The sequence below is a fragment of the Nocardioides bigeumensis genome (assembly GCF_039531755.1).
GTDB lineage: Bacteria > Actinomycetota > Actinomycetes > Propionibacteriales > Nocardioidaceae > Nocardioides > Nocardioides bigeumensis.
Genome location: NZ_BAAAQQ010000002.1, coordinates 455068 through 568125 on the forward strand (window position 1 = coordinate 455068; position 113058 = coordinate 568125).

At 69.9% G+C, this 113058-nt stretch carries 113 protein-coding genes and 1 riboswitch (2 of these 114 cut by a window edge); of the genes, 61 read left to right on the forward strand and 52 right to left on the reverse strand.

Features of this window, described 5'->3' with window-relative positions; all coding sequences use genetic code 11:
* The 3 genes in view from ABD295_RS03435 to ABD295_RS03445 are tightly spaced (at most 5 nt apart) and all read right to left on the reverse strand, a layout consistent with a single transcriptional unit that may run on beyond the window.
* On the reverse strand, positions 1 to 5 hold the 5' portion of the coding sequence (locus ABD295_RS03435) for a PTS fructose transporter subunit IIABC (protein WP_344302213.1). Its footprint begins 2110 nt before the window's first position; 5 of the gene's 2115 nt are visible here — the first part of the coding sequence; its start codon is at positions 3 to 5; its stop codon lies beyond the left edge, outside the window.
* Between the two features lie 5 nt (positions 6 to 10).
* Entirely contained in the window at positions 11 to 982 is a 972-nt protein-coding gene (locus ABD295_RS03440) for a 1-phosphofructokinase family hexose kinase (RefSeq protein WP_344302214.1), read from the reverse strand.
* Positions 979 to 1746, reverse strand: coding sequence for a DeoR/GlpR family DNA-binding transcription regulator (locus ABD295_RS03445; protein ID WP_344302215.1), 768 nt, complete (start codon positions 1744 to 1746; stop codon positions 979 to 981). The genes ABD295_RS03440 and ABD295_RS03445 overlap by 4 nt, the downstream gene beginning before the upstream one ends.
* 139 nt (positions 1747 to 1885) lie before the next feature.
* Between ABD295_RS03445 and ptsP the strand changes: the two genes are divergently transcribed.
* On the forward strand, positions 1886 to 3568 hold the full coding sequence (gene ptsP / locus ABD295_RS03450) for a phosphoenolpyruvate--protein phosphotransferase (RefSeq protein WP_344302216.1): 1683 nt from the start codon (positions 1886 to 1888) through the stop codon (positions 3566 to 3568).
* A gap of 9 nt (positions 3569 to 3577) precedes the next feature.
* Here the strand turns inward: ptsP and ABD295_RS03455 are convergent, their stop codons facing one another.
* Positions 3578 to 5728, reverse strand: coding sequence for a molybdopterin-dependent oxidoreductase (locus ABD295_RS03455; RefSeq protein ID WP_344302217.1), 2151 nt, complete (start codon positions 5726 to 5728; stop codon positions 3578 to 3580).
* Between the two features lie 175 nt (positions 5729 to 5903).
* Between ABD295_RS03455 and ABD295_RS03460 the strand changes: the two genes are divergently transcribed.
* The 4 genes from ABD295_RS03460 to ABD295_RS03475 all read left to right on the forward strand — a co-directional run bounded on the left by ABD295_RS03460 (position 5904) and on the right by ABD295_RS03475 (position 10462).
* Positions 5904 to 6164 (forward strand): DUF6458 family protein, encoded by a 261-nt coding sequence (locus ABD295_RS03460; RefSeq protein ID WP_344302218.1) that lies wholly within the window; start codon positions 5904 to 5906, stop codon positions 6162 to 6164.
* Positions 6165 to 6324: 160 nt separating this feature from the next.
* Positions 6325 to 6600, forward strand: a complete 276-nt coding sequence (gene rpsO / locus ABD295_RS03465; RefSeq protein WP_344302219.1) for a 30S ribosomal protein S15 — start codon at positions 6325 to 6327, stop codon at positions 6598 to 6600.
* 248 nt (positions 6601 to 6848) lie between these two features.
* Positions 6849 to 9098, forward strand: a complete 2250-nt coding sequence (locus ABD295_RS03470; protein WP_344302220.1) for a polyribonucleotide nucleotidyltransferase — start codon at positions 6849 to 6851, stop codon at positions 9096 to 9098.
* Entirely contained in the window at positions 9095 to 10462 is a 1368-nt protein-coding gene (locus tag ABD295_RS03475; protein ID WP_344302221.1) for a M16 family metallopeptidase, read from the forward strand. The genes ABD295_RS03470 and ABD295_RS03475 overlap by 4 nt, the downstream gene beginning before the upstream one ends.
* 209 nt (positions 10463 to 10671) lie before the next feature.
* Here ABD295_RS03475 and ABD295_RS03480 read toward each other — a convergent pair whose 3' ends face one another.
* The 3 genes from ABD295_RS03480 to ABD295_RS03490 form a co-directional block, all read right to left on the reverse strand.
* Positions 10672 to 11235, reverse strand: a complete 564-nt coding sequence (locus ABD295_RS03480; RefSeq protein WP_344302222.1) for a hypothetical protein — start codon at positions 11233 to 11235, stop codon at positions 10672 to 10674.
* A 58-nt stretch (positions 11236 to 11293) separates the two neighbouring features.
* Complete coding sequence (locus tag ABD295_RS03485) at positions 11294 to 11878, reverse strand: transposase (RefSeq protein ID WP_344302223.1); 585 nt, start codon at positions 11876 to 11878, stop codon at positions 11294 to 11296.
* Positions 11879 to 11979: 101 nt separating this feature from the next.
* Entirely contained in the window at positions 11980 to 12495 is a 516-nt protein-coding gene (locus ABD295_RS03490) for a class I SAM-dependent methyltransferase (protein ID WP_344302224.1), read from the reverse strand.
* 88 nt (positions 12496 to 12583) lie between these two features.
* Here ABD295_RS03490 and dapB point away from each other — a divergent pair, with 88 nt between their 5' ends.
* Complete coding sequence (gene dapB, locus ABD295_RS03495; RefSeq protein ID WP_344302225.1) at positions 12584 to 13339, forward strand: 4-hydroxy-tetrahydrodipicolinate reductase; 756 nt, start codon at positions 12584 to 12586, stop codon at positions 13337 to 13339.
* 2 nt (positions 13340 to 13341) lie between these two features.
* Here the strand turns inward: dapB and ABD295_RS03500 are convergent, their stop codons facing one another.
* Entirely contained in the window at positions 13342 to 14400 is a 1059-nt protein-coding gene (locus ABD295_RS03500) for a zinc-dependent dehydrogenase (RefSeq protein WP_344302226.1), read from the reverse strand.
* 217 nt (positions 14401 to 14617) lie between these two features.
* On the opposite strand from ABD295_RS03500, the gene ABD295_RS03505 reads away from it, so the two are divergent.
* Complete coding sequence (locus ABD295_RS03505; RefSeq protein WP_344302227.1) at positions 14618 to 16618, forward strand: PTS mannitol transporter subunit IICBA; 2001 nt, start codon at positions 14618 to 14620, stop codon at positions 16616 to 16618.
* 90 nt (positions 16619 to 16708) lie between these two features.
* On the opposite strand, the gene ABD295_RS03510 is transcribed toward ABD295_RS03505, so the two are convergent.
* Both ABD295_RS03510 and ABD295_RS03515 read right to left on the reverse strand, forming a co-directional pair.
* Complete coding sequence (locus ABD295_RS03510; RefSeq protein WP_344302228.1) at positions 16709 to 16960, reverse strand: hypothetical protein; 252 nt, start codon at positions 16958 to 16960, stop codon at positions 16709 to 16711.
* Between the two features lie 62 nt (positions 16961 to 17022).
* On the reverse strand, positions 17023 to 17565 hold the full coding sequence (locus tag ABD295_RS03515; protein WP_344302229.1) for a GNAT family N-acetyltransferase: 543 nt from the start codon (positions 17563 to 17565) through the stop codon (positions 17023 to 17025).
* A gap of 57 nt (positions 17566 to 17622) precedes the next feature.
* Here ABD295_RS03515 and ABD295_RS03520 point away from each other — a divergent pair, with 57 nt between their 5' ends.
* Positions 17623 to 18621 carry an aldo/keto reductase family protein gene (locus ABD295_RS03520; RefSeq protein WP_344302230.1) on the forward strand — a complete coding sequence of 333 codons (999 nt, stop codon included), beginning with the start codon at positions 17623 to 17625 and terminating at the stop codon, positions 18619 to 18621.
* A 63-nt stretch (positions 18622 to 18684) separates the two neighbouring features.
* Here the strand turns inward: ABD295_RS03520 and ABD295_RS03525 are convergent, their stop codons facing one another.
* Positions 18685 to 19533 (reverse strand): hypothetical protein, encoded by an 849-nt coding sequence (locus ABD295_RS03525; RefSeq protein WP_344302231.1) that lies wholly within the window; start codon positions 19531 to 19533, stop codon positions 18685 to 18687.
* A complete protein-coding gene (locus ABD295_RS03530; protein ID WP_344302232.1) occupies positions 19530 to 20111 on the reverse strand; it encodes a DUF3043 domain-containing protein in 582 nt (193 codons plus the stop codon). Before ABD295_RS03530 ends, ABD295_RS03525 begins: the two co-directional genes overlap by 4 nt.
* Positions 20112 to 20335: 224 nt before the next feature.
* Here ABD295_RS03530 and ABD295_RS03535 point away from each other — a divergent pair, with 224 nt between their 5' ends.
* The 4 genes from ABD295_RS03535 to pspAB are packed head-to-tail and all read left to right on the forward strand — an operon-like array spanning position 20336 to position 22972.
* Positions 20336 to 21154 carry a PspA/IM30 family protein gene (locus ABD295_RS03535; protein WP_344302233.1) on the forward strand — a complete coding sequence of 273 codons (819 nt, stop codon included), beginning with the start codon at positions 20336 to 20338 and terminating at the stop codon, positions 21152 to 21154.
* The gene (gene pspAA, locus ABD295_RS03540; protein WP_344302234.1) at positions 21151 to 21429 is read left to right on the forward strand and encodes a PspA-associated protein PspAA; all 279 of its coding nucleotides are present in this window, start codon (positions 21151 to 21153) and stop codon (positions 21427 to 21429) included. The genes ABD295_RS03535 and pspAA overlap by 4 nt, the downstream gene beginning before the upstream one ends.
* Positions 21430 to 21480: 51 nt before the next feature.
* Positions 21481 to 22350 carry a zinc metalloprotease HtpX gene (htpX, locus tag ABD295_RS03545; protein ID WP_425573954.1) on the forward strand — a complete coding sequence of 290 codons (870 nt, stop codon included), beginning with the start codon at positions 21481 to 21483 and terminating at the stop codon, positions 22348 to 22350.
* 13 nt (positions 22351 to 22363) lie between these two features.
* Positions 22364 to 22972, forward strand: coding sequence for a PspA-associated protein PspAB (gene pspAB, locus ABD295_RS03550; RefSeq protein WP_344302236.1), 609 nt, complete (start codon positions 22364 to 22366; stop codon positions 22970 to 22972).
* Between the two features lie 10 nt (positions 22973 to 22982).
* On the opposite strand, the gene nadA is transcribed toward pspAB, so the two are convergent.
* Complete coding sequence (gene nadA, locus ABD295_RS03555; protein WP_425573955.1) at positions 22983 to 24167, reverse strand: quinolinate synthase NadA; 1185 nt, start codon at positions 24165 to 24167, stop codon at positions 22983 to 22985.
* Positions 24168 to 24225: 58 nt separating this feature from the next.
* Here nadA and ABD295_RS03560 point away from each other — a divergent pair, with 58 nt between their 5' ends.
* Positions 24226 to 25461 carry a glucose-1-phosphate adenylyltransferase family protein gene (locus ABD295_RS03560; RefSeq protein WP_344302238.1) on the forward strand — a complete coding sequence of 412 codons (1236 nt, stop codon included), beginning with the start codon at positions 24226 to 24228 and terminating at the stop codon, positions 25459 to 25461.
* Positions 25462 to 25492: 31 nt separating this feature from the next.
* On the opposite strand, the gene ABD295_RS03565 is transcribed toward ABD295_RS03560, so the two are convergent.
* Positions 25493 to 26404, reverse strand: a complete 912-nt coding sequence (locus ABD295_RS03565) for a GNAT family N-acetyltransferase (protein ID WP_344302239.1) — start codon at positions 26402 to 26404, stop codon at positions 25493 to 25495.
* Between the two features lie 44 nt (positions 26405 to 26448).
* Here ABD295_RS03565 and ABD295_RS03570 point away from each other — a divergent pair, with 44 nt between their 5' ends.
* The 3 genes from ABD295_RS03570 to ABD295_RS03580 all read left to right on the forward strand — a co-directional run bounded on the left by ABD295_RS03570 (position 26449) and on the right by ABD295_RS03580 (position 28224).
* Positions 26449 to 26679 carry a hypothetical protein gene (locus ABD295_RS03570; protein ID WP_344302240.1) on the forward strand — a complete coding sequence of 77 codons (231 nt, stop codon included), beginning with the start codon at positions 26449 to 26451 and terminating at the stop codon, positions 26677 to 26679.
* A complete protein-coding gene (locus tag ABD295_RS03575) occupies positions 26676 to 27770 on the forward strand; it encodes a glycerate kinase family protein (protein ID WP_344302241.1) in 1095 nt (364 codons plus the stop codon). The genes ABD295_RS03570 and ABD295_RS03575 overlap by 4 nt, the downstream gene beginning before the upstream one ends.
* Before the next feature lie 97 nt (positions 27771 to 27867).
* Positions 27868 to 28224, forward strand: coding sequence for a HesB/IscA family protein (locus ABD295_RS03580; protein ID WP_344302242.1), 357 nt, complete (start codon positions 27868 to 27870; stop codon positions 28222 to 28224).
* 64 nt (positions 28225 to 28288) lie between these two features.
* Here the strand turns inward: ABD295_RS03580 and ABD295_RS03585 are convergent, their stop codons facing one another.
* On the reverse strand, positions 28289 to 28474 hold the full coding sequence (locus ABD295_RS03585) for a hypothetical protein (RefSeq protein WP_344302243.1): 186 nt from the start codon (positions 28472 to 28474) through the stop codon (positions 28289 to 28291).
* A 63-nt stretch (positions 28475 to 28537) separates the two neighbouring features.
* Between ABD295_RS03585 and ABD295_RS03590 the strand changes: the two genes are divergently transcribed.
* Entirely contained in the window at positions 28538 to 29512 is a 975-nt protein-coding gene (locus ABD295_RS03590) for a carbohydrate kinase family protein (RefSeq protein WP_344302244.1), read from the forward strand.
* Between the two features lie 23 nt (positions 29513 to 29535).
* Here ABD295_RS03590 and ABD295_RS03595 read toward each other — a convergent pair whose 3' ends face one another.
* Together ABD295_RS03595 and ABD295_RS03600 are read right to left on the reverse strand one after the other, a co-directional pair.
* Positions 29536 to 29775, reverse strand: a complete 240-nt coding sequence (locus ABD295_RS03595; protein WP_344302245.1) for a sulfurtransferase TusA family protein — start codon at positions 29773 to 29775, stop codon at positions 29536 to 29538.
* Positions 29772 to 30923 carry a cysteine desulfurase family protein gene (locus ABD295_RS03600; protein WP_344302246.1) on the reverse strand — a complete coding sequence of 384 codons (1152 nt, stop codon included), beginning with the start codon at positions 30921 to 30923 and terminating at the stop codon, positions 29772 to 29774. Before ABD295_RS03600 ends, ABD295_RS03595 begins: the two co-directional genes overlap by 4 nt.
* Positions 30924 to 31038: 115 nt before the next feature.
* On the opposite strand from ABD295_RS03600, the gene ctaC reads away from it, so the two are divergent.
* From ctaC to ABD295_RS03615, 3 genes are read left to right on the forward strand one after another with little or no spacing between them, the layout of a single operon-like run.
* Complete coding sequence (gene ctaC / locus ABD295_RS03605; RefSeq protein WP_344302247.1) at positions 31039 to 31917, forward strand: aa3-type cytochrome oxidase subunit II; 879 nt, start codon at positions 31039 to 31041, stop codon at positions 31915 to 31917.
* The gene (ctaD, locus tag ABD295_RS03610) at positions 31914 to 33674 is read left to right on the forward strand and encodes an aa3-type cytochrome oxidase subunit I (protein WP_344302249.1); all 1761 of its coding nucleotides are present in this window, start codon (positions 31914 to 31916) and stop codon (positions 33672 to 33674) included. The genes ctaC and ctaD overlap by 4 nt, the downstream gene beginning before the upstream one ends.
* Positions 33671 to 34069, forward strand: a complete 399-nt coding sequence (locus ABD295_RS03615; protein WP_344302250.1) for a cytochrome c oxidase subunit 4 — start codon at positions 33671 to 33673, stop codon at positions 34067 to 34069. Before ctaD ends, ABD295_RS03615 begins: the two co-directional genes overlap by 4 nt.
* Before the next feature lie 18 nt (positions 34070 to 34087).
* On the opposite strand, the gene ABD295_RS03620 is transcribed toward ABD295_RS03615, so the two are convergent.
* Positions 34088 to 36100 carry an MMPL family transporter gene (locus tag ABD295_RS03620; protein ID WP_344302251.1) on the reverse strand — a complete coding sequence of 671 codons (2013 nt, stop codon included), beginning with the start codon at positions 36098 to 36100 and terminating at the stop codon, positions 34088 to 34090.
* A 113-nt stretch (positions 36101 to 36213) separates the two neighbouring features.
* Here ABD295_RS03620 and ABD295_RS03625 point away from each other — a divergent pair, with 113 nt between their 5' ends.
* Entirely contained in the window at positions 36214 to 36633 is a 420-nt protein-coding gene (locus ABD295_RS03625; RefSeq protein WP_344302252.1) for a MarR family winged helix-turn-helix transcriptional regulator, read from the forward strand.
* A gap of 36 nt (positions 36634 to 36669) precedes the next feature.
* Here ABD295_RS03625 and ABD295_RS03630 read toward each other — a convergent pair whose 3' ends face one another.
* From ABD295_RS03630 to ctaE, 5 genes are all read right to left on the reverse strand, one after another.
* On the reverse strand, positions 36670 to 37902 hold the full coding sequence (locus ABD295_RS03630; protein ID WP_344302253.1) for a L,D-transpeptidase: 1233 nt from the start codon (positions 37900 to 37902) through the stop codon (positions 36670 to 36672).
* Positions 37903 to 38038: 136 nt separating this feature from the next.
* On the reverse strand, positions 38039 to 39814 hold the full coding sequence (gene qcrB, locus ABD295_RS03635; protein ID WP_344302254.1) for a cytochrome bc1 complex cytochrome b subunit: 1776 nt from the start codon (positions 39812 to 39814) through the stop codon (positions 38039 to 38041).
* Between the two features lie 2 nt (positions 39815 to 39816).
* Positions 39817 to 40893, reverse strand: a complete 1077-nt coding sequence (gene qcrA / locus ABD295_RS03640; protein ID WP_344302255.1) for a cytochrome bc1 complex Rieske iron-sulfur subunit — start codon at positions 40891 to 40893, stop codon at positions 39817 to 39819.
* Complete coding sequence (qcrC, locus tag ABD295_RS03645; protein WP_486348080.1) at positions 40890 to 41777, reverse strand: cytochrome bc1 complex diheme cytochrome c subunit; 888 nt, start codon at positions 41775 to 41777, stop codon at positions 40890 to 40892. Before qcrC ends, qcrA begins: the two co-directional genes overlap by 4 nt.
* 34 nt (positions 41778 to 41811) lie before the next feature.
* Entirely contained in the window at positions 41812 to 42459 is a 648-nt protein-coding gene (gene ctaE, locus ABD295_RS03650) for an aa3-type cytochrome oxidase subunit III (protein ID WP_344302256.1), read from the reverse strand.
* A gap of 65 nt (positions 42460 to 42524) precedes the next feature.
* Here ctaE and ABD295_RS03655 point away from each other — a divergent pair, with 65 nt between their 5' ends.
* Genes ABD295_RS03655 through trpD form a run of 3 tightly spaced genes read left to right on the forward strand, consistent with a single transcriptional unit; the run spans position 42525 to position 44963 of the window.
* Entirely contained in the window at positions 42525 to 43469 is a 945-nt protein-coding gene (locus ABD295_RS03655; protein WP_344302257.1) for a cytochrome c oxidase assembly protein, read from the forward strand.
* 10 nt (positions 43470 to 43479) lie between these two features.
* Complete coding sequence (locus ABD295_RS03660; RefSeq protein WP_344302258.1) at positions 43480 to 43899, forward strand: Rv3143 family two-component system response regulator; 420 nt, start codon at positions 43480 to 43482, stop codon at positions 43897 to 43899.
* Between the two features lie 38 nt (positions 43900 to 43937).
* Positions 43938 to 44963 (forward strand): anthranilate phosphoribosyltransferase, encoded by a 1026-nt coding sequence (trpD, locus tag ABD295_RS03665; RefSeq protein WP_344302259.1) that lies wholly within the window; start codon positions 43938 to 43940, stop codon positions 44961 to 44963.
* Positions 44964 to 44978: 15 nt separating this feature from the next.
* Here trpD and ABD295_RS03670 read toward each other — a convergent pair whose 3' ends face one another.
* The gene (locus ABD295_RS03670) at positions 44979 to 45620 is read right to left on the reverse strand and encodes a hypothetical protein (protein WP_344302260.1); all 642 of its coding nucleotides are present in this window, start codon (positions 45618 to 45620) and stop codon (positions 44979 to 44981) included.
* A 233-nt stretch (positions 45621 to 45853) separates the two neighbouring features.
* Between ABD295_RS03670 and ABD295_RS03675 the strand changes: the two genes are divergently transcribed.
* The gene (locus tag ABD295_RS03675; RefSeq protein ID WP_344302261.1) at positions 45854 to 46033 is read left to right on the forward strand and encodes a Flp family type IVb pilin; all 180 of its coding nucleotides are present in this window, start codon (positions 45854 to 45856) and stop codon (positions 46031 to 46033) included.
* 219 nt (positions 46034 to 46252) lie between these two features.
* Here ABD295_RS03675 and ABD295_RS03680 read toward each other — a convergent pair whose 3' ends face one another.
* A complete protein-coding gene (locus ABD295_RS03680; protein ID WP_344302262.1) occupies positions 46253 to 46609 on the reverse strand; it encodes a methyltransferase domain-containing protein in 357 nt (118 codons plus the stop codon).
* Positions 46610 to 47026: 417 nt separating this feature from the next.
* Positions 47027 to 47740 carry a glycosyltransferase family 2 protein gene (locus ABD295_RS03685; RefSeq protein WP_344302263.1) on the reverse strand — a complete coding sequence of 238 codons (714 nt, stop codon included), beginning with the start codon at positions 47738 to 47740 and terminating at the stop codon, positions 47027 to 47029.
* A gap of 87 nt (positions 47741 to 47827) precedes the next feature.
* Between ABD295_RS03685 and ABD295_RS03690 the strand changes: the two genes are divergently transcribed.
* A complete protein-coding gene (locus ABD295_RS03690; RefSeq protein WP_344302264.1) occupies positions 47828 to 48208 on the forward strand; it encodes a DUF2304 domain-containing protein in 381 nt (126 codons plus the stop codon).
* On the forward strand, positions 48205 to 49107 hold the full coding sequence (locus tag ABD295_RS03695) for a glycosyltransferase (protein WP_344302265.1): 903 nt from the start codon (positions 48205 to 48207) through the stop codon (positions 49105 to 49107). Before ABD295_RS03690 ends, ABD295_RS03695 begins: the two co-directional genes overlap by 4 nt.
* Here ABD295_RS03695 and ABD295_RS03700 read toward each other — a convergent pair.
* Positions 49026 to 49763 (reverse strand): class I SAM-dependent methyltransferase, encoded by a 738-nt coding sequence (locus ABD295_RS03700; RefSeq protein ID WP_344302266.1) that lies wholly within the window; start codon positions 49761 to 49763, stop codon positions 49026 to 49028. The genes ABD295_RS03695 and ABD295_RS03700 overlap by 82 nt on opposite strands.
* A gap of 115 nt (positions 49764 to 49878) precedes the next feature.
* On the opposite strand from ABD295_RS03700, the gene ABD295_RS03705 reads away from it, so the two are divergent.
* Positions 49879 to 51363 carry a lipopolysaccharide biosynthesis protein gene (locus ABD295_RS03705; RefSeq protein ID WP_344302267.1) on the forward strand — a complete coding sequence of 495 codons (1485 nt, stop codon included), beginning with the start codon at positions 49879 to 49881 and terminating at the stop codon, positions 51361 to 51363.
* Positions 51364 to 51366: 3 nt separating this feature from the next.
* Here ABD295_RS03705 and ABD295_RS03710 read toward each other — a convergent pair whose 3' ends face one another.
* From ABD295_RS03710 to ABD295_RS03730, 5 genes are all read right to left on the reverse strand, one after another.
* Positions 51367 to 52155: a glycosyltransferase family 2 protein gene (locus tag ABD295_RS03710; protein WP_344302268.1), complete on the reverse strand. Its 789-nt coding sequence runs from the start codon at positions 52153 to 52155 to the stop codon at positions 51367 to 51369.
* Positions 52156 to 52189: 34 nt separating this feature from the next.
* Positions 52190 to 53686, reverse strand: a complete 1497-nt coding sequence (locus tag ABD295_RS03715; protein WP_344302269.1) for a hypothetical protein — start codon at positions 53684 to 53686, stop codon at positions 52190 to 52192.
* A complete protein-coding gene (locus ABD295_RS03720) occupies positions 53683 to 56565 on the reverse strand; it encodes an Ig-like domain-containing protein (RefSeq protein ID WP_344302270.1) in 2883 nt (960 codons plus the stop codon). The genes ABD295_RS03715 and ABD295_RS03720 overlap by 4 nt, the downstream gene beginning before the upstream one ends.
* A 92-nt stretch (positions 56566 to 56657) precedes the next feature.
* A complete protein-coding gene (locus tag ABD295_RS03725) occupies positions 56658 to 56936 on the reverse strand; it encodes an Lrp/AsnC family transcriptional regulator (RefSeq protein ID WP_344302271.1) in 279 nt (92 codons plus the stop codon).
* A gap of 42 nt (positions 56937 to 56978) precedes the next feature.
* Positions 56979 to 58754 carry a DEDD exonuclease domain-containing protein gene (locus ABD295_RS03730; protein WP_344302272.1) on the reverse strand — a complete coding sequence of 592 codons (1776 nt, stop codon included), beginning with the start codon at positions 58752 to 58754 and terminating at the stop codon, positions 56979 to 56981.
* A gap of 67 nt (positions 58755 to 58821) precedes the next feature.
* Here ABD295_RS03730 and ABD295_RS03735 point away from each other — a divergent pair, with 67 nt between their 5' ends.
* Together ABD295_RS03735 and ABD295_RS03740 are read left to right on the forward strand one after the other, a co-directional pair.
* Positions 58822 to 59061 carry a hypothetical protein gene (locus ABD295_RS03735; protein ID WP_344302273.1) on the forward strand — a complete coding sequence of 80 codons (240 nt, stop codon included), beginning with the start codon at positions 58822 to 58824 and terminating at the stop codon, positions 59059 to 59061.
* A 178-nt stretch (positions 59062 to 59239) separates the two neighbouring features.
* Positions 59240 to 59365, forward strand: coding sequence for a hypothetical protein (locus tag ABD295_RS03740; RefSeq protein WP_344302274.1), 126 nt, complete (start codon positions 59240 to 59242; stop codon positions 59363 to 59365).
* Between the two features lie 1046 nt (positions 59366 to 60411).
* On the opposite strand, the gene ABD295_RS03745 is transcribed toward ABD295_RS03740, so the two are convergent.
* Positions 60412 to 61410 carry a phosphatase PAP2 family protein gene (locus ABD295_RS03745; protein ID WP_344302275.1) on the reverse strand — a complete coding sequence of 333 codons (999 nt, stop codon included), beginning with the start codon at positions 61408 to 61410 and terminating at the stop codon, positions 60412 to 60414.
* Between the two features lie 124 nt (positions 61411 to 61534).
* Here ABD295_RS03745 and ABD295_RS03750 point away from each other — a divergent pair, with 124 nt between their 5' ends.
* The 5 genes from ABD295_RS03750 to ABD295_RS03770 all read left to right on the forward strand — a co-directional run bounded on the left by ABD295_RS03750 (position 61535) and on the right by ABD295_RS03770 (position 67852).
* Entirely contained in the window at positions 61535 to 63454 is a 1920-nt protein-coding gene (locus ABD295_RS03750) for a DUF6541 family protein (protein ID WP_344302276.1), read from the forward strand.
* Positions 63455 to 63508: 54 nt separating this feature from the next.
* The gene (locus tag ABD295_RS03755; protein WP_344302277.1) at positions 63509 to 63715 is read left to right on the forward strand and encodes a hypothetical protein; all 207 of its coding nucleotides are present in this window, start codon (positions 63509 to 63511) and stop codon (positions 63713 to 63715) included.
* A gap of 387 nt (positions 63716 to 64102) precedes the next feature.
* Positions 64103 to 64305: riboswitch (cyclic di-AMP (ydaO/yuaA leader) on the forward strand.
* A 16-nt stretch (positions 64306 to 64321) separates the two neighbouring features.
* Positions 64322 to 65317 (forward strand): C40 family peptidase, encoded by a 996-nt coding sequence (locus ABD295_RS03760; protein WP_344302278.1) that lies wholly within the window; start codon positions 64322 to 64324, stop codon positions 65315 to 65317.
* Positions 65318 to 65354: 37 nt separating this feature from the next.
* Positions 65355 to 66545 (forward strand): hypothetical protein, encoded by a 1191-nt coding sequence (locus ABD295_RS03765; RefSeq protein WP_344302279.1) that lies wholly within the window; start codon positions 65355 to 65357, stop codon positions 66543 to 66545.
* Entirely contained in the window at positions 66542 to 67852 is a 1311-nt protein-coding gene (locus ABD295_RS03770) for a M48 family metallopeptidase (RefSeq protein ID WP_344302280.1), read from the forward strand. Before ABD295_RS03765 ends, ABD295_RS03770 begins: the two co-directional genes overlap by 4 nt.
* A 12-nt stretch (positions 67853 to 67864) precedes the next feature.
* Here the strand turns inward: ABD295_RS03770 and ABD295_RS03775 are convergent, their stop codons facing one another.
* The 10 genes from ABD295_RS03775 to ABD295_RS03820 form a co-directional block, all read right to left on the reverse strand.
* Entirely contained in the window at positions 67865 to 68074 is a 210-nt protein-coding gene (locus tag ABD295_RS03775) for a Flp family type IVb pilin (protein WP_344302281.1), read from the reverse strand.
* 86 nt (positions 68075 to 68160) lie between these two features.
* On the reverse strand, positions 68161 to 68364 hold the full coding sequence (locus ABD295_RS03780; protein ID WP_344302282.1) for a Flp family type IVb pilin: 204 nt from the start codon (positions 68362 to 68364) through the stop codon (positions 68161 to 68163).
* 194 nt (positions 68365 to 68558) lie between these two features.
* Positions 68559 to 69236 carry a response regulator gene (locus ABD295_RS03785; protein ID WP_344302284.1) on the reverse strand — a complete coding sequence of 226 codons (678 nt, stop codon included), beginning with the start codon at positions 69234 to 69236 and terminating at the stop codon, positions 68559 to 68561.
* Complete coding sequence (locus ABD295_RS03790; RefSeq protein WP_344302285.1) at positions 69233 to 70807, reverse strand: sensor histidine kinase; 1575 nt, start codon at positions 70805 to 70807, stop codon at positions 69233 to 69235. The genes ABD295_RS03785 and ABD295_RS03790 overlap by 4 nt, the downstream gene beginning before the upstream one ends.
* 3 nt (positions 70808 to 70810) lie before the next feature.
* A complete protein-coding gene (locus tag ABD295_RS03795) occupies positions 70811 to 71740 on the reverse strand; it encodes a type II secretion system F family protein (RefSeq protein ID WP_344302287.1) in 930 nt (309 codons plus the stop codon).
* Positions 71740 to 73668 (reverse strand): type II secretion system F family protein, encoded by a 1929-nt coding sequence (locus ABD295_RS03800; RefSeq protein ID WP_344302289.1) that lies wholly within the window; start codon positions 73666 to 73668, stop codon positions 71740 to 71742. Before ABD295_RS03800 ends, ABD295_RS03795 begins: the two co-directional genes overlap by 1 nt.
* Positions 73668 to 75176: a TadA family conjugal transfer-associated ATPase gene (locus ABD295_RS03805; RefSeq protein ID WP_344302290.1), complete on the reverse strand. Its 1509-nt coding sequence runs from the start codon at positions 75174 to 75176 to the stop codon at positions 73668 to 73670. The genes ABD295_RS03800 and ABD295_RS03805 overlap by 1 nt, the downstream gene beginning before the upstream one ends.
* Before the next feature lie 11 nt (positions 75177 to 75187).
* On the reverse strand, positions 75188 to 76375 hold the full coding sequence (locus ABD295_RS03810) for a CpaE/TadZ family protein (protein ID WP_344302291.1): 1188 nt from the start codon (positions 76373 to 76375) through the stop codon (positions 75188 to 75190).
* A 6-nt stretch (positions 76376 to 76381) separates the two neighbouring features.
* The gene (gene cpaB / locus ABD295_RS03815) at positions 76382 to 77122 is read right to left on the reverse strand and encodes a Flp pilus assembly protein CpaB (RefSeq protein ID WP_344302292.1); all 741 of its coding nucleotides are present in this window, start codon (positions 77120 to 77122) and stop codon (positions 76382 to 76384) included.
* Positions 77123 to 77381: 259 nt separating this feature from the next.
* Positions 77382 to 79298 (reverse strand): AMP-dependent synthetase/ligase, encoded by a 1917-nt coding sequence (locus ABD295_RS03820; RefSeq protein ID WP_344302293.1) that lies wholly within the window; start codon positions 79296 to 79298, stop codon positions 77382 to 77384.
* 122 nt (positions 79299 to 79420) lie between these two features.
* Between ABD295_RS03820 and ABD295_RS03825 the strand changes: the two genes are divergently transcribed.
* Genes ABD295_RS03825 through ABD295_RS03845 form a run of 5 tightly spaced genes read left to right on the forward strand, consistent with a single transcriptional unit; the run spans position 79421 to position 83522 of the window.
* Positions 79421 to 79864 (forward strand): SRPBCC family protein, encoded by a 444-nt coding sequence (locus ABD295_RS03825; RefSeq protein WP_344302294.1) that lies wholly within the window; start codon positions 79421 to 79423, stop codon positions 79862 to 79864.
* A gap of 7 nt (positions 79865 to 79871) precedes the next feature.
* Positions 79872 to 81041, forward strand: a complete 1170-nt coding sequence (locus tag ABD295_RS03830) for an ArsA family ATPase (RefSeq protein WP_344302296.1) — start codon at positions 79872 to 79874, stop codon at positions 81039 to 81041.
* Entirely contained in the window at positions 81038 to 81607 is a 570-nt protein-coding gene (locus ABD295_RS03835) for a hypothetical protein (protein WP_344302297.1), read from the forward strand. The genes ABD295_RS03830 and ABD295_RS03835 overlap by 4 nt, the downstream gene beginning before the upstream one ends.
* A complete protein-coding gene (locus ABD295_RS03840) occupies positions 81604 to 82551 on the forward strand; it encodes an ROK family glucokinase (protein ID WP_344302298.1) in 948 nt (315 codons plus the stop codon). The genes ABD295_RS03835 and ABD295_RS03840 overlap by 4 nt, the downstream gene beginning before the upstream one ends.
* The gene (locus ABD295_RS03845; RefSeq protein ID WP_344302299.1) at positions 82548 to 83522 is read left to right on the forward strand and encodes an ROK family protein; all 975 of its coding nucleotides are present in this window, start codon (positions 82548 to 82550) and stop codon (positions 83520 to 83522) included. The genes ABD295_RS03840 and ABD295_RS03845 overlap by 4 nt, the downstream gene beginning before the upstream one ends.
* Positions 83523 to 83524: 2 nt before the next feature.
* Here ABD295_RS03845 and ABD295_RS03850 read toward each other — a convergent pair whose 3' ends face one another.
* Positions 83525 to 83917 (reverse strand): hypothetical protein, encoded by a 393-nt coding sequence (locus ABD295_RS03850; RefSeq protein WP_344302301.1) that lies wholly within the window; start codon positions 83915 to 83917, stop codon positions 83525 to 83527.
* 67 nt (positions 83918 to 83984) lie between these two features.
* Entirely contained in the window at positions 83985 to 84776 is a 792-nt protein-coding gene (locus ABD295_RS03855) for an alpha/beta hydrolase (protein WP_344302302.1), read from the reverse strand.
* A gap of 151 nt (positions 84777 to 84927) precedes the next feature.
* On the opposite strand from ABD295_RS03855, the gene ABD295_RS03860 reads away from it, so the two are divergent.
* Entirely contained in the window at positions 84928 to 85809 is an 882-nt protein-coding gene (locus tag ABD295_RS03860) for a lysophospholipid acyltransferase family protein (protein ID WP_344302304.1), read from the forward strand.
* Positions 85806 to 86951 carry a MacS family sensor histidine kinase gene (gene macS, locus ABD295_RS03865; protein ID WP_344302706.1) on the forward strand — a complete coding sequence of 382 codons (1146 nt, stop codon included), beginning with the start codon at positions 85806 to 85808 and terminating at the stop codon, positions 86949 to 86951. The genes ABD295_RS03860 and macS overlap by 4 nt, the downstream gene beginning before the upstream one ends.
* On the opposite strand, the gene ABD295_RS03870 is transcribed toward macS, so the two are convergent.
* On the reverse strand, positions 86900 to 88159 hold the full coding sequence (locus ABD295_RS03870) for a hypothetical protein (RefSeq protein WP_344302305.1): 1260 nt from the start codon (positions 88157 to 88159) through the stop codon (positions 86900 to 86902). The genes macS and ABD295_RS03870 overlap by 52 nt on opposite strands.
* On the opposite strand from ABD295_RS03870, the gene ABD295_RS03875 reads away from it, so the two are divergent.
* Both ABD295_RS03875 and ABD295_RS03880 read left to right on the forward strand, forming a co-directional pair.
* Positions 88146 to 89414: a glycosyltransferase family 2 protein gene (locus ABD295_RS03875; RefSeq protein ID WP_344302306.1), complete on the forward strand. Its 1269-nt coding sequence runs from the start codon at positions 88146 to 88148 to the stop codon at positions 89412 to 89414. The two genes, ABD295_RS03870 and ABD295_RS03875, sit on opposite strands and share 14 nt — an antisense overlap.
* Before the next feature lie 80 nt (positions 89415 to 89494).
* Positions 89495 to 90388, forward strand: coding sequence for a lysylphosphatidylglycerol synthase domain-containing protein (locus ABD295_RS03880; RefSeq protein ID WP_344302307.1), 894 nt, complete (start codon positions 89495 to 89497; stop codon positions 90386 to 90388).
* On the opposite strand, the gene ABD295_RS03885 is transcribed toward ABD295_RS03880, so the two are convergent.
* The gene (locus ABD295_RS03885) at positions 90365 to 91087 is read right to left on the reverse strand and encodes a class I SAM-dependent methyltransferase (protein ID WP_344302308.1); all 723 of its coding nucleotides are present in this window, start codon (positions 91085 to 91087) and stop codon (positions 90365 to 90367) included. The genes ABD295_RS03880 and ABD295_RS03885 overlap by 24 nt on opposite strands.
* 61 nt (positions 91088 to 91148) lie before the next feature.
* Between ABD295_RS03885 and ABD295_RS03890 the strand changes: the two genes are divergently transcribed.
* From ABD295_RS03890 to ABD295_RS03920, 7 genes are all read left to right on the forward strand, one after another.
* A complete protein-coding gene (locus ABD295_RS03890) occupies positions 91149 to 91658 on the forward strand; it encodes a flavin reductase family protein (RefSeq protein WP_344302309.1) in 510 nt (169 codons plus the stop codon).
* Positions 91659 to 92095: 437 nt separating this feature from the next.
* The gene (locus tag ABD295_RS03895) at positions 92096 to 92734 is read left to right on the forward strand and encodes a response regulator (protein WP_344302707.1); all 639 of its coding nucleotides are present in this window, start codon (positions 92096 to 92098) and stop codon (positions 92732 to 92734) included.
* Positions 92731 to 93465 (forward strand): arylamine N-acetyltransferase family protein, encoded by a 735-nt coding sequence (locus tag ABD295_RS03900; RefSeq protein WP_344302310.1) that lies wholly within the window; start codon positions 92731 to 92733, stop codon positions 93463 to 93465. The genes ABD295_RS03895 and ABD295_RS03900 overlap by 4 nt, the downstream gene beginning before the upstream one ends.
* A complete protein-coding gene (locus ABD295_RS03905) occupies positions 93462 to 93956 on the forward strand; it encodes a GNAT family N-acetyltransferase (RefSeq protein WP_344302312.1) in 495 nt (164 codons plus the stop codon). Before ABD295_RS03900 ends, ABD295_RS03905 begins: the two co-directional genes overlap by 4 nt.
* A 262-nt stretch (positions 93957 to 94218) precedes the next feature.
* Positions 94219 to 94716 (forward strand): sigma-70 family RNA polymerase sigma factor, encoded by a 498-nt coding sequence (locus ABD295_RS03910; RefSeq protein ID WP_344302313.1) that lies wholly within the window; start codon positions 94219 to 94221, stop codon positions 94714 to 94716.
* The gene (locus ABD295_RS03915) at positions 94713 to 95819 is read left to right on the forward strand and encodes a hypothetical protein (RefSeq protein ID WP_344302314.1); all 1107 of its coding nucleotides are present in this window, start codon (positions 94713 to 94715) and stop codon (positions 95817 to 95819) included. Before ABD295_RS03910 ends, ABD295_RS03915 begins: the two co-directional genes overlap by 4 nt.
* Positions 95820 to 95889: 70 nt before the next feature.
* Entirely contained in the window at positions 95890 to 96789 is a 900-nt protein-coding gene (locus ABD295_RS03920) for a hypothetical protein (RefSeq protein WP_344302315.1), read from the forward strand.
* Between the two features lie 78 nt (positions 96790 to 96867).
* On the opposite strand, the gene glpK is transcribed toward ABD295_RS03920, so the two are convergent.
* Both glpK and ABD295_RS03930 read right to left on the reverse strand, forming a co-directional pair.
* Entirely contained in the window at positions 96868 to 98364 is a 1497-nt protein-coding gene (gene glpK, locus ABD295_RS03925; protein WP_344302317.1) for a glycerol kinase GlpK, read from the reverse strand.
* Positions 98364 to 99182: a DUF1028 domain-containing protein gene (locus tag ABD295_RS03930; protein WP_344302319.1), complete on the reverse strand. Its 819-nt coding sequence runs from the start codon at positions 99180 to 99182 to the stop codon at positions 98364 to 98366. The genes glpK and ABD295_RS03930 overlap by 1 nt, the downstream gene beginning before the upstream one ends.
* Positions 99183 to 99279: 97 nt before the next feature.
* Between ABD295_RS03930 and ABD295_RS03935 the strand changes: the two genes are divergently transcribed.
* The 7 genes from ABD295_RS03935 (at position 99280) to ABD295_RS03965 (ending at position 105014) form a co-directional block, all read left to right on the forward strand.
* Positions 99280 to 100539 (forward strand): MFS transporter, encoded by a 1260-nt coding sequence (locus tag ABD295_RS03935; RefSeq protein ID WP_344302321.1) that lies wholly within the window; start codon positions 99280 to 99282, stop codon positions 100537 to 100539.
* A gap of 103 nt (positions 100540 to 100642) precedes the next feature.
* Positions 100643 to 101671, forward strand: coding sequence for a 6-phosphofructokinase (locus ABD295_RS03940; protein WP_344302322.1), 1029 nt, complete (start codon positions 100643 to 100645; stop codon positions 101669 to 101671).
* Positions 101672 to 101723: 52 nt separating this feature from the next.
* On the forward strand, positions 101724 to 102179 hold the full coding sequence (locus ABD295_RS03945; RefSeq protein ID WP_344302323.1) for a group II truncated hemoglobin: 456 nt from the start codon (positions 101724 to 101726) through the stop codon (positions 102177 to 102179).
* A gap of 132 nt (positions 102180 to 102311) precedes the next feature.
* Positions 102312 to 102584 (forward strand): hypothetical protein, encoded by a 273-nt coding sequence (locus ABD295_RS03950; protein ID WP_344302324.1) that lies wholly within the window; start codon positions 102312 to 102314, stop codon positions 102582 to 102584.
* Positions 102585 to 102679: 95 nt separating this feature from the next.
* Positions 102680 to 103060, forward strand: a complete 381-nt coding sequence (locus tag ABD295_RS03955) for a RidA family protein (RefSeq protein WP_344302325.1) — start codon at positions 102680 to 102682, stop codon at positions 103058 to 103060.
* Between the two features lie 38 nt (positions 103061 to 103098).
* Positions 103099 to 103998 carry a carbon-nitrogen hydrolase family protein gene (locus ABD295_RS03960; RefSeq protein WP_344302327.1) on the forward strand — a complete coding sequence of 300 codons (900 nt, stop codon included), beginning with the start codon at positions 103099 to 103101 and terminating at the stop codon, positions 103996 to 103998.
* Positions 103999 to 104543: 545 nt separating this feature from the next.
* Positions 104544 to 105014, forward strand: coding sequence for an SRPBCC family protein (locus ABD295_RS03965; RefSeq protein WP_344302328.1), 471 nt, complete (start codon positions 104544 to 104546; stop codon positions 105012 to 105014).
* Here the strand turns inward: ABD295_RS03965 and ABD295_RS03970 are convergent.
* From ABD295_RS03970 to ABD295_RS03980, 3 genes are all read right to left on the reverse strand, one after another.
* Positions 105011 to 106447, reverse strand: a complete 1437-nt coding sequence (locus ABD295_RS03970; protein ID WP_344302329.1) for an FAD-binding oxidoreductase — start codon at positions 106445 to 106447, stop codon at positions 105011 to 105013. The two genes, ABD295_RS03965 and ABD295_RS03970, sit on opposite strands and share 4 nt — an antisense overlap.
* A 97-nt stretch (positions 106448 to 106544) precedes the next feature.
* Positions 106545 to 107339 (reverse strand): aldo/keto reductase, encoded by a 795-nt coding sequence (locus ABD295_RS03975; protein WP_344302330.1) that lies wholly within the window; start codon positions 107337 to 107339, stop codon positions 106545 to 106547.
* Positions 107340 to 107409: 70 nt separating this feature from the next.
* A complete protein-coding gene (locus ABD295_RS03980; RefSeq protein ID WP_344302331.1) occupies positions 107410 to 108651 on the reverse strand; it encodes an alpha-hydroxy acid oxidase in 1242 nt (413 codons plus the stop codon).
* Positions 108652 to 108882: 231 nt separating this feature from the next.
* Here ABD295_RS03980 and ABD295_RS03985 point away from each other — a divergent pair, with 231 nt between their 5' ends.
* From ABD295_RS03985 to ABD295_RS03995, 3 genes are all read left to right on the forward strand, one after another.
* Positions 108883 to 110355: an APC family permease gene (locus tag ABD295_RS03985; protein WP_344302332.1), complete on the forward strand. Its 1473-nt coding sequence runs from the start codon at positions 108883 to 108885 to the stop codon at positions 110353 to 110355.
* A 20-nt stretch (positions 110356 to 110375) separates the two neighbouring features.
* Positions 110376 to 111806, forward strand: coding sequence for a glycosyltransferase family 39 protein (locus ABD295_RS03990; protein WP_344302333.1), 1431 nt, complete (start codon positions 110376 to 110378; stop codon positions 111804 to 111806).
* Between the two features lie 78 nt (positions 111807 to 111884).
* On the forward strand, positions 111885 to 113058 hold the 5' portion of the coding sequence (locus tag ABD295_RS03995) for a class II 3-deoxy-7-phosphoheptulonate synthase (protein ID WP_344302334.1). It continues 164 nt past the right edge of the window; 1174 of the gene's 1338 nt are visible here — the first part of the coding sequence; the start codon lies at positions 111885 to 111887; the stop codon falls past the right edge of the window.

Consider the following 113058-nt stretch of genomic DNA (forward strand, 5'->3'; position numbering starts at 1 on the left):
GGCATGCTCGTCAACCTTCCGGGGAGTCGAGTGGGTCGACGACGACGAGGTCGGGGCGGACCTGGCCCGGCTCGGGAATCGTCGTGCCGGGCAGGCCAGCCGCGGCGCTGCCGTACGCCACCGCCAGAGCGAGCCGCTCCGCTGGGGCCAGCCGCCGTAGGTCTCCGAGGACGTACCCGAACAGTGAGGAGTCGCCCGCACCGACAGTGCTCACCACTGTGGTGGGTGGAGGGGTGGCGTGCCAAGCCCCCTCGCGGGTGACCAGGACGGCGCCCTTGCCGCCGAGCGTGGCCAGGACCGCGCCCACGCCCCGGTCGACGAGGGTGCGGGCCGCTGCGGCGGCGGCCCGGGGGTCGTTCTCCAGCTCGTCGGGATCTCCGCCCGTGAAGGACGCCAGCTCCTCGCCGTTGGGCTTCATGAGGTCCGGAGCGGAGCCGGGGAGGGCGTCGACCAGGGCCCTGAGCGGGCCCTCGCTGGTGTCGACGGCGACCTTGCCGCCGCTCCCGGCCTCGAGCACCCCGTGGAGGTCGCGGACGAGGCGCGCGTAGTAGTCGTCGGGGGCCCCGGGCGGCAGCGAGCCCGCCAGGACGACCCAGTCGACGGACGCGGCGCGGTGCAGCAGCGTGCGGGACATGTCGTCGAGGTGCTCGGCGTCCATCATGGCGCCGGGACTGTTGAGCTTGGTCGTGGTGCCGTCGGGCTCGGTGATGGCGAGGTTGACCCGGATCTCTCCGGCGGGCCGGGACGTCCGTGCGTCGATCCCGGCGCTGAGCAGCTCGTGGACGAAGGGGTCGTCCTTGTCGGCCGGCAGCACCGCCACCGAGGGGATCCCGGCGCTGACCGACGCCCGTGAGATGTTGATGCCCTTGCCGCCACCCTGGGAGACCACGGAGGTCACCCGCTGCACCTCACCGCGCTCGAGTGGACCCGCCAGGGCGACCGTGCGGTCGATGCTCGGGTTGGGGGTGAGCGTCAGGATCATGTCACCACGACCTCTACTCCGGCCGCCTCGAAGGCGGTCCGGTCGTCGTTGCTGATGCCGTCGTCGGTGATGAGGGTGTCCACGTCCGAGAGCTGGGCGAAGCGCACCGTGCGCTCGACCCCGATCTTGCTGGAGTCTGACAGCACGACGACGCGGTGCGCGCTGGCGATCAGCGCCGCCTTCGTCGCCGCCTCGGTGTGGTCGGGCGTCGACAGGCCGTGCCGCACGGTGATGCCGTTGGTGCCGAGGAAGGCGACGTCGGCGCGGATCTGGTCGAGCGCGGCCACGGTCTCGGTGCCGACGGCGGCCAGCGTGGTGCTGCGGACGCGGCCCGGCAGCATGTGCACGTCGAGGTTGGGCTGGGCGGCCAGCCGCAGCGCGACGGCGACCGAGTGGGTGATCACGGTGAGCCGGCGGTCGGCCGGGAAGAGCTCGGAGAGGCGGACCGTGGTGCTGCCGGCGTCGATCAGGACGGTCGCGTCGCCCGGCGGCAGCTCGGCGACCGCCGCCGCGGCGATGCGGTCCTTCTCCTCGGGGTGGGACAGGTCGCGGTCGCTCAGCCCGGTCTCCAGCACGGTGATGGCGTCGGCGGCGATGGCGCCGCCATGGACCCGTCGGACCAGGCGCAGCCCTTCCAGGGCCGACAGGTCGCGGCGTACGGTCTCCGTGGTCACCGCGAACTGCTGCGAGAGGTCGCTGACCGACATCCGGCCGCGGCGGGTGATCAGGTCGACGATCGCCTGCTGACGCTCAGCGGCGTACATCGGGGCCTCCCTGGATGGTCGCGGGGCGAACGGGCCGGCCGTCGAGGCCGATGAGCTGTGCGGGCGTTGATCTGTGTTTGTGTTGTTTTAGTCCCGAATCTGTTGACTGTCAAGGGCGGCTCGCGATTGAATGGCCTGCATGGCTGATGCCCCCACTCGCGAACTGACCGGCACCCCCGTCGTCCCCGGCGTGGCCTACGGGCCAGCCCTGCTCGTGCGCGGCGAGGTCTCGCCGGCCGCCATTGAGAGGTTCGGCGACGGGGGGTACGCCGACGGGGAGGCCGCACTGGCGGCCTACGACGAGGCGGCGGAGGCCGTCGCCCAGAGCTTCCTGCGCAAGGCCGGGAAGGCCAGCGGCGCGGCCACCGAGGTGCTGACCGCGAGTGCCGGGCTGGCCCGCGACAAGGGACTGCGCGGCGCGGTCAACAAGAGCCTCACGGGTGGATCCGACCTGCTCGCGGCGGTGCACGCGGCAGTGGAACAGTTCGTCGGGATCTTCACCAGCATGGGCGGGCTGATGGCCGAGCGCGCCACCGACCTCCAGGACATCGAGCGACGCCTGGTCGCCCACCTGGTGGGCGAGCCCGAGCCGGGCGTGCCGACCCCGGACGTCGCCTCGGTCCTGGTGGCGGAGGACCTCGCGCCCTCCGACACCGCCGGTCTCGACCCGGCCGTGGTGGTCGCGCTGGTCACCGAGCGCGGCGGCTCCACGAGCCACACGGCGATCATCGCCCGCCAGCTCGGCATCCCGTGCGTGGTCGGGGTGTCCGGCGCGCTCGGGGTCGCCCCGGGCACCCAGCTCCTGGTCGACGGCGCGGTCGGCTCGATCGAGCTCGAACCGGACGCCGCCGAGGCGGACCGGCGCGTCCAGGTCAGCCGTGAGGAGCGCGAGGTCCTCGCGACGTGGACCGGCCCGGCCGCGACCGCCGACGGCACCGCGGTCAAGCTGCTCGCCAACGTCGCCGACGGTGAGTCCGCACGTTCCGCCTCGGAGAGCCCGGTGCAAGGCGTCGGCCTCTTCCGGACCGAGCTGTGCTTCCTCTCGAGCACGGACGAGCCGAGCGTCGAGGAGCAGGCCGACATCTACCAGCAGGTGCTTGACGCCTTCGGCGAGGACGAGTACGTCGTGATCCGCACGCTCGACGCCGGGTCGGACAAGCCGATCGCCTTCGCCACGCTCGAGGGCGAGGAGAACCCTGCCCTCGGCGTCCGCGGCCTGCGCCTCTCCTTCGACAACCCCGGCCTGCTCGAGCGCCAGCTCGACGGGATCGCGCTCGCTGCCTCCCGGTCGAGGACCGAGACGTGGGTGATGGCGCCGATGGTCGCGACCGTGGCGGAGGCGTCGGACTTCGCCGAGAAGGTCCGCGCCCGAGGTCTCAAGCCCGGGGTGATGGTCGAGATCCCCAGCGCGGCGCTGCTCGCCCACCGCATGCTGGAAGTGGTCGACTTCCTGTCCATCGGCACGAACGACCTGACGCAGTACGCCATGGCCGCCGACCGGATGGCCACGGACCTGGCCCACCTCACCGACCCCTGGCAGCCGGCCGTGCTGCACCTGATCGCCATCACCGCCGAGGCGGGCCGTCAGGCCGGCAAGCCGGTCGGCGTGTGCGGTGAGGCCGCCGCGGACCCGCTGCTCGCGACGGCGCTCATCGGCATGGGCATCACGTCGCTGTCGATGGCGGCCGCCGCCGTGCGTCCGGTCGGCGCGCAGCTCTCCCGCGTCACCATGGAGACCTGCCGCGAGGCCGCCGAGGCCGTCCTCTCGGCCGCCGACCCCAAGGCCGGCCGCGAGGCCGTGCGGGCGCTGCTGGACCGCTAGCTCGGGCCTCTAGGCGGGAGAGACCCGGACGGGTACGCCGCTGAGCGCGGCGTTGCCCGACACGTCGAGCCGCTCGGGGTCGGTCAGGTCGTTGATGGAGACCCCTGGGACCCGGCTGGAGCTGCCCATCTGCGTGCTGCCGTCGCGTGCGTGGCCGTAGCCGTGCGGGAGGCTCACGACCCCGGGCATGACGTCGTCGGTCGCGGCGACCTCGACCTCCACGCGCCCGACGCGTGAGGTGACCGCGACGGTGGCGCCGTCCTCGACGCCGCGCGCGGCGAGGTCGTCGGGGTGCATCAACAGCTGGTGCCGCGGGCGGCCCCGGGTGAGCCGCTCGGCGTTGTGCAGCCATGAGTTGCAGTCGCGCTGGTGCCGACGCCCGATGAGCAGCAGCTCGTCGTCGGCCGGAGGGGCGAGCGCGGCCAGCCGCTCGAGGTCGTCGAGGACCAGCGGCTGGGCCAGGTCGATCCTGCCGGTCTTGGTCTGGAGCTTGCCGGGGAGCGCCCCCGGCCGCAGCGGGCCGAGGTCGACGCCCTCCGGCGAGCGACGCAGGCGGCGTACCGAGAGACCCGAGCGGCCGCGCCGCAGCAGCAGGTCGATGAGCACCGCCGGCGGGGTCGACAACCGGGCGCGGCGCAGGAGCCGGGTCTTGAGGGCCGGCTGGCGGCCCTTCAGCCGCGCGGTCGTGCGCAGTGCGACCTCGCGGAAGATCTCCCAGTCGTGACGCTGGTCGTCGCCCTTCGCGAAGACCGCAGGGGTGAAGCGGGCGGTGTTGCGCACGGCCAGGAGGTGGAAGACGAGGTCGTAGTGGTCGCGCTCGAGGGCGGTCGTCGGCGGCAGGACGACGTCCGCGTGCCTGGTGGTCTCGTTGAGGTAGATGTCCACCGACGCCATGAAGTCGAGCCCGGCCAGGGCCCGGTTCAGCGCAGGCCCGTCGGGGGTCGAGAGCACGGGGTTGCCCGCGACGGTGAGCATCGCGCGCACCTGGCCCTGGCCCGGCGTCTCGATCTCCTCGCGCAGGGCGGCCACCGGGAGCTCGCCGGCGGCCTCGGGCAGTCCGCGCACGCGCGAGCGCCAGACGTCGAAGTGGCCACGGCCGATCAGGCCGGTGCCGACGGCGTCGATCGCCGGGTCGGTGAACATGGCCCCGCCCACCTGGTCGACGTGGCCGGTCAGCAGGTTGAGGGCGTTGATGGCCCAGGCGCAGACGGTGCCGAACTCCTGCGTCGACACCCCGATCCGCCCGTAGACGACCGCCCGCTCAGTGGTGGCGAGCTCGCGCGCGAGGCGCCGGATCTCGTCGGCGGCCAGGCCGCTGTGCTCGGCGGCTCGCTCAGGGGTGTACGCCGCGACGGCGGACTCGACGGCGGCCAGCCCGTCGACGTACGACGGCACCTCGGCGAGGCCCTCGGACGTGACGACCTGCAGCAGGGCGAGCAGCACGAACGCGTCGGACCCAGGGCGCACGAAGTGGTGCTCGCTCGCGGCCTTGGCCGTCTCGGTGCGCCGCGGGTCCAGCACGACCATGCGCCCGCCGCGGTCCTTGAGCGCGCGCAGCCGGCCGGGGAAGTCGGGGACCGTCATCAAGGACCCGTTGGACGCCAGGGGGTTGGCGCCGAGGACGAGGAAGTAGTCGGTGCGGTCGAGGTCCGGGATCGGCAACAGCAGCTGATGGCCGTAGAGCAGATGCGCCACGAGCTGCGCGGGGAGCTGGTCGACCGAGGTCGCGCTGAACCGGTTGCGGGTGCGCAGCGCCTTCACCATCGCCACGCCGTGCGTCATCGAGCCCAGGCTGTGCACGTTGGGGTTGCCGAGGTAGACGCCCAAGGCGTCGTTGCCGTGCTCGTTCACGACGCGGCTGAGACCGTCGGCCACCAGGTCGAACGCCTCGTCCCAGCCGATCTCCTCCCAGCGCGCGCCCTCGGGCGTGTCCACGCGGCGTACCGGCTTGGTGAGTCGGTCGGGGTCGGTGAGCACGTCGGCGATGGCCACCCCCTTCGGGCAGATGTGGCCTCGCGAGAGCGGGTCGGCGGCGTTGCCGCGCACGCCGGTGACCGCGCCGTCGGTGAGGGTGAGCTCGAGCCCGCAGATCGCCTCGCAGAGGTTGCAGACGGCGAGCCGGGTCCCCGTGATCGAACCCGCCGTGCCCGTCGTCGCCATGGCGGCATCCTCGCAGCGGCACCCTCAGACCTAAAGTACACTGACTTACTTCAATCGAGGTCCGGGATGCCTACCGTCTCGATGCTGTTCCGACGTCGTTCGACCGAAGTCGGGGGTGGGACGTCCACCCCTGAGGATGGGGTGCTCCGGGCTTCCTCAGCGCAGACTCTCCGCCATGGGATATGGATTCGGTGTCTTCCTGATCGCAGTCGGCCTCATCATCGTGTACGCGCTCGAGGTCGACATCCCGGGCGTGGGCCAGGAGGCGTTGGGCTGGATCCTCGTCGCGGCCGGCCTCCTCGTCGTGATCCTGACCGCCGTCACGCTCAACTCGCGCCGACGCGCCAACACGGTGCAGACCACGACGCACAGCGACGGCAGCCAGACCGTGCAGCAGCGGCAGTCGGACGTCGACAACCCGCCTCCCGCCGTCTGAGTCGGCCCGCTGCCGGCCGCCCGTCGTGGATTGGGTGCCCGGCGAGCCGCGCTGATAGCCTCCTTCGGTTGTTCAACTGCCGTGCAACGGCCGCGGAATCAGAGTGCCCGGGTGGACAGGCCCCGGCGCGCCGCGCAGACGAGACCGAGAGGAGCCCCGCATGTCGATCGGAACCGACGCGGAGACCAAGAAGAAGATCATCGCCGAGTACGCCACGACCGAGGGCGACACCGGTTCCCCCGAGGTGCAGATCGCGCTGCTGAGCCACCGCATCGCGCACCTCACCGAGCACCTCAAGACCCACAAGCACGACCACCACAGCCGCCGCGGCCTCCTGCTCCTCGTGGGCCAGCGCCGCCGGCTCCTGAACTACCTGCAGAAGACCGAGATCGCGCGCTACCGCTCGATCGTCGAGCGTCTCGGCCTGCGCCGCTGACGCCGTGAGGGCCCGCTTCCCGTTCCGGGGTGCGGGCCCTCGGCACCTGTGCCTCTCTGGCACGATCTAACTGAATTCACACCCAACAGGAGCGATCCGCGACCGTCGGCTCGGTCCTCGGTAGTGGCCTTCGGAATCCCTGGTCTCGACTCAGCTCGACCACCGGGGGCCGCGGGCCTCGATCGAAGACCGGCTCTCATGCGGGTCTACTCGCGGGATCGCTCCGCGAACAGAAAGGGATCCCCTTCGTGGAACCCACCATCTCCACCGTCGAGACCGTTCTCGACAACGGCAAGTTCGGCACCCGCACCATCAAGCTCGAGACCGGGCTGCTGGCCCGGCAGGCCGCAGGCGCCGTGACGGCGTACCTCGACGACGAGACGATGCTGCTCTCGGCCACCACAGCCGGCAAGCACCCCAAGGACCACTTCGACTTCTTCCCCTTGACGATCGACGTCGAGGAGCGGATGTACGCCGCGGGCCAGATCCCGGGCTCGTTCTTCCGCAGCGAGGGCCGGCCGGGCGAGGACGCGATCCTCACCTGCCGCCTCATCGACCGTCCGCTGCGCCCGACCTTCAAGAAGGGTCTGCGCAACGAGGTCCAGGTCGTCATCACCGTGATGGCGCTGGACCCCGACATGCCCTACGACGTGCTGGCGATCAACGCCGCGTCCGCGTCGACCCAGATCTCCGGCCTGCCGTTCTCCGGCCCGGTCGGCGGCGTCCGCGTCGCCCTGATCGAGGGCCAGTGGGTCGCGTTCCCGTCGCACAGCCAGCTCGAGAGCGCCGTGTTCGACATGGTCGTGGCCGGTCGCGTGACCGAGTCCGGCGACGTCGCGATCATGATGGTCGAGGCCGAAGCCACCGAGCAGACCTGGACCCTCGTCCAGAACGGCACCCAGGCGCCGACCGAGGAGGTCGTGGCCGGCGGCCTCGACGCCGCCAAGCCCTTCATCAAGCAGCTGTGCGAGGCCCAGGCCGAGCTGGCCAAGGCCGCAGCGAAGCCGATCCAGGAGTTCCCCGTCTTCCTCGACTACGAGGACGACGTGTACGCCGCCGTCGAGTCCGCCGCCAAGTCGCAGACCGCTGAGGCGATGACCATCGCCGACAAGCAGGAGCGCGAGCTCAAGGTCGACGAGATCAAGGTGTCGCTGCTCGAGCAGCTCACCGGCGAGGGCGGTCAGTTCGAGGGACGCGAGAAGGAGGTCGGCGCGGCGTTCCGCTCGCTGAACAAGCAGCTCGTCCGCGAGCGCGTCCTGCGCGACAAGGTCCGCATCGACGGTCGCGGCCTGGCCGACATCCGTCCGCTGCACGCCGAGGTCGGCGTCATCCCGCGGGTGCACGGTTCCGCGCTCTTCGAGCGCGGTGAGACCCAGATCCTGGGCGTCACCACCCTCAACATGCTGACCATGGAGCAGAAGCTCGACACCCTCTCCCCGGAGAAGTCGCGCCGCTACATGCACAAGTACGTCTTCCCGCCGTTCTCCACCGGCGAGACCGGTCGGGTCGGCTCGCCCAAGCGTCGCGAGGTCGGCCACGGCGCGCTCGCGCGGCGTGCGCTGCTCCCGGTGCTCCCGGGCCGCGAGGAGTTCCCCTACGCCATCCGTCAGCTCTCCGAGGCCATGGGCTCCAACGGCTCCACCTCGATGGGCTCGGTCTGCGCGTCGACCATGTCGCTGCTCCAGGCCGGTGTGCCGCTGCGCGCCGCTGTGGCCGGCATCGCCATGGGCCTGATCAGCGACGAGGTCGACGGTGAGACGCGCTACGTCGCCCTCACCGACATCCTCGGCGCCGAGGACGCGTTCGGCGACATGGACTTCAAGGTCGCCGGCACCCGTGAGTTCGTCACCGCCCTGCAGCTCGACACCAAGCTCGACGGCATCCCCGCCGAGGTGCTGGCTGCCGCGCTGACCCAGGCCAAGGACGCCCGCGTGGCGATCCTCGACGTCATGGCCGAGGCCATCGACGAGCCCGAGGAGATGTCGATCCACGCGCCGCGCATCATCACCGTGCGGGTCCCCGTCGACAAGATCGGCGAGGTCATCGGCCCCAAGGGCAAGGTCATCAACCAGATCCAGGACGACACGGGCGCGACGCTGTCCATCGAGGACGACGGCACGGTCTACATCGGCGCGACCAACGGCGAGGCTGCCGAGGCCGCCCGCCAGGCCGTCAACGCGATCGCCAACCCGACCATGCCCGAGGTCGGCGAGCGCTACCTCGGCACGGTCGTCAAGACGACCAACTTCGGTGCGTTCGTCTCGCTGCTCCCGGGCAAGGACGGCCTGCTGCACATCAGCAAGCTGCGCGCCCTGGCCGGCGGCAAGCGCGTCGAGGCCGTCGAGGACGTGCTGTCGGTGGGCCAGAAGGTCCAGGTCGAGATCGGCGAGATCGACGACCGCGGCAAGCTGTCGCTGATCCCGGTCGTCGAGGACGACGGCACGACGGATGCGGGCGAGGCGCCCGCCGAGGACGCCGCGGCCGCTCCGGCCGAGTGACCTCTCGCGCTTCATCGGCGCCCGGTCGGCAGCGTGCTGCCGGCCGGGCTCCGGCGCGTCCGCAGCCGCCGGGGTCGACCCGCACGCTGCTGAAGACGACCGACGACGACGGCCGGGTCGTGTCCCGGGTCCGGCGTACCGTCCTGCCCTCGGGGCTGCGGGTGATCACCGAGGACATGCCCGGGGTGCGGTCGGCCTCGATCGGCGTCTGGGTGGGCGTCGGCTCGCGTGACGAGTCGCCGCAGCTGCACGGCTGCTCGCACTTCCTCGAGCACCTGCTCTTCAAGGGCACCACCGAGCGCAGCGCGATGGACATCTCGGCGACGCTCGACGAGGTGGGCGCGGAGTTCAACGCCTTCACCGCCAAGGAGTACACCTGCTTCCACGCGCGGGTGCTCGACGAGGACCTGCCCGTGACCATCGACGTGATGGGCGACGTCATCACCGGCTCCCTGATCCGGCCCGAGGACGTGGAGGCCGAGCGCGACGTCATCCTCGACGAGATCGCCATGCACGACGACGACCCCGACGACGTCGTGCACAACCTCTTCGCGGCCCAGGCGTGGGGTGACACCCCGCTCGGCCGCACCATCGCCGGCAGCGTGGCCTCCATCTCGGAGATGAGCCGCGAGCAGGTGTGGCGGTTCTACAAGCGCCACTACCGGCCGGCCAACATGGCGGTCGCGGTCGCCGGCAACGTCGACCACGCGACCGTCGTGCGCCAGGTCAGGGCGGCCTTCGGACGCCAGGACTTCCTCGACCGTGTCGAGGAGCCGGTGCGCGCGCTGGTGAAGGCACGGGCCCGTCGTGTGCAGCCGGGAGCGGCCACCGCCGTACGCCAGTTCGAGCAGGTCAACGTCGTGCTCGGGATGAAGGGCCTGACCCGCAGCGACCCTCGTCGGTTCGCCCTCGGTGTGCTGAACACCGCCCTCGGCGGCGGCACCTCGTCGCGGCTGTTCCAGGAGGTGCGTGAGCGCCGCGGCCTGGCGTACGCCGTCTACTCCTTCAGCTCCGCGCACGCCGACGCCGGCCTGGTCGGCGTCGCCGTCGGCTGCCTGCCCAACAAGCTCGACGCCGTGCTCGACACGGTCCGCGCCGAGCTGGCCGCGATCGCGGAGTCGGGGATCACCGAGGACGAGCTGCTCCGCGGCCAGGGGCAGCTGCGTCGTGGCCTCGTGCTCGGCATGGAGGACTCCGGCTCGCGGATGACCCGCCTGGGCAAGGCCGAGATCGTGTACGGCGAGCTGCTCGGCCTCGACGAGGTCATCGAGCGCATCGACGCGGTCACGCTCGACGACGTGCGCGCGGTCGCGCACGAGCTGTTCAGCCAAGCCGAGGTGCTCGCCGTCGTCGGCCCTGCCTGACGCACTCGGCCGCCGGGCCACAACTCAGCAATTGCGCGGTTGTTGCCCCTCGTGAGCCACCAGGAGGGCCATATCTCAGCAATTGCGCGGTTGTTGCCCCTCGCGAGCCACCAGGAGGGCCATATCTCAGCAATTGCGCGGTTGTTGCCCCTCGTGAGCCCCCACGAGGGCCATAACTCAGCAATTGCGCGGTTGTTGCCCCTCGCGGGTCAGATGCTCAGCACAACGACGCCCGCGCAGGCGAGCGCCCAGAGCACGCTGGTGAAGGTGCCGATGATGAAGCGCTCGGTGGCGGCGGGGTGGCCGATTCGGCCGTCCTTGGTCGCGCCCTCGGGAGCGCGCAGCTCGGGGTAGCGGCCGAGGCCTTTGAGGGCCAGCACGATGGCGAGCCCTTCGGGCCAGCCGGCCAGGACGGCGGCGTACGCCGCGATCCGCTCGAGCGCCCCGATCCACGCGCCGCCGCGCAGCACCTCGGCGGCTCCGGCCAGGGAGGTCGTGACGGACTCGCCTGGCCGGTCGACCAGGTCGAAGACGACGGTGGTGAGCGGTCCGCCGCCGGCGAGGGCGAGCAAGCCGGCTCCGGCGACCACGGCGACCCGCTCACGGTCGGAGAGCGCGAGGACGTCGCTGAGGGCGCTCACCAGCCACGCGGCGCCGAGCATCGCGACGGCGAGCGTCATGGCGAACCGGGGGAGCGGGGTGAGCCAGCCGATGAGGGCGAGCGCGGCCGCGCCCGCGAGCAACGCAGCGAGCAGCTGTCCCGAGTCGGTCACCCGAGCACCCCGGTCACCCCGAGCACCCCGGTCACCCCGAGCACCCCGGTCACCCCGGTCATACGGCCTCCAGGCAGCGAGCGGCCAGCTCGGTCACGAGGGCCCGGGCGCGGGTCGTCTCGGCCAGACCTGCCGCGCGGGCTCGCTGGCTGACAGCGGACTGGGTGATGGCGAGCTTGTGCGCGACGGCGTCGTAGGACAGACCGCGGTCGGCGAGGTCGGCGACCTCCCACCCCTTCGTCGTCCTCCGGGCGAGCACCGAGGCCCACAGCCAGACCGCGCTCTCCAGCGCCACCGCGTCGGCCGGTCCCAGCACGCGCACCGGCCACGGCGAGGCCTTCGCGGCGGTGACGGCCTCGCGGGCGAGGAGGTACGCCGGGCCGCGGCCGTCGCGGGCGTCGTCGGGCAGCGGCAGCTCGACCCGACCGATCCCGACGCCGATCCACCACTCGTCCTCGCGCAGCAGCAGCTCGAGGGTGGCCGCCAGCGCGGCAGGCTCGTCCAGCACGCCCTGGAACTCGTCGCCGACGGTGCGCTGGAACGGCCGCAGCGTCGGCACTGCGGACAGCGCCGCGAGAGTCGCCGGGACGAGGTCTGGGCGGCGCCGGCTGTCGCGCTGGTCGACGGTCACCACGAGGGGCATCTGGCACCTCCTCAGGAGCTCTGCCGCCAGGATGGTCCAGGCGGCCTACGTCCAGAGTATTAGAAATTTTCCTAATGGTCTAGCAATATTAGGGGACAGCCTTACTTGCGGCCGATCAAGCCCACGACCGGTGGCGCCTTCTGCTCGACCACCGAGACCCGGAACCCGCCACCCGTCAGGGCGGCGGACGTCTTGCGGACGATGTTGGGGACCAGGTCGGGTCGGTTGGCCTCGTAGAAGAGGAAGGCGGCGCCCCCTGGGACCAGCCGCTCGTGCAGGAGGGCCACCTCGTCGGCGCACTGACGCACCCAGAAGAGGTTCACGTTGAAGGCGAAGACCTTGTTGAGCTTCTTGACCGGTACCCGGAGCGTCGCGAGGTCGATCTGGCGCACGGTCAGCCGGCCGGCCTCGACGTGCTTGGCGTTGCGCCTCTTGGTGCGGTCGACACCGGACTCGGAGCGGTCGATCGCGAAGAGCCGGCCGGTCTCCAACCGGGCACAGATCGCCTCGGCTCCGGCCCCCGGCCCGCAGCCGATCTCGAGGATCTGGTCGTCGGGCTGGACGTCCATCAGGTCCACGGCCCAGCGGATCCGAGGGGGGATCGTCTGCACTGGCATGGGGCCAGCCTGCCACCTCCGGCCCTCGCGTGGCAGGCTCGGGGCGTCCGGACGGCGCGCCGTGCTCCTGAAGTGAGAGGGTGGCCTGGTGACGGACCGGATCAGGGTCGGGGTGCTCGGGGCGCGGGGCAAGGTCGGCAGCGAGGTCTCGAGGGCGGTGTCCAGCGCCGCGGATCTCGACCTCGTCGCCGAGATCGACCAGGGCGACGACATCGCCGACCTCCTGGCCGCCGACGCGCAGGCCGTCGTCGACTTCACCCATCCCGACGTGGTGATGGACAGCCTGGAGTTCTGCATCGACCACGGGATCCACGCCGTGGTCGGCACCACCGGCTTCGACGAGCGTCGGCTCGCGCTGCTTCGCGAGTGGCTCGACCGGTCACCGCGCACCGGCGTGCTCATCGCGCCGAACTTCTCCGTCGGCGCCCTGCTGATGATGCGCTTCGCCGCCGCGGCAGCGCCGTTCTACGAGTCCGCCGAAGTCGTCGAGCTCCACCACCCCGACAAGGCCGACGCCCCGTCGGGCACGGCCCGGCGTACGGCGGAGCTCATCGCCGCGGCTCGTCGCGAGGCCGGCCTGGGGCCCGTCCCCGACGCGACGTCGACGTCCCTCGACGGAGCGCGCGGCGCCGACGTCGACGGCGTCCGCGTGCACGCCCTGCGCGTGCGCGGGCTGGTGGCACACCAGGAGGTCGTCCTCGGCGGTCCCGGGGAGACGCTCACCATCCGGCACGACTCGCTCGACCGGGTGTCGTTCACCCCGGGCGTGCTCGCCGGGTTGCGGCAGATCTCGTCACGCCCGGGTCTGACCGTGGGGCTCGAGCACTTCCTCGACCTGGACTAGCGCTACGGCTCGACCGTGACCTTGATCGCCTCGCCGTTCTTGACGATCTGGAACGCGTCGAGGACCCGGTCGAGGGGGATGTGCTCGGTGATCAGGTCCTTCACCGGCACCTGGCCGGTCGAGATGTACTCCAGCGCCCGCTTGTTGTGCTCGGGGGCGGAGCCGTTGGCGCCGTGGATGTGCAGCTGGCGGTAGTGCACGAGGTTGGAGTCGCAGCGGATGTAGGGGTCGGTCTTGGGGAGGCCCCCGAAGAAGGAGATGCGTCCGTTGCGGGCGGCCATCGAGATGGCCTGCTCCTGCGTGATGTTGGCGGCGGTGGCGGTGATGATGACGTCGGCGCCGCGGCCACCGGTCAGCTCCATCACCCGGTCGACCACATCGACCTGCGAGCCGTCGATGGTCTCCTCCGGCTGGACGGCGTCGGCGGACATCTTGAGGCGCTCGGCGTTCACGTCGACCAGGTACACCGGCCCCGCCTGGTGCACGCCGCGGGCGATCCTGATGTGCATGCACCCGATCGGGCCGGCGCCGAAGACGACGACCGTGTCGCCCGGCTCGATGCCGAGCAGCTCCTGGGCGTTGATCGCGCAGGCGAACGGCTCGGCGGCCGACGCCTCGTCGTACCCCACGTTGTCGGGGATCCGGTTGAGCCCGTCGACCTTGAGGACCTCGCGCGGGACGATCATGTACTCCGCGAAGCCGCCGTCGTACTGGTAGCCGACCGAGGTCTGGTTCTGGCAGACCGCCATCCAGCCCTTCTTGCACTCGTAGCAGTCACCGCACGGCACCGCGGCGATCACCTGGGCGCGGTCGCCGACCGCCCAGCTCGAGCCGTGCGTCTCGTTGACGTCGGCCCCGACCTCGACCACCTCGCCGGCGATCTCGTGGCCGATGGTGCGCGGCGGGGTGAGGTTCTGGTGGCCGTTGTAGAAGATCTTGACGTCGGTGCCGCAGGTCGAGCAGTTCTTGACCCTCAGCTTGATCTCATCCGGCCCGCACTCCGGCTCCGGCACCTCCTCGAGACGGACGTCCTCGGGTGCGTAGAACCTCAGGGCCTTCATCGTGGGCTCTCCTTCGTGCGCGTCTGGGGGCGGAACCGAGGCGGTTTCTGGCGCCTCCAGGCCAACTTAGCGGCCCATCACCACACAAAGCCACATCAAGACGTACCTAATTTGTGCCCGGATGGTTGGCAACGTGCCCGATATGGGGTTTACTACGGCTCATGGCCATGTGACAGCAGTCACGTGGGAGCGATTGACCCTGTGTCGGAGGCGATAGATGTCCACCACCACCACAGCGGCGCCGAGGGGTGGCGCCCGTGTCCACGTGCAGAAGTTCGGCACGTTCCTGTCCAACATGGTCTTGCCCAACATCGGCGCGTTCATCGCGTGGGGCCTGATCACCGCTCTGTTCATCCAGTCCGGATGGATCACGCTGATCGGCAACGAGCTGTTCGGCTACGTCCCGGGACTGGACCCGGGGAAGTACGACTACGGCTTCGTCTCGGCTCTCGGCGGCTGGGACGGCGAGCACGTCGGGATCGTCGGGCCGATGATCACCTACCTGCTGCCGATCCTGATCGGCTACACGGGCGGGCGGATGATGTACGACGACAACATCCGCGGCGGGGTGGTCGGCGCCATCGCCACCATGGGTGCCGTCACCGGTGCCGACGTGCCGATGTTCCTCGGCGCGATGATCATGGGTCCCCTGGGCGGCTGGTCGATGAAGAAGATCGACGCCCTCTGGGACGGCAAGATCAAGCCCGGGTTCGAGATGCTGGTCAACAACTTCTCTGCGGGCATCTGGGGGATGATCCTGGCCATCGTCGGCTTCGTCGTCGCCGGCCCGTTCGTGCAGGCCTTCTCCGACCTCGCCGAGAGCGTCGTCGACTTCCTGGTCGACAACAGCCTGCTCCCGCTGACCTCGATCTTCGTCGAGCCGGCCAAGGTGCTCTTCCTCAACAACGCCATCAACCACGGCGTCTTCACCCCGCTGGGTACTGCTGAGGCCGCCGAGCAGGGCAAGTCCATCCTGTTCCTCATCGAGGCCAACCCCGGCCCCGGCGCCGGCCTGCTGCTCGCCTACATGTTCTTCGGCAAGGGCCTGGCCCGCGCCTCGGCCCCCGGCGCGCTGCTCATCCAGTTCGTCGGCGGCATCCACGAGATCTACTTCCCCTACGTGCTGATGAAGCCCAAGCTGATCCTCGCCGTGATCCTCGGCGGCATGACCGGCGTGGCCACCAACCTCGTCTTCGACTCAGGCCTCCAGGCACCGGCTGCACCGGGCTCGATCATCGCGGTCTGGCTGCAAGCCCCGGCCAGCAGCTTCGTGGGCGTCACGCTGTCGGTGATCCTGGCAGCGACCGTCTCCTTCCTGGTCGCTGCCTTCCTCCTCAAGATCGACAACAGCGACGACGAGGGCGACCTGTCCAAGGCCACCACCGACATGGAGGCGATGAAGGGCAAGCGGTCCTCGGTCGCCGGTGCGCTCACCGGAGCCGGCACGGCTGGCAAGGAGATCCGGAGCATCGTGTTCGCCTGCGACGCGGGCATGGGCTCCTCTGCCATGGGTGCTTCGGTCCTGCGGCGCAAGATCCAGGCTGCCGGGCACGGTGACGTGACGGTCGTCAACAAGGCGATCTCCAACCTCACCGACACCTTCGACCTGGTCGTCACGCACCAGGACCTCACCACCCGGGCCCAGCAGAAGACCCCGTCGGCGATCCACGTGTCCGTCGACAACTTCATGGGCAGCCCGCGTTACGACGAGATCGTCGAGATGATCGACGCTGGTGGCGCCGGTGGGGGAGCGGCTGCTGCGGCGGCACCCGAGGCCGAGATCGGCAGCGACGTGCTCGCCGAGGACTCGATCGTCCTCCGAGGCACGGCCACCTCGCGCGACGAGGCGATCACCGAGGCGGGGCGGCTGCTCGTCGCGGCCGGTGCTGTCGACCCGTCCTACGTCGACGCGATGCACGAGCGGGAGACCTCGGTGTCCACCCACATGGGCAACCTGCTGGCCATCCCGCACGGCACCAACGAGGCGAAGGGCGCGATCCGGCGTACCGCGATCTCCTTCGTGCGGTACCCCGCCCACGTCGACTGGAACGGCAAGCCCGCCGAGTTCGTCATCGGCATCGCCGGTGCGGGCAACGACCACCTGGGGCTGCTGTCCAAGATCGCGGGGATCTTCGTCGACTCCGCCCAGGTCGAGCGGCTGCGCGAGGCGCAGACGCCCGGCGAGGTCCTCGCGGTGCTCGACTCCGTGAAGGTCTGACACCCGCACCCACCAAGGCACCGGTGCCGGTCGCGTCCCCGAGAGACGCGGCCGGCACCGGTCATTTCCCGGCCGGTGCCCCGACCGCGGTCAGGTCCGGCGTACGACGCGTGCCGGCCGGGCCTGGGCGTGGAAGTCGTGGACCAGCGCCCAGGCCGCGGCGATCCCCGCCAGCGTCCCCAGGACAGCCCCGGTGGACCAGGTGAACGGAACGCCACCCAGGCTGCCCAGCCAGGTGCCGGCACCGAGGAAGAGCGCGACGGACACGAAGAAGAGCGCGCCGAGGTGCAGACGGGGAAGCCGACCGAGCATGTGCACCTCCGAGATGCGGGAGCCGAGCATCCATCCTGACCGCCGTTGCCAGGAAATCAAGGCGCGGGCGTCACGTCAGTCGTCGAGACTCGTCACTCAGGGGGCCGCAGGTCGGTGTGCAGTCGGATCTGCTTGACGGTCGTGACCCCGGTGCCGTCGAGGTCGAGCTCACGGTGCGCGCCGTCAGGCGCCCAGCCGGCGCTGGTGAGGAACCCGCGCAGCGCGTCGTCGGTCGCCAGCGACCAGCTCACTGCACGGGTGAACCGGTCGGCGCGCAGGGTGTCGGCGGCTGCTTGGAGCAGGCGCGAGCCGTGCCCGTGGCCGCGCTCGTCGGGGTCGACGGTCAGGTCCGCCAGCTCGCCGTCCGCGACCGGGTCGCAGTCGGGGTCGCCGGCCGGGGCCGTGAGTGCGAACCCGACGATCCGGTGCCGGTCCATCGCGACGAGCACGCGCAGGCGGGCGTCGGGCGGGCGGCTCAGCATCGCCCGCCACTGGTCGGGCTGCGGCTCGAAGGCCTGGTCGGGCAGGACACCGGCGTACATCTCCCGCCAGGCCCTCGCCTGCAGCGCGGCGATCGCCTCCGCGTCGTCGGCCCACGCGACCCGCGCGGAGACGTCGGCGGTCGGCGTGCTCATGGGGCAAGTCTCCCAGTCGGGAGCGGTGCGTGCGTTGGCGGGCTGTACGTTCGAACGATGGAGTACCGCAACCTCGGCGGGCTGAAGATCTCGGCCATCACCTACGGCAACTGGCTCACGCACGGCTCCCAGGTCGAGGAGGACGCCGCGCTCGCCTGCGTACGCCAGGCGCTGGACGAGGGCATCACCACCTTCGACACCGCTGACACGTACGCCGACACCGCGGCCGAGTCCGTGCTGGGCAAGGCGCTGATGGGGGAGCGGCGCGAGGGGCTGGAGATCTTCACCAAGGTCTACTTCCCGATGGGACAGCCGGGCCCCAACGACCACGGACTCTCACGCAAGCACATCCTCGAGTCGATCGACGGCTCGCTGCGGCGGCTCGGCACCGACTACGTCGACCTCTACCAGGCGCACCGCTACGACTACGACACCCCGCTCGAGGAGACGATGGAGGCGTTCGCCGACGTCGTGCGCAGCGGCAAGGCGCTCTACATCGGCGTCAGCGAGTGGACCGCCGACGAGATCCGCCGCGGTCACGCCCTGGCGCGCGAGCTGCACATCCCCCTGGTGTCCAACCAGCCGCAGTACTCCATGCTCTGGCGGGTCATCGAGGCCGAGGTCGTGCCGACGTCGCAGGAGCTCGGCATCGGGCAGATCGTCTGGAGCCCGATCGGTCAGGGCGTGCTCACCGGCAAGTACAAGCCCGGCCAGGACTGGCCGGCCGGCTCCCGGGCGACCGACGAGAAGGGCGGCGCCGACATGATCTCGCGCTGGCTCGAGGACGACGTGCTCACCGCCGTCCAACGCCTGGTCCCGGTCGCCGAGGAGGCCGGGTTGAGCATGGCCCAGCTCGCCGTGGCCTGGGTGCTGCAGAACCCCGGAGTCTCAGCGGCGATCATCGGCGCCAGCCGCCCCGAGCAGGTGACGGAGAACGTCAAGGCGCAGGGCGTGAAGCTCGACGACGCCACCTTGAAGGCGATCGACGAGGCCCTGGGCGACCTGCCGGAGACCGACCCGGCCAAGACCCGCTCACCGCGGCGACGCAGCTTCTAACGCCCCTGAGGTCTCGTGACGGTCCCTGCGCGACCCCCTGACCTCGTCGGCCACCGGTGGTCGTCAACCGGCGGCCGCGGTCTCCGGCTCCACCAGGTCCTGACCGGCAGTCGTCCGGCTGAGCAGGATCGCCCCGACGATGGCGGCGACCATGCCGACCGTGACGGCGACGACGCCGACCCAGCCGTCGCGGACCGCGTCGCCGAGGAACCAGATGCCGACCACCGCCGGCACCAAGGTCTGGCAGACGACCAGAGGTGCCGACGACGCGGCAACCGCCGACCGGCTCAAGGCCAGGGAGTACAGCCAGAAGGCGAGCAGGCCGAAGACCGGCACGGCGGCGGCCGCGGCCGCGACGGGCACGTCCAGGGGGAGGGCGACGCCGCGGACGGCGATCGCCGAACCGGCGTACCCCAGTCCCGCGACGGCGCCGATGGACCCGGCGCCCAGCGCGCGGCCACGGAAGCCGAAGCCGACGAGCATCACGACCGCCACCCACAGCAGCAACGCGAACGTCGTCGACGACCGTCCCTCGCCGGGGGCCCCCGAACCGATGCTCACCAGCACCAGGCCGGCGACGATCGCGAGCACGGCGAGCCAGTCGCGCAGACCGAGGCGCTCGCGCAGCCTGGCGGCGCTGAGCGCGGTCACGGGCAGCGAGAGCGCGACCGCGGACTGGGCGAGGTAGAGCGGGAGGTACCAGATCGACACGGCGTGGAGGACGAAGCCGGCGAGGTACGCCGCCACGACCGCCAGGATGAGCCGGTTGCGCAACGCTGTCGACACGAACTCGCGCAGGGTGTCCATCGGCTCGGACTCCTGCCGGACCCCGTGGGCCTGCAGCACCGCGGCCACGCCGAAGAGCCCCGCCGCGACGACCGCCGCGGCCAGGCCGACGAGCGTGTCGGTCACCGGTAGGTGTCGGGGAGCTGTTGGCCGATCTTGACCTGCGGCTTCGGCATCCGCATGAACTTCATCTGCAGCGAACGCATCACGGCGTAGTAGGTGGTGCCCTTGGTCGGCGCGTCGGGGAACCGGCGGGCCAGCTCGCGACGGAGCCGGAAGCGCAGCATGAAGATGTCGACGACGACGAGCAGGATGATACCGAACATCAGCCCGTTGCCGATGCCCATCAGGCGGGCGTTGCCGGAGTAGCCCAGCGCCATCGTCAGGATCAGCAGCGGGACCAGCAGCTCGACGAACGAGAATCGGCTGTCGATCCAGTCGCGGATGAACCTCTTCACCGGTCCCTTGTCGCGGGTCGGGAGGTAGCGCTCGTCGCCGGTCTTCATGGCCTGGCGCATCTGACGGCTGGACTCTCCGCGGGCCGAGCGCTGGGCCGCCGCCTGCTCCTTGCGAGTGCGGGGAGCCTTGGCACGCGCGCGTGCGGCCGCCTCGGCCTCCTTGCGCGACGGCGTGGGCCGACCCTTGCCGTCCGCCTTCTCGACGGTGGTGGGCGGAGCGGCATCGGTCTTGCTGCGACGGAACAACGTGGTGCCTTCTACTGGCTCGATGACTGGCTGGGTGACGCGGTGGGTCGTGAAGGGCCAGCCTACCGGCGGCGGCGTGCGGCAACGCGGTGTGCGGGGTTGCCGTCACACCCTAGGGTGAGAGGTGACGGACACGATCCCCGGATCGCGCCCTGGATCGAGCACCGCACCTACACGCCAGAACACAGCAGCACAATTGGGGAACCAGAGGGAGCCACCGTCCGATGAGTCTTTGGCAGCGCATCACGATGATCTTCCGGTCCAAGGCCAACAAGGCGCTGGACCGCGCGGAGGATCCGCGCGAGATGCTCGACTACAGCTACCAGCGCCAGACCGAGCTGCTCACGAAGGTACGCCGCGGCGTCGCCGACGTGGCGACCAGCCGCAAGCGCCTGGAGCTCCAGGTGACGCAGCTCGAGCAGCAGTCGGCCAAGCTGCAGCAGCAGGCGGAGAAGGCCATCTCGGTCGGACGCGAGGACCTCGCCCGCGAGGCGCTCACCCGGAAGTCCGGGCTGACCAGCCAGATCACCGATCTCAGGACCCAGCACGCACAGCTGCAGGGCGAGGAGGAGAAGCTCACCCTCGCCCAGCGCCGTCTGCAGGCGAAGATCGAGGCCTTCCGCACCAAGAAGGAGACGATCAAGGCGACCTACACCGCCGCCGAGGCCCAGACCCGCATCAACGAGGCGGTCTCCGGGATCGGCGAGGAGATGGGCGACGTCGGCCTGGCGATCCAGCGGGCCGAGGACAAGACCGCACAGATGCAGGCGCGCGCCGGTGCCATCGACGAGCTGATCGCTTCCGGGGCCCTCGACGACGTCACCGCCACCGGCCCTGCCGACGACATCACCCGCGAGCTCGACGCGATGAGCTCGACGGCCGAGGTCGAGGCCGAGCTCGCCCGGCTCAAGGGCAGCAGCCAGCCCCAGGCCATCGAGGGCGCCGAGGACGGCGGCGACATCCTCAAGGCCGAGCCGGTTGCCGAGCCGGCGGCCCGACCCGTCAGCGAGCAGGCCGAGGCCGAGGGCGAGACCCGGCCGTGATCGTCAGGATCCTCGGCGAGGGCCAGCTCCTCGTCGACGACTCGGCTCTCGAGGAGCTCAACGCTCTCGACGTAGCGGTGGAAGCCGCCGTGGACGCCGGAGACGAGGCGACCTTCGGGGCCGCGCTCGGTGCGCTCCTGGACGCGGTGCGCCGCCACGGCACGCCGCACGCCGACGACAGCCTGGACGAGTCGGACCTGATCCTGCCGCCGGCCGATGCCACGATCGACGAGGTCCGTCAGATGCTCGACGACGACGGTCTGATCCCGGGCTAGACCCACTTGGCCCGCACCCGCTTCCTCCCCGACACGGGGCTCACCGTTCGCATGACGACGGTGCTGTTCCTGCTGGGCGGCCTCTTCGTCGCCATCGTGGTGACGCTGATGTACGTCTTCCCGCCGCAGTACGCCCCGCTCTTCGCCATCGGCGGTATCGCCATCGCCTTCTACCAGTGGTGGTCCTCGGACAAGGTCGCGATGCGCGCGATGCGGGCCCGCGAGGTGAGCCCGCAGGAGGCGCCCGAGCTGCACGAGATGATCGGCCGGCTGTGCGCCCTGGCCGACATGCCCAAGCCGCGCGTCGGCATCGCCGACACCCCGCTGCCCAACGCCTTCGCGACGGGGCGCTCGCCCAGCCGTTCGGTCGTGTGCGTGACCACGGGCATCATGCAGACGCTCAGCGCCGAGGAGCTCGAGGCGGTGCTCGCGCACGAGCTCTCGCACGTCGCGCACCGAGACGTGCTCGTGATGACCCTGGCCTCCTCGGCCGGCATCGTCGCCGGGATGCTGACCCGGTCGGCGCAGTTCGGCGGCTTCGGGATGGCGCGACGGAGCAACAACAACGGCGGCGCGCCGGCCTTCCTCGTCGCGCTCCTGCTCAGCCTGGTCGTCTACGCGATCAGCTTCTTCCTCACTCGGCTGCTCTCTCGCTATCGCGAGCTCAGCGCCGACCGAGCCGGCGCCTACCTCACGATGAAGCCGGCGGCTCTCGCGAGCGCGCTGCAGAAGATCACCGGCGGCATCAACCAGATCCCCCAGCGCGACCTCCGCTCCACCAGCGCGATGAACGCCTTCTTCATCGCCCCCGCCATCAGCGGCGCGACGATGCGGACCATCACCTCCACGCACCCGTCGCTGGAGCAGCGGCTCGAGCAGCTGGCCCGCATCCAGGCCGAGCTGTCCCGCCCGGGCAGCTGAGCCGGAGTCTCACGTGGGTCTCTGGGACGCGATCACGGGGCGCAGCCGCGCGCCGCAGCCCAACCTCGACGCGCTGTTCGCGGTGCCCAGCGCCGCGATCGCGTTGGAGACCGAGCTCGGACTGCACGCGACCGGCGTCGGCTCGGTGTGCTTCCGTGCGCCCGGCGGGGCGGCGTACGCCGACACCGAGGCCGAGATCCTGGCGCTGCTCCGTGACGACGAGCGGGCGCCCGAGGTCACCACGACCACCGACTCCTTCGGCTACACCTGGCTGGTCATCGACGGCGACCCTGCCGCTGCGCCTGCCGACACGGAGGCATTGTGCACCGGCCTGCACGCGGTCAACACCACGCTGGCCGACCAGGGCTTCGCGACCGGGCTGCTCTGCACGGTCGTCGTGTTCGGCGACTCGGCGCAGCGTCGGGTCGGGCTGGTCTACCTCTACAAGCAGGGCACGTTCTACCCGTTCGCGCCGGTGCGCGGGCACCTTGGCCAAGGCGCCGACCCGCTGGCGCGGGACAACCTGCTCGAGCTCTCGGTGCGCGACGTGCTCACCGGCGAGCTGCCCCTCGAGCCGGACCTGACCCGCTGGCTCGGCGTGTACGGCGCGCCCGGCCTCTAGTAGTGGTCGCCTAGTCGCGGTGCGACTTGCCCGGCAGCGACAGCATCCGCTCCAGCGCGACCTTCGCGTCGCGCTCGGTGTCGGGGTCTACCTCGATCTGGTTGACCACGACGCCGTCGACGAGCGACTCCAGCGCCCAGACCAGGTGCGGAAGGTCGATGCGGTTCATCGTCGAGCAGTAGCAGACGTTGCGGTCGAGGAAGGAGATCGACAGGTCGGGGTGGTCCTGCGAGAGCCGCTTGACGAGGTTGAGCTCGGTGCCGATCGCCCACGACGACCCTGCCGGAGCGGCTTCGATGGTCTTGATGATGAACTCCGTCGAGCCGACCAGGTCGGCCTTGAGCACCACGTCGTGCGTGCACTCCGGGTGCACGAGGATGCTGATGTCGGGGTCCTTCGCGCGCAGCTCGTCGATGACGTCGGCGGAGAAGCGCCCGTGCACCGAGCAGTGGCCGCGCCACAGGATCATCCGCGCGTCCCGCAGCTGCTCGACGCTGAGCCCGCCGTTCGGCTGCCGCGGGTCCCAGACCACGCAGTCGTCCAACGAGAGGCCCATCTTGAGCACCGCGGTGTTGCGGCCGAGGTGCTGGTCGGGGAAGAAGAGCACCTTGCCACCGCCAGGAGCATCCGGCTTCTGCGCGAACGCCCACTCCAGGGCTGCGTCGGCATTCGAGGAGGTGCACACGACGCCGCCGTTGCGCCCGCAGAACGCCTTGATGTCGGCGCTGGAGTTCATGTAGGTCACGGGGACGACGTCCTGGGCGACGCCGGCGTCGACCAGCGCGTCCCAGGCATCCTCGACCTGCGCGAGCCTCGCCATGTCCGCCATGGAGCAGCCGGCCGCGAGGTCGGGGAGGATCACCTTCTGCTCAGGCGCGGTGAGGATGTCGGCCGACTCGGCCATGAAGTGCACGCCGCAGAACACGATGAACTCCGCCGCCGGACGCCCGGCCGCGTCGCGCGCGAGCTTGAAGGAGTCACCGGTCACGTCGGCGAACTGGATGACCTCGTCACGCTGGTAGTGGTGCCCCAGGACGAACAGCCGCTCGCCGAGCGCCTCCTTGGCCACCCTGGCCCGCTCGACGAGCGTGGGGTCGGACGCTGACGGCAGGTCACCCGGGCACTCCACGCCACGCTCGGTGCCGAGGTCCCTCCCCTTGCCGAGCGGGAGGAGGGGTAGGTCGATGATGCTCACATGCGTCATCGTAGGGCGCGATCCATAGGCGGGGCACAAGCGAACAGGGGTGAGGCGGATGGCACGTCGGGGCGAGGTGCTGTGCGTCGTACAGGCGGGCGGTCAGGGTTCGCGCATGGACGTGCTGACGCGCGAGCGGGCGAAGCCGGCGCTGCCGTACGGCGGCGTCCACCGGCTCGTCGACTTCACGCTGTCGAGCCTGGCGCACTCCGACTTCGCCGACGTCTGGGTGTCGGTCCAGTACCAGGTCGCCTCGATCGACGACTACCTCTCCGGCGGGCGTCCGTGGAGCCTGGATCGCAACCGCGGCGGTTTCCGACGCGTGGTCCCGCAGACAGGCACCGGTCCTGCGACCGAGGAGGGCTTCGCGCACGGGAACGCCGACCTGCTGCTGCGGATGCGGGCCGATCTGGAGTCGTTCGGAGCGCCGCACGTGCTCGTCTCGAGCGCGGACCACGTGTTCTCGATGGACCTCGCGCCGATCGTGGACGAGCACGTCGAGTCGGGGCGGGTGGCCACCGTCCTCACCAGCGAGGTGACGAAGAAGGAGGCGTCCGACAACGTGGTCGTGCTCACCGGGCGCGGCGGCCGGGTGACCGGCGTCGAGGTGAAGCCCTCGAGACCCTCGTCGGGCACCGTCGCGACCGAGATCTTCGTGTACCGCACCGACGCGCTGATCGGCGCGCTGGACGCGCTGCGGGCCGAGCTCGACGACGAGGCGGGCGAGGACCTCGAGGGTGACAGCGGGCTGGGCGACTTCGGGGAGCACCTCCTGCCGCGCCTGATCTCGTCCGGTGACGTGCGCGCGGTGCCGTTGACCGGCTACTGGCGCGATCTCGGGCAACCGGGTCAGTACCTCCAGGGTCACCGCGACCTGCTGGCCGGGAAGGTGGACGTCTTCGACCACCCCGGTCGCCCCGTGATCTCGCACTGGCCGGACCGGCCGGCGGCGCGGGTGCGGGGTGGCACCGTGGTCGACAGCCTGGTCTCGCCGGGCTGTGACATCGCCGGCGAGGTGGTCAACAGCGTGCTCGGACCCGGCGTGGTCGTGGAGAAGGGCGCCCGCGTCGAGGACTGCGTGCTGTTCGAGGACGTCGTGGTCGAGCGGGGAGCCGAGCTGCGCACGGCCATCGTCGACGAGCACAGCCGGGTCGGCCGCGGTGCCGTGGTCGGCGAGGCCCCCACCGCTCGGATCGCGCGCGACGAGGACCTGGTGCTCGTCGGCATGGGCTCGACGCTCGGCCGGGGCCGGCTCCCTGCCGGTTCCCGCTTGGAACCGGGAACGACGACGTAGAGAGATTCCCCGGTCGACCGGGCGGGGAATCTCACAGAAAGCTGCCGTGGTGGAGGTAGGGCGCGGGCGGCTTCATCCGGCGTACGGCGAGATAGCCGAGCGTGTGGAGATCGAGGCGGGCAGCGATGCCGAGGTCGATGGCCCACTGGTTGGCCGCCGTGACGTGAGGGATCTCGACGGCGACGTCGGGCGGGCTCATTGCGAGTGCGGCCCAGGTGAGGTCGGCGGCCGTACGACGGTTGGTCGCGGCGAGCAGGACCGGCGAGCCGGTCTCCGTGGCGTAGACGTAGCCGGAGCCGGTGCTCCGGTCCGCCACTAGCAGCAGGAACTCGGCGGCGAGCACGGCGTGGTCGGGGCCGTGCGCGGCACCGCGGGCTCGCCTGTCGACGGAGTCCATGAGGTCGTAGTCGCCGGCCGAGCCCTCACGGACCCGGTCGACGACGGGGATCGCGGACCGCTCGACGTGCCCGCGGAGGAGCATCTGGGGGTGCAGGTCGAAGCCCGCCAGCTTGTAGCGGCGCGCCGCCTTCGGGTCCGCGGACGCGGACAGGATGCCGCGCAGGCAGCCCCGTCCGTGGTGGAGCGCGCCGGCGAGCAGCTGCGCCCCGATCCCCGCGCCCTGCAGGTCCGGACGCACCGCGAAGGACGCCAGGACCCACATCAGCTCGCGGTTGAACGAGACCGCCGTCCCGACCACTGCACCGTCGACCTCGGCGACCCAGCAACCACCCGGGTCGGTGCCCAGCAGGTGGTGGACGCGCCGCTGCCACAAGAGTCCGCGCGCGGCCGAGCGGGGCGACGGGTCGGACGCTCCACGGGGTGAGGTCCGCTGGTCGAGCTCGTAGTAGCTCTGCGACGTGAGCCGCTCCACGGCCGCGACGTCGTCGGGGCGCATGGGCCTGATGCGGACGTCGCTGCCCGAGGTCGGCTCAGCGTTGCTCATCGGCCCCGATCCTAGGAGTAGCACACGACCGGCAGGATGGACCCGTGCGCAAGGTCGGGGTGGAGGAGGAGCTGCTCATCGTCGACCCCTCGAGCGGCGAGGTGGTCAGTCTCTCCGCCGCCGTCCTGCGCGCCCGTGTCGAAGCGGCCGACAGCCGATCCGCGCGGGGTGGGGGCCGTGTCGAGGACGCCCAGCTGCGCGCAGCTCGCGTGCCTCGTCGATCGGCCGAGCCGGACCGCATCGTGAGAAGCCGCATCGTGAGAGGACAGGCATGAGAGTGCTGGTCGCGCCCGACAAGTTCGCGGGGACGCTCACCGCCGGCGAGGCCGCCGAGGCCATCGCTGCCGGCTGGGCGCGGCACGCTCCGGACGACGTGCTCGACCAGGCGCCGATGGCCGACGGGGGGCCCGGGTTCCTCGACGTCCTGCACCAGGCCCTGGGGGGTGAGCTGCTCGCGGTGACGGTGCGTGGTCCGTTCGGCGAGCCCACCCCTGCGGGCGTGCTGCGGGTGGGGGAGCGTGCCTACATCGAGTCCGCCCAGGGGTGCGGGCTGCACCTCACCGGCGGCCGGACCGAGGCACGGGCCGAGCACGCCTCGTCGTACGGCGTCGGTCAGCTCGTCGCCGCGGCGGTCGAGTCGGGGGCGAGCGAGATCGTCGTCGGCCTCGGCGGCAGCGGCTCGACCGACGGCGGGGCCGGTGTGCTGGCGGCGCTCGGCGCGACCGCGGACCGGCCTCTCGACGACGGCGCGGCCGGCCTCGAGGGGATCACCACCGTCGACCTTGCTGCGGCTCGACGCGCCGTCGAGGGTGTCCGGATCATCGCCGCGAGCGACGTCGACAGCCCGCTCACCGGCCTGTTCGGCGCGGCGAAGACGTTCGGCCCGCAGAAGGGCATCCCCGAGGAGCGGCTCCCAGCCGTCGACGCGCTGCTGGAGGCGTTCGCGGAGGCGACCGACCGGCGTACGTCCCTCGAGCCGGGCGCGGGAGCGGCAGGAGGCGTCGGCTACGCGCTCCTCGTGCTGGGTGGTGAACGCCGCCCCGGCATCGACCTGGTCGTCGAGGCGGTCGACCTCCCTGCTCGCGCCCGGGCTGCGGACCTGGTCATCACGGGGGAGGGGTCCTTCGACTTCTCCTCACGTGCGGGGAAGGTGCCCTTCGGTGTCGCGCAGGTGGCCGCCGAGGCGATCCGCCCGTGCGTGGCCCTGGCCGGCCGGGTGGACGTCGGCGCCCGCGAGATGCGCGCTCTGGGTATAGAGGCGGCCCACTCGCTGGTCGACCACGTGGGACTCGAGCGTGCGCTCGGGGCGCCCGCCGACTCACTCGCCGACCTCGCCGAGCGGGTCGCCCGCAGCTGGTCGCGCTGAGGTGTCCGGTTGCCGTGTGGAAGCCCGGGAATAACCCCTCGTGTGCGACGATTGAGACCGACGTACGCACCTCCACAGACCTACGGGAGCCCCGACGATGACCGACCAGGTCCAGACCGAGCGCCACACCGACTCCATCAACCTGAGCCCGGTGGCCGCGGCGAAGGTGAAGAGCCTCCTCGAGCAGGAGGGTCGCGACGACCTGAGCCTGCGCATCTCCGTCCAGCCGGGCGGTTGCAGCGGCCTTCGCTACCAGCTGTTCTTCGACGAGCGCTCGCTCGACGGCGACGAGATCACCGACTTCGACGGCGTCTCCGTCGTGGTCGACCGGATGAGCGTGCCTTACCTCAACGGCGCGATGATCGACTTCGTCGACTCGATCGACAAGCAGGGGTTCACCATCGACAACCCCAACGCGACCGGGTCCTGCGCCTGCGGCGACTCGTTCCACTGATGTGAGCCGAACGCAGACATGAACGAAGGCCCCCGTCGTCGACGGGGGCCTTCTGCTTCCCAGCTCAGTCGAGGTGCAGGTGCAGCGCGGCGGCCAAGCGGGCTGCGGCCTCGCTGACCTCGATGTCGCGCTTGGGACGCTCCGGCGCCTGGTCCTCGTAGCGCAGGCTCGGAGCGGGGCGCAGAACGGCCTCCCGGAGCCGCTCCCGGGTCGCTAGGGCGTCGGCGAACATCCGGTCGGAGGCGGTCATGGCTCGACGCTAGTGCTCTCGTGAAGGGGTCACAATGGTGACTGACCGGTAGTGTTCGCGCACGTGTCCTTGTTGATCGCGGGCTCCATCGCCACCGACCACCTGATGAGCTTCGGCGGGAAGTTCGCCGACTCGCTGGTCGTCGAGCAGCTCGAGAAGCTCTCGGTCTCCTTCCTCGTCGACGACCTCGAGATCCGCCGCGGCGGGGTCGCCCCCAACATGTGCTTCGGGCTCGCCCGGCTCGGCCTCCGACCGGTGCTCGTCGGCGCGGCCGGCGAGGACTTCGCCGAGTACCGGTCGTGGCTCGAGCGGCACGGCGTCGACACGGCGTCGGTGCACATCTCGTCGACCAGGCACACCGCGCGCTTCGTGTGCACGACCGACTCCACGATGGCGCAGTTCGCCTCGTTCTACCCCGGCGCGATGAGCGAGGCGCGGCAGATCGAGCTCGGTCCGATCGTGGCCCGTGTCGGCACGCCGGAGTACGTCCTGATCGGGGCCGACGACCCCGTCGCGATGCGACGGCACACACAGGAGTGCAGAACCCGCGGCTACCCCTTCATCGCCGACTGCAGCCAGCAGCTCGCCTTCGCCGAGGGCGAGCTGATTCGCGACCTGATCGACGGGGCGGCCATCCTGTTCTCCAACGAGTACGAGTCGCACCTGATCGAGTCCAAGACCGGCTGGTCGGCCGACGAGGTCCTCTCACGCGTGGGCTGCCAGGTCAAGACGCTCGGCGCGAAGGGCGTCCGCGTGACGCGACCGGGCGGTGAGCCGGTCGAGGTCGCCGCTGCGTCCGACGTGACCGCCGTCGAGCCGACCGGGGTGGGCGACGCCTTCCGGGCCGGTTTCCTGGCCGGGCTGGCGTGGGGGCTCGACGACGCGGGCGCGGCCCAGGTGGGCTGCGTGCTGGCGGCGTACGTCGTCGAGACGGTCGGCACGCAGGAGTACACCTTCACCGGTTCGGAGTTCGTCAAGCGCGTCGAGATGTCCTACGGCATCGAGGCCGCGGAGAAGGTCGCTCCCCACCTCACCTGACACCGGACGTCGCGCGGCTCGACCTAGACGATCCTTCGCACCAGGAAGCGGGGCGCGCCGTCGTCGGCGTCGTCCTCACCGGCGTACTCCTGCCCCTTCATCCGGCACCACGCCGGCACGTCGACGCGCGCGGCGGCATCGTGCGTGACCACGCCGACCAGATCGCCGACCTCGACCTCGTCGATCCGCTTGGCCAGCTCGATCACCGGCATCGGGCAGCGCAGCCCACGGCAGTCGATCTCCAGGGTCACGTCGGCACTCACAGGCCGATCCTGCCGCGCAGCTCCACCAGCACCTCCGGAAGCAGGGCCAGGAACCGGTCGACCTCAGCCTCCACGGCTGCCATGGGATGGTCCGCCGTCGGCCAGGGAAGTCCGAGGCGCACGTTGCCGTGGGTCAGCACCCCCATCGCCTCCAGCACGTGGCTCGGCGCGAGCGTCGAGGCCGTGCAGGCCGATCCGCTGGCCACCCCGAAGCCGTGCCGGTCGAGCTCGGTCACGAGGGCCTCGCCGTCGACGTAGAGGCACGAGAAGGTCAGCACGTGGGGGAGCCGCGCGTGGGGGTGGCCGACGACCTCGACGTCGGGCAGGGTCGCGACAGCGGCCCGGATCCGGTCGAGCAGCGCCGCCTGCGCGCGGCCGACCTCGTCCCTCTCGGCGACGACGGCCTGGAGGGCAGCGGCGGCAGCGAGCGCGGCCGGCACGTTCTCGAAGCCGGACACCCGCTCGTCGATCCGGTCGTCGGCGGGGAAGGCGTTGCGCCACCTGGCCCCCTTGCGGACCAGCAGAAGCCCCAGGCCGGCCGGGCCGCCCCACTTGTGCGCGGACGCGGCAGCGACCGACCACCCCGACGGAAGCGGCAGTCGTCCGGCTGAGGCGGCGACGCTGACGAAGATCGGCACGTCGGGCACGGCGGCCGCGATCTCCGCCACGGGCTGAAGGGTGCCGACCTCGTGGTTCGCGGACTGCACGGCGACGACGGCCGCACCACCGTCCGCGGACCCGACGGCCGACCGGACGTCGTCGGGGTCCACCCGTCCGTCCCGGTCGACGGGCACCTCGACCTGCGGGGTGCCGCGCCAGTCCAGCGCGTGACGCACCGAGGAGTGCTCCACGGCCGTGCGGACCACGCTCGCCCCGTCGCGCACCCGTCCCGTGACCAGCCCGAGGAGACCTCGGTGCACGGCTTCGGTGCCGCTGGCCGTGAAGCTCACCTCGTCCGCTCGCACTCCCAAGCAGGAGGCGGTCACCTCTCGCGCATTGTCCAGGAGGAGCCTCGCGGCACGCCCGCTGCCGTGCAGGCGCCGAGGGTCGGCGTACCCCTTGTCGAGTGCGGCGAGCAGGGCTTCGCGACCGGCAGGGTGCAGAGCCTCGCCGGACGCCGCGTCCCAGTGATGTGTACGGGCCTGCACATGGGGAACCTACCTCCGGTAAGCGACTGATCCCATGACAAGCCCTGTCGCTGAACCGGCGGTGGATTGCGATAGCGTGCGTGGTGTCGAGTGCCGTTCGAGAGAGAGGCTTCCTGTGGCTGTGCCGGAAGGTGCTGGTCGAGTCCGTGGACTGGCGTTCCTCGCCGTGGTCGCCCTTGCGGTCGTCGTGCTGTCCGGCTGCAGTGCAGCCGACACCGAGGCGTTGAAGAACCTCGCGATGCCCGACCGCGACGCGACCACGACCTCCCACTACGTGTTCGACCTGTGGCGCTGGGGCTGGGTCGCCGCGATGGCGACCGGCGTCGTCGTCTGGGGGCTGATCTTCTACGCCTGCTTCGCCTTCCGCCGGCGCAGCGACGACGAGATCCCGATCCAGACGCGCTACAACCTGCCGCTCGAGATCTTCTACACGATCGCCCCGGTCATCATGGTCGTGGTGTTCTTCTTCCACACGGTCAACGCCCAGAACGCCCTCCTGGAAGAGGTCGACGACCCCGACCACACCATCGCGGTGGTGGGCCAGCAGTGGCAGTGGACCTTCAACTACACCGAAGAGGACGCCGTCGACGCGCCCAACGTCTTCGAGGTCGGCACGGCGCAGTACGTCCCGACGCTCTACCTGCCCGTCGGTGAGACCGTCGAGTTCCAGCTCCGGTCGCCCGACGTGATCCACAACTTCTGGATCACCGGCTTCCTGATCAAGATGGACGTCGTCCCGGGACGGGTGAACTCCTTCCAGGTGACCCCGATGAAGGAGGGCGACTACGTCGGCAAGTGCGCCGAGCTCTGCGGCGTCTCGCACTCGCGGATGCTCTTCAACGTCAAGGTGGTCAGTCCCGAGGAGTACGACGCCGAGCTCCAGCGCTTGGAGGAGAAGGGCAACACCAGCGACGCCCCGCTGTTCGGCGGTGCCGAGGCCTACACCCAGGCCGGCCTGGATGACGCTGAGTCCGAGGAAGGAGAGTCCGAGTGACCGCCATCGCCGCGCGCGCCGAGAGCGCCGCGCCCGTGCGTCGCCCGATCGGCCAGCAACTGGTCCGGATCCTGACGACGACCGACCACAAGCTGATCGGCAAGCTCTACCTCACGACTTCGTTCGTGTGGTTCATGATCGGCGGCCTGATGGCCATGCTGATTCGGTCCGAGCTGGCCTTTCCGGGCAACCAGGTCGTCGGCGACCACCTCTACAACCAGCTGTTCACCATGCACGGCACGATCATGCTGCTGCTCTTCGCGACGCCGCTGTTCTTCGGCTTCGGCAACGTGCTCATGCCGCTGCAGATCGGGTCGCCCGACGTCGCGTTCCCGCGGCTCAACATGCTGTCCTACTGGCTCTACCTCTTCGGCGGCATCATCGCCGCCTCCGGCTTCCTGACACCCAGCGGTGCGGCCGACTTCGGCTGGTTCGCCTACACGCCGCTCTCCGACGCGATCCGCTCGCCCGGCGTCGGCGGCGACCTCTGGATCATGGGCCTGTGGATGGCCGGTCTCGGCACCATCCTCGGCGCGGTCAACTTCATCACCACGATCATCTGCATGCGCGCCCCCGGCATGACCATGTTCCGGATGCCGATCTTCGTGTGGAACACCCTGGTGACGAGCCTGCTGGTGCTGATCGCGTTCCCGATCTTCGCCGCGGCGCTGCTCTCCCTGGGCGCCGACCGGCTCCTCGGGGCGCACGTCTTCGATCCTTCGCACGGCGGACCGATCCTGTGGCAACACCTGTTCTGGTTCTTCGGCCACCCCGAGGTCTACATCATCGCGCTGCCGTTCTTCGGCATCGTGACCGAGATCCTGCCCGTCTTCAGCCGCAAGCCGATCTTCGGCTACATCGGGCTGGTCGGCGCCACGCTCGGCATCGCGATGCTCTCGGTGGCGGTGTGGGCGCACCACATGTTCGTCACCGGCGCGGTCGACCTGGCGTTCTTCTCCGGCATGACGTTCTTGATCGCGGTGCCCACCGGGGTCAAGTTCTTCAACTGGATCGGCACGATGTGGGGCGGAAGCCTGTCCTTCGACACCCCGATGCTCTGGTCGGTCGGCTTCCTCACCACGTTCCTCTTCGGCGGCCTGACCGGCATCATCCTGGCCTCGCCCCCGCTGGACTTCCAGGTGTCGGACTCCTACTTCGTGGTGGCGCACTTCCACTACGTCGTCTTCGGCACGGTGGTGTTCGCGATGTTCGCGGGCTTCTACTTCTGGTGGCCCAAGATGACGGGTCGGATGCTCGACGAGCGCCTCGGCAAGCTGCACTTCTGGATGCTGTTCATCGGCTTCCACACCACCTTCCTGGTCCAGCACTGGCTGGGCGTCGAGGGCATGCCGCGCCGTTACGCCGACTACCTCGCCGCGGACGGGTTCACCACGCTCAACCAGATCTCGACCGTCGGTGCCTTCTTGCTGGGTGCCTCGACGCTGCCGTTCCTCTACAACGTCTACATCTCGCGCAACGCCCCGCTTGTCGAGACCGACGACCCCTGGGGCTGGGGCCGCTCCCTGGAGTGGGCCACGAGCTGCCCGCCGCCGCGCCACAACTTCGTGACCCTGCCGCGGATCCGCTCGGAGTCGCCGGCCTTCGACCTGCACCACCCGGAAGTCGCCGCACTCGAGCTCGAGCACAACGACGCCGAGCGCGAGGGCGGCATCGCCGACGCGCCGCAGGTCGAAGGCCGTCAGGAGATGCTCGCCGACAGGCTCGACGACCCTGATCAGGAAGGTGGCGCTCGGTGAAGGCTGAGGCCTGGATCTTCATCAGCACGACGATCTTCTTCGCGCTGGTCACGCCGGCGTACTGGCTCCTCACCCACGACTGGACCGGCACCTCGGCGCTGACCATGACCATGCTCCTTGCGGCGATGGTCTCGGTCTACCTCGGGTTCCACGCGGCCAAGATGGAGCCGCGTCCAGAGGACCGCAAGGACGCCGAGATCGCCGACGGCGCCGGCGAGCTGGGCTTCTTCCCGCCGTACTCCTGGTGGCCCCTGTGGTGCGGCCTGGCCCTGAGCGTCATCGTCGTCGGCGTCGCGCTGAGCGCCTGGTGGCTCGTGGTGATCGGCTTCGCCCTCGGGTTCCTCGCCCTCACCGGGCTCGTCTTCGAGTACTACCGCGGCGTGCACGCCCACTGACGCTGGACGGCAGCGCTCTCATGAGCTCAGCCGCCGGGGCCACCAGAAGCGGTCGCCCAGGAGCAGCGCGATCGCGGGGACCAGGACCGTCCGGACGAGCAGGGTGTCGAGCAGGACGCCGATGCAGATGACGGTGCCGAGCTGCGCGAGCACGACCAGGGGAAGCACACCGAGGACGGCGAAGACCGCGGCGAGCAGGATGCCCGCGCTCGTGATGACCCCGCCGGTCGTGGCCAGAGCGCGGAGCATGCCCTGCCGGGTGCCGTGCTCGCGGCTCTCCTCGGCGGCGCGCGTCACGAGGAAGATGTTGTAGTCCACGCCGAGCGCGACGAGGAAGAGGAACGCCAGCAGGGGCACGCCGACGTCCAGACGGTCGAATCCCAGGACCTGCGTGAAGATCCACCAGGACGCCCCGAGGCTGGCGAGGTAGGTGGCGACGACGGTGGCCACCAGGATCAGCGGCGCGACCAGGGAGCGCAGCAGCCCGATGAGGGCGACGATGACGACGGCCAGGATGAGCGGGATGATGACGCGGCGGTCGCGGGCTGCGGCGTTGGCGGCGTCGAGCTGCTCGGCCTCGGTGCCGCCGACGTAGGTGTCCGGCACGTCGGCCAGGCTCTCGCGGAGCCGCTCCACGGTCGCCGTGGCCGCTTCGGAGCCGGCGGGGTCCGCGAGCACGACGTCGATGCGGGCCAGCCCGTCGTCCTGCGGTCCCGGTCGGGTCGAGTCCACTCCCGGCACCTGGCCGGCGAGCGTCGTGACGCGGTCCGGATCGGCACGGGTCAAGAGGACCGTGGGGTCCGAGGAACCCGCTGGGAACGACTCGGCAAGCCGTTCGGCGGCGCTGATCGACTCAGGCTGGTCCAGGAACTGATCAGCCTCGCGCAGACCGGTCTGCACCTGGGTCAGGCCGAACGCGAGCACGCCCAGCAGCAGGACGCTGCCGAGCGCGGCCGGGCTGGGGCGTCGGTCGACGAGCCCGCCGACGCGACTCCAGAAGGACCGGCTCTCGGCGAGCGTGGGCTGGCCGACGTGCGGGACCAGCGGCCAGAAGACCCACCGACCGCACAACACCAGGGCGCAGGGGAGCACCACGAGCGCGGCGAAGGCGGCGACGACGATCCCGACGGCGCACGCGAGGCCGAGCCCACGTGTCGTGGGGAGGACGGAGAGGAGCAGCGTCAGCAGGGCGGCGACGACGGTGACCGACGACGTGAGCACCGCCTCTGCCGTGGCGGTCCAGGCGCGGCGCATGGCGGCGTACCGGTCCTCGTGCTGCTTGAGCTCGTCTCGGTAGCGCGAGATCAGCAGCAGGGCGTAGTCGGTCCCGGCGCCGAACACCAGCACCGAGAGGATGCCGACCGTCGACTCGTCCCACGCCACGCCGGTCACCTCCAAGGTGCGGGTGGCCAGGACCGCAGCGACCCGGTCGGCCACGCCCACCACAGCGAGCGGTACCAGCCACAGCACGGGACTGCGGTAGGTCACGAGGAGCAGCACGGCGACGATGCCCGCCGTGGTGAGGAGCAGCCGCAGGTCGGCCCCCTCGAACACGTCGGCCAGGTCGGCCTGGATGGCGGCCGGACCGGTCACCTGGGCGGTCACGCCGTCGGGCACGCCCTCGCGCAAAGCGTTGCGAAGCCGCTCTACCTCGTCGCCGATCGCCGTGGCGCCGGCGGCGTCGACGGGCAGGGTGGCGACGGCCGCGGTCCCGTCGTCGCTCGGGACCACGCGCGGCTCGCCACCGGTGATCTCGCGGAGCAGTCCCTCCAGCGTGCGCAGCGTCGCGGTGTCGAGCCCGTCGTCATCGGTGAGGAGGACGACCGCGGTCTCGTCGCTTCCACTGGGCAGCGACTGCTGGAGCTCGAGGACCGTCGTGCTGTCCGCGCCGTCAGGGGCGGCGTCGGTCGGACCAGGCTGCAGGTTTGCCTCGCCCAGCGCGCCGAGCAGGGCACCGGCCGCCAGCACGGCGATGATGACGACGCCGACGGCGGCGATGGGCCGGAGCAGACGAGCGAAGCGTTCCCGCATGGGAGCGATCCCCTTAGGATGTGTTGATAGTTCGGCGGGTGACTAACAAGATTGCTAATCTGATGAATGATTCTAGGGACAGTCTGCCGGGTTCGTCCATCCCGGCCAGCGGGATGGAGACCTCCACCCTGCGCGCGCTCCGCGCCCTGATGAAGACCGCCGGGCTGGTGCCGGGAGCCGTGGCACGCCGCGCCGGGCTGAGCGAGACCGAGCTGAGCGCGCTTGAGGTGCTGGCCGACGCGCCCACGGGACCGGCCGAGCTGGCGCGCCACCTCGGCGTGACCACGGCGGCGTCGTCCGGGATCGTCGACCGGCTGGCGGCGCGCGGACACGTCGAGCGCCGCCCGCACGCCTCTGACGGAAGGCGCACCGACGTCGAGCTGACCGCGTCCGGGCGTGCGGAGGTGCTGGCGCACCTGATGCCCATGTTCGAGGGCCTCTACGAGCTGGACTCGCGGCTCACGCCGGAGGAAGCCGCCGTGGTCGAGGCCTACCTGCGCGAGGCGACCGCCGCGCTCCGGCGCCTGCTCTGATCCGACGTCGGTCCCGAGCAGGCGACTCGAGTCCGGTCAGTCGAGGGCGGAGCCCTCCGCGTAGGCCGCGAAGGGGAGATTCCAGTCGCCGTAACCGTTGTCGAGGGTCATCGGACGGTCGGTGCCGGTGTACTCGACGACGTCGCCGCGCTTGGAGATGTTGTAGATCCAAGCGGCGTCCGCCGTGGACATGCCGGTGCAGCCGTGGGAGACGTTGGCATAGCCCTGGCTGCCGACCGACCACGGTGCAGCGTGGAGGAACTCGCCGGAGTAGGTGACGCGCATGGCGTACTCGACGTCGTCGATGTCGTAGGCCTCGGCGGAGCCGGCCGCGATGCCGACGGTCTCGGAGTTCATCCGCTTGGTGCGGAACTTCTCGATGATGACCTTCACCCCGGAGCGGGTGGTGAAGCCGGGCTTGCCGGTGGTGATCGGCGTGGTCCTGGCGAGGGTGCCGTTGATGAAGGTCTGCATCTGGTGGGTCTGCGCGTTGACCTTCGAGATCACCGCGTCACCCACGTGGAAGGACACCTGGCGGCTCTCCTGGCCGTAGACGCCCCTGCCGGCCGGCACGGAGTTGACGTCCGCGTCGACGGTGACGTCGGTGCCGGCCTTCCAGTACGTCGCCGGGCGCCAGTGCACCTCGTAGTCGCTCATCCAGTGCCAGGCGCCCTTCTGACGGGGCGTGCTCGTCACCTTCAGGTGCTTCTCGATCGAGGCCTTGTCGGTCACCGCCACGTCGAAGCTGACGATCACCGGCATGCCGACACCGACGGTCTCGCCGGCCAGCGGAGCCACCGACGGATAGGTCTGCTGGTCGAGGGTGAGGTCGACGGTCGAGAACCGCGAGCTGCTGCGCTTCACCTTGCCGTCGGAGCGCTCCGCGACCGAGCGCACGGTGTACGTCGTGCCGGGCTCCAGCCGCTCGCTGGCCGTCCATGACGAGCCGTCGGGGGAGAGGTCGCCGGGCAGCTGTCCGGCGGGGGAGCTGACCTTGACGCTGCGCAGGAGGCCGTCGGTGGCCGTCACCTCGACGGTCCGGTCGACCGACACGGCGGTCCGGTCAGGGCCGACCCGGGTGACCACGCGAACAGGGTCGGGCGTGTCCACCGCAGGCGCTTCGCCGACGTCCTCGCCCACGACTCGATCGTCGGCGGGGGAGTCGGGGCCGCCGCTGGCGCTCGTGCAGGCCGTGAGCGCCGAGGTCACCAGCAACAGCGAGGTGAACCCGAGGACGGCGCGTGAGGCCCGGAGACGGCGTGCGGACATGCGGGAGGTTCCCCCTGAGATGTGCGGAGCGAGCGTGGTCGACTCCCTCAAGGGTAAAGGCCGGGGCACGCGCACCGCGAAATGACGACGCGCGCCCACCCGATCGGGTGAACGCGCGCCGGTCGACCTCGACCTGCTAGCGGAGCTGCTCGTCCTCCACGGTGTGGAACCGGTGGCCGTCGAACTGGTGGCCGTCGGCCGGGTGCCCCTCCATCGGCGCCTGGAGCTCGTGCTCGTGCTCCGCGTGGTGGTGGGCCTCCTCGAGCTGCTCCTTGGTGGGCTTCTGGATGTTGTTGGCGTACATCGCCGCCGACAGCCTGGCCCGCACCTTCTGCACCCGAGAGCCCGGGGCCACGACCCCGTTGGCGTCGGTCTCCGACTCGACGGAGTAGACCTCGTCGCGCTCGCGGGCGGTGAGGGTGTAGGCCTGCGCCTCGGGCAGCGGCAGGTGCTTCTCGGAGTAGCCGCCCTCCGGGGAGCGCATGATGACGCCGGTCTCGTAGCCGTGCAGCAGCTTCTGCTCGTCGTGGCGCTGCAGCGAGATGCACCACCGGTAGGTGATCGCGAACGCGATCGCCGGCCCGACGAACACCGCGGCTCGGTTGAAGTAGGTGATCTGGTTGATGCTCAGGTCGAAGAGGATCGCGATGATGTCGTTACCGCCGGCCATCCACAGCAGACCGATGAACGTCATCAGCGAGACCATCGTGGCGGTGCGGAACGGCGCGTTGCGCGGGCGTTGGAGCAGGTGGTGCTCGCGCTTGTCACCGGTGATCCAGGACTCGATGAAGGGCAGCGCGATCAGGACCTGGAGCATCACCACGGGCAGGATGATGATCGGGATCAGCACGTTCCACGGGATCGTGACGGCCGGCAGGCCACCGGGCCCCGTGAAGAGGTGTGACTCCCACCCGGGCATGATCCGCAGCGCGCCGTCGGGCCAGCCCATGTACCAGTCGGGCTGGGATCCCGCCGTCACCTTCGACGGGTCGTAGGGACCGTACTTCCAGATCGGGTTGATCGAGACCAGCGCACCCATCAGGGCCGTGACGCCGAAGACGATGAAGAAGAACCCACCGGCCTTGGCGGCGTAGATCGGCAGCAAGGGGTAGCCCACGACGTTCTGCTCGGTCTTGCCGGGGCCGGGCCACTGGGTGTGCTTGTGGTAGACGAGCAGCACCATGTGGAGGCCGACCAGGGCCAGCAGGATGCCCGGGATGAGAAGGATGTGCACGGCGTAGAGACGCGGGATGATCGCTTCGCCCGGGAACTCGCCGTCGAAGAGGAAGAACGACATGTAGGTGCCGATGACCGGCTGGGACTTGATGAACCCGTCGGCGGCGCGGATGCCGGTGCCGGAGAGCAGGTCGTCGGGCAGGGAGTAGCCGGTGAAGCCCTCGAGCATGCCCAGGATGAGCAGCAGGCAGCCGACCACCCAGTTGAGCTCACGCGGCTTGCGGAACGCGCCGGTGAAGTAGACGCGCATGAGGTGCACGAACATGGCCGCGATGAACAGCATCGCCGCCCAGTGGTGCATCTGCCGCATGAGCAGACCGCCCCGGACGTCGAACGAGATGTGCATGGTCGAGGCGAAGGCCTCGGACATGTGCACGCCGCGCAGCTCGTCGTAGGAGCCCTGGTACTCGATCTCGCCCATGCTGGGGTTGAACCACAGAGTCAGGAAGACGCCGGTCAGCAACAGGATGACGAACGACCAGAGCGCGATCTCGCCGAGCATGAAGGACCAGTGGTCCGGGAAGACCTTGCGGACCTGCTTCTTCATCGCCGAGGCGAGACCGAGGCGCTCGTCGGCCCAGTTGGCCGCCGCGCCGACCTTGCTCGGCTTGGTGGCGGTCGCCGCCGAGGTCTTGTTGCTCGTGGCGACCTTGCTGGTGTCGATACGTCCGCTCATGATCAGCTCCCGTCCTCGGGCAGGGTGTCCCGCTCCCAGAAGCTGGGTCCTACCGCCTCGATGAAGTCGGACTGCGCGATGAGGTAGCCCTCGTCGTCGAGCGCCAGTGGCAGCTGGGGGAGCGGACGGGCCGCCGGACCGAAGACGACCTTCGCGCTGTCCGCGAGGTCGAACGTGGACTGGTGGCAGGGGCACAGCACGTGGTGCGTGGTGCGCTCGTAGAGGGAGATCGGGCAGCCGACGTGCGTGCAGATCTTGGAGTAGCAGAGCACCCCGTCGACGGTCCAGTTGTCGCGTCCCTTGCCGTGGATGATGTCGCCGGGCTCCATCTTGACGAGGATCACCGAGCCCTTGGACTTGGCGACCTGGAGGTCGACGCCCTCGTAGAGCGGCTCGCCCTCCTCGTTCTCCTCGTAGAGCGACATCGGCTGGCCGTTGACCAGGCTGCCGATCTCCATGTCGGCCGGACGGATCGGGGTGCCGAGCACGTCGACCGCCACGCGCATGCCCTCGGTCCAGGGCGTGTGGTAGAGCGAGTCGCCGGGCAGCGGTCCCAGGTCGCGCAGAGCCAGCACCGGGGTGATGCCGACCAGCCCGAGCGCCCCGAGGAGCGTGTTGCGGATCAGGGGGCGACGGGCGATACCGGAGTCCTCGGCGCCCTGCAGCACGTCGGCGACGACCTTCTCGCGGTCCTCGTCGGACGAGCGGCCGGGGTGGCGCATCTCGACGATCTCGTGGTCGTTCATCAGCTTGCGCGCCCACTGGATCATGCCGATGCCGATGGCCAGCAGCGCGCCACCGAGGGTCAGGCCGAGGGCGAGGGTCGACGCGCCCAGGCCGCCGACGGTGTCGTGGTTGTCGGCGATGTCGAAGACGAAGTAGGACACCGCGAACCCGACCACGCAGAGCATCGCGAAGACGAACAGCCCAGCGATCTGGCGCTCGGCGCGCTTCTCGGCCGCCGGGTCGATGTCGGTGGGCCGGTAGACGTGCGCCGGCAGTCCGGGGTTGGCGATGGGCTCCTCGACGACGGCGGACGCGGCGTCGTGGCGCTTCTCCAAGGTGGTGTCGTCGCTCATGCCTGGTCCTCTCCGGCCGCCGCCTTGGTCTTGCGGGTGGTCCGAGTGGTGTGGGCTGCGATCCAGACGGCGAAGCCAACGAGGGCACCGATGCCGCCCAGCCAGGCGACCATGCCCTCGGCCACGGGGCCGTAGCCGCCGAGGCCGAATCCGCCGTAGGACGGGTTCTCGTCGATCGAGTTGAGGTAGGCGATGACGTCGCGCTTGGCCTCCGGCGTCATCGTCCCTTCGGAGAAGGTCGGCATCTGCTGCGGTCCGGTCAGCATCGCCTCGTAGATGTACTTGGGCTCGACGCCGCGGATCTTCGGAGCGTGGCCGCCGCGCGGCATCGCGCCGCCGGAGCCCTCGAAGTTGTGGCAGGCGGTGCAGTTGGCCAGGAAGATCTGGCCGCCGCGCACGATGGCCTCCTGCTTCTCCTCGTCGGTCATGCCCTCGAGCGAGTACTGAGCCGAGCTCGGGATCGCCGGGCCGACGCCCAACGAGGCGACGTACGCCGCCAACGCCGCGACCTCCTCGTCGGAGTAGGCGACCTCCTTCTGGGGCGCCTGCTGGCCGGGCTGGGCCATCGGCATCCGGCCGGTGCCGACCTGGAAGTCGACGGCCGCCGCACCGACACCGACCAGGGGCGGGCCGAAGTTCTGGCCGTTCTGGTCGCGCTGGCCCTCGCCGTTCTGGCCGTGGCAGTAGGAGCATCCGACCAGGAACAGGTCGCGGCCCTTGGCGACCAGCTCGGCGTCGCTCGTGGCCTGCTCGGCTTGGGCGGGGGACAACGCGGAGTAGACCGTGCCGGTCGCGAGCAGGGCGAACAGCATCAGGACGAAGCCCGCGAGCCGGCTGCGACGGTGCCGGGACACCCGCCGAGCGGTTCGGTTCAGGAGGCGCACTCTGGGTCCAATCGGGTCTCGGTTGCTTCGGTGGCTACTTGATGAGGTAGATCGTGGCGAAGAGGGCCACCCAGACCACGTCGACGAAGTGCCAGTAGTAGGACACGACGATGGCGCTGACCGCCTGCTCGTGGGTGAACTTCTTGGCGACGTAGGTGCGGCCGAGCACGAACAGGAAGGCGATCAGCCCTCCGGTCACGTGCAGTCCGTGGAAGCCGGTGGCGAGGTAGAACATCGTGCCGTAGGCCGAGTCGGGGATGGTCATGCCGTGGTGCACGAGCTCGGCGTACTCCAGCGCCTGGCCGCCGATGAAGATCGCGCCCATGACGTAGGTGAGGCAGAACCACTCACGCAGGCCCCAGCCGCCGACGTAGGCGATCGAGCCGGAGCGGCCCACCTGGCCACGCTCGGCCGCGAAGACGCCGAGCTGGCAGGTCACCGACGAGAGCACCAGGACGATGGTGTTGCCCGTGGAGAACGGGACGTTGAGCAGATCGGTCTGCTCGGCCCACAGGTCGGGGCTGACCGCGCGGATCGTGAAGTAGGCCGCGAACAGCGCGGCAAAGAACATGAGCTCGCTGGACAGCCAGATGATGGTGCCCACGCTGACCATGCTCGGGCGGTCGTGGTGCCCGTGGAGCCGGGACGCCGGGATCGCTGTCGTTGTCGCCACGGGACTCATTATGTCGGTCCTGACCGACAAGGCCACCCCGACCCCCGGCGACGGGGCACCTTATTCTCGATCACGTGATCCGAGCGTCCCTCGCGGCGGTCCCGGACCTGCCGGAGCTCACCTGGGGACGGGTGTTCACGACCTGGGGCCTGGAGCCGTTGCTCTTCGTCCCCACCGTGTGGGTGGCCGGCGCGTACCTGGTCGGCGTGGCGGTGCTGCGCCGCCGCGGCGACCGCTGGCCGGTGGGACGCACGGTGTCGTTCGTGGCCCTCGGGATCGGGGCGTTCCTCTTCGTCACCTGCTCCGGCGTCGGCGCCTACGACACCACCCTGCTGAGCGTGCACATGGTCCAGCACATGGTGCTGTCGATGTTCGTTCCGATCGCGCTCGCGCTGGGGGCGCCCGTGACGCTCGCGCTGCGCACCCTGCCGGCGCGGCCGCGCCGCTGGCTCCTCGTCGTGCTCCACTCCCGGCTCGCGAAGGTGCTGTCCTTCCCGCCGCTCACGCTGGCGCTGTTCGTGGTCTCGCCCTGGGCGCTCTACTTCTCGGGTTGGTACGACGGCACGCTGTCCTCGCCGTGGGTCCACGACATGACCCACGTCCACCTGGTCCTCGTCGGCTGCCTCTTCTTCTGGCCGCTGGTGGGGATCGACCCGGTTCCGGGGCGCGTCGGCTACCCCTTCCGCATCCTGATGGTGCTGATGACGCTGCCCTTCCACGCGTTCCTGGGGGTGACGATCATGGGGCAGACGACGCTCATCGGCGGCGCGCACTACGAGGCGCTCCGCGACGGACCGATGGGGGCCTGGCTGCCGACCGCTGCCGACGACCAGCACCTCGCGGGCGGGGTCCTGTGGGCCTCGGGCGACCTCGTCGGGGCGCTGCTCTTCCTCGTGCTCTTCACCCAGTGGGTGCGCTCGTCCTTGCGGGAGGCGGTCCGGGAGGACCGCCGCCTCGACCTGATCGAGGCGCGCGAGGCGCGCCGGACCGGGACGCAGGTCGACGACCCCGAGCGGTAGCATCGCGGCCGTGAGTGACGCGACCGCCCGCACCAAGCCTCTGAAGGTCCTGGTCTACAGCGACGACGTGTCGACCCGCGAGCAGGTCATCCTCGCTCTGGGCCGCCGCCCGCACCCCGACCTCCCCGAGCTGGAGTACGTCGAGGTCGCGACCGAGCCCGTCGTGATCCAGAACATGGACGCCGGCGGCATCGCGCTGGCCATCCTCGACGGCGAGGCGGTCCCCGCCGGGGGCATGGGCGTCGCCAAGCAGCTGAAGGACGAGATCTACCAGTGCCCGCCGCTCCTGGTGCTGACCGGGCGGCCGCAGGACGCGTGGTTGGCCACCTGGTCGCGTGCGGACGCCGCGGTGTCGCACCCGATCGACCCCATCCGACTGGCCGACGCGGTCGTGGCGTTGCTGCGCTCACGCGTGCCCGCCACCACCTGACGGGCCCGTGAGATGGCTGGCGCGATGAGTCTGGCGAGATGACGAGCTGGCCCGACGTCCTCGGCGCCCTGGTCGGCGGGCACGACCTGTCCGAGGGGCAGGCCGGCTGGGCCATGGGCGAGATCCTCGGGGGTGACGCGACCCCCACGCAGATCGCCGGCTTCGCCGTGGCCCTGCGCGCCAAGGGCGAGACCATCGAGGAGGTCACCGGTCTCGCGGAGGCGATGCTCGGCGCCGCCAACACCATCCACGTGCCGGGCCGCCTGCTCGATGTCGTCGGCACCGGCGGCGACCGGTCGATGTCGGTCAACATCTCGACGATGGCGGCGATCGTCGCCGCAGGCGCCGGTGTCACAGTGGTCAAGCACGGCAACCGGTCGGCGTCGTCGCAGGCCGGGTCCGCCGACGTGCTCGAGGTGCTCGGCGTCCGCCTCGACCTGCCGCCGGCGCGCGTGGGCGAGGTCGCGACCGAGGCGGGCATCACCTTCTGCTTCTCGGCGGCCTTCCACCCCGCGATGCGCTTCGCGGCGGTGCCGCGTCGCGAGCTCGGCATCGCCACGACGTTCAACATCCTCGGCCCCCTCACCAACCCTGCCCGGCCGGCCGCACAGGCGATCGGCTGCGCGGACCCCCGGCTGGCCCCGGTGATGGCGGGCGTCTTCGCCGGACGTGGCGTCGACGCCTGGGTGTTCCGCGGCGACGACGGGCTCGACGAGCTCACCACGACCACGTCCTCGTCGGTCTGGACTGTGCGCGCCGGTCAGGTGGCGCAGGAGTCCCTCGACCCGGCTTCGCTGGACATCCGCCCGGCGACGGCCGCCGACCTGCGCGGCGGCGACGCCGAGCACAACGCGGGCGTCGTACGACGGGTCCTCGACGGCGAGCACGGGCCGGTCCGCGACGCGGTGCTGCTCAACGCTGCCGCCGCGCTGGCCGTGCACGAGGCGGGCGAGGGCGACCTCACCGAGCGGGTGGCCGCGGGGCTGGCGCGGGCGCGCGAGTCGGTCGACTCCGGGGCCGCCGCGGCGTTGCTCCGGCGCTGGGTCGCCGCGACCTCGTCGTGACCTCGTGCTGGGCCGTCAGGGCTCCAGGTCGAGCACGTAGCGCCCGCCCTCACGCCGGAAGCCGACGTCGAGACGGTCGTAGTAGGGCGAGACCATGCCGGGCGGCGTCTCGACCCGCCGGAACCCTCGGTCGCGCAGCCGTGGCCACCGTCGCCAGACGAACTCGCCGGGGGAGAAGTCGCGGTAGCGCGGCGTGACGTAGTCGAGCACCACGCGGGCGACAGCCGGATCCCTGTCGTCGGCCCGCAGCAGCACGACGCCGACGGTCTCGTCACCGCGCTGGACCTGGAAGGCCAGGTCGTCGGCCCGCGTGCCTCCCCAGGCGGGGAAGTAACGTTCGAGGTCGAGCTCGTGCACGTGGAGGAAGTGCTGGTAGTACGCCTCGTCCGAGCCCACCTGCAGCACCTCGAACGATGCCTCGTCGTGCCGCGCCCTCAAGAGACCGCGGATCATCCACAGGTTGATGCACGTGGTGGCGATGTTCATGCCGACCATGGGCCAGACGCCGACCAGGGCGTTGAAGGCGATGAGGCTGGCGGACGCCGCCAGGTTGAGCAGCCGGAAGCGCAGGATCCGGGTCTGCAGCAGCGAGACGATCAGCAGGGCGCTGCCGGCCCAGCCGAACGCGTCGAGCCAGTGGTCACGCAGGAAGTCCACCGGCGCAGGCTACTGGCGAGTGGCAGCGCGCGACGCAACGGACTCTGATGAGTCTTGCCTCGCCGTTGTCAAGAGGCAGGCGAAAGTATGGCCGATCGGACAATTGTCGATCGATGCCCGGACAGCCGCGTGCCTGGCTGGTGAAGATGTTCACGAGCCCGGGGGGGCCAAGGTGGCTTCCCCATATCTACTCAGTGGGGGGAACCACAATGCTTGACTACCTTCGTGTCCTCGTGGACGCACACAAGGCCCGCCTCGACGAGCGCGGTGCCTCCGCCGTCGAGTACGGCCTCCTGATCGCCGGCATCGCCGCGCTCATCGTCGCCGTCGTCTTCCTCTTCGGTGGCGCACTCAGCAACATCTTCAGCGACACCTGCGACTCGATCGGCGCCAGCTCGGGCAACACCTGCTGACCATCCGGGGCAGACATGTCAGCCGCGTCACCTGTTGGGTGACGCGGCTGAATGCGTTTGTCCGCGGACTGTGAAAGTGCAGCGTGACCAACGTGCCCAGCGCGTCCCCATGGCCGAACCAGCGTCATCCGGCCTTGGTAGGCGGTCGGCATGTGATGTTCAGCGTCAAGCGCACCGTTTTCCGCTGCGGCTATACAGCGACGGACTCGTACACCCGGGTCAGCAGCCGTTCCTCAGGGAATGCACGCACAGTCGTATCGAATCCGTGGGCCGTAAGAAGGCCGGGCAGGTCGGTTCCCAGTCGGTCACGACCGGGATCTCCGCGCCGGGGTCGTCCATGTGCATCACGATCTTCGGAGCGTCGACTGCGTCCGGGACTGTAAATACGGGTCGGCCACCGCGACGTAGCAACCGGCGGATCTCGTCGAATGCTGCCCCCGGATCGGCGACGTGCTCGAAGACCTCGCTGGTGAGCACCAGTCGAATCTGGCGCCTGCGAAGGCGAGTCGTTGCAGGTCTTGGCGTACAACGCCGCCCTGGCCGATCGACCGCGTCTTCTACGTACGCCGACAGCACGGTCGAGCCCCGCCCGCCTATCGGGTTCCCGTGAAGGTCGTGAAGGTCTCGGCCTGGTAGGCATCTGCACCTTAGCGTGGGGCCAGGCGATCCGCGCGAGCATCCTCATGCGGTATGACCGGCGGCACCAGGCGCAGAACCAGTTGTCGCGGGTCAGGAAGTCGCTCTGGTACCTCTCCGGGTAGGGCCTGCTGCGGAAGAGCGCGACTTGAGCCGGATCGACAAGCCGCAGAAACGTTGACTTGCGTCCACACGAATCGCCGATGCCGACGTGGAGCGCTCTGATCAGCTCTTCGCGCCGCACGAGCATCGCGGGGAGTCTGAGCAGCATACCGGTGCGCACACTCACATCCTCTGGGGGCAGTGCGAGCTACCGGTCCGGGTGACTGTCGCCGAGATCCCGGGGTCGTTTGGTGCTCAAACGCGGGTGCGTCCCTCGGACAAACGCGCCAATCCCAGGTCGAAGAGGATGTTGAGGGCATTGATGTTCGACTGGCCCCGGGACCGCGAGTAGTCGGTGTAGTCAATGGTGACGGGTACCTCGACGTGCCGCAGTCGATGGTGCGCGATCTGGTTGAGCAGCTCGCTGGCGTGTGCCATCCCAGCCTGCGTAAGGCTAATACGCTGCGCAGCGTATCTGCTGAGAACCCGTAGCCCGTTGTGCGCATCCGTTAGGGCGAGGCCGGTTGTGGCCCTGGTGAACCCGACCGCGGCCCGCAGGACCGCGCGGCGAGCCGCTGTCATCCCACTGGAGGTACTCTCGAGGAACCGAGAGCCGAGCACGATGTCGACTCCCGACGTCCTTGCGACTTCGACCATGCGGTCTGCGTCGGCGACCCTGTGCTGCCCGTCAGCGTCGAACGTCACGATGTACTTGGTGCGCCCATCGTCGAGGGCGAACGTGACGCCGCTCTGCAGGGCTGCGCCCTGTCCCAAATTGCTCGGGTGCGTGACCACCCGGGCTCCGGCTGCCCTCGCGAGCTCGCCGCACTTGTCCGTGCTGCCGTCGTCGACGCAGATCACGTGCTCGAAGCTGCACCGCAACCCAGCGACGACGTCGCCAATGACGGCGGCCTCATTGAGCATTGGGACGACGACCGTGGTGTCCTCGTTAAGGGCAGGCGGTTGCACGACAACACGTTAGAGCGATGTGGCGGCCAGCGGGGGCGTTTTGACCTAGTCTCGACGTGCACCCTTCCAGACAGGTTCGGAGTCGAGATGGTCCTCATCCTGGTGAAGGTCGCGCTGGTTGCGGCGATCGCGCTGGCGGGCATCCTCGCCCTGCGAGGAAGCCGCCGCGCCTATCACAAGGTCGTGTGGCGCGTCCTCCTCCTTCTCGTGATGCTGGCCGGAGGACTCAGCGTGATCTTCCCCGATGCACTGACGGAGATCGCAAACGCCGTCGGGATCGGCCGAGGCGCCGACCTCTTGCTGTACGTCACGGCAGTCACCTTCATGTTGGTTTCGGTCTCGCTCTTCCGCAGGCTTTCAGGGCTCGAGCGGCGTTACGTTGAGCTCGCACGCCAGGTCGCGTTGACAGACGCGAGGCTCGCGCAGCCAGACGAACTGGGCGCTCATACGCCTAAGGGAACGGCGTGACCCACGCCGACATCTCGGTCGTGCTGCCTGTGCACCGTGGCGTGGTGCCGGCTCACCTTGAGCGGGCACTCCGGAGCATCGCGGAGCAGACGGCCCTTCCGCGGGAGGTGATCCTGGTCGAGGACGGTCCGCTGGACTCCGGTCATGACCTGGCCATACGCAGGGTGCGTCTGCCAGGTCTCAAGCGCATCAGGCTGGAGGTCAACCAAGGCGCGGGCGTCGCCAATCAAGCCGGTCTAGAGGCAGCTTCATCCACCTGGATCGCGAAGTGCGACGCCGACGATGTCAATGTGCCTGACCGGTTCGAACGGCAGTTCGCCGTGGTGACGGAGACCGGTGCCGAACTTTGCGGGAGCGCCATGCTCGAATTCGTCGGGGCCGAGAGCGACGTGCGGAACTACCGGGCTACTCCGCTCACTCACGAAGCAATCGTGAGGCGGCTTCCCGTCAACAACCCCATCAACCACCCGACGGCCTTCTTCAACCGCGAGGTCGCGCTGAGAGTGGGCGGCTACCCAGAGTGGCGATACATGCAGGATTACGGTCTCTTCATGCGTCTGGTTTTCGGCGGCGCACGCATGGTCAACCTGCCCGAGCCTCTTGTCCTTTTCAGATCGGGGGAGCAGTTCACGCGTCGACGGCGTTCAACGGGAGTACGTCAGTGCGAGCGGCACGTCCAACGGTCGCTCCACGAGCTAGGTTTCGTGTCGGCACCCCGCATGTGGTTCAACCTCGCATGGCGACTCGCCTTTCGCAGGCTACCTGCTCCGATCCTCGCTCTGGTCTACAAGCGCATGCTCTCGCAGTCAGCGTCGCCTCACCGCGACTTATCCCGGCGGAAGATGCGGGGCGCGATTCCAGCGGCCAGCCCACCCGAACGCAGCACGAACTTCCAGTAGCCGAGGATCCTGTTCTGGTAGGCGGTCTCGCTCTCTCCACGCAGCGCGAGTCGAAGTGGCCATCGGACGAGCCTGTGACCGCGGGGCATGATGCGACCGATGGCGGCCACTGACGAGCCGTCCGGGAGTCGTGCCGCGACCGCGCCATCGGGGCCGCCCGCTCTTACGCCTGCGAAGTACAGGTCGAATGAAGTCGGCACGTACCAGAACCGGCTGGCGGTGAACCAGTCGTCGAGAGGGAAACCGCTGAAGTCCCGCTCCGTCAGGTTTTGGTAGTAGTCGGAGCCCACGAACTGCGTGCCTGGGCTCATGCTTGGCTGGGTCCGTTGAGTGCCGTGCTCGGGGCGTCCGCGCGAGGCGCAGGTGAAGGTGACCAGGCCTCCTGGTCGAGTCAACCGCACCATGTTGGCAAAGGTCTCGCGCCAGTGCGGATCGTGCTCGAAGCACTCAGTCGACAACGTGATGTCATAGGTGCCGGTCGCGTCGACCACCTCGTGACCGAATCCGATCCGATCGACGCCGGGACCTTCTACGAGGTCGACGCCGACGTGTTCAGAGGCCGCGGCGAAGGTGCGACGCACCGAGCCATTGACGTCGTAGGACCCGATCTCGAGAACCTTCGCATCCTTGATGAGCGCGACGTTCTCGCGCGCCACGATCGAGAGGAACGCTTGTTGCTCTGGGTGACTCACGTGGGGATGTTCGCATTTCGCCGACGAGCCTGCTGGCAGAACACGACGTGCGGTGCCTGCGGAGGGATACGATGAGCAAGTGGGACGTGCCTCGCGACCGGCACGTCGCAGCGGCCTGGTTGCCAGGCTCGACTTGACGGCGGACCCGCAGTTATCGCCGGTGCCAAACGTCGTCCTGAGTTTCACGGGTGTCGTTGCTCAGGGCGTCGTGCGTCTCATCTACAGCCTCCTCATCGCTGCCAACTTCGGACCGGCGGTGCTCGGCGATGTCAACAGCCTCATTGCGCTGGTGATGTTCGCGGCGATGCTATGGCCGACAGCCGTTGCCATTGCCGCGAGCAAGTACGTCGCGCTTGCTCGCGGTGCCGGAGACGACGAACGCGTGGACGCCGTCGCGACGCACCTGGCGTGGAAGATCGCCATTACCAGCGCCGCGCTGGCGGTCGCAACGGCGATCGTGGCCGTCTTGTTGCTGAGCGCATCAGCTGTGGACACCGCGCTTTCCTCACTGCTTGTGGTGACCTATTCCGCGTACGGCTATGTCCGCGGAGTTGGCTACGGAGCTGCGCAGATCGCCCGCGCCACCGTCCTAGACCTTGTCTCGTCCTCGATCGCAATCCTTGGCCTGGTAGCAGTCCTCGCGGCGGGCTACGACGCGCTGGTGCTGCTGCCGCTCGCAGTCGGTTACGGGGTGTACGCCGCTTGCAACTGGCCACGCCTCGGCGGAGCGCAACTCTCGGAGGACGTGGTCCGCGAGATCCGGAGCTTCACCGCCTACGGCGTGCTCGGAGTTCTCGCGGGAACTGGGCTATCGCAGATGGCCATGCTGATGGCCCGCGTGGCTCTCGGGGCGTCCGATGCCGGGCAGCTCGCGGCCGCTCTGTCGCTAGCGACGCCGACTGCGATGCTCGGCAGCGCGATCGCCTTGGTGTTCTCGCCAGCGCTGGCCCGTCTGGTGGGACGGGGCGAAAGCGCGACCGCGACGCACCACACCGACCTCGCCACCCGAGCGTTGAATTCGGTGATGGTGGCGTGCTTCGGTGTGCTGATCCTCATGTCCGACGAGCTCATCGTCCTCTTATATCCTCCGGGCTACGAAGAGGCCGCGTCGCTGCTTCCGCTCTTGCTAGCGGCCGGATTGCTCCCGTCCGTAGCAACCGGCGTTGTGGCGCACCTGCTCGTCGCGCACCCTGGAGGGCAGCGCATCTTTGCCGCGTGCAACGTGGCTGCGTTAGTCGCAGCGGTCACAGTTTCGGGTTGCCTGCTCGCCACGCTCGGCGGCTTGTGGGCCGTCGCGATTGGCTACCTGGTCGGCGGGCTGCTTGTAGGCAGCCTTCCTCTGGTGATCGTCTGGCGCCGAGAAGGCTTCGCGTGGGGAGAGGTTATCGCCAAGATGGCGGTGGGAAGCGCCCTCGTGTCCTTCGGCCTGTGCCTCGAGCGCACGACCCTCACGTCGACCACGGAAGGTTTGGCGGTGTCGGCCGCTTTCCTCGCCCTCTGGCTGGTGGCGTGCCGCCGCGATCTCGCCAGGGCATATCCGTACCTCACACGGAGGGGCGGCTGATCGTCACCAGCCCTCAGCGCGAGCCCGTCTGGCCCAGTAGCGCAATCCCTCGTACTTGACGCGTGCGATCTCGCCGCGGCGTCGATGGCTGCCGGTCGTAGCATGCTCCCCGTGCCTTAGCCGGATCTCAGGCACGTAGCGGACCTCACCGCCGAGGCGCTCGACCTCGGCGCCCAGCCACAGTTCCTCTCCAAACAACTTGAAGGGGTAGGTCAGGGCGCCACCGGCGCTGAAGAAGAGTGCGGTGAGGACGATGCAGCTGCCGTGCCCCGCCCAGACGCTCTCACCGGCGCGGCCCGGTTTCGGCAGCGTAGCCCCGTGACCGTTGCGACGGAGCACAGCAAGGTCGGCGGCGCGGGGGAACCGGTGCAAGGCGGCGAGCAGGCGAAGGCGTTTGGCGGAGGGTCGCCGTCGGAGCATCGGATTCTGGTCACGCCTGAGTGCTCCGATGATGCTCGGTGCGATCCACATCGCGGTGGGGTAGTGCTCTGCCGCGACAGTGATTTCCGCAAGGCACTTGGGACCTGCCACCAGGTCCGCGTTCGAGATGACAACAGGGCCGCCCCTCAATCCGAACTGCTCGACGGCGCGGGCGGCTGCCGGCAGGTAGCCAGGGTTGTCCGGGTAGTCCGCGATCGTGACAAGCCCATCATCCAGCAGATCGTCCAGCCGACTGGTGGCCTCATCGGCATCGCCCGGCTTGTTGCACGCGACGACGACCCGCCAGGTCGACCTGGCCACTCCCAGCGACTCGATCAACGCCGCAGCATCAGGTACGCCGCCGTAGGTCACGACAATCCACGTCGGCGGAGCGCTTGGCCCACGCTCACTCATGCGGCGCACGCAGCAGCGCCACGTTGTCTTCATCGCGCTCGACCATGGTCCAGTCGAGATGCTCCTGCAGGGCATAGGCCAGCGCACTCTCTGGGCGGAGCAGGGCGACTTCTGCGCCGGTCTCTTCGACCATGTGATCCCAGCCCGGCTGTACGGCGATGATGTCGCTGTTGCGCTGCAGTTCGGCTGTCGTGAATGTGTCGCCGTACCCGTGTGTCACCAGGTCAACCTGCGGATAGGCCCACATGAGGTAGCCGCCCCACTCCCAGTCGTTCAGGACGACCGTGCCGGCCGGCATCGCGGTGAACTCGCTGTCGATCCAGTCCGGCGTCGCGCCCCCGCGCACGTTCGTCCCGGGCACCAGCACCGCCAGTAGCGCCACGCAGCCGACCAGCGCGCCCGCGACGGTCAACTTCTCCCACCGCTGAATCGGCTGAGGAGCCAGGTAGGGCGCAAGGCTCGCCGCGAGCAGCGGGGTCACGATGGCTACAGCGACAGGAAGGGTGCGGATCGAGTAGAGCGTGGCGCCGGCGGCAAGGGCGAGGAAGCCGATCTCGCCCCACGGCAGGGCGACCGGTCGACGAAGGCGCAGGAAGATGGTGGCGGCGACCATCGTTGCGGTGAGGTAGGACATGGAGTTGCCGAAGTCGGGTGACGACCATTCGCTGAAGAACTTGGAGTTCTGGCCGACGCTCAACACGGCGCCATACAGCGCCGGACCCAGCGGAGTGACGGCAGCCGCGACGGCGCAGGCAGCGGGCACTCCGAACAACGTCAAGCGGGCGCGGACGGAATGCTGACGCTCGAGCAGTGCGCCCGTGGCCCCCACGAGGCCGATCACGATCGCGAGCGGCCACATCCCGTGGGACACAGCCCAGACCCACGTCAGCGGGACCAGCCACCAGCGCGGTCGGCCATCGCGCTGCGAGTCGCGCCATGCCACGGTGAAGACGACGACCAACAAGTAGCTGAGGACTTGGGGCCGCGCGGACAAGGCAGGCTGCGTGGCCGCCAAGGCGAGCACGGTGATGGCCGCCGCCGCCAGCGCCGACGCGTCACGCCGGGCGGCGATGTAGATCGCTGCGGCGAAGGCGAGGAACCACACCCCGGCGAGCACGGCCACTCCGTCGAGCCCGAGGTTCTGCTCAGTCCACGCCATCAGTTCCTGGGACGCCCATTGCGTAGGCAGCCATTCGTTGGTCGCGAACGTGGTGACGGAGCCCGGGTCGCGCAGGCCCCACTCGCCGGTAAGGAACTCGTGACCGAACCTCAGGTGGAAGAAGGTGTCCGGGTTCACCAGCGGCTGCAGCGCGTACTTCACCATGGCCAGACAGGTTCCGACGAAGACCAGGACCGGAATGACCCGAAGGGCGCGCCGGGTCAGGTCCTCACGAGGCGGAGGCGGGACCGCCGCGCCAGGAGTCACGGTGGCCTCCCGCTCGAGGCGGCTCCCGGCGGTTGCCGGGGGCATGCTGTTCACCTCATTCACTGACCAATCGTGACGGCTTGGCCTCCGGCCAGTGGGTTGCCACGCAGATCTTTGATCTTCGTCGTGGCGTGCAGGACGTAGGTCCCGGGCTTGAAGCGCTTCTTCACGTCGACGATCGCCTTGGTCTTCTTCTTGTTGATGGTGACCTTGGCCTTCATCGGCTTCTTCTTGCCCTCCGGCGTGATGTAGAGCGACTTCTTGGTCACGCCCTTCACAGCCTCGCTGAACTTCACGTAGACCAGTGACTTAGGCTTGAGCTTGTCGCGCGGAGGCTTGACCTTGACGATCGTCGGGGCTGTCGCGTCCACCTTGAAGACGCCATTTGCGCTGGTGCCGAGCACTTGGCCGGCAGTGTCCTTGGCGATGACCCGCCACATGTAGTCGGCTGTGCCCAGCGCCTTGACGGGCGCGTGGGCCGTCGCGGTCGTAGCCACGGAGAGCACGCTCGTCGAGGTGTTGCTGCGTACCTCGAGCACGTACGACGCTGCGCCGGCCACTTCGGTCCACTCGAAGAGCGGGCCAGCGCTCGGCTGCCAGGAGTTCCCGGGGGCCAAGAGCTGCGGCACACTGCCTAGCGAGGTGAAGCGCATCGTCTGCGACCACGGGCCGATGTTGCCGTCCGCGTCGGTGCGCCGCACTCGCCAGGTGTACGGGGTGTCACTTGCCGGCACCGCCTGGTTCCAGGCGTAGGCCGCAGTCTTGACCGTGGCGGAGAACACTCGGTTCACCGTCGAGAAAGCGGCGTCGTTGTTCCTGTAGACCTCGAGCGTGTACGACTGGGCGTAAGGCTGAGCCGCCCAGGTGAAAGGGACCGTTCCGGGCGCCGCTGCTCCATTGCCTGGAGAGGTCGGGACAACCGCCGGGCTCGACTTCACGATGCTGGTCACTCCCGTCGACCACGGCAGGCCGAACAGCCCATTGTCGAGGGCTTGCACCCTCCAGTGCAGCGTCCCCTCGGGGTACAGGGACGTATACGCCGTGTAGGTGGTCTGGTCGACGACGGCGGTGTCGATGACGTTCGAAAACGTCGAGTCCGTCGCAACCTGGAGGCGATACTGACGGGCGGACTGATTGCCGGATTCGCCCTGCCAGATCGTTGCCTGGTTGGTCGTGAAGTAGTCCTCCCAGTGGAAGGTGATTTCGGTTCCCGCGGGATCACTGCTCGACAGGCCAGCGACGGCAGGGGAAACCTTACGGAACTGCTTCACGCCTGGGAGCCCGTCGACAGACCGCGGGTCCGGACCACAGCCTGTCGGCAGGTCAGCAGAACCAGTACGGCACGGGACGACGTACCAGTAGTAGCTGCCACCGGCTGAACTCTCCCGGAGAGCACCCGTGAAGGCGAGGCGTGACCGGGTCGTCACGGTGTTGGCGGCGATGTTGGTGAAGTCCGCGTCCTCGGACACGAGCACGCGGTAGTACTTGGCGTACTGCTGGGCGTCCCAGTCGAAGACGGGCGTCGTCGACAGAATGCCGCAATCGTCGAGAGTGCACCCGCCGGGGACATCGAGGCGGCGACCGCCAATGGCGATCTGGGTGCCGTCGACGGGGCTGAAGGGAGTGTCTGGCGGCGCGGCGTCGACGGTAGGTGCCGCGTAGGTGAACGCTTGACCTGCCGAGTAGAGCCCGAGGATCGCGGTGCTGCCGCTTTGAGCGTTGTCGAGGGGGCGGACCCGCCACCAGTTGACGCCGTTGTCGAGGTGGCACGGGTGCGGGTCGTCTGGGTCATGCGGACCCGGGAAAATGGTGTACGTGGTCAGCGCGGTCGTGCAGGTCCGGACGTCGGTGGAGAAATTCTCGTCGTCGGCCATCTGGATCTCGTAGCTGCTGGCGTGAGCGACTGGGGTCCAGTCGAGGTATGGCTCGTCGGATGGCATCGTCGCAGGGCTTCCGGCGCTGCCGATGGGGAAGTTGGCGACGGGACGGTCTGGCCAGTTGCGTCGGAAGCCGTTGACCGACGTCGTCCAGGGCGTGGCTTGGCCGAGAGCATCGAAGCCGCGCACGCGCCACCAGTACTGGTTGTTGGGCAGACTCTGTGGACGTGAGTAACGCGTGCCGAGGATGTTGGACCTCGATTCGATGACGTTCGTGAAAGCCGCATCCAGGGCGACCTCGACTTGGTAGTAGCGGGCGCCGTTGACGGGGTTCCAGTCGAGAACGACGTCCTGCAGCGTGAAGTCAACGCTGTTGGGCGGGTAGGTCTGCCCCGGAGCGGGTAGCGCGGCGATTGAGAAACTGCTAGTGGCTGACGGCACGGACGCGATCCCGGCGGCCTTGGATGCGATGACTCGCCAGTAGTAGTCACCTACCGCCAACGGGTCGGGGGCGACCAGCGAGGTCGTCTTCGTGGTGTAGCTCTTCGCACCGATGAAGTCGGCATCTCCGTCCAGTTGCACGGTGTACGACGTGGCGCCCTGGGCTCCCTCCCATCGCAGCAGCGGCGGACTGTCTGGTTGCTGAAGCACCGCGCCGTTGCCCGGCGCGGACGGGACTGGCACGCCGACCGGACTGACGCTGAGGTTGCCCCCACTCCACGACGACGTGGTCGAGCCGGCTGTTGCACGAACTCGCCAGAAGTTGGCGCCCGGACGCAGTGCCGTTGTCGGAACAACTCGGAAGTTGACAGTCGAGACGCTGAACTCCGGCGAGGCGAAGCTTGCGTCGTTGTCGACCTGCACTTGGTACCCGCTAGCGCCCTTGACCTTGACCCACGACAGGATCGGAGTGCTGGAGTTCTTGTTGGCCACCGACAGCCCGCCCGGCGCCGCGAGTGCAGCCGCCTGTGCGGCAGGCGCGAGCGGCGCGAGCAAAGACAGTGTGGTTGCGGCCACGAGGCCTGCGAGCGAGGTGGCGCGAAGGCCCGAGCGTCGAAGGGTCACGCGCAGAGGGTAAGTGGCGGCGTGGCCTCAGGACTCGCGAACGGTAAAACTTTCACACCCGAATTGTCAGGGGTGTTTTGGCGGCCCGACTCTTAATCGAGGCCCAGCGAGAAGGCTGATTCGAGGTCGTGTCGGGAGTACGCCCGGAAGGCGATGTGCGTCTCTGTGGAGGTCACGCCCGGGACCTTGTTGAGCCGGTCGGCGACGACTGCAGCCACGTCGTCGTGCGCCCGGACCCGCACCAGCGCGATCAGGTCGATCTGCCCGGTGACGGAGTAGACCTCGCTGACCCCGTCAAGAGTGGCGATCTCCTCGGCGACCTCGGGGATACGGGCGACGTCGGCCTTCACGAACACGATGGCGGTGATCACGCGAGTCACCCTATCGAGGATCGTGCTGTATCCGAACGAGCATCAGGGACGGTGCACGACGGGCAGGCCCCGCCGCTCGTCGAAGGGCACGAGAGAGAGACGCGAATGGTTGACCGCGTCGTGCAAAGCCAGGTGGCGGGTGGCGCCACGGACGGGGCAGCACCACACCCCCTCGACCGAAACGAGGCGGACTCCTGGCGACTCCAGCCACCGGAGCACCTTCTCCGACTCCTCGGCGGTGGCGGCCGGCACCGGGCCTGGGGCCGACGCCACCGTCTCGGCGGACTTGCGCAGTCCCTCGACGTAGGTGTGCGCGTCGGTGCCAGCCGGGATCACGCCTGCGGCTGCCAGCCGACCGTGCCGTACGACATGCACCGCCCACCTGCCGTCGTCCTCGCGACGGGCGCCGACGATCTCCGGGCAGCTGGTCAAGGCGCTGAGCCGCTGCGTGCGGGCTGCGGCACGCAAGAACGCGCTGAGCCGGTCGCGGTGGACTTGCGCCTCCTCGAAGCGCTCCTCGTCGGCCAGCCGGAGCATGCGCCGCTGCAGCACCTCGACGACGTCGTCGGGGTCATGGACGAGGCTGTCGCGCAGTGATCGCACGACGGCGGCGTAGGACGTCAGATCGGTCGAGCCGTCGCAGGGGGACAGGCACCTGCCCATCTCGGCGAGCACGCACGGTGTCCGCGACGGTTGTCGTGACAGGTGGTCGCTGCACTGGCGGACAGGAAAGGCCTCATGCAGGGCCGCGAGGCACTTCTCGGCGGTCTTGCGGCTCGCGAACGGCCCTAGGTAGTCGGCGTCGTCGTCGATGACGCGGCGCACGAGGGAGAGCCGCGGCCAGATCTCGCGCGTGAGCTTGAGGAAGTGGACCTTCTCGGGAAACCGGGACCGGCGGTTGTAGCGCGGCTTGTGCTGGGCGATGAGGCGCAGCTCGCGCACCTCCGCCTCGAGCGGAGTCGCGCAGACGACTCCGTCGACGCGGCTGGCGATGCCGACCATCTCGCCCATCCTCGAGCGTGTCTCGGACGCGGTGAAGTAGCTGCGCACGCGCGTGCGCAGGTCTCGGGAGGTGCCGACGTAGAGCACGCGCTCCTGATCGTCGCGGAAGAGGTAGACACCAGGGGCATGGGGGAGCCTCTCCGCCAGATGCCGCTTGCGGCGCTGCTCGGGAGTCACCCGAGACGAGAAGGTCTGCAGCTCCTCAAGGGTGTGGACGCCGACGCCGCCGAGCCGCTCCATGAGTCCGTGGAGCACGTCGACGGTCGCCCGCGCGTCGGCGAGGGCCCGGTGGTTGGGAGTCGTGCTGGAGTTGAAGACGCGGGCGAGGGACGACAGCTTGCAGTTGGGCGCGTCGTCTCGAGTGACCACGCGGCGCGCCAGGCGTGCGGTGTCGAGCACCTCGAACGTTGGCCAGGCGCGCCCCTGTGCGAGTGCGAAATGGCGGAGGAACCCCACGTCGAACTGCGCGTTGTGGGCCACGAGGACGGAGCCTGCCGCGAACTCTAGGAACGCGGGAAGTGCGGAGTCGATCGACGGTGCGTCCGCCACCATGGAATTGGTGATCCCGGTCAGTACCGCGATGAAGGCGGGGATGGGAGTGTGCGGATTGACCAGGGTCTGGAACTCGCCCAGCACTTCACCGGCACGCACCTTGACCGCGCCGATCTCGGTGATCATCGAGCCGCCCTCCGCTGAGCCGCCGGTCGTCTCGAGGTCGACGACGCAGAAGGTGATGTCGCGGAGCGGACGACCGAGCTCGTCTAAAGAGCGTTGAGCCTCCCACGTTGAGGCGGCACTCGCGACTCCGGTAACCATGGTCCGACGGTAGGAGCGAGCGCCGACAGCCATCGGCGCGACGCGCGGGCCGCAGTAGGTTGATGGAATGATCCCGGGTGTCGGTCAGCGCTGGAGGTGCGCGGGCTGCGGCAATCTCACTCGCTTTGACGTGACGCGATCGCGGCGAACGACGGAATACTGGCACTTTGACCTCGGGGGTGACCACGAGGTTGAGGACGTCAACCTCCTTGCCGAGGCGATCGAGTCGGTCCGCTGTCGCTGGTGCGGCCGGGAGGACGCCATCGAGCTCGTGGCGCACGCCGAGGTCTCCGACAGGCCGGACTGAACGCAGACGATCGATCAGAGACGACGCCGCGTTGCTTGCTGCTCAGCATGCATTTGCTCCCGAGTCGGCGGCCTAGCGCGATCGCCAGACAGTCAGCGCGAGCCTGGCGCAAACTCTCACGATGCGCCGCGTCCCAGCTCTTGACGGTCTACGTGGCATCGCCCTGATTCTAGTCGTCGTGACCCACTTCGACCGAGACAATCTAACTCTGGGTGGAGTCATGGGCGTGAAGATGTTCTTCGCGCTGTCCGGGTTTCTCATCATGACGCTCCTCCTGGACGAGCAAGCAGCAACGGCCGGGTGAGCCTTCGTCGGTTCTAGTGCGGCGAGCCGTGCGCCTCTTCCCAGCGCTGGTCTTCCTCGTGGCCGTGCTCGGCGCTATCACGCTCGCGGGGTTCTCTCTTGTCACCGCGAAATGGTGGCTGCAAACCTCGCGTGCGTCAGTAGCTGGTATCTCTTGGTCGCCAGCGGCGGATCGCTCGTGGGGGCCACTTGGTCACACGTGATCACTCTCGATTGAGGAACATTGCTACGTGTTGTGGCCGCCTCTCCTGTTGGCGGCTGCGACCCGGGGACCGCGGGCGATGCTCGTCCTCGCTGGCAGTTGCGCGGTCGTGTCGCTTGGCTGGTGGCTGGCCAGCGGGAGGTCGACGCTCGCTTCGACGTCTCGGCGGGTGCCTGCTCGCCGGGGTGCACGCCCGGTTTGGCAACGCACGGCGGCCGCGGCCCCCGAGGGCCCGCTTGGGTGGCAGCCGTCGCGCTGATGCCGATTGCGGCGCTCTTCGTGGGATCTCAGACCGCCGCCGCAGGCCAGTCGCGCACGTGGGACGCCCCTCCTCACCGGTTTGGTCATCTACACCGCTTGGCAAACGCGGGTTCGATGGCTCGCGGCAGATGGCTGGTTTGGGTCGGGCAGCGGTCCTAGGGCCTGTACCTCTGGCACGCGGCGATCGCTTAGGTGGCGCACAACGTCGACGTCTCGTGGCGGATTCTCGCGCCGCTCGGCATCAGGTCGTCGTTTGCGTTGACGCTTCTGTCTTTACACCTGATCGAGGTCCCAGCTCTGCGTCTGAAGCGGCGCTTCGGGTGGGACCGGAGCGCGGTGGTGGCTTCCCAATTGACGCACCGCATCCGACACGTCGGGGATGTCGCAAGGAGCCTGGGTTTCCAAGCCGGGGGTCCCGAACAGCCGCGGTAACCAATCGACAACGGGCCACGTGACCCGGCTGCGGCCAGCGCACTGGGCGGCGCCGCCGATGCGCACCGGTACGGAAAGCGGCGCATGACGGAGAGGAGGGAACGATCGGCCGTGCTGAACTGCACAGTCACTCGACCGCAGACGGCGCAGGCTCAAGCGAGGGGCGAGGAGATCCCCCGTTTGGTGGCGAGCCTCGCCGCCTTCGCGTCGGTCCGGGCGTCCAACTTGGCGCAGAGCCGGTGGACGACCGCGGCCAGCAGTCCACCCGCGACGATGTCGATGACGTAGTGCTCGCCGAAGTAAACGAGCATCAAGGACATGAGGGTGGGGTAGACGAAAACCGCCGAGCGCCAAGGCGAGCGGATGCGGGAGAACAAGAAGAGCGCGATGAGGATGCTGGTACCTGCGTGGAGCGAGGGCATCGCGGCTACCTCGTTCGCGATCGGACCGTTGAGAACGTTGACGAACAAGGAGCCGACCCACTCCCACCCGCGACCGGGTAAGCGGTCGACGTGCGAGTCGAGGTAGCCCCATTCGTTGGCCAACCACGGCGGTGCCATTGGGTAGAGCACGTAGACAACCAGGCCGCTCGTGGTGAGGACCAGATATCGGCGGATCCACGCGACCCACTCACGCCGATCCTTGACCCAGAGCACAGCGGCCAGAACGAGAGCCGCGAAGTAGTGAGACACGTAGACACCGGTGAGAATCGCGTCGAACCACTTGCCGGCGTAGAGGTCCGCGCAGGTCGAACCGCATAGCCAGTCCTGCATTCGCACCGTCGGCAGCACCCCTCCGCCGAGCCATTCGTCGGCGACGATCGGCATCGTCACGTGGATCGGCATGCCCAAGCCGTCCGCGAGGCCACGGGTGTAGGTGTAGGTGAGGAGCATGGCCACCGGCAGCGCCCAGTCGCGTACGAACAACAAGTGCTCGCGCGGCGGGCGATGAATGTTCCATGCGATCGAGCCGAGCCAGAACCACAGCACTAGCAGCGGCAGGTCGATGGGGAAGCCGATGAGCACCCCTACGATGACGAAGGCCGCCGCGTAGAGCTCCATCGCGACGATGCGCACCAAGCGCGACTTCTTGGGGTCTTTTCCCTGGCCTTCGGGCGCGGCGACGACATCGTTCGCGTGGGTCGTCGCCATGGGGAAAGGCTAGGCGTCCCAGGGAGCCTCTGTGCGCGGTTGCGCGAATTTGGCGCTGACCAAACCATGGCCGCGCATGTCTGATTCGCGGACACGGGCTGCCGGGCCTGCTGTACTGCCGCGTGTGGTTGCCGCCATCGACCTAGCTGACTGGGCCCGCCTTGCATTGGCAGTCGCCGTGCTCTTCGGGATCGTTGTGCTGCCCGGTGTCGTTCTCGCGCGCTTGGCGCACTTGCCCACCGCGGACGCCTGGTTGGTGGGCGCCCCGGCGGGCGCTTCGGTCCTCATGGTTGCCGCGACCATTGCCCGGTTCGCCTCCATCGAATGGACACCGATCAAGGGGATGCTCGCCGGAGGTGCCGTGTGGGCCGTTGCGGCGGCTCTGCTCTGGGTGGTCGGAGGGCGCCGTCAGCTCGCCCCGGAGGAGCGTGTCGAGCACTCCAGCTCCGCTGAGGGCCTGCTCCTCGGGCTTTCGAGCGCCGCGCTCCTGGCTCTGGTAGTCATAGTCAGCGCGATGCGCGATCCAGGTGTGTTGCCGCAGACTCCCGACACCAACTTCCACCTCTTCGCGACGAAGTGGATGTCGGACGCAGGCACTGCGTCTGTTCTGGACGCGACCGGCGTCCGGTTGGACCCCGAGAACTACTACCCAGGCGGCTTCTTCTCCCTGTCTGCGACCGTGGGCGGGTGGCTCGGCGTTCCGCCCACCATTGCTGCCCACTCCGTCGTGCTGCTCTGCCTGATGTGGCTATGGCCGACGTCTTGCACGGCCCTGGCTCGTGCCGTGCTCGGGCCCAGCGCGGCTGTGTCCGCCCTCGCGGCTCCTGTCGCCCTCGTGTTCATGGCGTTCCCGTGGCGGATGCTCTCGTGGGGGGCTCTGTGGCCCGTTCTCCTGGCCACGAGCATGCTCCCCGCGCTTCTGGCGGTCCTGTGGAAGCTGTGGGAACCGTCCGAGCCGAGGCCGACATTGAGGACGACTCTCGTTCAGCTGGCGTTCGCGTCGCTCTTGCTCGTCAGCATGGTCCTTGCGCATACATCGGCTCTGTTCTCCGCTGTGCTCTTCGTCTTCTTCCTGGGCTTTGCCGCTCTGGTTGGACGTCGACAAGGGACAGCCCGGGTCCTCTTGACGGTAGCTGCCGCCGTCGTCCTGATCGGCGCGGTGTGGCTGTCTGGCGTCGTTCGTCCGCAGGGGATGTACCAGCGCGTCGACGACGCGTTGCCGTGGTCGGACGCCGTCCTCACGGCGCTTACGTTCGGGGCATCTCCACGGGTGGCTCTGCTCGCCTTCCCGGTTGTCGCGTTGGGCGCCGTTGTCCTGACAAGAAGACGCGGTGGCTGGTGGGTGCCCGGACTGCTGGCCGGGCTGTTGGCCACATACGTCTGCATGATCGTGGCCCCCGGGGCGATGTCGCTGCGCCTGACCTGGCCGTGGTTCCACGATCTGTTTCGGATCATCGGACTGGCGGTGATCCCGGGCGTGCTCTGTTTCCTGGCCGGCCTTCTTGAGCTAGGAAGGCACCTGCGCGCGCTGTGGATCCCTGTAGCGGGCATCACCGTGGTCCTTCTACTGCTGCCGGTGGTCGCCGTCATCCTGGACGAGTTCCGCAGTGTGCGGTCCGTGTACGACGCGAGTCCCGACCGGCAGTGGATCAGCGCCAGGCAGCTGACCGAACTCTCGAAGCTGGCAAAGTCCGTGCCTGATGGATCTGCCGTCATCGGGAACCCCTGGACCGGCTACCAATACATCTACCTGGCGACGGGGATCCCAGCAGTCATTCCTACGGAGAAGAACCTCCACGTCCCAGGTCTCGAACTGCTGGGCGAGCGGTTGACCGACATCGAGGAATCGGCCGAGGTCTGTGGTGCTGCCCACCGCCTTCACGTCGACTACGTCATCACCGGCGGTCCTGTGGTGTACGCCGCGGAGCCCGCCGACCTGACTCCGTACGTCGGAATCGACGCGGTCGCAGATGACAGCCGTTTTCCGGTTGTGGCGCGAGCCGGGGACCTTGCCCTGCACGAGGTACCTGCCTGTTCGCAATGACTTTCTGTTTGCCTCTCGGCGGGGGTTGTCGGTGGCCTCTGTCACGGTGCTCCCATGACGACACGGATCGATTGCGACACCTGCGTGGTGCGCGGCCTCGCCTGCCACGACTGCGTGGTCACCGTGCTGCTGGGGCCTCCCGAGGAGCTCACCTTCGACGACGACGAGGCACGCGCGCTCGACGCGCTCGCGGCCGGCGGGCTGCTGCCACCGCTGCGCATGGTCCGCCCGATGGCAGGCCCGGAGATCGAGTCGGCGTAGGTCTCGACTTCGCTCGACCACCGGGAGAGTCGCTCGACCACCGGGAGAGTCGCTCGACCACCGGGAGAGTCGCTCGACCACCGGGGGACTCGCTCGACCACCGGGGGACTCGCCCGACCACCGGGGGACTCGCCCGACCACCGGGAGAGTCGCTCGACCACCAGGAGAGTCGCTCGACCACCGGAAGGATCGCTCGACCACTGGGAGCAAACCGACGGACAATCAAGCGCTGGGGCGCGTGTGACGGAAGGGATCAGGAGCTCAAAGTAAAATCCCGCCCGCCCGACGAACCCCTGTCTTGGTGGGCGTGCCGAAACTTGGCGGCGTCCACACGTGACCATTAGTCTCTTCCGCGGTGCCTGTGGAAGTGGATCAGTCGGGATTCGCGCGGGCACCGCGCTCAATCCGGTAGCGCGTGGTCGGGGGACGATCGCGAGACCGGAGCCGGGGAACCACCAGTCCGAGAGATCGGGCACCTGGGGTGAACCACGTGCAAGGCGGCCGCGATCTTGATCGCGACCGAGGAGAACGTGCAGGGCAGGTCGTGCCCGAACCCGTCAGCTCACCCGGTAGGCGTAACGACTGAACAAGGGAGACCGTCCGCTCGTGACGCACGGCCGGAAGCGCCTCAGCACCGTCCTCACCGCGGCAGCTGCACTCGCCGCGACGCTCGCCATCAGCCTGGTGCCGATGTCGCCGACGTTCGCGGAGCCCGACATCGACGAGGTCCAGGGCCGCGTCGACCGCCTCTACCACCAGGCGGAGGAGGCGCAGGAGCGCTGGCACGACGCCAACCTCGAGCTCAGCGAGCTCAAGCGTGACCTCGCCGCCCTACAAGCCGACCAGCGTCGCCAAGAGGAGCAGCTGGAGCTGGTCCAGGACGAGGTCGAGCAGTCCGTGGTCCGCCAGTACGAGGGCGAGAGCCTGACCGCCGTCGGCGAGGTGGTGGTCTCCGACGACCCGAGCGCCCTGCTGGGCCAGCTCACCACCATGTCGGCCTACAACGACCTCCAGGCCGATCTCTTCGACGACTACGCCGTCGAGCTCAAGGCCCTCCAGATCCGCAAGCAGGCCACGTCCAAGCGGACCTCCGAGGTCGCCGCTGTCGAGGCTCAGATGGCCAAGGAGAAGAAGGCCGTCGACGCCAAGCTCGCCGAGGCCAAGGAGCTCCTGGCGCGGCTGAAGGAGGAGGAGCGCCAGGCGATCCTCTCCCGCGGCACCTCCCGCATCATCCCCTCCACCGTCCCGGCCTCGGGACGCGCCGCCGTCGCGGTACGCACCGCGCTGGCCCAGGTGGGCGACTCCTACGTCTACGGCGCGATGGGACCGGACGCCTTCGACTGCTCCGGGCTGACCATGTACGCCTGGGGCGCCGCCGGCGTCGGTCTCCCGCACTCGTCCAGCGCGCAGTTCGGCAGCGGGCCGCGCATCGCGGCGAGCGCGCTCCAGCCGGGCGACCTGGTCTTCTACTACTCGCCGATCAGCCACGTGGGCATGTACATCGGCAACGGCCTGATCGTGCACGCTGCCAACCCCGGCACCGACGTCGTGGTCTCCGGCCTCTACTCCATGCCGTACGTCGGCGCCGTCCGCCCTGGCTGATCGCGCCAGCATTCGACCCCGGCGCTGGCTGGGGCTGTTGGTGCTCGTCGTCGCGCTCGTCGCGACGGCGGTGGCCTGGACGAGCCTGCGCGACACGCCGTACGTCGCGCCGACCCCGGACGACCCAGCGCCCCGGCCGCTCACGACCGAGGCCGCCCGGACCCTGGACCGCCTCGCTTCCGCGCTGGAGGCGGGCGACGAGCAGGCGGCCGGTGACCTCGCCCCCGACGACGATGCTGAGGCTCAGGCGCTCCTGACAGCCCTGAGCGCCAACGCGCGAGAGCTTCGCCTCAGTGACGTCGACCTGCGCTACGTCGACGAGGAGGCTGTCGGCGAAGCCGGCGCCTGGGTCGCGAGCGTAGCCGCGCAATGGCAGCTGCCCGAGGACGAGCGGGTCACCGAGATGGAGATCCACGTGCGGCTGGTAGCCGCAGGCGCCGAGGTCCGGGTGCTCGGGTTTGCAGGCGGCGACGGCAGCCGCACCCCGGTCTGGCTCTCCGGGCCCGCACGCGTGCTGCGCTCCGACGACGTGCTGGTGATCGACCAAGCGGGGGAGGGGCGCCGCACGCTCCGGCTGGCCGCCCGCGCCCTGCCAGTCGTGCAGCGCGTGCTGCCCGACTGGCAAGGCCCGCTCGTCGTCGAGTCACCGGAGACCGGTGCCGGCCTCGACGCCGCGCTAGGCGTCGAGGGCGGCACCTTCGCGGACGTTGCCGCTGTGACGGACATCGTCGACGGCTCCACCGGTCCCGGCGCGCCGGAGCACGTGTTCGTGAACCCGCAGGTCATGGCTCGGCTGACCCCCGTCGGCGCCCAGGTCGTGATGAACCACGAGGCGGCGCACGTCGCGGTGGGAGCCGCAGACGCGGACCTCCCCCTGTGGCTGCTGGAGGGCTTCGCCGACTACGTCGCCCTCCGTGCCATCCGGCTGCCAGCGAGCACGACCGCCGCCCAGGTGGTGGCCGAGGTTCGCCGCGACGGCCTTCCCGACTCGTTGCCCTCGGACTCGGACTTCGAACCGACAGGAGCGCGTCTGGGGGCGGCGTACGAGGCGGCCTGGCTGGCGTGCGTGGTGATCGCCGAAGAGGCGGGAGAACCAGCGCTGGTCGACTTCTACCATGCCGTGGATGCAGGCGGAGACCTCGAGGCCGAGCTCGAGGGAGCCACCGGCCTCACGCTGGCAGCCCTGACCGGACGCTGGCAGGACCGACTGTCAGACTTGGCCGGGTGACGATCGGCCGCCTCCAGGGGACTCCCGACAGGACCCCCGGCAGGATTCAGAGCCCCGACCCAGCGCGGCGCACGTCCCTCGTCGTGTCCCTGGTCGGCCTGGCGGTCTTTGTCGGCCTCGTCGTCGCCCTGGTGCCCTGGGACCCGGCTGGGACGCCGTTGCGCGTCCCCTCGGCGTCGACCCTGCTCACCGCGGACGAGATCGCCCGGGCGGAGAGCTACAGCCGTGCCGCGCGGTGGACCGGCTGGGGCGCGTTGGCGATCTCCCTGGTCGCGGTGATCTGGCTGGCAGCGGTGCCACGTGGGCGTCGGCTCGCCAGCCGGATCCTGGAGCGGCTTCGTGGGCCCTGGTGGGTCCGCGTGGTGCTCGGCGTGCTGCTGATGACCGTCGCGGTCCGGGTGCTCACGTTGCCGTTCGCGGTGGTCACGCAGTCACGGCGCCACGACGTCGGGTTGTCGACGCAGAGCTGGCTCGGCTGGGCGCGCGACGTCGCGACCAACCTGCTGGTCGGAGTCGTCGTCACCTCGTTGGTCGTCCTGGTGCTCGTCGCCTGTGCGCGGCGATGGTCTCGGGCCTGGCCAGTGGTCGCCGGCAGCACGCTGGCCGGCGCTGTGCTGCTGGGCTCGTTCGTCTATCCCCTGGTGGTGGAGCCGCTCTTCAACTCGTTCACGTCACTGCCCGACGGCGACCTCCGCGCCCAGGTGCTGGCCATCGCGGACCGCGAGGGTGTGCCGGTCAGCGACGTGCTCGTCGCCGACGCGTCGCGGCGTACGACGACCTTGAACGCCTACGTGTCCGGCTTCGGCAGCACCCGCAGGGTGGTGCTCTACGACAACCTGGTGGACGACCTGCCGGAGGACGAGGCGCTGTCGGTCGTGGCGCACGAGCTCGCGCATGCCAAGCATCGTGACGTGCTGGTCGGCTCGGTGCTCGGGGCCGCCGGCGCGTTCATGGGCGTCGGCCTGCTCGGAATGGTCCTGTCCAGCGGCTTCGTACGCCGCAGGCTGGGCGTCACCCTCGCCGCAGGGGCGTTGGCCGTGCCTTTGCTGATCGCGCTGGTCGACCTCGGCTCGCTGATGGCGAGCCCGGTGCAGAACGGGATCAGCCGTCGGATCGAGATGCGGGCCGACGTGGACGCCCTGCGAGTGACCCGCGACCCGGATGCGTTCGTGGAGATGCAGCGCATGCTCGCTCGTCGCTCCCTGAGCGACCCGACCCCACCGGCGCTGTCACAGTGGTGGTTCGGGAGCCACCCGACGATGTTGGAGCGAGTGGCGCTCGCGCGTCGGTCGGGCAGCGTCAGGTAGCTGTTCGGTCGATCAGCAGGTGGTGCCGCGGGACGCCTGGATGTCGCCGCACGTGTCGGAGAAGAGGTGTTCCACCTGGCCACCGAAGGCGTAGACGACGATGACGATCAGAGCGGCGATGCCTGTGATGAGAAGGCCATATTCGACCGCGGAGGCACCACGCTCGGAGTGTTTCGCAACTCTCGCGAGCGCAAGCTCCCAGGTCAACTGGACGAGAGACATTGTGGCTCCCTAGATCGGGGGGAAGTCGGAAAAGCGCAAGTGGCCGCGGACCACGCGGTCCGCGGCCACTCGCAGTGTGTATGAAGTCAGCAGCTCTGGCCGGACGAGGCACCGATCGAGTTGCAGGTGTCGCTGAAGATGCCGCTCAGCGCGCCACCGAACAGGAAGACAACAGCAACGATGAGGGCCGCGATGCCGGCGATGAGCAGGCCGTACTCGACGGCGGACGCGCCGCGCTCGTCCATCTTGGCCTTCTGAGCGTCGATCATCATGCGCAGGTAGTCGATCATTTCGTGATTCTCCTTGAAGAGTTCCCCATGCGGAGGAGATGAACCAGGCGGCCAGGGTGGGTTCGCCTTGTGATGACAAGTGTGGCCGACCCAGTCGCTTCGCGGATCAGAATTCCGGTTCTTCCGGCGTAGTCATTTGTGACTACGGCGACGACATCCAGGGGTGGAGGACACCCCGGTCGGTCCTAGGCGGGTCAGCTGTGGGGCGGAGCGATGGTCGACAGCAGCCCGCGTCTCATGGCAGTGACCAGGGCCTGGGCCCTGTTGCTCGCGCCGAGCTTGGTGTAGATCTGCGCGATGTGCGACTTGACGGTCGAGTCGCTCATGTAGAGGCGCGACGCGATGCTGCTGGTGCCGAGGCCGTCGGCCAGGAGGACCAGGACCTCCATCTCGCGGTCCGACAGCCGGCTGGACGTGGTGTCGGTGCGACGCATCACGGCGCCGACCAGGCCGGTGCTCATGAAGCTGCGCGGCGATGCGATCGCGTGCCGGGCCGCCTGGACGACCTCCGTGGACGGCGCGTCCTTGCCCACGAAGGCGGAGGCGCCGGCCTCCATGGCGGCGAAGATCTGCTCGTCGCCCGAGTGCATCGTGACGATCACCAGCCCCGTGCTGGCGTGGCTGCGGCGCACGGCGCGGACGATGTCGAGCCCGGTGCCGTCCGGCAGCTGGAGGTCGGTCACGACGGCGTCCGGTGTGGTTCGCTCGAAGATGGCCAGCGCCTCGGCGACAGTCCCGGCCTGACCGACGACGTCGAAGCCGTGGGCCTCGAAGACGGTGGCCAGGCCGTGCCTGACCAGCTCGTGGTCGTCGACGATGAGGGCGCGTTGTTGGGCGGCAGAAGCCCCGGACGGTGCCTGTGTCTCGCTCATGGTGCCTCCATGGTGACCGATGAGGGTGCCGACGGGGTACCGGCACGCTCAGATGGAGTCGTAGAGGCGCCGATCTGAACCCGGACCATGGCCCCGCCGTCGTCGCCGTCGCGCACCTCGAGCTCGGCCCCGATGAGCCGGGCCCGCTCCTTCATGATGTTGAGACCGTGTGAGTCGCTGCGACCCCCTTGCAAGCCTCGACCGTTGTCAACCACGAGCAGCTCGACCTGCGGTGGGTCGACCCGGCAGCTCACGTCGATCTGGGTGGCACGCGCATGCTTGACCGCGTTGTTCATCGCCTCTTGGCCGATGCGCAGCAGCTCTGCCTCGACCTCGGGGCGCAGCCGAGTGGTCCGCTCGTCGACGGTGACCTGGATCGGGATGCCGGACACGTCGCTCAGGTGTCGGGCCAGTCGACCCAGTCCGGCGCCCAGGCTCTCGCTGGCACCGACCTGGGTGCGCAGCGTGAGCACCGAGCGTCGCACCTCGGCCACCACGCCGGAGATGCGCCGGCGCAGGTCCTGGAGCTGGGTGCGCTGCTCGTCAGAGGTGGCCTGCGCAGCCAGCGCGTCGACGGCGTAGCCGAGGTAGGCGATGTCCTGAGCCACCCCGTCATGCATCTCCCGGGCCCACCGGCCGCGCTCCTCGGCCGTCGCCTGGTGCTTCAGAGCGGCGAACAGCAGGGCGGTGTCGAGGCGGACCGAGGTCGAGACCAGCTGCTCGGGCAACCGGTACACCGCCTCGACGATGCCCACGCCCGTCGGGTCGAAGTCCTCCGAGAGGACGCCGGACACGACGGCGATGAGCTCGGCGTCGGCTACCAGCGGGAACGCGAACGAGCGACTCTGGAAGCGCACCCGCCCGTTGCCGACCACCTCCTCGGCGAGCATTGCCGTGGTGTCATCGACCGGTTCTCCCTCGGAGACCAAGGTAGTCAGGCCGCCCTCGTGGGGGACGTGCACAGCGAGGCCGACCGTCGGCACCACGTCGCGCACCTCGCCGAGGATCACGGCTCCGAGGCCGACGGCATCCAGGCCGGACGACAGGTTCTGAGACAGGTCGAGCAGCTCCTTGATGAGCGAGCGAGCCTCCCGGTACGACGCGAGGGGGTCGTCCTCCACCACCATCACCGAGTGCACGAAGCTGGCGACGAGGCCGAGACCGACCCCGGTCATCATCCAGCTGAACGCGTCGAGCATCTGGGCTTCGCTGACCGCTCCGCTGGAGACGGAGAGCCCCACCGCCACGAGCATCTGCGTCGAGACTGCGGCGGAGACTCCCCACAACCCGCGCCCCAGCCCGGCCACGAAAGGGACCACGACGAGAGCCCCCAGCAGCAGGGGAGAGCCCTGCAGCGCGATCATGCAGCAAGCCGCCACGACCCCGGCCTCGAGGACGGTGCGCAGGACGCTGCGCGGGACGGGGTCGAGAGAGGCGATCGCCCAGGCCACGACGAGGACGACCAGCCCGATGATGCCCTGGTCGGTCGGCTTGAGGGCGAGCGGGAGCGCCAGTCCGAGGATGGCAAAGACCCTGGCCCCGATCGCGACGCGACGCAGGGTCTCGGGCACGGGTCAGCGGCCTCCGACGTTGTCGATGATGCTGAGCACAGCCGGACCCATGACTGCGATGAAGAGACAGGGCAGGATGAAGAAGATCAGCGGGATGGTGATCTTGACCGGCACTTGCTGCGCCTTCTCCTCCGCACGCTGGCGGCGCTTGACCCGCATCTCGCTCGACTGCACCCGGAGCACCTGGGCGATGGGGATGCCGAAGGAGTCTGCCTGGACCATCGCGCTCACGAAGCTGCGCAGGTCTGGCAGGTTGGTGCGGTCGGCCATCGCGCGGAGAGCCTCACCGCGACCTTGACCGATCTGCATCTCGCGCAGGACCCGCGCGAACTCGTCGGCGAGGGGGCCCTCGGTGTTGCGGGCCACCTGCTGCACGGCCGCGTCGAAGCCGAGTCCCGACTCCACGCTGATCGTCAAAAGGTCGATCGCGTCCGGCAGCTCCTTGAGCAGCCGGGACGAGCGGTCGTAGGCCTTTTGGTAGAGGTAGAGGTTGGGCGCGAAGAAGCCGATGGCGACGCCGGCAAGGACAAAGCCGATCCGGGTACCCAACGCCGAGGCGAAGACGGCTGCGCCGAGAGCACCGGCGACCAGACCGACGATGGCGCCGAGCACCTTTCCGCCAACGACGCGGTCCACGGTCCACCCTGGGGGGTTCCCGGCGAGGTCGAGCTTGTGCCGAATCCTGGTGGCGGAGTCGGCACCGCTCAGTCGCCGACCGAGGCCTGTGAGTCGCTCGACCAGGGGGGCGATGACGCGGTCGGAGAACGGCCGGTCCAGCTCTTCGGTGAGCTCCTTCGGGGCGTTGGTCATCGCCTCCAGCACCGCTAGCGAGCGGACCACGCCCGTGGCCTCACTCTGGCTGCGCGTCGCCATAGCGAGCATGCCGAGCGCCATCCCCACGAGGAGCACGCCGAGCACAAAGAGCATGAGCATCAGACCTCCACCTTGACGAGCTTGCTCATCGTGAACGATCCCAGGGCCAGCAGCACCCCGGCGCCGCCGAGCATCAACCAGCCGAGGGGCTGGGTGAACATCGGCCACACGTAGTCCCGCTTGGTGAGCAACAGGTAGATCATGAACAGCACGGGCAGGGCGCTCAGCACCCACGCCGAGAGCTTGCCCTCCGCGGCCAGCGCCGCTACCTGACGGCGGATGTATTGGCGCTCGCGCATCGTGTCGGCCACCGTGTTGAGCAGCTCGGCCAGGTTGCCACCCACCTCTCGCTGGATCTTGATCGCCATGACGACCCAGCCGAAGTCCTTGCTCTGGAACCGGTCGCTGATGCCCTCGAGGGCGTCCTCGAGCGACACGCCGAGGCGGGTCTCGACGAGCACCCGCTTGAACTCGCTGGCGACGGGTTCGGTGCCCTCGCGCACGATGGTGTCGACCGACTGGGCGAGGGAGAGTCCCGCTTGGAGCGACCCCGCCATGAGCTGCAAGGTGTCGGGCAGCGCCTCGTTGAAGGCCTTGAGGCGACGACGCTTGCGGAAGCCCAGCCAGAGCCACGGCAGCACCGCTCCGAGGGCGAGGAACAACATGCCCAGGACGATGCTGCCACCGCCGATGAGCACGCCCAGGGCCCCGCTGACGACGACGATGGCGGAGTGGAGAAGCAGCCACTCCGCCGACTTCACGTGACTTCCCGCTGCTTCGAGCCGTTTGGCGATCCGGCCCTCCAGGCCTGCGTTGCGCTTGAGCATCTCGGCTGCGGCGATGGTCGCCTGGGAGAGCGCCTGCTCGCGGCTCGGCTTGTTGTCGACGGCGGCACGGCGGTTCTCGCCCATGGCGCTGCGCGCCACGACGGCTTCGGTCGAAAGCGTGCCCTGACTGCCAGGGACGACTGCCAGGAGCACAACGAGCATGCCGATCCCCACCATGCCGACAGCGACGTACATCGACCAGCTGGGCAGGGTAATGCCTTTGGAGCGCTCGAAGACCTGCTCGACTACCTCGGTCTGCGGATCTGCGATGGTGGTGAACGCACTGGCCGTCAGGGTCTCGGTCCCGACGGGGAGCGACACCGCGACCTCAGCCTCGGTGGCCAGGACGGACTCAGGGATCGTGGCCTTCACGAGCACCTGGCTCGCGAGGGCTTCCGCCTGGTTGGAGAAGGCTTGTCGCAAGGCGTCCAGGTTGGCACTGATGACCTCGCCGTTGCCGGCGGTCGCCATCGACTGGAGGGCTTCCAGCGCGGGACCGTCCTGCGCGATCGCCACGACGTCCACGAGGACCTCGGACTCCCCGATGGCCGCGGTGACGTCGGCGATGTCGGTCTCCGACGTGTCGGCGCCGTCAGACAGCACGAGCACGGAGCGCTGGCCCTCATCGCCGGTCAGGGCAACCGCTTCGAGGACACCGTCATAGAGGAAGGTCTTCTTGGCGAGGGTGAGCTCGTCGAGGACCGTCCTCGCGGCGCCGCGGTCTGTCGTTGGAGCGAGGGCCGTCGCCACCTCGGAGTCGAAGGTGACGATGCCGACGTTGACGTCCTCGGGAACCTCGTCGAGGAACGTGCGGGCGGCCGCCTTGGCCGCGGCGAACCGTTCACCCTTCATCGAGTTGCTGGTGTCGATCGCCAGCACGGTCGTACGCCGGATGTCGATGGTCGATTCCGTCAGAGAAGCTGTCGACTGGGTCTGCTCGCCGTCCACCGTGACGCTGACGCCCTCGAGGTCCACGGTCACGTTCGGTGGCACGGAGACGAGCAGCTGAAGGGCGCCGTCCTCCACCCCGACGTAGGAGATGGTCGCCTTCCCGCTCTCCTCGGTCGCACCCGTTCCCGACGTCGCACCCATGAGGACCATGAGGGAACCGACGGCGGCCACGAGCAGCCCGCGGGCTGCGCGTCCGGCAGAGCGAACCATCAGAATCGGTCCTCGGCGAAGATCATCGGGTCCACGGTCACGTTGGAGTAGGCCATCTTCTCCAAGAACTTGGGACGCAGGCCGGTCGGCCGCAGCGTGCCCTGTGAGCGGCCCTCGCGGTCGAAGCCTGCACCGTGGTCGTAGGCGAAGATGTCTTGGAGGGTGATCACGTCACCCTCCATCCGCTCCACCTCGGTGATGTGCGTGATGCGCCGGGCGCCGTCCTTGAAGCGGGTCTGGTGGACGACCAGGTCGACGGCCGAGGCGACCTGCTCACGGATGGCGCGGATCGGCAGGTCCATGCCCGCCATCAGCACCATCGTCTCCAGGCGGGCGAGCGTGTCACGCGGGCCGTTGGAGTGGAGGGTACAGATCGAGCCGTCGTGACCGGTGTTCATCGCCTGGAGCATGTCGAGCGCGGAGGCGTCGCGAACCTCACCGACGACGATGCGGTCGGGGCGCATGCGGAGGCTGTTCTTCACCAGGTCGCGGATCGTGACGGCGCCCTTGCCCTCGATGTTGGACGGGCGCGACTCGAGCCGCACCACGTGCTCCTGCTTGAGCTGGAGCTCGGCCGCGTCCTCGATGGTGACGATGCGCTCGTCGCCGGGGATCCAGTCGGAGAGGACGTTGAGCGTCGTCGTCTTTCCGGCGCCCGTGCTCCCGGACACGATGATGTTGAGGCGGCCGCGCACGCACGCGTCGAGGAACTCGGCCGTGCGCTCGCTGATGCTGCCGAAGCGGACCAGGTCGCGCCAGGTGAGAGGGTCCTTGGAGAACTTGCGGATGGTCAGCGACGAGCCGTCGATGGCCAGCGGCGGGATGACGGCGTTCACACGGGAGCCGTCAGGGAGCCGGGCGTCCACCATCGGGCTGGACTCGTCGACGCGTCGACCGATCCTGGACACGATCTTGTCGATCGTGCGGCGCAGGTGCGCCTCGGAGCCGAAGCGGGCCTCCGCCTGCATCAGCTGACCGTTCTTCTCGAGGAAGACCATGTCCGGACCGTTGACCATGACCTCGGAGACGTCGGGGTCGCGAAGGAAGATGTCGATGGGTCCGTAGCCCAGGATGTCGTCGCTGATCTCCTGGATGACGCGAGCCCGGTCGACGGTGCTGAGCGGACGATCGGACGCCGCCAGCACGTCCTGCAGCGTCGCGCGGACCCGGGACTCCAGGTCGGCCTGCTCCATGTCGGCGTCGTAGAGCTGCGGGCCGAGCTCGTTGAGCAGCTCGGTGTGGACCTGCGCCTTGATCTCCTCGATCTTGTCCGTCTGGGTCTTGGCGGCACCGGTCAGGCGGCGGCCGGAGCCGCGCTGCTCGTCCTGCGTGCTGCCGTTGGACCCACCAGAGCTGGCGGCCCTCCGGGCAGCCAGGTCCTGGCCCCCGGCGGGCGCCGCTGCGGCAGCCTGGTGCGTGGGCATGGGGGCCGGCGCGTCGGTCGCGTCTGCGTCGGTGGGGGCGTCGCCGTTCTGCTCACGGGCCGCCGCGGCGAGTCGGTCTCTCAAGCTTGACATGGCTACTTGCGCCTCCTGAAGCGACGGGCGTTCTTGTCCTGCTCGACGCCTTCATCCTTGGTGGGAACGGCGCCCACAGGGGCGTCGGGCTCGTCGATCAGGCCCTGGGCGAGCTGGCGGAAGATCTCGCTCGCCTGGTGCTCGGGGTTGGCGATGACGATCGGCTTGCCTGCGTTGGTCGACGCGGCGATGTCCAGCGACGACGCGATGCTCGCCGCGATCTCCATGCCGAGGATGGTCTCCACCTTGCTGGCACTGATGCCCACGGCCTCGTCGGCGCGGTTGAGCAGCAGGTGCCGGCGGTCCAGCGCGATGCTCAGGGCGTCCATCGTCTCGAGCGCCACCTTGACGTTCTTGAGCGTCGGCACGTCCAGCGTCGCCACGATGATGCACTCGTCGACCTCGTCGAGCGCTGTCAGCGTCTGCTCGTCGAAGTTGGGCGCGGTGTCGACGACCACGAAGTCGAACTGCTGCTGGAGGGTGCGCAGCATCCGGGACACCAGGGCCGGGGTGACCCGGTCACGCGCATCCGGCATGGACGGCGCGGCCAGGACCATGAGCGAGTCGGCGTGCCGCGTGAGCAGCGGGTCGACGATGGACGCGTCGAGCGCGTTCTCCGCACCGATGGCGTGCTCGATCGAGTGGGACGGGAAGAGCTGCATGGTGATCGCGACGTCGCCGAAAGCGAGGTCGAGGTCGACCAGGCAGACCTGCCGGGCACCCTTGTCGGCCAGCGCCAGGGCGAGGTTCACCGACACCGTGGTCTTGCCGACGCCGCCCTTCGGGGAGAAGACCGCCACGATCTTGCCGTGCCGGCTGGCGCCGGTCGGTCCACGCAACGCGATGTAGAGCTGGTAGGCCCGCTCGATCGCCGAGGACAGCGCCAGGGTGTCGCCCTCGACGACGACCTCACGCATGCCGGCGTGCATCGCCTTGGTCAGGATCTCGGTGTCGACCTGCTCGCGCACCAGCACGGTGCTCGTGGTCGGTCGCTCGATCCGAAGGCCCTCGGCCACCTCCAGCGCCTGGCCGAGGGGTACGCCGGGTCCGAGGACCACGACGTACTCCTCCGACCGGTTGCGCAGCCACGACATGAGCGCGTCCGTCGAGTCCACGCTGTGGCCACCGGGCGGCAGCGTGGCGCGAAGCTTCTCGACGACCGTCAGGTCAGGGTCGACGACGATGGGCACTCTGCATCATTCCTCGGAGTTGAACAGGTTGGCGGCGTTGGCACCCGGGTTCGGGCCGATCTCGCTGTCCTCGTTGAGCAGGGCGAAGCTGAGCTCGCCGGCGGTCTGCGCGAACATCACCCTCTGAGCGTCGCCCTGAGGCAGGGTGAGCGTCAGGATGGTGCGCGGCAGGTTCTCCGTCTGCGTCGCGCCTTCCTCCGTCGTCGTCGTGGTGGTGATCGGCGTCGTGGAACCCACACCGATGACGGTAACGCGGGGAAGCAGCAGGCGGGTGAAGCCTTGGCCGGTGGCTGCGTCCGCGCCGTTGAGGAAGATGGCGACCTCGGAGCCGGGGTTGACGAAGCCCGCGACGCGGGCCGTGTCGCTCAAGCTCACCGAGATGGCGATGTCGCCCTCCGCGATCGGGAGCGCGACGCTCTCGGACGCGCCGCCGAACTTGCTGGAGATGACCTGCTCGCCCGGGTAGATGGTGGTGACCGCCACCTTGCCCGACAGCGTGCTGGTGCTCGCCAGTGCGTCAGGCAGGACCTGGTTGGCGGGGACGGCCTGCAGCTGGATCTTGCCAGCGGCCGCTGCGTCCTCGATGGTCTCACCCTGTTCGATCGTGGTCACGACCTTCAGGACGTCGCGATTGTCGAACTCGGCCTCGGCCCGGAGGTCGGCCCCACGCACGTAGAGGAAGACGAGAACGGCGCCGAGGGCCGCGACGATGGCGGCGGCGGCGAGGAGGATCTTGCGTCGGTCCATGGTGGGCTTGGGGTTCCTTTCGGACTCTGAGTCGAGCGCCCGGAACGTGCGCCCTCCCCGTAGCCGCCCGAGGAGTGTCCATGGGGGCCACCGAGGGGAGTCGACCCGCGGTCTGGGACTCAACTTTTATAGCGTCGCCCTCTTTGCTTTCGTGGCGCTTTGATGATTTTGGCCATGGTCTCCAAAGTAAAGACAACTCGGATCGGACTGAGGTCTAGACCTGGCTCGTCGGGACCGCGCGAAACGGCCCACGACGCCCCTAAGAGAGGTAGAGAGCGGCGATCTCGGCCCGCGCCTCCCGCAGCACGACGTTGCGCTTGAGCTTGAGGCTGGGGGTGAGCTGACCACCCTCCTCGGTCCAGTCATGAGGCAGCACCACGAACTTGCGGATCGACTCAGCCTTGGAGACCGCGGCGTTCGCCTCGTCGACAGCCGCCTGGATCTCGGCCAGGAGCGCGGGGTCCTTGGCCAGATCGGCCACCCTCGCCTGGTGGCCGGACCTGCCGTGGCTGGAGGCCCACTGGGCCACGGACTCCTCGTCGAGCGTCACCAACGCCGCGATGAAGGGCTGTCCGTCGCCGACCACCAGGCACTGGGAGACCAGGGGGTGGGCACGCACGCGGTCCTCGAGGACGGCGGGGGCGACGTTCTTGCCGCCGGCAGTCACCAGGATCTCCTTCTTGCGCCCGGTCACGCGCACGTAGCCCTCGTCGTCCACCTCGCCGAGGTCGCCGCTGCGGAACCAGCCCTCCCTGTCGAGCGCCTCGGCGGTTGCCGCCTCGTCGCCCCAGTAGCCCGCGAAGACCTGGCCGCCGCGGAAGAGCAGCTCGCCGTCGTCGTCGACGCGCACGGTCGTACCGGGCAGCGGCCGTCCGACCGTGCCGATCTTGATCGCGTCGGGGAGGTTCACGGTCAAGGCGGCCGTCGTCTCGGTGAGGCCGTAGCCCTCCAGGACGGTGAGGCCGACGCCGCGGTAGAAGTGCGCGAGCCGGTCACCGAGCGGAGCGCCGCCGGAGATGGCGTAGCGGCAGCGGCCGCCGAAGGCGTCGCGCAGTCGTCCGTAGACCATCCGGGAGAAGGCCGCATGCTGGGCTCGTACGGCGGCGGCTGCCGGCGCCCCCAGGAGCCGGCGACGCAACGGGCCGGCCGGGGCGTCCTGGGCCCGCGACCTGGTGATCGCCACGTCAGTGGCCCGGTCGAAGAGCGCCCCCCGGCCGTCGGCGGTCGCACGTTGCGACGCCGTCGTGAACACCTTCTCGAACACTCGCGGGACGCCCAGCACGAACGTCGGGCGGAAGCTCGCGAGGTCGGCGGTCAGCGTCTTGATGTCGGAGGAGTGGCCGAGCGGCACCCGCGCCTTGATGCAGCCGACCTGGATGATCCGGGCGAAGACGTGCGCCAGGGGCAGGAAGAGCAGCGTCGCGGCCCCCTCACCGTCGGTGCCGGCCATGGCACCGTCCGGAGCCGGCGCCGCGCCGGCGGGGGAGAACAACTCGTGCAGCTCCGGCACCGCGACGCCGAGCTCGAACATGAAGTTGCCGTGGGTGAGCATGCAGCCCTTGGGTCGACCGGTCGTGCCCGAGGTGTAGATGAGGGTGGCCAGGTCCAAGGGCGTGGCGGCGGTACGGCGCGCCTCGAGCTCGTCGTCGGCGATGTCGCCGCCCAGACGCGAGAGCACGTCCACGGCGTTGTCCTCGAGGGACCAGACGTGGCGCAGGTCGTGCAGACCGGAGCGCACAGCTGCCACGCGGGCGGTGTGGACCGGCTTTTCTGCCACGATCGCGACCGCACCCGAGTCACGGAGGATCCACTCGACCTGCTCGGCCGACGAGGTCTCGTAGATCGGCACCGTCACCGCTCCGGCGAACCAGATGGCGTAGTCGACCAGCGTCCACTCGTAGCGCGTGCGTGACAGCAGGGCCACGCGGTCGCCGGCAAGCACCCCAGCCGCGACCATCCCCTTGGCGACGGCGCGGACCTCGTCGAGGAACGTCCGGGCCGTGACGTCGACCCATTCCGCACTGTTCCCGTCGCCCGCACCCTCGCCCACATCTTTGCCAGGGCGGCGGCGCAGTGCGACGGCGTCGGGGGCCTGATCGGCGTTTCTCACGACGTCGTCCGTGAGGTTGCCGGTCCGGGGGACCTCGACGGTGAGGGGGGCGGCGAACTCGCGCACGGGCGCAGGCTACCGCCGGGTCGCGGCACCGCTCGCAGGGCGCTCCCGCGCGAGGGGGCGGGGGGTGGGTTCGGGTACGCTCCGAGCGCCCCGCCAGACCCTGGTGGGCGACCCCGGAGGTGGTGACCGCAGTGGCCGAGCAGACGTCGTCCTCGATCGTCGTCGACGCGCCCTCGGCCGAGGTGATGGAGGTCATCGGCGACTTCCCGGCATACCCGCTGTGGGCCAAGGGCGTGAAGCGGGCGGAGGTGCGGTCCGAGACCGACGGGTGGGCCGACGAGGTGTTCTTCGTGCTCGACGTGGCCCCAATCAAGGACGAGTACACGCTGGCCTACGAGTGGGACGGCTACGACGAGGTGACCTGGTCGCTCGTCGAGGGCAAGGTCCTCACCAGCATGGACGGCGCCTACACGCTGCGTGACCTCGGCAATGGGTCGACCGAGGTGACCTACCGGCTGGCGCTGGACCTTTCCATCCCCCTGATCGGGATGATCAAGCGCAAGGGCGAGAAGATGATCATCGACACCGCGCTGAAGGGTCTCAAGAAGCGCGTCGAATCACGCTAAGCGGCTCGTGCGCATCCTCCTCTTCACCGGCAAGGGCGGCGTGGGCAAGTCCACGATCGCCGCGGGCACGGCTGCGATGTGCGCGGCGCGCGGGTTGCGCACCCTCGTGCTGTCGACCGACGCAGCCCACTCGCTGGCCGATGCGTTCGGCGTCCCTGTCGGCGCCGAGCCGACCGAGGTGGCCGAACGCCTCCACGTGCAGCAGGTGGACGCCCAGCTGCGCTTCGAGCAGTCCTGGGCCGAGATCCAGCGTTACCTGCTCTCCGTGCTCGACGTGGCCGGGCTCGACCCGGTCGCCGCCGAGGAGCTCACCGTCATCCCCGGCGCCGAAGAGGTGCTCGCGCTGCTCGAGCTGCGCCTGCACGCAGGCTCGGGCGAGTGGGACGTCGTGGTCGTCGACTGCGCCCCCACGGCCGAGACCCTGCGGCTCCTCGCGCTCCCCGAGGCGCTGGGCTGGTACATGCAGCGCATCTTCCCGGTCGAGCGCCGCGTGGTCCGCGCGCTCAAACCCGTGCTCAGCCGGGCGGCGGGGGTGCCGATGCCCGGTGACGACGTGTTCGCAGCCGTGGAGCGGCTCCACCACGAGCTCGACGAGGTGCGCGAGCTGCTCACGGGCGACCACGCGTCGGTGCGGCTCGTGCTCACCCCCGAGCAGGTCGTGCTCGCGGAGGCGCGCCGCTCCTACACGACGCTGTCGCTGTTCGGCTACCGCGTCGACGGGGTGGTGGCCAACCGGGTCTTCCCGGCGGGTGGCGCCGACGACTGGCGGGCCGGGTGGGTGGCCGCGCAGACCGAGGTCCTCGCGCAGGCGACCGAGTCGTTCGCCGGGCTGCCGGTGTGGACGTCGGCGTACCGCGGCAACGAGCCGGTCGGTGTCGACGACCTGCGCCAGCTCGCCGAGGACGTGTACGACGGCCACGACCCGCTCGAGACACCCGACGGTCCCGGGCCCTTCCGCATCGGCCGGACGCCGACGGGCGCCGTGCTGCGGTTGTCGCTCCCTTTGGTGGACAGGTCGGCGGTCGACCTGGTGCGCAACGGTGACGAGCTCGTCGTGACCGTCGGCTCCTACCGGCGGCTGCTGACCCTCCCCGCCGGGCTCGCCCGGCAGCGCGTCGCGGCGGCGGGCCTCGAGGACGGCGAGCTGCGGGTCCGGTTCGAGGAGAGTGCCTCGTGAGCCCCGACGCCGAGAAGCCCGACGTCGAGCACCCACACGCCGAGCACGCACACGCCGAGCATCCAGACGCCGAGCACGCACACGCCGAGCCTGGTCCCCGGGGGTCCTCTGGGCCGGCCGACGAGCCGGTCGGCACGCTCGCCGAGGAGGCAGCCAAGCTGTTCGCCGCGCTGTCAGGGCTGGCCGGGACCGCCCGCGAGCAGGGATCGGACCTGGGCGAGACCGTGGCCGGGTTCACCGAGGGTTGGGGAGACCGGCTGGCTGACGGCGCCCACGACGTCGACGAGCACCTTGCGACGGGTGCCGCCGAGTGCCGCTACTGCCCGGTCTGCCGCGGGGTGGACCTGCTGCGGCGTACCGACCCCGAGGTCGTCCTCCACCTCGGCGCGGCCGCCCAGTCGCTGAGCCGTGCCGTCGCGGCGATGCTGGCGACCGCTAACGTCGAGGAGCGCCGTTCGCGGCGGCCGTCCGGGACCGCGGACGTGGAGCACATCGACCTCGACGGCGACGTCGACTGGAGCCACCTGGGCGAAGAGCCCGACCCCGAGCAGGAGGAGCACCGATGAGCCTGACGATCGGCGTCGACGTCGGCGGCACCAAGATCGCGGGAGGTGTCGTCGACGAGCAGGGCCAGATCGTCGACCAGCTGCGTGTGGAGTCTCCAGCGCAGGACGCGGAGGCGATCGAGGAAGCCGTCGCCGGGCTCGTGGCGCGGCTGCGGACCCGGCATGAGGTGACCGCCGTGGGCGTCGGCGCGGCCGGTTACATCGACAGCGCCCGGTCGAAGGTGCTCTTCGCGCCCAACATCGCGTGGCGCGACCTCGACCTGCGCAGCGAGATCGAGGCACGCGTCGACCTGCCGGTCGTGGTGGAGAACGACGCCAACGCGGCGGCGTGGGGCGAGTTCAGGTTCGGTGCCGGCGAGGACGTGGACGACCAGGTGATGGTGACCGTCGGCACGGGTGTCGGGGGAGGGCTGGTGCTCGACGGACGGCTCTTCCGCGGCGCCTTCGGCATCGCCGGCGAGCTGGGACACCTCCGCATCGAGCCGGGCGGGCGGTTGTGCGGCTGCGGCAACCGAGGCTGCTGGGAGCAGTACGCCAGCGGGACGGCCATGGTCCGTGCGGCCAGGGCCGAGGCGGCCGAGGGGTCGATGCTCGCCCGGCCGCTCATCGATCGGGCCGGCTCCGTGGAGGCCATCGACGGTCCGCTCATCACCCAGGCGGCGCACGACGGTGACGCCTTCGCCATTGACCAGCTCGCCACGCTCGGCCGGTGGCTCGGGGAGGGCATCGCCTCGCTCGCGGCGGTCCTCGATCCCGCGGTGGTGGTCCTCGGGGGCGGGGTCGCGGCAGCCGGTGACCTGCTCCTCTTGCCCACCCGCACGGCCTTCGAGCGCGAGCTCACCGGGCGTGGTCACCGTCCCGTTCTCGAGATCCGGCTGGCGACCCTGGGCAACACCGCAGGCGTCATCGGCGCCGCCGACCTGGCGCGCGAGCCCGCCGGGTGAGCGCGGGGCCGGATGCCGGCGGCGCCGACGGGGTCTGGGTCGGCGTCGACGTTGGTGGCACCAAGGTCCTCGCCGGCGTGGTGGACGCAGACGGGCGGGTGGTCCGGACCGCGCGCGGTGAGACGCCCGGTCGGCGGGTCGACCCGACGCTCGTGGAGGACGCGATCGTCGACGCCGTGCTCCGTGTCGCCGGCGAAGCTCCTCTGACAGGAGTGGGACTCGCGGCGGCGGGCTTCGTCGACGCCGTGGGTGAGCGGGTCATGTTCGCCCCGCACCTGCCGTGGCGCGGCGACCCGGTGCGCGAGCGCCTCGCGAGCCGGCTCGGCGTCGCGCTGGCCCTCGACAACGACGCCAACTGCGCCGCGCTGGCGGAGTCGGCGTACGGCGCCGCGCGCGACACCACGTCCTCGCTGATGATCACCCTCGGCACCGGCATCGGGGGCGCGTTCGTCCTCGAGGGCCGCGTCCTGCGGGGCCGCAACGGGATGGCAGGGGAGTTCGGGCACATGAAGGTCGTGCCGGGCGGGCAGGCGTGCCCGTGCGGCGGCGAGGGGTGCTGGGAGCAGTACTGCTCCGGGCACGCGCTGGTGCGCTACGCGCGCGAACGGCTCGGCCGCGAGCCGACCGTGCTCGGCGAGCTCTGCGGCGGCGATCCCGCACGCCTGACCGGCCCCATGGTCACGGCCGCCGCGGCTGACGGCGACCTCACGGCGCGCCAGGCCTTCTGGATGGTTGGCAACTGGCTGGGGCTGGGCGTCGCCAACCTCGTGGCCGCCTTCGATGCCGAGGTCGTCGTGATCGGCGGCGGCGTCTCCGCAGCAGGCGAACGGCTGCTCGAGCCGGCGCGCGCCGCGCTGCGTCTCAGCCTGGTCGGAGCCGACCACCGGGTGGTGCCTCCGATCGTGGGCGCGGTGCTCGGGCCGGAGGCGGGGCTGGTCGGCGCCGTCGTGCTGGCGCGAAGCCAGAGCTGACCTCAGAGACGAGCGCCGTCGTCGTCCGGGTCTCGGGGCCCGCGCGGCATCAGCAGCACGAGGTAGGTGAAGCCTCCGACGAACCAGGCGATCAGGGCGTAGGCGACCAGCGTCGGCGGCCGCAGAGAGACCAGGAGCATCACCAGCAAGAGGATGGGCACCCCCAGGACGCCGACCCACGCGGCCAGGCGTTTGCTGTCGGGTCGGGGGAGCGGAGGAGGCGGTGGCGGGACGAAGCGCCCCTCGTCCTCGCCTGTCCCGACCGGCGCGTCGACCGGGGCCGACCCTGGCGTGGGCCAGGGGCCGGCCGGCAGGTCCTCGTCGGTGATGTGGGCGCGGTCCCCGTAGTTGTCGACGATGGAGCGCCAGAGCTCCTCCTCGTCGCGGTTGGTCACGAAGAGAGCCTAAGACTCGGCTGGGCAGGCGGCGTGCTGGTGTCGTGACGGTCGCGGCGTGACCTCCTCAACCGCCGGAGGGGGCCGTCACCCGGGCGACGAACTCGGCGGAGTCGGAGAAGATGCGCGGCGCGTCGTTGTCCTGCGTCGCGACGTGGAAGCTGTTGGTCAGCATCCGCTCCTCGAAGTCCCGCGAGGAGACCGACGCCGCGATGATCCGTCCCGACGACGGGTCCACGACGTGGTCCTCGGTGGACCGCCAGATCAGCATCGGGCACGTGATCTTGGCGAGGTCGCGGCGGACGCCGGCGTACCCCTGCAGCATCGAGTGCGCGGCCTTGAGCGGCGACCACTTGTAGGCGTGCTCGACCTCGCCGGGCTTCTTGATGTCGTTGGCGATGGGCGGGAACGCCGGGACCAGGTATTTCAGGACAGGGAGGAGCTTGACGTCCTTGCGCTCGACGTTGACTGCGGGGTTCACCAGCGCGAGTCCCGCGACCTCGTCGGGACGATCAGCCGCGAGCCGCAGAGCAAGCCCGCCACCCATCGACAGGCCGCCGACGACCACCGCGGAGGTGCTGGCGCACAGGCTCGTGAAGGCGCGCACGACCTCGGCGTACCAGTCCTCCCAGCGGGTCTTGTTCATCTCCTGCCAGGTGGTGCCGTGGCCGGGCAGCCGGGGCACCTCGACGGCGTAGCCGCGGGCGGCCAGCGACTCGGCCCACCCCCGCATCGAGTCGGGCGTGCTGGTGAAGCCGTGCACGAGCAGGACTCCCACGGCTCGGCCGCCGGTCTCGTCCGGTCGCGCGGGGAAGGACAGCGGCGCGGCGTGCGGCAGCACCGGGGCAGGAGTCGGCATGCGGGGATTGTGCACCCCCGGCGTGGAGCCCGCGACGTCGCGGCTGGTGTCACGGGATGTGTCACCGCTGGGGGATCGGCCGGGGGAGGACTACTGTTCGGTAGCGGCGGCTGAGTCGGGACGACGCCACGGCACACTGGCGGGAGGCACGGTGTTCTACTGGTTCCTGAAGTGGGTGGCGATCGGGCCACTGCTCCGGATCGTCTTCCGACCCGTCGTCGAGGGCGATGAGCACGTCCCCGAGACCGGCCCCGCGATCCTGGCCAGCAACCACCTGTCGTACGCCGACTGGCTCTTCATGCCGCTGACGCTCTCGCGGCGGGTGACCTTCGTCGCGAAGGCCGAGTACTTCACCAGCCCCGGACTCAAGGGCTGGTTCCAGCGCAAGTTCTTCTCCGGCGCCGGCCAGGTGCCGATCGACCGGTCCGGCGCCTCGGCGGCCGAGGGTGCGCTGTCGTCGGCGCGCGCGATCTTGGAGGAGGGCGACCTCTTCGGCATCTACCCCGAGGGCACCCGCTCGCACGACGGCCGCCTCTACCGCGGCAAGACCGGCGTCGCTCGGCTGGCCCTCGAGACGAAGGTGCCGGTGATCCCGGTCGCGGTCCTCCGTACCGACGTGGTCGCGCCGCCCGGCCGCAAGTTCGGCACCTTCACCCGCCCGGGTGTCCGCTTCGGCAAGCCGCTGGACTTCTCGCGCTACGAAGGCCTCGAGAACGACCGCTACATCCTGCGCTCGGTGACCGACGAGATCATGTACGAGATCATGCGGCTCTCCGGCCAGGAGTACGTCGACCTGTACGCCGGCCAGGCCAAGGAGCTCGCCACCAAGGCGGCCCAGGAGGCCAAGGAGCAGGCCAGGGAGCAGGCCAGGGAAGAGGCCCGGCGCGCCAAGGCCGAGAAGGCGGCGGCCGACGAGGCGGGCCGACGCGAGGCCGCCGGGGCGGACGACACAGACCGGGCCGACGAAGCGGACCCCGCGGGCCCATCTGACCCGGACAAGGCGGACGAGTCCGAGCAGAAGAAGGCGTCCTGAGCCTCGCACCGACCGGCGACTCGGCCGCGCGAGCCGCCGTCGAGGGCCGGCTGCACCGGGCGCTCGTCGTCGTTCGACTGGTGGTGCTGGTCAACGCAGTCGTCCTCAACCTCTACCGCCGCGACAACTTCGAGCGGCCCGGACTTGCCGTGGCCCTCGTCGTGGCCATGGTGGCGTGGACGGGGTTCGCGATCTGGGCCTACGACGACGTGCGCCGCCGCAGGCCACCGCTGCTCGTGGCCGACCTCGCGATCGCGGTCGCGATGATGGCCCTCACGCCACTGGTGAAGGGCGCGGACTTCAATGCCACGGTGCCGGGGTTCTGGATCGCCGGGGCACTGCTCGCGTGGGCGATCCACTGGCGCTGGGTGGGTGGCCTCGTGGCCGCCGCGAGCCTCTCCGTCGTGGACCTGGCCATCCGCGACGAGGTGACCCAGGCCAACTACGGCAACGTCTTCCTGCTGATGATCGCGGGGCCCATCGTGGGCTACCTGTGTGCCTCGCTGGTCGCGATGGCGGTGGCCCGCGACCAGGCCCTGCACGCCGCCGCGGTCGCCCAGGAGCGGACCCGCCTGGCGCGGGCCGTGCACGACGGCGTTCTCCAGGTGCTCTCGCTGGTGCAGCGCCGGGGCGGCGAGCTCGGGGGCGAGATGGTCGAGCTGGCCCGCCTGGCCGGCGAGCAGGAGACACAGCTGCGCGCGCTGATCCGCCAGCAGGACACCGTCGCCGCGCCGGCGACTCGTGCGCAGCGCGATCTCGGCGTCGACCTCGAGCGTCTTGCCTCCTCGACCGTCTCGGTCGCCACGCCGGGCGAGCCCGTCCCGATCGACGCGGCCCGCGGCGAGGAGCTCGTCGCGGTGGTGCGGGCGTGCCTCGACAACGTCGCGACCCATGTCGGCGCGGACGCCCCCGCGTGGGTGCTGCTCGAGGTCGTCGGGCCGGACGTGGTGGTCAGCGTCCGGGACGCCGGTCCCGGTATCCCCGACGGCCGCCTCGACGCGGCCGCGGACGAAGGCCGGCTCGGCGTCACCCAGTCCATCCGCGGCCGGGTGGCCGACCTCGGCGGCCAGGCGCTGCTCGACACCGGGCCCTACGGCACGGAATGGGAGCTGACAGTGCCCCGCTCGGTGGAGTCGGACTGAGCCCAGATCCGCTGGGCGATCACGCCCAACAGGACGCTCACAGCCACGACGCAGATCCCCCCAACCGGGTTCTCCCGCAGCGCGATAACAAACGCGTTGTCCTCCCACACCCGGTCACTTGCGACGAAATACGAGTCCCTTGAGGCGCCAACGAAGATCGCGGCCGCTTGGAGCGCGACGACGGGACCGACGAGCCGCCTAGCCACGGGACCGAGCGCGGCTGATGCGAACGCGAACGCCGGGGCAGCACAGGCCAGCAGCTCCAGCCCGAGTCGATAGCCGTAGAAGCCATCGCCCCCGCTGAACCTGTTGAGCGTCAGCTGGACGACGGTGTACCCGAGCCCGCCGATCGTCAGCGCGCGTGCCCACTCCGGTAGCGAGCGCCACGACCGGACAAGGGCAGGGAGCATGACCAGGATCACAGGCGTCCACACGAGGAAGCCGCTGTCCGGAGAAATCCAGAAACCGAGGTGGTTGACGACGCTGAACCGATTCTCCTCGGCGTAACCCGTGAACACAGCCGTGTCGTAGGAGGCCATCGGGTTCCAGCTTCCGTACATCCAGCGCGTCCACACAATCATCGGTACCAGCGAGGCCAGGCTGAGTAGCCCGATCCGCCACGTTATGCCCGGCTCGCGCCGACCTACGCCCAGGATCAAGCCCACGGCGGCCACTACGACCGCGGCATGCAGCCGTCCCCACGCAATCACACCGCCGAAGAGCCCGGCCAGCCACCATCTTTCCCGGGCTGAGGACCAGGCGAGCCCACAGATTCCGAGCACTGTCACGGTGTGAGGCCACAAGCCGTTGGCGGCCACGCTCCACGCCGGTGTTGCGAAACCGAACACGAAGGTGCAGAGGACGGCGTTGCGCTGCGCAAGTCTCGTCCGCAGGGCAAGGAAGAGCAAGGTGACCGCCAGAGCGGTCATCAGTGCCGCGGTCAGAGCGCCGGGCAGGTTAGTGGGGGCATCGGAGCCGAAGAGCCAGAAGGCAGGCAGCCCCGATGCTACGACGCCTGGCGAGCGTCCGATCACCTCGTGACCGTTGGCCGCCTCGAGCACCCAGACGTGCCGAAGCGGGTGGTCGAGCTCCGGGAGGGTGAGCCCCTCGATCCACGGGACGCCCGCCGTCGTGATGCGCCAGGAGGCGATGTAGGCGGTGCGCACGTCAAGGCTGACGACGTCGCGGGCGGCCGTGGCGGCGTACACCAGTGCAGAAATCAAGAAGACTGCCCAGGGGATGAAGCGGCCTCGACGCCCTGACTCACCGGCGGCGTCTGTCGCCCGGCCGTCCAGCTCCTTTGGGCGAGGCATGGCGTCATTGTCGTCCGCGGCTCCCGCGACGTCCCCGGATCGCCGCTTTCGGGGCGTGGCAGAGGATTTTGCTTTCGCGTCCCGACACAGGCGGATCCTTCCTAGACTCGGAAGGCCTCCGCCCACCGATGTCCGCCGCGAGGACCCCATGAAGCTCGTCGTCCAGATCCCCTGCCTCAATGAGGAGGAGACGCTGCCCTCCGTGCTGCGCACGATTCCAAGGACGATCGAGGGCGTCGACGAGATCGTCGTGGTGGTGATTGATGACGGCTGCACGGATGGGACGGTCGAGGTCGCTCGGTCACTCGGTGTCACGCACTTCGTGCGGCATGCCGGCACCCAGGGGCTGGGTAGATCCTTCCAAGACGGCATCACCTACGCGTTGGAGCTGGGTGCCGACATCGTGGTCAACACCGACGGCGACGACCAATACCCCCAGAACCGGATCGCTGACCTCGTAGCACCGATCGTGGCGGGCTCGGCCGACATCGTCATCGCCGACCGCCAAGTCCATTTGGTCGAGCACTTCTCGCCGGTCAAGGTCTTGCTCCAGCGATTCGGCTCCCGTGTGGTGAACAAGGCCGCCGGGACGACGCTGCCCGACGCGGCCAGCGGCTTCCGCGCCTATTCCCGCGAGAGCTTGATGCGGCTAAACACGGTGACTCGCTTCAGCTATTGCATGGAGACGATCATCCAGGCGGGCAACAAGCGGATGCGGATCGCAAGCGTCCCGGTCGTCACCAACGCCAAGACGCGGGAGAGCAGGCTCTTCTCGTCCACTAGGCAACACGTCTTCCGGTCGGCTGCGGCGATCGTCAGGTCGTTCATCATGTACAAGCCCTACGTCATCTTCGGATGGTGCGCGTTGCTCTTTGGCGTGCTCGGCCTGTTGCCGTTCGTTCGGTACGCCGTCTTCGTGGCCGTGGGCGACGGCGGGGGCCACCTCCAGTCGCTGCTGGTCGGCGCCGTGCTTCTCATCCTGTCGTTCTTGAGCGTGATGCTGGGGATCATCTCGGACCTCATCCGCACCAATCGGATCCTCATCGAGACCAATCTCGAGCACACCAAGAAGGCCCGTTTCGCGGCAGCCCCCTCGGGTTCGTCGAGTCGCGACGATGAGCTCCCGTCGATCCGGGCAGTCCCGCGCTGACGGCCGATCCGACCCGGCCGGACCCGGGAGGAGCGGTCGCGCCGCGACGGAGCCTTCGCTCGGTCGGTTGGTCCTGGCTGGTGCTGGCGGTCGTGCTGGTCGGGGCGGTCTTCCTCATCGGGAAGGACGCCGACGACCTCGCGGCGGCTATCGGCGAGATCGGGCTGTGGCGGCTGCTCGCTTCCGCCGTGCTGGCCGTGCTGGCGACCCTGGCGATCGCGATGATCTGGTTGTGCATCCTGCGGGGCAGCGGCTTGGCAGTCGAAACCCGGGGCGGCGGCGCCATCTTCTTCGTGACCCAGCTCGGCAAGTACGTGCCCGGCTCGATCTGGCCGATCGTCGCTCAGGGAGCGGCTGGTCGGCGGTGGGGCGCGTCGCCGCGCCAGATGGTGCTGGTCAACCTCGTGATGCTGGCGTTGCTGTGCGTGACCGGTCTGCTGACCGGAGTGCTGTTGCTTCCGTGGGCTGTGGAGGCTCCCTGGGCGTCCGCGTGGTGGCTGTTGACCCTGCCCTTGCTGATGCCCTTCCTGCACCCAGCTGTCATCCCGGCCGTCTTGGGTCGACTCGTAGGCCTCGTCGGCAAGGAGCCGTTCGATCGCTCCATCTCCGCCCGCGCAATGCTGATGGCGTCGGCCTGGTGCCTCGTCGCGTGGGCCCTGCTCGGCCTGCACCTCTGGGTGCTGTTGAGCTCGATGGACCGAGTCGGCGGTAGCGGGTTGGCTGCGATGATCGGCGCCATCGCGCTGGGCTGGGCGGTCGGACTCGTGGTGGTGGTGGCGCCAGCCGGTGCCGGAGTGCGCGACGGCATCGTCATCGCGGCAGCGGCGACCTTCGTGGACACCTCTCAGGCGGCCGCGGTCGCCCTGGCGTCGCGCGTCGTTCTCGTCTTGGTGGATGTGCTGCTCGCTGGGGCGGGGGCGGTGTTCGGAGTCGCCGGCGCGAGCGCCGCCTCAGCGCGGCGCGACGAGGACTGAGGTTTGGTCGGGGTAGGGCAATGTCGGTGTGAGCCCGCGGAAGGCGTGCTCGTGCAGCCCGCAACCCTCGATCGCACGCCGGTACCGGCGGCGGGCGGAGTTGTCGTACACCACGATCCCGCCGCGGGAGAGCCGCGGCACAGCCTTGGCCAGGCACGCTTCCCGTGCCCGGCCGTCGACGACAACGAGGTCGAAGGTGCCCTCCACGGCGTCCATCGCGTCGACGTACGCCGCGAAATCCAAGCCCGCGTAATCTTCCTTGCCCGACGCCACGCTCGGCTGCGTCGACAGGGTCGCTTCAACGACCTCGAGGTGCACATTGCCTTCGCCCGACAGCCGCTCCGACATCATCGCGCCGAAACCTGGGTGGTGCTCCACCGAGTGCACCTCGGCGGCGCGTCGCGCGAGCCAGATGGTGCTGGCGCCGGAGCCGTACTCGAAGACGCGCGCTGGCTCGGGACGCGCGGCAAGCCACACGTCGACGACGTCGACAGCCCGGTAGGTCCACCAAGGCACGTCGAGCTCCGCGATCGCGAGGGAGTCGTGCACGCGGGTCAGGCTGTGCAACCAGTGACGTGCGCGCTTGCCGCGCTCCGGCGGCTTCTCGGCCATGAGCCGGGATCGGACCAGAACGCGCCCGGTCGACCGCGCGCCGACGGCGTACGCGTTCTTGACCCGGGACTTCACGGAGCTCGGCACCCGGCGAGCCTACGCGGGCGTCGACCTCCGGGGCGTGCGACTCCGGGCCTAGGGTCGGACCGTGACCATCCACGCCGGGCACCCGTTCGCCGAGCCGGACGAGTCCCGCGACGTCGTACGCCGCTTCCGCGGCCGGCTGGGCGGGGGTGTGTCGCTCTGGACGAGCGGGGCCGAGCAGCCGTGGGCAGGTCTGACGGTCACCTCGCTGATGGTGGCGGCGGGCGAGCCGGCCCGGATCCTGGCGCTCCTCGACCCCGAGGCCGACCTCACCGAGGCCCTTCTCACGACCGGCGCCGCTGTGGTGTCGCTCGTGGACTGGACGGACCGGGCCCTCGCGGAGATGTTCGCCGGCACGGCCCCGGCGCCAGGCGGTTCGTTCGCGCACGGCTCGTTCGAGCAGACGGCCTGGGGCCCGCGGCTGACGACCAGCGACACCTGGGCCGGCGTACGCCTCGAGGACAGCCGGGAGACCGGCTGGTCCGTGCTCGTCACCACCGTCGTGGAGCACGCCGAGGTCGGGGAGGACGACGACCCACTGGGCCATCGACGCGGTCGCTGGACGCACGGATAGCCGACCAGCGGAGGTGGTCTCGACTTTCCGCTCGCTGCGCTCGCTGCTCGACCTCCGAACGTCCTGCTCGTTGCTTGACCTGCGGGGGTGGTCTCGACTTTCCGCTCGCTGCGCTCGCTGCTCGACCACCGAACGGCCTGCTCGTTGCTGGACCTGTGGGGGTGGTCTCGACTTTCCGCTCGCTGCGCTCGCTGCTCGACCACCGAACGGCCTGCTCGTTGCTGGACCTGCGGGGGTGGTCTCGACTTTCCGCTCGCTTCGCTCGCTGCTCGACCACCGAGGCCTGCTCGCTGCGCTCGCTGCTCGACCACCACCGACTTTCCGCTCGCTGCGCTCGCTGCTCGACCACCGAACGGCCTGCTCGTTGCTCGAGCAGCGATTAGGGTCGTCGCGTGACGGACACCCCTGACACCGACACCGCTGCCTCCATCCGCGTGATGGTCGTCGACGACCACCCGATGTGGCGCGACGCGGTCGAGCGCGACCTGCAGGCGGCCGGCTTCGACGTCGTCGGCGTCGCGGCCGACGGCGACCAGGCGATCGCCCGGTTCCCCGCCGCTCGCCCCCAGGTGGTCGTCCTCGACCTGCAGATCCCCGGCCCGAACGGCGTCGAGGTCACCCAGCGGGTCCTCGCCCACGACCCGTCCGCGCGCGTGCTGATCCTGTCGGCCTCGGGCGAGCACGCCGACGTCCTCGACGCGGTGAAGGCGGGGGCGACCGGCTACCTCGTGAAGTCCGCCTCCCGCGACGAGCTCGTCGCCGCCGTGCGCCGGGTGGCGGACGGCGACACCGTCTTCACCCCCGGCCTCGCGGGGCTCGTGCTGGGGGAGTTCCGGCGGATGTCGGACGCCCCCGAGCCGGTCGACGAGACCGAGCAGCTGACGGACCGCGAGACCGAGATCCTGAAGATGGTCGCGAAGGGCATGGAGTACAAGCTCATCGCCGAGCGGCTGGTGATCTCCCACCGCACCGTGCAGAACCACGTGCAGAACACCCTGCGCAAGCTGCAGATGCACAACCGCGTCGAGCTCACGCGCTGGGCGATCCAGCGCGGCCTCGACGACGACGACGAATGACCGCTTTGCCGCCGGCGCTGACCGACGACCACAAGGCGTACCTGGGCCGCCTGGGCTTCGACACGCCCCCGCCTGCCACTCTCGAGAGCCTGGTGGCGCTGCACCGCGCACACCTCGACGCCGTGCCCTACGAGAACCTCGACATCATGCTCGGCCGTCCGGCCTCGACCGAGCCCGCCGACGTCGTCGCGCGCCTGGGTCGGGGCGGCCGGGCAGGCTACTGCTTCCACCAGAACGGCGCCCTCGGCTCGTTGCTGGTCGCCCTCGGGTACGACGTCGACCGCCGCCACGGGCACGTGTGGACGGACCCGGGGCACCGCTTCGACACCTCGCTGAACCACCTCGTCCTGCTGGTGCGCAGGCTGCCGACCGACGACCACCTGTCAGGCACCTGGTGGCCGGACGTGGGGCTCGGCGAGGGGTTCCGCGATCCCGTCCCCCTGACCGCGGGTCAGGTCCGGGACCCGAGCCTCGACTTCGAGGTGATGGAGGTGACCGACGAGGGCTGGTCCTTCCGCGGAGGCGTCGACACCGTGCGCGGCTGCGTCGCGACGCACGTGGGGCTCGACGGTGACAGCACCCGGGACCTGAGCGGCTTCGACGAGTGGCGGGAGGTGCTCGCCGACGGCCAGCGACTCCCGCTCGACGACGTGCCCCTCGACGACCTGCGTGCGCTCTGGGACCGTACGGCGGCCGCCCACCGCGCGTGGGTGGCCGCGGGCCGCCTGTGAGCGCGCGCTGGCGTCGGGCCGCCGCCGACGATGCCAAGGCCCTGCGCGACGTCGAGCGTGAGGCCAACCTGGTCGCCCTGGCCCACCTGTTCCCGCCGGACCAGCACGCGTTCCCCGATGCCGAGGTGCTCGCTCGCTGGCGGGCGACGCTGGCCGAGACCGGAGTGGTGGTGGACCTGGCCGAGGGCCCCGAGGGTGCGGTCGCATTCGCGGCGTACGACGCCGACACGCTGCGTCACCTCGCGGTCGTCCCGAGCCGTTGGGGAGCGGGTCTCGGGAGAGACGGCGTGGAGCGGGCGGTCTCGGCGATCGCCGCCGGCGGAGCCAAGGCGGCGTACCTCTGGGTGCTGGACGCCAACGAGGGAGCCCGCGGGCTCTACCGCCACCTGGGCTGGGCGGAGTCCGAGGAGGCACGCGCGGCCGAGTGGCCGCCGTACCCGCGCGAGCACAGGTGGGTGCTACGGCTCACGCCCGCCCCGAAACCGGTCTAGACACGACGGGCAACCGATCCGTTCGCCGTGACGTCATAGGGTGGAGGTGGTGTCCGTCGGTCTGCAGACTGAGCGGTGGGCGCCAAGAAGGGAGTCGGCACCGGGCCGGGTCCCTGGATGTGAGGTGGCGAGCACGCCCCGGGTCCGGCATCCTTGACACCACCCGACAGAAACATCACCAAACGAGTGAACCCGAATCGCTCGTGATGCGTCTTGACGGATAAGGGCCGCTTTCGGGAGCGGCACGTGGGAAGGTGCGCCGATGAAGGCTGAGCTCGAAGAGGGCTTCGAGTCGTTCGCCGCTGCCACCGCAGACCGGTGGTACCGCGTCGCGTACGCGATCACCCGTGACCACGAGCTCGCCGGCGAGGCGGTCAGCAGCGCCCTCGCCGCGGCGTACGCCCGGTGGCGCACCGTGCACCGCGATCCCGAGACCTACGTGCGCCGCAGCCTCGTCAACGACCTGCTCGGCTGGGCGCGGCGCCGCGGTGCCCCGTCGCAGCCGCACGACGCCGTCCGCATCCGGCGCACCGCCGCCCGCGACCTCGCCGACACCGACACCGTCTGGGCGGCCATGCTGGAGATGCCGGTCGGGCAGCGGGCTCTGATCGTGCTGCGCTACTACGAGCGGCTCACGGAGGACGAGGTGGCCCACACCCTCGCGATCCGCCCGGAGCTCGTGCAGGCACAGCTGACCGCCGCGCTCGTGGACCTGCGCCGGCTGATGGCACTCGCGCGCGAGAGAGCGCGCGCATCATGACGATCGACCTCCTCGTCGGCGAGACCCTCGAACGCAAGCTCGCTGACGTCAGGGTTCCGCGCGTGGACATCGGGGCCGCGCGCGAGGCCGGCCGCCGGCGCCGCCGCCGGCGCAACGGCGTCCTGGCGGGCGTCGTCTTCCTGGCTGCGTTCGGCACCACCGCCGCGGTGCTGGCGCCGTCCGAACCGGAGCCGGTGCCCGCCTCCACCGACTTCCCGGCGCTGGACTTCTCCGCCGGGCTGCGGGGTGTCTACTACGAGGAGACCGGCGAGGTCGCCGTCGGCGGTCAGGTCGGCACCCTCGACGATGCTGCGGACCTCGGAACGAGCGCGGTCACGACCCCCTACGGGCTGATCTACTTCACCGACGACCAAGCCGTGCGCCTGCTCGGGGCCGGTGGCCAGGTGAGCACCATCGCGCCGGCGCCCGAACGTCCCGACTCGTCGTTCACACCGACCGTGCGCTACGACGACGCCCGGCAGTCGGTGGCCTGGCTGACGCGCAGCGAGGGTCAGGTGACGCTGTCGGCCTACTCCCTGCCAGAGCCACGCATGGTCGGGTCCTTCCCCGTGCCGTGCGAGGACAGCTGCGGGTCGCTGCGGATGGGCGGTCAGGACCACGGCGTCGCGTTCGTCGTCGGCGTCAACGGCACCATCGCCATCGATCCGTCGTTCGGACCCGACGCGACCTGGGTCGACATCACCGACGGGCGCGTCATCGACGTGCGCAACTTCACGATCCTCTCCCTGGAGCCGCCCGGCGCGGAGCCGGTCGAGCTCCCAGAAGAGCTGTCGGAGGTCTGGCGCCTGGAGCCGACGACCGTCGAGGACGGCATGCTCAGCTCCGACGCCTCGTGGGAGATGGAGTCGACCGACGTCGAGTGGCGACGTCTGGGCGACGAGCCGCTGCCCTTCAAGCTCGCGATCCCGGCCGGCACCGGCTCGATCCAGGTCAAGCAGGACACCGACGGCACCGTGCTCGTGCGCCGCACCGACGGCGGCGACGACGTCTTCTACGACTGTGACTACTTCGGCAACTGCGCCGAGTTCGCCCGCTTCGACGGGGCCGACGGTCGCTCGGGGATCATCGGCGACCTGCACTGATCCCGCACTGATCCCGCACTGATCCTGCTCTGATCCAGGGCGGCCCCAGAGCACGCCCTAGGATCCCAGCATGGCCGAGGGCGAGCTGTTGGCGATCGCCGACGAGCTGTACGCCGCCTCGATGGCCGACTTCACGCCGCTGCGCGACGCGTGTGCCAAGGAGCTGAAGGCGGAGAAGTCGCCGCTCGCCGCCGAGGTCAAGGCGTTGAAGAAGCCGTCGCTGGCTGCGTGGGTGGTCAACCTGCTCGTCCGCCGCGAGGCCGACCAGGTCGCGCAGGTGCTGCAGGTCGGCGTCGCGCTCCGCGAGGCACAGGCCACGCTGTCAGGGGAGGACCTGCGCGCGCTGACCCGCCAGCGGCGCCAGCTGACGGCGGCGGTGACCCAGCGGGCGCGGGCGACCGCGTTGGAGGAGGGGGTTCGGGTCACCCAGTCGGTCGCCGACCAGGTCGAGGCGACGCTGACCGCGGCGATGCTCGACGCGGGCGCGGCGGACGCGGTCCGCAGCGGGCTCCTGGTCACGGCTCTCTCGGCGACGGGGGTCGACGCCGTCGACGTGGCCGCGGCGGTCGCGCTCCCGGACGCGCTGGGGTTCGCGGCGACCGCACGCGAGGCCGAACCGCCGCCCCGGCCGGGCCTGCACGTCGTACCCGACACCGACGAGGTACGCGACGCGCGGGCGCGGCGGGAGGCCGAGGAGGCGCTCGAGTCGGCGGAGTCGGCGCTGAGGGAAGCCACCACTGCCGCCGAGGATGCACAGGAGGCCTACTCGACCCTGGAGGCCCGGTCGCTGCAGATCCAGGCCGAGATGGACGAGCTGCGCAGCAAGCTGGCCGAGCTCGAGGAGGCCTCGGAGGAGACCGACGAGGAGCTGGCGGAGGCCGAGGAGACGCTCGGGGAGGCGCGTGACGCCCAGGCCGACGCGACCAAGGAGCGCGACAAGGCTGCCGAGGTGCTCGACAAGCTCGGCTGATATGTCCACCGGTCGTCGAGCAGCGAGCGCGCGAGCGACCAGTCGAGACGAGCGCGGGGAGCGGACCTCAGACCTGGCTCAGACCTGGGCCCAGCCCTTCGAGCGCTCGACGGCCTCCGCCCACCGCCGGTGACCGGCGTCCGCGCTCTCGCGGGCGTCCGGGTCGGGCTCGAAGCGGCGGTCCAGGGTCCAGGTCTCGCGGAGCTGGTCAGTGGAGTCCCACACGCCCACGCCGAGGCCGGCGGTGAAGGCCGCACCCAGGGCGGTCGTCTCGACCACCTCGGGCCGCTCGACGGGGGCACCGATCTGGTCGGCCTGGATCTGGCACAGCAGGTCGTTGGCGGCCGCGCCGCCGTCCACGCGCAACGGCCGCTCGGCGGACGGCGTGGCCGGCATGGTGTCCAGCACGTCGCGCACCTCGAAGGCGATGGCCTCGAGGGTGGCGCGCACGATGTGCCCGCGCGTGGTGCCGCGGGTGATGCCGATGATCAGGCCGCGGGCGTGCGGGTCCCAGTGCGGGGCGCCGAGCCCCGTCAGCGCCGGCACGAAGACGACGCCCTCGGTGTCGTCGACGGTCGCGGCGATGGCGGCGGTCTCGGCCGCGGAGCCGACGATCTGCAGACCGTCGCGCAGCCACTGCACGGCGGCGCCGGTGACGAAGATGGCGCCCTCGTTGGCGTAGGTCATCGTCCCGTCGGGGGCACGCCAGGCGGCGGTGCTGAGCAGACCAGCGTCCGAGCGCTCGATGCTGGGACCGGTGTTGGTGAGGATGAACGAACCGGTGCCGTAGGTGCACTTGCTGTCGCCGACGTCGAAGCAGGTCTGGCCGAAGAGCGCGGACTGCTGGTCACCCAGGATGCCCGCGACGGGCAGATCTAGGCCGCAGAACGACGCCGGGTCGGTCATGCCGATCTCACCCCAGCTCGGCACCACGTCGGGCAGGGCGTCGCGCGGCACGCCGAAGAGCTCGCACAGCTCGTCGGACCAGTCGCCGCGCTCGAGGTCGAAGAGCAGCGTGCGCGAGGCGTTGGAGGCATCGGTGACGTGCCAGGTGCCACGGGTCATCCGGGCGACGAGGTAGGAGTCGACCGTCCCCGCGGCGTACCTGCCCTCCTCCACGAGGTCCCAGGTGCGCGGCTCGTGCTCGGCGATCCAGGCGAGCTTGGTCCCGGAGAAGTACGGGTCGAGGCGGAGGCCGGTGAGCTCGGTGACGCGCTCCTCGTGGCCCTCGTCTCGCAGGCGCTGGCAGATGTCGGCGGTACGACGGTCCTGCCAGACGATCGCGCGGCGCGGCGAGCCGAGGGTCTCGCGGTCCCACAGCAGCACGGTCTCGCGCTGGTTGGTGATGCCGACAGCCTTCAGCTGGGACTGGTCGACCTTCGTCAGGACCTCCCGCGTGGCCTCGAGCGTCGCCTGCCAGATCTCCTCCGGGGCGTGCTCGACCCAACCGGGATGGGGGAAGTGCTGGGCGAACTCCTGGTAGCCCTTGCCGAGCACGCGCCCGTCGTCGCCGACGACGACTGCAGTGACACCGGTGGTGCCGGCGTCGATCGCGAGCACGCTGCTCCCGGCCATCAGGCCTCCCCGCGGATGATGGCCAGGATGCGCTGGTCGATCCAGGAGCCGTCGGGCGCCACCCGCATCTCGTAGTTCTCGGCGCCCACCCACGCGTGGAAGGTGTCGCGGCCGGCGGCCTGGGCCCGCTCCTCGAGCTCGTTTCGCAGCTCCTCGGTGACGGTGACCTTCTCCTCCTCGGTGGAGGCGGTCAGGTAGAGGTCGTTGAGACCCAGCAGCCGCTCGAGCTCGACGATCGGCTCGGTGTGGTCGTCGACGCGGAGGTCGACGGCGATGTCGTCGAGGCCGCCGTACCCCGCTCTTTCGCGTACGACGAGCAGCGCGGCGGACTGCCGGCCCCGGCTGTCGCCCCCCGCCGCGTCTCCGGCGGCGAGCGAGGCGAGCAGGCGGCGGGCGAAGGGCACCTCGGGGTCGGCGCCGGTCCAGGCGTCCTCCATGGCGAGCACGACCTCCTCACCGGTGAGGATGTTGCCCTGGATCGCGAAGCCGTCACCGGTGCGCGAGCCGGCCCAGTCGAGACAGGCGTGCCCGGTGTGCGACGCGGCGTTTCCCTCGACGTCGACCAGCCCGACCTGGCGGTGGTCGCGGCCTTCGTCGTCCTCGAGCAGCCGCTGGAGGGCCACCTCGGCGGTGGCGCCGTCGTCGAGGTGGGCGAGGGCCTGGCCCTTGTAGGCGACGTTGGCGTCGGCCTGCGTGGCGATGGCTCCGACGCCCGCCACCGCGGCCGGGACTGCGGACCCGACGGCGAGGAACTTCGACGCGACCGCCACCCCCCAGGACTCGCCGTCGTCGGACCTGGCCACGATCGAGAAGGTCATGGTCGGACCCTATCGACGCCGGCGCCGGCCGGTGGTCGTGCGCAGTCGGGGCCAAGTCGATTGCGTTCAAGCCTGCTCGAGGTCGCATGATGGCTCGGTGCTGGAGAAGATCGGGTCGCGCCTGGGGTTCCCACCGGTCGGGACCCACCACCGGTTCGTGACCGCGATCGCGGTGGACGCGCTCGGCAGCGGCGTCTTCATGCCGCTCACGATGCTCTACTTCCTGGCCGTCACGCCGCTGAGCCTCCTGCAGATCGGGCTGGCCATCTCGATCGCGTCGGCGGTCTCGCTGCCGGCAGGCCCGCTGCTCGGCGCCGTCGTCGACCGGCTCGGCGCCAAGCAGGTGCTCCTCGCCGGCAACGTGCTGCAGGCCGTGGGCTTCTTCGCCTACCTGGTCACCGACTCGTTCGCGGCCGTGCTGCTGTGGACGATCGTGGTGACGATCGGGCGGACGGCGTTCTGGGGCTCCTACGGCAACATCGTCACGGCCATCTCGCAGCCGGGGGAGCGGGAGCGGTGGTTCGGCTTCCTCGGCGCGCTGCGCAACGTCGGCTTCGCGGTGGGCGGGCTCGCCTCGGGCGTGGCCATCTCGATCGGCACCGACTTCGCGTTCCAGGCCGTGGTCGCGGTGAACGCGGCGTCGTACCTGCTCGCGCTCTGGCTGCTGCTGGCGGTGCCGGACCCGCGTCCCGGAGGCGGCCACGCGTCGCTTCCCGGCTCGTGGGGGACGGTGCTGCGCGACCGGCCCTACCTGCTGCTCGTGGCGGCGCAGGTCGGCTACTCGGTGCCGATGATGGTGCTCAACTTCGCGCTTCCGGTGTACGCCGTCGCCGTGCTCGGGCTCCCTGGTTGGGTCACGGGCGGGATCTTCACCTTGAACTGCCTGATGATCGGCTTCGGTCAGGGACTCGTGGTGAACGCCATGACCGGGCACGTGCGCTACCGGTTGTTGCTGCTGACGCAGGTGTTCTTCGCGGCGTCGTACGTCGTCTTCCTGGGCGCCAGCGCCGTGAGCATCGCCCTCGGGACGGTCGTGATGCTGATCGGGACGTTCGTCTACACGCTGGCCGAGCTGACCGGGGGGCCGGTGCTGTCGGCGACGGCTGCCGAGGCGGCTCCCGACCACCTGCGGGGCCGCTACCTGTCGATGACGCAGCTCGCGTGGAACGTCAGCAGCACGATCACGCCCGTGGCGTTCGCGTGGTTGCTGGAGCGGGGCGCGGCGCCGATCTGGTGGGCGATGCTCGGCGTCTCCGTCGTCTTCGTGCTGGTCTCCTGGCGGGTGGGCCTGGTGCTCCCGCAGGCCGCCGAGCGGGTCACCAATCGCGCGGCTGAGACCGCGCCCGCGTCCACGTGAGGCGACTGCGCCGAGTGAGACGGTAGAGCTCCGGGTAGCCGTCGCGCCCGCGCCTCGCTAGCGTGGTCCGGACCCGTTTGATCGATCCAAGGGAGTGAACCGCATGCGCGTCGGAGTCCTCACCGGAGGCGGCGACTGTCCCGGTCTCAATGCCGTCATCCGCGCCGTCGTCCGCAAGGGCGTGAAGGTGCACGGCAACGAGTTCGTCGGCTACCGCGACGGCTGGAAGGGCCCGCTCGAGGGGCTCACCATGGAGCTCGGCATCGCCGAGGTGCGCGGCATCCTGCCGCGCGGCGGCACCATCCTCGGCTCGTCGCGGACCAACCCCTTCAAGATCGAGGGCGGCGTCGAGCAGATCAAGGAGAACCTCGCCCGTGACGGCGTCGATGCGCTGGTCGCGATCGGCGGGGAGGACACCCTCGGCGTGGCCACCAAGCTCGCCGACCTGGGCGTCAACGTCGTCGGCGTCCCGAAGACCATCGACAACGACCTGTCCGGCACCGACTTCACCTTCGGCTTCGACACGGCGGTCAACATCGCGACCGAGGCGATCGACCGCCTGCACACCACCGCCGAGTCGCACCACCGCGTCCTGGTCGTCGAGGTGATGGGTCGCCACGCGGGCTGGATCGCGCTGCACTCCGGCATCGCCGGCGGTGCCAACATCGTGCTGCTCCCGGAGTTCCCCTTCGACATCGAGGAGGTCTGCGCGCTGGTCGAGTCGCGCTTCGAGTCGCGTTTCTCGCCGATCCTCGTCGTCGCCGAGGGCGCGATGCCGACGGAGGGCGGCGACATGTCGCTCAAGACCGGCGAGCTCGACGCCTTCGGGCACGTGCGGCTCGGGGGCATCGGCGACCGGCTGGCCAGCGAGATCGAGCAGCGCACCGGCAAGGAGGCCCGGGCCGTCGTGCTCGGCCACATCCAGCGCGGCGGCACCCCCACCGCCTTCGACCGTTGGCTGGCGACGCGCTTCGGCCTGCAGGCCATCGACGCGGTCGCCGACGGCGACTTCGGCACGATGATGGCGTTGCGCGGCACCGACATCGTCCGCGTCCCGCTCATCGAGGGGACCGGCGAGCTCAAGCTGGTCTCGGCGAAGGAGTACGCCGAGGCGCAGGTCTTCTTCGGTTGATCGGCTTGTCAGCCGGACGCTTCGAAGGCTCGGCGGTGGTTGACTGCCTGCCATGACCAGCGTGTACGACGCCGCGGGGGGCCGGGTCGGGCTCGAGCGCCTGGCTGCCGCCTGGCACGAGCGAGCCGTCGCCGACGAGGTGCTGGGCCACGCGTTCAGCCACGGGTTCCACCCCGACCACACGGTCCGGCTGGCGGCGTACCTCGGCGAGGCGCTGGGCGGACCGCCGGGCTTCACGTCGGCGTACGGCGACGAGACGTCTGTCGTCCGCATGCACAGCGGCAACGGGCCGCACGAGGAGATGAACCACCGTGCCGTCGCGTGCTTCGACGCCGCGATGACCGACGTGGGGATCACCGACGACCAGCCGGTGCGGCAGGTGCTGCACGACTACTGGCGCTGGGCGACCTTCGAGTCGGTCAACCGCTTCGAGGACTCCGAGGACGACGTGCCCGACGGCCTGCGCATCCCGAAGTGGTCGTGGGACGGGTTGGTCGACGAGGGCTAGCTCGGCAACCCGCGCTGGTGACGCTTGAGTCCCGCGATCGCGGGACTCAAGCGACTCGGACGCGGCGTTGCCGAACCCCTCCAGACCGGCGGTTGGCCCTGAGCATGGGTGAGGGCGCATACTTGAGGTCTCATGGCGAACATCCGGCGGCACCTCGCAAGCAGTCCCTTCAAGCAGGAGATCGCACCTGAGGTGGAGGTCTACGCCGTCGGCGACGACGTCTGTCACGACCTCTACGGTCTCGGCCGGGTGGTCGCGGTCGAGGGCCACGCGGTGAGCGTGGACTTCCGCTCCCGCACCGTGCGCATCGTCAGCCCCTACGCCAAGCTCGAGAAGCTCGGCGGAGACGACGGCGAGGCCGAGGGCGACAGCGAGAGTGAGAGCAGCAGCGAGAGCGAGGCCTGAGCCCACTCCTGCGTCGCGCGTCGAGATCGTTGTCGCGCGACGGCCCGTGCCCCTGCCATCGTGGCGCTCACCAATCGGTCAGCCGAAGGAGCGCCATGTCGCGTCAGGTCATCTCCACCCCGAACGCCCCGAGCTCGCCGCTCTTCAGCCAGGGAGTCGCTGCGGGGCCGTTCGTCTTCCTCTCCGGCATCGTCGGCATCGATCCGAGCACCGGCAGCCTGGCCGGTGACACGATCCAGGACCAGACCAGGCAGGCACTGACCAACTGCGAGGCGATCCTCCACGCAGGCGGCGCCGGTCTCGATGACGTCGTCGAGGTCGGGATCCTGCTCCACGACCCGGCCGATTTCGCCGGGCTCAACGAGGAGTGGGCGCGGTGGTTCCCGTCCGACCCGCCGGCGCGGCACGGCGTGAAGCTGGGCGTCGACGTCCCCGGGCTGCGCGTCTCGATCAGGATGACGGCGTACGTCGGCTGAAGCGTCCACGGGCTCCCGCGTCGCCGTACCCTGCCCTCATGGAGACCACACTGCCCACGGTCCGGGTCGCGGCAGTCCAGGCGATGCCCGTGGTGCTCGACCTGGAGGCCAGTCTCGAGAAGGCGCTCGGCCTGCTCTCGGAGGCGGCCGGGCAGGGCGCTGAGCTGGTGGTGTTCCCCGAGACCTTCCTGTCGCTGTACCCGTCGTACGCCTGGGCACACCTGCCCGGCGGTGACGGTGACAAGCTGTGGGAGGCGTTGTGGGCCAGCTCGGTCGAGGTGCCCGGCCCCGTCGTCGACCGGATCGCCGACGCGTGCCGCGAGCTCGACGTCATCTGCGCCATCGGAGTCAACGAGCGCGAGGCCGAGCGGCCGGGCAGCCTCTACAACACGCTGCTGCTGGTCGGCCCCTACGGCTTGCTCAACAGGCACCGCAAGCTCATGCCGACCTTCCACGAACGGCTCTTCCACGGCATCGGCGCAGGCGACGACCTCCAGGTCACCGCGACCCGTCTGGGCCGGCTCGGGGGACTGATCTGCTGGGAGAACCGGATGCCCCTGGCCCGGTGGGCGGTGCTCCAAGGCGGCCCGCAGATCTGGCTGGCACCCACTGCCGACGACTCCGAGGGATGGCAGGCCACGATCCGGCACATCGCCATCGAGGCCGGTGCGTTCGTGGTGTCGGTGCCCCAGTTCATCGAGCGCGCGGCGTTCGGCGACGACTTCCCCTGGCCGCTCCCGGACAGCGACGTCTTCGGCCGAGGCGGGGCGGCCGTCGTCGCCCCGGGATCCGGCGAGGTGATCGCGGGACCGTTGTACGACGCCGATGGCGTCGTGGTCGCCGACTGCGACCTGCGGCAGACGCTCCACGCCAAGCGCTGGTTCGACGCCGCCGGTCACTACAGCCGCGCCGACGTCCTGTGGCCGCCGTCCAAGTGACCTAGGAGTCGAGCTTGTAGGCGACCGCCGCGAAGCCAGATGGGGCGCGCGCGTCGGGGGCGGTGGCGGGCGGCGGCGTCAGCAGTGCAAGGAGCAAGGCAGCCGCGCTCAGAGCCGGCATCGTCGGCCCAAGCAGCGACTTCGGTGGGGGTCAGCTTGGCGATGCCGAAGGAGGTGTAGTCGCCGCCGGGTGAGGTGGTGCCGCCGACCAGGATTTGAGGCATTGGAAGACATCCGTCAGGCCGACGCCGCCGATCGTGAGGGCGACATGATCCGCGGCTTCGACGCGGTCCGCTCCCTCCGCGTGTGAGCCTACGAGCCCTCATTCTCGTCCTGCCACCGCTCGCCGCACATTGCGCACCAGGGGCCCGATCACGACGATTCGCCACAAGATCGCGGTGACAGACCTCGACGGGGCTTCACCGCTTAGCGAGTGACGCGGCTCGGACGCAGCCGGTCCAGGAGCGCTGAGACCTGGCGCTGCACGTCATGCGGCCGCCGCTGACAAGGTTGTGGCGTTGTCCCGAGAGGACGATGCTGGTCGGATGCGGCCGATCGAGTTTGAGCTCCAGCGAACGATCCGGGCACCGATCGAGGAGGTGTTCGCACGGCTCATCGACATCGAGGGGTACAACGACTGGATGGCCGGGAGCGGGAGCATGCTCAACAGCACTCGGCAGACCTCGCCCGGGGAGCCCACTGTCGGGACGACGTTCGTTGACGAGACGAGCCAGGGCGAGATGCCTGGCGAGATCGCCGAGCTGGAAAGGCCGCACACGATCGTCTTCCACTGGTGGGAGGAGTCGAAGCCGGGCAAGCTCAAGTTCGAGGGCTGGCCGAGCTATCACCTTGAGCCCTCCGGCGACGCCGAGACGCTGGTCCGCCATGGCGGCAAGTTGATGCCGTACGGCGTGTGGCGCCTGGCCAGACCGATCCTGCGGCGACTCGCCCTCAAGGAGCGCACCACGACGCTCGATGCCCTGAAGGCGTCGTTCGAGCGGACTCCAGGGGTCTAGCCGCGGAGCGCCGTCTGGTCGTCAGGGAGAGGTCGTTCGGTCGGGCTGACGCGGGCGTTCCCGTGCAGCAGGTCCGTCGGGTCGAACTTCGCCTTCAGCTCGACGAGGCGGGCGAACTTGCCGGCACCGTAGGCGGCCTGCACCGGGTCGAGCTCGTCGAACTCCGACGACCCGTTGACGTAGGAGCCGTCGCTCGCGGCGTACGTGCGTAGGGCTTCGGCCATCGACCGGACCCAGTTCCGCTCCGCCGGCATCATCGCCGGGTCAGGACACACGCCGATGATGAAGACGCCGAAGCGGGGCGATCGCCCGCCGCTGAACGCCGTGGCGTCCTCGGCAGGGGTGCTGTAGGCGTTGTCGAGCCGGTAGAAGAGCGCGATGGACAGCGGCGAGGTCTTCTGCGGGAAGTGCTCGACGAGGGCGTCGATGACGCCGTCCGACAGCTCTTCGACGTAGCAGCCCTTGTCGTAGGCGAAGAAGCCCCACGCGTTGGCCTCGTCGAGCATCTTCTGCAGCTCGACGTAGGGCATCGGCGAGGTGAAGTCCACGAGGGGCGGTACGCCGGCTCGCGCCTGCTCGAGCACCTCGGCGTGCTGCTCGGGCGAGCCGAAGCCGACCACGATCATGGCGTAGCCGGGCTGGAGCTGGACGTCCTCGGGCACGAACGGCGCCGGGGGAGCGTTCAGGCCGCCGACGACGACGTTCACGTCCGGCGGCATCGAGCTGATCACCTCGCGGGCGTGACGCAGCGCGTCGACGCCCTGGTCCAGCCCCCAGAACAGGAAGCCGAAGTGCACCATGGGGCCGGCCTCGTGCAGCTCGAACTCGAACTCCGTGACGATCGCGAAGTTCCCGCCGCCACCGCGCAGGGCCCAGAAGAGGTCGGCGTTCTCGGTCTCCGAGGCCACCAGCACGTCGCCGGCCGCGCTGACGGCCCGCGCGGAGACGAGGTTGTCGATCGTCAGCCCGTACTTCCGGCTCAGCCATCCCATGCCGCCGCCGAGCGTCAGCCCCCCGATGCCGGTGTGGCTCACCAGGCCGACGGGGACGGCGAGCCCGTGAGCCTGGGTGGCCGCGTCGAGATCCCCCAGGAGCGCGCCGCCGCCGACCCGCGCGCGTCGAGCAGCCGGGTCGACGCTGACCTGGTTCATCCGGCTGAGGTCGATGACGAGGCCGTCATCGACGACGCAGGCACCGGACATGCTGTGGGCCCCGCAACGCACGGCGACCTCGAGGTGGTTCTCGGCAGCGAAGCGAACCGCCGCGCGTACGTCGTCCTCGTCCGCGCACATCGCCACCGCGACCGGACGGCGGTCGATGGCGGCGTTCCAGACCCGCCGCGCCTCGTCGTACGCCGGATCGCCGGCGCCGACCACCTCGCCGGTCATCCGTCCGCGGAGCTGGTCGATCGGCGTGCTGGTGGTCTGGGTCATGGCGTGCCTCCTCCGGGTCAGCCGGGGAGCACGAATCACGTTAGTCCTGTGCCGCCTCGATCAACAGACCTCCGGCGCCCAGCCGATCGCGGAGCCGTCAGCCCTTCCCGAGGGCGTCGAGGGCGACCATGTCGTCGTCGCTCAGCGTGAAGCCGGCCACGTCCGCGTTGGAGCGGATCCGCTCCGGGTTCACGGACTTGGGGATGACCACGAAGCCGTGCTGGAGGTGCCATCGAATGATGACCTGGGCAGCCGTGCGGTCCTCGCGCTCGGCGATCTGCAGGATCGTCGGGTGGTCGAGCGTGCCGCCGCGCAGGGCGCTGTAGCCCTCGAGAACGATGCTGCGCTCGCGGTGCTCGGCCACCGTCGCGGCGTCGTACAGCAGGGGGCTCCACTCGATCTGGTTGACGGCAGGGGTGAGCCCGGTGGCCCCGGTGACCTCGTCGAGGAGGGCGGCGTCGAAGTTGCTGACCCCGATCTCGCGGGCGAGTCCCTGCTCGCGGGCCTCGCCGAACGCGCGCCACAAGTCGGTGTTGGACGACCCGTCACCCGGCCAGTGGATCAGCCACAGGTCGACGTGGTCCGTCTGCAGCAGGTCGAGACTCTGCTTGAGCGTGTCGAGCTCGTGCCCAGCCTTGCTGGGCGGGCACTTGGTGGTCACGAAGACCTTCTCCCGCGACACGCCGCTCTCCGCCAGGGCGCGTCCGACCTCGCCCTCGTTGCCGTAGACCGTCGCGGTGTCGAGGTGGCGATAGCCGGCGTCCAGGGCCGCTGCGGTGGCGCGTACGGCGTCGTCGCCCTTGATCTGCCAGGTCCCGAACCCCAGCAGCGGCATCACCGAGCCGCCAGCCAGGGTCACGGTGTCGTCGGGCAGGTCGATCGAGTCCGTCATGGCTCCACCCTAGGCAGAGGAGGTCAACTGCCAGTCGGAGCCGCTTCCCGGACGACCATGGGGGTCTGGGTCAGCCGTCCAGCTCGCGGGGGGCCAATCTGACGAGCTGGGTGACGTGATCGGGGGTGAGCTCGTCGAGGGTGGCGACGCCTAAGAGGCGCATGGTGCGCTCGATCTGGTTGCGCAGGATGTCGATGGCGCGGTCGACGCCGTCACGGCCCCCGGCCATGAGGCCGTAGAGGTACGCGCGGCCGATGAGGGTGAAGTGGGCGCCGTGGGCGACGGCGGCGACGATGTCCTGGCCGGACATGATCCCCGTGTCGAGGTGCACCTCGGTCTTCGAGCCCCTGAGGGCGGCCACCACCGACGGCAGCAGGTGGAAGGGGACCGGGGCGCGGTCGAGCTGGCGGCCGCCGTGGTTGGACAGGACGACCGCGTCGACGCCGAGCTCGGCCAGCTTTCGGGCGTCGGTGACGGACTGGACGCCCTTGACCGAGACGGCGCCGGGCCACTGGTCGCGGATCCAGCGGAGGTCCTCGAAGGTGACCGTGGGGTCGAACATGTGGTCCAGCAGCTCGCCGACCGTGCCCGACCAGGCGTCGAGGGACGCGAACGCGAGGGGCTCGGTGGTGAGGAAGTTGATCCACCAGGCCGGCCTCGGGATCGCGTTGGTGATGGTGCGGCCCGACAGCGTGGGCGGGATGGTCATGCCGTTGCGGGTGTCGCGCAGGCGCGCGCCGGCCACAGGGACGTCGACGGTCACCACGAGGGTGTCGTACCCCGCCCGCTTGGCGCGGTCCACCAGCGCCATCGAGCGGTCGCGGTCCTTCCACATGTAGAGCTGGAACCACTTCCGCGCGCCCGGCGCCGCCGCGGCGACGTCCTCGATCGACGTCGTGCCCATCGTCGAGAGCGTGTAGGGGATGCCGGCGGCCTCGGCGGCCGTGACGCCGGCGATCTCGCCCTCGCTCTGCATCATCCGGGTGAAGCCGGTCGGTGCGATGCCGAAGGGCAGCGCCACCCGCTCGCCGAGCACGACTCGCGAGGTGTCGACCGACGACACGTCGCGCAGGATCGACGGGTTGAACTGCACGTCCGCGAACGCTTCGCGCGCACGGGCCAGGGAGACCTCGCCGTCAGCAGCGCCGTCGGTGTAGTCGAAGGCCGCCTTGGGAGTACGCCGCTTCGCGACCCGGCGCAGGTCCTCGATCGTCAGCGCCGACTCGAGCCGCCGCTGCTTGGGGGAGAGGGTCGGCTTCTTGAACTTCAGCAGCGGCCGCAGGTCGTGCGGCGTGGGCAGCTGGCGCTTCATCGGGTCGCTCCGTGCGCTCGTGGACGACGATCTGGTGAGTGCGGGCGACCAGCGCCCGCAATGATCGAGACTGCCCGACAGGACCCCGTGCGCGCGAGCCGGACCTGATCGTGCGGGGCTGCTCGACCTCAGGTTTCCACCCCTACGGCGATGGTTCGAAGGGGTGGAGCTGGGCCACGATGGGGGGACTCGGCCGCCCCCCCAGGGGTGGTCTCGGACGAGGGGGCGCCCATGAGCGTGACCACATCAGACCAGGACGTCAACGGAGCCACTCCCGACCTCAAGCGGGTGATGGGGCCCAAGCTGCTGCTGCTGTTCATCGTCGGCGACATCCTCGGCGCCGGTGTCTACGCGGTGACCGGCGAGATGGCCCTCGAGGTCGGTGGCATCGTGTGGGTGCCGTTCCTCGTCGCCTTCGCCGTGGCGACGATCACTGCGCTGTCGTACCTGGAGCTGGTCACCAAGTACCCGCAGGCCGCTGGGGCGGCGCTCTACACGCACAAGGCGTTCGGCATCCACTTCGTGACTTTCCTCGTCGCGTTCGCCGTCATCTGCTCCGGCGTGACGAGTGCGTCGACGTCGTCGAACCTCCTGGCGACCAACCTGCTGGCGGGCTTCGACGCGCTCGGCTGGGACGTCTCCCAGGGCAACACCGCGATCACGGTGGTCGCGATGGGCTTCATGCTGCTGCTCGCCGCGATCAACCTGCGCGGCGTCGGGGAGAGCGTGAAGTTCAACGTCATCCTCACCGTCATCGAGATGTCGGCGTTGGTCATCGTCATCGGGATCGGCTTCTACGTGATGGCGAAGGGCGACGCCGACATGGGTCGCGTCGTCACCTTCCAGTCCGGGTCCGACCGCGGCATCTTCCTGGCGGTCACCGTCGCCACGGCGATCGCCTTCTTCGCGATGGTCGGCTTCGAGGACTCCGTCAACATGGTCGAGGAGACGCACGATCCCGAGCGGGTCTTCCCCCGCGTCATGCTGACCGGGCTCGGCGTCGCTGTGCTCTTCTACATGCTGGTCGCTGTCTCGGTGATCGCAGTGATCCCCGAGGGACAGATCGAGGAAGTCGTCGCCGACGAGGGCAAGGTGCTCCTCAGCGTCGTCCAGCTGGGGGCGCCGAACCTGCCGATCGACAAGCTGTTCCCCTTCCTGACGGTCGTCGCGGTCGCCAACACCGCACTGATCAACATGCTGATGGCGTCCCGCCTCCTCTACGGCCTGGCCCACCAGGATGTGCTGCCGCGCACGCTGGGCAAGGTCCTGCCCGGGCGGCGTACGCCGTGGGCGGGCATCCTCTTCTCCACGCTGCTGGCCCTCGGCCTGATCGTCGTGGTCACCTTCCAGGCCGAGACGAGCGTGATCTCGGCGCTCTCGGGCACCACGGCGCTGCTGCTGCTCTGCGTCTTCGCGGTCGTCAACGTCGCCTGTGTCGTCCTGCGCGGCGACACCCGCACGAAGGCGGGGTTCTCCGCGCCGTCGTGGGGGCCGTTCGTCGGTGCGGCGACGTGTCTCTTCCTCGTCGGCCCCTGGGCGCGCGACAGCGAGGACTGGATCCAGTACAAGATCGCCGGCGGGATGCTGGCGCTCGGCATCGTGCTCTGGGCGCTGACCTGGATGACGAACCGGGGCATCCGCGCCAAGAAGACCGGCTTCCGCGACATCGAGCACCTCGAGGACGCCGACACGCACGACCCCTAGCGAGGCCCGATAATCGGCCAGTGACTCCGCCGCCGTTCGCCAGGAAGCTCGTCCTCGCGGCGGCGGGGGTGGTGGCGTTCGTGCTGACCGCCGCCAGTCCTCGCTACGGCTACCACCGCGACGAGCTGTACTTCCGGATGCTCGAGCCCGCCTGGGGGTACGTCGACCAGCCGCCGTTGGTGCCGTTGATCGCCGGAGCGCTCGGTGACCACCTCGTTCTCATGCGGGCGCCGGCGACGATCGCCGCCGCCTGCTCCGTCGTCCTGGTCGGTCTTCTCGTGCGCGAGCTCGGCGGCTCGTCGCGGGCTCAGGCCTGGGGCGCCTGGACGTACGCCGGCACGACCGTGTGCCTCAACTTCGGGCACGTGCTGCTCACCTCGGCGTTCGACCTGGTCGCATGGCCACTGATCTGTCTGTGCGTCGTGCGGGCCGAGCTGCGCGACCGGCCGCGCTGGTGGCTGGTCGCCGGGGTGGTGGCCGGGCTGGCGTCGTACAACCGGCTCCTGGTCGCGCTGTTGCTCGTCGGTATCGCGCTCGGGCTGTTGCTCCATGGGCCTCGTCGCCGGTTGCTGTCGCCCCACGTGCTGGGCGGAGCGCTGGTCGCCCTCGTCCTGGCGCTGCCGAACGTCCTCTACCAAGCCGGCCACGACTGGCCGCAGCTGGCGATGGGGGAGGCGCTGGCTGAGAACAACGCCTCCGACGTGCGCGTCTTCATGTGGGTGCTGCTCGTCGTGGGGCTGGGTCCGCCGATGGCGTACGTCTGGGTCCGCGGGCTGGTCGCGCTGTGGCGACGGCCCGACTGGGCACCGGTGCGCTTCCTCGCGCCCGCCTTCGTGCTGGTGGTGGTCTTCACCTTCGTCAGCGGTGCGCAGCCGCACTACCCGCTGTTCCCTCTGATCGCCGTGTTCGCGGCCGGGGTCGTCGTCGTCCACCCGGGCGTGCACCGCTGGCGCTGGGTGTGGGCGCCACTGGTCCTGGTCAATGTCTGGGTCGCGGCGGTCGTGTCCCTCCCCGTGCTCCCTGTGGACGTCGTCGGCCGGACACCGGTGCCTGCCATGAACATGGTGATCGCCGACCAGGTCGGATGGCCGACGTACGTCGACCAGGTCCGCGCCGTGGCCTCTTCGGTCGCGCAGGAGCAGCCGGTCGTCATCACGTCCAACTACGGCGAGGCCGGTGCGATCGATCGGTTCGCCTCGGAGCTGCCCGTCTTCAGCGGTCAGAACGCGATCTTCGACCGAGCGCGACCGCCGGACTCGGCCGGGACCGTGGTGATGGTGGGCTTCCAGTACGCCGCGGTGCGGGACCTGTTCGGCTCCTGCGAGATCGTCGACGAGCTCGACAACGGGGTCGGCGTGGACAACGAGGAGCAGGGTGCGCCGGTCGCGGTCTGCCGCGCTCCTGTTGCCCCGTGGTCGGAGCTGTGGCCGGAGTTCCGGCACCTCGACTGATCCTCGAACGATCCAGAGCACGTCTCGAAACCTTCACTGGCATGCGGTCGGTGGCGCCGGCCTGCGTACGCTTGACCGGTGAGCCCCGTTCCCGACCTCGAGGCGCTGCGCGCGCTCGGTCCGGCCCAACAGCCGACCTACGCCGACCGTGACGCCGTCGACGCTGCCGTCACCCGGTTGCGCAGGATGCCGCCGCTGGTGTTTGCGGGGGAGTGTGACGAGCTCAAGGAGAAGATCGCCGCGGTGTCGCGCGGCGAGGCGTTCCTGCTCCAGGGCGGCGACTGCGCGGAGACCTTCTCCGGCGTCACGGCCGACAACGTGCGCAACAAGCTGCGCGTCCTGCTGCAGATGGCGGTCGTGCTGACGTACGCCGCGTCGGTGCCGGTGGTCAAGCTTGGGCGCATCGCGGGCCAGTACGCCAAGCCCCGCTCGTCGGACACCGAGACCCGCGACGGTCTGACCCTGCCCGCCTACAGGGGGGACGCGGTCAACGGCTACGACTTCACCGCCGAGGACCGCCGTCACGACCCACAGCGACTCGTCGACGTCTACCACTCGTCCGCGGCGACGCTCAACCTCGTGCGCGCGTTCGTGACCGGCGGCTACGCCGACCTGCGCCAAGTGCACACCTGGAACACCGACTTCGTCCGCGACTCCGTCTCCGGACAGGCCTACGAGAAGCTCGCCCACGAGATCGACCGCGCGATGCAGTTCATGACCGCGATCGGGGCCGATCCCGACGAGTTCCACCGGGTCGACTTCCACTCCTCGCACGAGGCGCTCCTGCTGGAGTACGAGCACGCCCTCACGCGCATCGACTCGCGCACCGAGCTGCCGTACGACGTCTCCGGTCACTTCCTCTGGATCGGTGAGCGCACCCGCCAGCTCGAGGGTGCCCACGTCGAGCTGCTCAGCGCGATCCGCAACCCGATCGGCGTGAAGCTCGGCCCGACGACCACGGCCGACGACGCGCTGGGGCTCGCTGCCCGCCTCAACCCGGCCAACGAGCCGGGTCGGCTCACCTTCATCACCAGGTTCGGCGCGGGCCGCATCCGCGACAAGCTGCCGCAGCTCGTCGAGAAGGTCACCGCGTCGGGCGTCGACGTCGCCTGGGTGTGCGACCCCATGCACGGCAACACCTTCGAGACGTCGACGGGCTACAAGACGCGGGCCTTCGACGACGTCATCGAGGAGGTGCAGGGCTTCTTCGACGTGCACCGCTCCGTCGGCACCTGGCCCGGCGGCGTGCACG

Coding starts and splice junctions, on each gene's coding strand:
- ABD295_RS03440 (WP_344302214.1), bottom strand. CDS start 982: ATGATCCTGACGCTCACCCCCAACCCGAGCATCGACCGCACGGTCGCC.
- ABD295_RS03445 (WP_344302215.1), bottom strand. CDS start 1,746: ATGTACGCCGCTGAGCGTCAGCAGGCGATCGTCGACCTGATCACCCGC.
- ptsP (WP_344302216.1), top strand. CDS start 1,886: ATGGCTGATGCCCCCACTCGCGAACTGACCGGCACCCCCGTCGTCCCC.
- ABD295_RS03455 (WP_344302217.1), bottom strand. CDS start 5,728: ATGGCGACGACGGGCACGGCGGGTTCGATCACGGGGACCCGGCTCGCC.
- ABD295_RS03460 (WP_344302218.1), top strand. CDS start 5,904: ATGGGATATGGATTCGGTGTCTTCCTGATCGCAGTCGGCCTCATCATC.
- rpsO (WP_344302219.1), top strand. CDS start 6,325: ATGTCGATCGGAACCGACGCGGAGACCAAGAAGAAGATCATCGCCGAG.
- ABD295_RS03485 (WP_344302223.1), bottom strand. CDS start 11,878: ATGCCCCTCGTGGTGACCGTCGACCAGCGCGACAGCCGGCGCCGCCCA.
- ABD295_RS03490 (WP_344302224.1), bottom strand. CDS start 12,495: ATGCCAGTGCAGACGATCCCCCCTCGGATCCGCTGGGCCGTGGACCTG.
- ABD295_RS03500 (WP_344302226.1), bottom strand. CDS start 14,400: ATGAAGGCCCTGAGGTTCTACGCACCCGAGGACGTCCGTCTCGAGGAG.
- ABD295_RS03505 (WP_344302227.1), top strand. CDS start 14,618: ATGTCCACCACCACCACAGCGGCGCCGAGGGGTGGCGCCCGTGTCCAC.
- ABD295_RS03510 (WP_344302228.1), bottom strand. CDS start 16,960: ATGCTCGGCTCCCGCATCTCGGAGGTGCACATGCTCGGTCGGCTTCCC.
- ABD295_RS03515 (WP_344302229.1), bottom strand. CDS start 17,565: ATGAGCACGCCGACCGCCGACGTCTCCGCGCGGGTCGCGTGGGCCGAC.
- ABD295_RS03520 (WP_344302230.1), top strand. CDS start 17,623: ATGGAGTACCGCAACCTCGGCGGGCTGAAGATCTCGGCCATCACCTAC.
- ABD295_RS03535 (WP_344302233.1), top strand. CDS start 20,336: ATGAGTCTTTGGCAGCGCATCACGATGATCTTCCGGTCCAAGGCCAAC.
- htpX (WP_425573954.1), top strand. CDS start 21,481: ATGACGACGGTGCTGTTCCTGCTGGGCGGCCTCTTCGTCGCCATCGTG.
- ABD295_RS03560 (WP_344302238.1), top strand. CDS start 24,226: ATGGCACGTCGGGGCGAGGTGCTGTGCGTCGTACAGGCGGGCGGTCAG.
- ABD295_RS03565 (WP_344302239.1), bottom strand. CDS start 26,404: ATGAGCAACGCTGAGCCGACCTCGGGCAGCGACGTCCGCATCAGGCCC.
- ABD295_RS03575 (WP_344302241.1), top strand. CDS start 26,676: ATGAGAGTGCTGGTCGCGCCCGACAAGTTCGCGGGGACGCTCACCGCC.
- ABD295_RS03580 (WP_344302242.1), top strand. CDS start 27,868: ATGACCGACCAGGTCCAGACCGAGCGCCACACCGACTCCATCAACCTG.
- ABD295_RS03585 (WP_344302243.1), bottom strand. CDS start 28,474: ATGACCGCCTCCGACCGGATGTTCGCCGACGCCCTAGCGACCCGGGAG.
- ABD295_RS03620 (WP_344302251.1), bottom strand. CDS start 36,100: ATGCGGGAACGCTTCGCTCGTCTGCTCCGGCCCATCGCCGCCGTCGGC.
- ABD295_RS03625 (WP_344302252.1), top strand. CDS start 36,214: ATGGAGACCTCCACCCTGCGCGCGCTCCGCGCCCTGATGAAGACCGCC.
- ABD295_RS03630 (WP_344302253.1), bottom strand. CDS start 37,902: ATGTCCGCACGCCGTCTCCGGGCCTCACGCGCCGTCCTCGGGTTCACC.
- qcrB (WP_344302254.1), bottom strand. CDS start 39,814: ATGAGCGGACGTATCGACACCAGCAAGGTCGCCACGAGCAACAAGACC.
- qcrA (WP_344302255.1), bottom strand. CDS start 40,893: ATGAGCGACGACACCACCTTGGAGAAGCGCCACGACGCCGCGTCCGCC.
- ctaE (WP_344302256.1), bottom strand. CDS start 42,459: ATGAGTCCCGTGGCGACAACGACAGCGATCCCGGCGTCCCGGCTCCAC.
- trpD (WP_344302259.1), top strand. CDS start 43,938: ATGACGAGCTGGCCCGACGTCCTCGGCGCCCTGGTCGGCGGGCACGAC.
- ABD295_RS03690 (WP_344302264.1), top strand. CDS start 47,828: ATGGTCCTCATCCTGGTGAAGGTCGCGCTGGTTGCGGCGATCGCGCTG.
- ABD295_RS03730 (WP_344302272.1), bottom strand. CDS start 58,754: ATGGTTACCGGAGTCGCGAGTGCCGCCTCAACGTGGGAGGCTCAACGC.
- ABD295_RS03735 (WP_344302273.1), top strand. CDS start 58,822: ATGATCCCGGGTGTCGGTCAGCGCTGGAGGTGCGCGGGCTGCGGCAAT.
- ABD295_RS03745 (WP_344302275.1), bottom strand. CDS start 61,410: ATGGCGACGACCCACGCGAACGATGTCGTCGCCGCGCCCGAAGGCCAG.
- ABD295_RS03755 (WP_344302277.1), top strand. CDS start 63,509: ATGACGACACGGATCGATTGCGACACCTGCGTGGTGCGCGGCCTCGCC.
- ABD295_RS03775 (WP_344302281.1), bottom strand. CDS start 68,074: ATGTCTCTCGTCCAGTTGACCTGGGAGCTTGCGCTCGCGAGAGTTGCG.
- ABD295_RS03780 (WP_344302282.1), bottom strand. CDS start 68,364: ATGATCGACTACCTGCGCATGATGATCGACGCTCAGAAGGCCAAGATG.
- ABD295_RS03785 (WP_344302284.1), bottom strand. CDS start 69,236: ATGAGCGAGACACAGGCACCGTCCGGGGCTTCTGCCGCCCAACAACGC.
- ABD295_RS03795 (WP_344302287.1), bottom strand. CDS start 71,740: ATGCTCATGCTCTTTGTGCTCGGCGTGCTCCTCGTGGGGATGGCGCTC.
- ABD295_RS03800 (WP_344302289.1), bottom strand. CDS start 73,668: ATGGTTCGCTCTGCCGGACGCGCAGCCCGCGGGCTGCTCGTGGCCGCC.
- cpaB (WP_344302292.1), bottom strand. CDS start 77,122: ATGGACCGACGCAAGATCCTCCTCGCCGCCGCCGCCATCGTCGCGGCC.
- ABD295_RS03840 (WP_344302298.1), top strand. CDS start 81,604: ATGAGCCTGACGATCGGCGTCGACGTCGGCGGCACCAAGATCGCGGGA.
- ABD295_RS03855 (WP_344302302.1), bottom strand. CDS start 84,776: ATGCCGACTCCTGCCCCGGTGCTGCCGCACGCCGCGCCGCTGTCCTTC.
- ABD295_RS03895 (WP_344302707.1), top strand. CDS start 92,096: ATGGTCGTCGACGACCACCCGATGTGGCGCGACGCGGTCGAGCGCGAC.
- ABD295_RS03900 (WP_344302310.1), top strand. CDS start 92,731: ATGACCGCTTTGCCGCCGGCGCTGACCGACGACCACAAGGCGTACCTG.
- ABD295_RS03910 (WP_344302313.1), top strand. CDS start 94,219: ATGAAGGCTGAGCTCGAAGAGGGCTTCGAGTCGTTCGCCGCTGCCACC.
- ABD295_RS03915 (WP_344302314.1), top strand. CDS start 94,713: ATGACGATCGACCTCCTCGTCGGCGAGACCCTCGAACGCAAGCTCGCT.
- ABD295_RS03920 (WP_344302315.1), top strand. CDS start 95,890: ATGGCCGAGGGCGAGCTGTTGGCGATCGCCGACGAGCTGTACGCCGCC.
- glpK (WP_344302317.1), bottom strand. CDS start 98,364: ATGGCCGGGAGCAGCGTGCTCGCGATCGACGCCGGCACCACCGGTGTC.
- ABD295_RS03930 (WP_344302319.1), bottom strand. CDS start 99,182: ATGACCTTCTCGATCGTGGCCAGGTCCGACGACGGCGAGTCCTGGGGG.
- ABD295_RS03940 (WP_344302322.1), top strand. CDS start 100,643: ATGCGCGTCGGAGTCCTCACCGGAGGCGGCGACTGTCCCGGTCTCAAT.
- ABD295_RS03945 (WP_344302323.1), top strand. CDS start 101,724: ATGACCAGCGTGTACGACGCCGCGGGGGGCCGGGTCGGGCTCGAGCGC.
- ABD295_RS03950 (WP_344302324.1), top strand. CDS start 102,312: ATGGCGAACATCCGGCGGCACCTCGCAAGCAGTCCCTTCAAGCAGGAG.
- ABD295_RS03955 (WP_344302325.1), top strand. CDS start 102,680: ATGTCGCGTCAGGTCATCTCCACCCCGAACGCCCCGAGCTCGCCGCTC.
- ABD295_RS03960 (WP_344302327.1), top strand. CDS start 103,099: ATGGAGACCACACTGCCCACGGTCCGGGTCGCGGCAGTCCAGGCGATG.
- ABD295_RS03965 (WP_344302328.1), top strand. CDS start 104,544: ATGCGGCCGATCGAGTTTGAGCTCCAGCGAACGATCCGGGCACCGATC.
- ABD295_RS03970 (WP_344302329.1), bottom strand. CDS start 106,447: ATGACCCAGACCACCAGCACGCCGATCGACCAGCTCCGCGGACGGATG.
- ABD295_RS03975 (WP_344302330.1), bottom strand. CDS start 107,339: ATGACGGACTCGATCGACCTGCCCGACGACACCGTGACCCTGGCTGGC.
- ABD295_RS03980 (WP_344302331.1), bottom strand. CDS start 108,651: ATGAAGCGCCAGCTGCCCACGCCGCACGACCTGCGGCCGCTGCTGAAG.
- ABD295_RS03985 (WP_344302332.1), top strand. CDS start 108,883: ATGAGCGTGACCACATCAGACCAGGACGTCAACGGAGCCACTCCCGAC.